113 protein-coding genes, 2 tRNA genes and 2 pseudogenes (1 of these 117 running past the window's edge) are annotated in these 111611 nt (G+C 70.1%); 53 read left to right on the top strand and 64 right to left on the bottom strand.

Annotated features, from left to right (window positions below; genetic code table 11):
- Window positions 1-328: the 3' portion of a hypothetical protein gene (locus AB0K60_RS31825; RefSeq protein ID WP_364063575.1), read on the top strand. It extends 50 nt beyond the left edge of the window; the window shows 328 of its 378 coding nt (coding positions 51-378); its start codon lies beyond the left edge, outside the window; it ends in the stop codon at window positions 326-328.
- A 541-nt stretch (window positions 329-869) separates the two neighbouring features.
- The gene (locus tag AB0K60_RS31820) at window positions 870-1313 is read left to right on the top strand and encodes a protein-tyrosine phosphatase family protein (RefSeq protein ID WP_364063572.1); all 444 of its coding nucleotides are present in this window, start codon (window positions 870-872) and stop codon (window positions 1311-1313) included.
- Window positions 1314-1371: 58 nt separating this feature from the next.
- Here AB0K60_RS31820 and AB0K60_RS31815 read toward each other — a convergent pair whose 3' ends face one another.
- A complete protein-coding gene (locus tag AB0K60_RS31815) occupies window positions 1372-2577 on the bottom strand; it encodes an MFS transporter (RefSeq protein WP_364063569.1) in 1206 nt (401 codons plus the stop codon).
- 99 nt (window positions 2578-2676) lie between these two features.
- On the opposite strand from AB0K60_RS31815, the gene AB0K60_RS31810 reads away from it, so the two are divergent.
- From AB0K60_RS31810 to AB0K60_RS31800, 3 genes are all read left to right on the top strand, one after another.
- A complete protein-coding gene (locus AB0K60_RS31810) occupies window positions 2677-5259 on the top strand; it encodes a glycosyltransferase (RefSeq protein WP_364063566.1) in 2583 nt (860 codons plus the stop codon).
- The gene (locus tag AB0K60_RS31805; RefSeq protein ID WP_364063564.1) at window positions 5260-6744 is read left to right on the top strand and encodes a radical SAM protein; all 1485 of its coding nucleotides are present in this window, start codon (window positions 5260-5262) and stop codon (window positions 6742-6744) included.
- 75 nt (window positions 6745-6819) lie between these two features.
- Complete coding sequence (locus AB0K60_RS31800; protein ID WP_364063561.1) at window positions 6820-7482, top strand: helix-hairpin-helix domain-containing protein; 663 nt, start codon at window positions 6820-6822, stop codon at window positions 7480-7482.
- A 48-nt stretch (window positions 7483-7530) separates the two neighbouring features.
- Here the strand turns inward: AB0K60_RS31800 and AB0K60_RS31795 are convergent, their stop codons facing one another.
- The gene (locus AB0K60_RS31795) at window positions 7531-9117 is read right to left on the bottom strand and encodes a hypothetical protein (RefSeq protein WP_364063558.1); all 1587 of its coding nucleotides are present in this window, start codon (window positions 9115-9117) and stop codon (window positions 7531-7533) included.
- A 413-nt stretch (window positions 9118-9530) separates the two neighbouring features.
- Between AB0K60_RS31795 and AB0K60_RS31790 the strand changes: the two genes are divergently transcribed.
- The 9 genes from AB0K60_RS31790 to AB0K60_RS31750 all read left to right on the top strand — a co-directional run bounded on the left by AB0K60_RS31790 (window position 9531) and on the right by AB0K60_RS31750 (window position 19787).
- Entirely contained in the window at window positions 9531-10049 is a 519-nt protein-coding gene (locus AB0K60_RS31790) for a phospholipase (protein WP_364063555.1), read from the top strand.
- A gap of 654 nt (window positions 10050-10703) precedes the next feature.
- The gene (locus tag AB0K60_RS31785) at window positions 10704-11921 is read left to right on the top strand and encodes an ABC transporter ATP-binding protein (RefSeq protein WP_364063552.1); all 1218 of its coding nucleotides are present in this window, start codon (window positions 10704-10706) and stop codon (window positions 11919-11921) included.
- Between the two features lie 25 nt (window positions 11922-11946).
- On the top strand, window positions 11947-12732 hold the full coding sequence (locus tag AB0K60_RS31780; RefSeq protein WP_364063549.1) for an isochorismatase family cysteine hydrolase: 786 nt from the start codon (window positions 11947-11949) through the stop codon (window positions 12730-12732).
- Between the two features lie 69 nt (window positions 12733-12801).
- Complete coding sequence (locus tag AB0K60_RS31775; protein ID WP_364063547.1) at window positions 12802-13524, top strand: cysteine hydrolase; 723 nt, start codon at window positions 12802-12804, stop codon at window positions 13522-13524.
- Window positions 13521-14636: an extracellular solute-binding protein gene (locus tag AB0K60_RS31770; RefSeq protein ID WP_364063545.1), complete on the top strand. Its 1116-nt coding sequence runs from the start codon at window positions 13521-13523 to the stop codon at window positions 14634-14636. Before AB0K60_RS31775 ends, AB0K60_RS31770 begins: the two co-directional genes overlap by 4 nt.
- A 5-nt stretch (window positions 14637-14641) precedes the next feature.
- Window positions 14642-16408, top strand: a complete 1767-nt coding sequence (locus tag AB0K60_RS31765) for an iron ABC transporter permease (RefSeq protein ID WP_364063542.1) — start codon at window positions 14642-14644, stop codon at window positions 16406-16408.
- An 80-nt stretch (window positions 16409-16488) separates the two neighbouring features.
- Window positions 16489-17679 (top strand): M24 family metallopeptidase, encoded by a 1191-nt coding sequence (locus AB0K60_RS31760; protein ID WP_364063539.1) that lies wholly within the window; start codon window positions 16489-16491, stop codon window positions 17677-17679.
- A gap of 4 nt (window positions 17680-17683) precedes the next feature.
- A complete protein-coding gene (locus AB0K60_RS31755) occupies window positions 17684-18997 on the top strand; it encodes an MFS transporter (protein WP_364063536.1) in 1314 nt (437 codons plus the stop codon).
- A 157-nt stretch (window positions 18998-19154) separates the two neighbouring features.
- Window positions 19155-19787 carry a GntR family transcriptional regulator gene (locus tag AB0K60_RS31750; protein ID WP_364063533.1) on the top strand — a complete coding sequence of 211 codons (633 nt, stop codon included), beginning with the start codon at window positions 19155-19157 and terminating at the stop codon, window positions 19785-19787.
- A 160-nt stretch (window positions 19788-19947) separates the two neighbouring features.
- On the opposite strand, the gene AB0K60_RS31745 is transcribed toward AB0K60_RS31750, so the two are convergent.
- From AB0K60_RS31745 to AB0K60_RS31695, 11 genes are all read right to left on the bottom strand, one after another.
- Entirely contained in the window at window positions 19948-21045 is a 1098-nt protein-coding gene (locus AB0K60_RS31745) for a hypothetical protein (protein ID WP_364063530.1), read from the bottom strand.
- A 4-nt stretch (window positions 21046-21049) separates the two neighbouring features.
- Window positions 21050-23098 (bottom strand): methyltransferase, FxLD system, encoded by a 2049-nt coding sequence (gene fxlM, locus AB0K60_RS31740; RefSeq protein ID WP_364063527.1) that lies wholly within the window; start codon window positions 23096-23098, stop codon window positions 21050-21052.
- Between the two features lie 48 nt (window positions 23099-23146).
- Window positions 23147-24220 carry a lanthionine synthetase C family protein gene (locus AB0K60_RS31735; RefSeq protein ID WP_364063524.1) on the bottom strand — a complete coding sequence of 358 codons (1074 nt, stop codon included), beginning with the start codon at window positions 24218-24220 and terminating at the stop codon, window positions 23147-23149.
- The gene (locus AB0K60_RS31730; RefSeq protein ID WP_364063521.1) at window positions 24217-26250 is read right to left on the bottom strand and encodes a lantibiotic dehydratase family protein; all 2034 of its coding nucleotides are present in this window, start codon (window positions 26248-26250) and stop codon (window positions 24217-24219) included. The genes AB0K60_RS31735 and AB0K60_RS31730 overlap by 4 nt, the downstream gene beginning before the upstream one ends.
- A gap of 73 nt (window positions 26251-26323) precedes the next feature.
- The gene (locus AB0K60_RS31725; RefSeq protein WP_364063518.1) at window positions 26324-26506 is read right to left on the bottom strand and encodes an FxLD family lanthipeptide; all 183 of its coding nucleotides are present in this window, start codon (window positions 26504-26506) and stop codon (window positions 26324-26326) included.
- Window positions 26507-26810: 304 nt separating this feature from the next.
- Window positions 26811-27665, bottom strand: a complete 855-nt coding sequence (locus AB0K60_RS31720; RefSeq protein WP_364063515.1) for a helix-turn-helix transcriptional regulator — start codon at window positions 27663-27665, stop codon at window positions 26811-26813.
- 14 nt (window positions 27666-27679) lie between these two features.
- Entirely contained in the window at window positions 27680-28183 is a 504-nt protein-coding gene (locus AB0K60_RS31715; RefSeq protein ID WP_364063512.1) for a DUF6879 family protein, read from the bottom strand.
- Window positions 28176-28415, bottom strand: coding sequence for a hypothetical protein (locus AB0K60_RS31710; protein ID WP_364063509.1), 240 nt, complete (start codon window positions 28413-28415; stop codon window positions 28176-28178). Before AB0K60_RS31710 ends, AB0K60_RS31715 begins: the two co-directional genes overlap by 8 nt.
- Before the next feature lie 84 nt (window positions 28416-28499).
- Window positions 28500-28703: a DUF397 domain-containing protein gene (locus AB0K60_RS31705; RefSeq protein ID WP_364063506.1), complete on the bottom strand. Its 204-nt coding sequence runs from the start codon at window positions 28701-28703 to the stop codon at window positions 28500-28502.
- Window positions 28704-28707: 4 nt separating this feature from the next.
- On the bottom strand, window positions 28708-29532 hold the full coding sequence (locus AB0K60_RS31700) for a helix-turn-helix transcriptional regulator (protein ID WP_364063503.1): 825 nt from the start codon (window positions 29530-29532) through the stop codon (window positions 28708-28710).
- 385 nt (window positions 29533-29917) lie between these two features.
- Window positions 29918-30193 carry a winged helix-turn-helix domain-containing protein gene (locus AB0K60_RS31695; RefSeq protein WP_364063500.1) on the bottom strand — a complete coding sequence of 92 codons (276 nt, stop codon included), beginning with the start codon at window positions 30191-30193 and terminating at the stop codon, window positions 29918-29920.
- A gap of 182 nt (window positions 30194-30375) precedes the next feature.
- Here AB0K60_RS31695 and AB0K60_RS31690 point away from each other — a divergent pair, with 182 nt between their 5' ends.
- Window positions 30376-30765 (top strand): ATP-binding protein, encoded by a 390-nt coding sequence (locus AB0K60_RS31690; RefSeq protein ID WP_364063497.1) that lies wholly within the window; start codon window positions 30376-30378, stop codon window positions 30763-30765.
- A gap of 299 nt (window positions 30766-31064) precedes the next feature.
- On the opposite strand, the gene AB0K60_RS31685 is transcribed toward AB0K60_RS31690, so the two are convergent.
- The 5 genes and pseudogenes from AB0K60_RS31685 to cysS all read right to left on the bottom strand — a co-directional run bounded on the left by AB0K60_RS31685 (window position 31065) and on the right by cysS (window position 36715).
- Window positions 31065-31541: a transposase gene (locus AB0K60_RS31685; RefSeq protein WP_364063494.1), complete on the bottom strand. Its 477-nt coding sequence runs from the start codon at window positions 31539-31541 to the stop codon at window positions 31065-31067.
- Between the two features lie 139 nt (window positions 31542-31680).
- Window positions 31681-32133, bottom strand: a pseudogene (locus tag AB0K60_RS31680) (winged helix-turn-helix domain-containing protein); the annotation flags it as partial.
- A gap of 1707 nt (window positions 32134-33840) precedes the next feature.
- Window positions 33841-33913: transfer RNA gene (locus AB0K60_RS31675), tRNA-Thr, on the bottom strand.
- Between the two features lie 62 nt (window positions 33914-33975).
- On the bottom strand, window positions 33976-34938 hold the full coding sequence (rlmB, locus tag AB0K60_RS31670) for a 23S rRNA (guanosine(2251)-2'-O)-methyltransferase RlmB (RefSeq protein ID WP_364063491.1): 963 nt from the start codon (window positions 34936-34938) through the stop codon (window positions 33976-33978).
- A gap of 379 nt (window positions 34939-35317) precedes the next feature.
- On the bottom strand, window positions 35318-36715 hold the full coding sequence (gene cysS / locus AB0K60_RS31665; RefSeq protein ID WP_364063488.1) for a cysteine--tRNA ligase: 1398 nt from the start codon (window positions 36713-36715) through the stop codon (window positions 35318-35320).
- Between the two features lie 90 nt (window positions 36716-36805).
- Here cysS and AB0K60_RS31660 point away from each other — a divergent pair, with 90 nt between their 5' ends.
- Window positions 36806-38710 (top strand): DUF2637 domain-containing protein, encoded by a 1905-nt coding sequence (locus AB0K60_RS31660; protein WP_364063485.1) that lies wholly within the window; start codon window positions 36806-36808, stop codon window positions 38708-38710.
- 582 nt (window positions 38711-39292) lie between these two features.
- Here the strand turns inward: AB0K60_RS31660 and AB0K60_RS31655 are convergent.
- The 3 genes from AB0K60_RS31655 to AB0K60_RS31645 form a co-directional block, all read right to left on the bottom strand.
- Window positions 39293-39571, bottom strand: coding sequence for a GlsB/YeaQ/YmgE family stress response membrane protein (locus AB0K60_RS31655; protein ID WP_364063482.1), 279 nt, complete (start codon window positions 39569-39571; stop codon window positions 39293-39295).
- A 380-nt stretch (window positions 39572-39951) separates the two neighbouring features.
- Window positions 39952-40416 (bottom strand): 2-C-methyl-D-erythritol 2,4-cyclodiphosphate synthase, encoded by a 465-nt coding sequence (gene ispF, locus AB0K60_RS31650; RefSeq protein WP_364063479.1) that lies wholly within the window; start codon window positions 40414-40416, stop codon window positions 39952-39954.
- A gap of 31 nt (window positions 40417-40447) precedes the next feature.
- The gene (locus tag AB0K60_RS31645) at window positions 40448-40930 is read right to left on the bottom strand and encodes a CarD family transcriptional regulator (RefSeq protein WP_364063476.1); all 483 of its coding nucleotides are present in this window, start codon (window positions 40928-40930) and stop codon (window positions 40448-40450) included.
- A 263-nt stretch (window positions 40931-41193) separates the two neighbouring features.
- Between AB0K60_RS31645 and AB0K60_RS31640 the strand changes: the two genes are divergently transcribed.
- On the top strand, window positions 41194-41850 hold the full coding sequence (locus AB0K60_RS31640; protein WP_364063473.1) for a copper chaperone PCu(A)C: 657 nt from the start codon (window positions 41194-41196) through the stop codon (window positions 41848-41850).
- 203 nt (window positions 41851-42053) lie between these two features.
- Here AB0K60_RS31640 and AB0K60_RS31635 read toward each other — a convergent pair whose 3' ends face one another.
- Both AB0K60_RS31635 and AB0K60_RS31630 read right to left on the bottom strand, forming a co-directional pair.
- Window positions 42054-42743: a response regulator transcription factor gene (locus AB0K60_RS31635; RefSeq protein ID WP_364063470.1), complete on the bottom strand. Its 690-nt coding sequence runs from the start codon at window positions 42741-42743 to the stop codon at window positions 42054-42056.
- Window positions 42744-42863: 120 nt separating this feature from the next.
- Complete coding sequence (locus AB0K60_RS31630) at window positions 42864-44042, bottom strand: ATP-binding protein (protein WP_364063467.1); 1179 nt, start codon at window positions 44040-44042, stop codon at window positions 42864-42866.
- A gap of 328 nt (window positions 44043-44370) precedes the next feature.
- Between AB0K60_RS31630 and phoU the strand changes: the two genes are divergently transcribed.
- A complete protein-coding gene (gene phoU, locus AB0K60_RS31625; protein ID WP_364063464.1) occupies window positions 44371-45033 on the top strand; it encodes a phosphate signaling complex protein PhoU in 663 nt (220 codons plus the stop codon).
- A gap of 42 nt (window positions 45034-45075) precedes the next feature.
- Here phoU and AB0K60_RS31620 read toward each other — a convergent pair whose 3' ends face one another.
- The 3 genes from AB0K60_RS31620 to mshA are packed head-to-tail and all read right to left on the bottom strand — an operon-like array spanning window position 45076 to window position 47700.
- Entirely contained in the window at window positions 45076-45819 is a 744-nt protein-coding gene (locus AB0K60_RS31620) for a phosphoglyceromutase (protein ID WP_364063461.1), read from the bottom strand.
- Between the two features lie 10 nt (window positions 45820-45829).
- On the bottom strand, window positions 45830-46381 hold the full coding sequence (locus AB0K60_RS31615) for a YbjN domain-containing protein (protein ID WP_364063584.1): 552 nt from the start codon (window positions 46379-46381) through the stop codon (window positions 45830-45832).
- Between the two features lie 26 nt (window positions 46382-46407).
- Entirely contained in the window at window positions 46408-47700 is a 1293-nt protein-coding gene (gene mshA / locus AB0K60_RS31610; RefSeq protein WP_364063458.1) for a D-inositol-3-phosphate glycosyltransferase, read from the bottom strand.
- A 136-nt stretch (window positions 47701-47836) separates the two neighbouring features.
- Here mshA and AB0K60_RS31605 point away from each other — a divergent pair, with 136 nt between their 5' ends.
- Both AB0K60_RS31605 and AB0K60_RS31600 read left to right on the top strand, forming a co-directional pair.
- Complete coding sequence (locus AB0K60_RS31605) at window positions 47837-48604, top strand: SDR family NAD(P)-dependent oxidoreductase (protein ID WP_364063455.1); 768 nt, start codon at window positions 47837-47839, stop codon at window positions 48602-48604.
- A gap of 122 nt (window positions 48605-48726) precedes the next feature.
- Window positions 48727-49512 carry a class I SAM-dependent methyltransferase gene (locus tag AB0K60_RS31600; protein WP_364063451.1) on the top strand — a complete coding sequence of 262 codons (786 nt, stop codon included), beginning with the start codon at window positions 48727-48729 and terminating at the stop codon, window positions 49510-49512.
- On the opposite strand, the gene AB0K60_RS31595 is transcribed toward AB0K60_RS31600, so the two are convergent.
- The gene (locus AB0K60_RS31595) at window positions 49502-50017 is read right to left on the bottom strand and encodes an O-acetyl-ADP-ribose deacetylase (RefSeq protein WP_364063448.1); all 516 of its coding nucleotides are present in this window, start codon (window positions 50015-50017) and stop codon (window positions 49502-49504) included. The two genes, AB0K60_RS31600 and AB0K60_RS31595, sit on opposite strands and share 11 nt — an antisense overlap.
- Window positions 50018-50327: 310 nt before the next feature.
- On the opposite strand from AB0K60_RS31595, the gene AB0K60_RS31590 reads away from it, so the two are divergent.
- The 8 genes from AB0K60_RS31590 (at window position 50328) to AB0K60_RS31555 (ending at window position 56197) form a co-directional block, all read left to right on the top strand.
- A complete protein-coding gene (locus tag AB0K60_RS31590; RefSeq protein ID WP_364063445.1) occupies window positions 50328-50735 on the top strand; it encodes an isoamylase early set domain-containing protein in 408 nt (135 codons plus the stop codon).
- A gap of 161 nt (window positions 50736-50896) precedes the next feature.
- Window positions 50897-51253: a BlaI/MecI/CopY family transcriptional regulator gene (locus tag AB0K60_RS31585; RefSeq protein WP_364063442.1), complete on the top strand. Its 357-nt coding sequence runs from the start codon at window positions 50897-50899 to the stop codon at window positions 51251-51253.
- Window positions 51250-52176, top strand: a complete 927-nt coding sequence (locus tag AB0K60_RS31580; protein WP_364063439.1) for a M56 family metallopeptidase — start codon at window positions 51250-51252, stop codon at window positions 52174-52176. The genes AB0K60_RS31585 and AB0K60_RS31580 overlap by 4 nt, the downstream gene beginning before the upstream one ends.
- Window positions 52177-52238: 62 nt before the next feature.
- The gene (locus tag AB0K60_RS31575) at window positions 52239-52715 is read left to right on the top strand and encodes a helix-turn-helix transcriptional regulator (protein ID WP_364063436.1); all 477 of its coding nucleotides are present in this window, start codon (window positions 52239-52241) and stop codon (window positions 52713-52715) included.
- 4 nt (window positions 52716-52719) lie between these two features.
- Complete coding sequence (locus AB0K60_RS31570) at window positions 52720-53199, top strand: hypothetical protein (RefSeq protein ID WP_364063433.1); 480 nt, start codon at window positions 52720-52722, stop codon at window positions 53197-53199.
- Between the two features lie 174 nt (window positions 53200-53373).
- Window positions 53374-53709, top strand: a complete 336-nt coding sequence (locus tag AB0K60_RS31565; RefSeq protein WP_364063430.1) for a DUF2516 family protein — start codon at window positions 53374-53376, stop codon at window positions 53707-53709.
- Between the two features lie 26 nt (window positions 53710-53735).
- Window positions 53736-54452 carry an alanyl-tRNA editing protein gene (locus AB0K60_RS31560; RefSeq protein ID WP_364063427.1) on the top strand — a complete coding sequence of 239 codons (717 nt, stop codon included), beginning with the start codon at window positions 53736-53738 and terminating at the stop codon, window positions 54450-54452.
- Window positions 54453-54544: 92 nt separating this feature from the next.
- Complete coding sequence (locus tag AB0K60_RS31555; RefSeq protein ID WP_364063424.1) at window positions 54545-56197, top strand: DUF2207 domain-containing protein; 1653 nt, start codon at window positions 54545-54547, stop codon at window positions 56195-56197.
- A 26-nt stretch (window positions 56198-56223) separates the two neighbouring features.
- Here AB0K60_RS31555 and AB0K60_RS31550 read toward each other — a convergent pair whose 3' ends face one another.
- On the bottom strand, window positions 56224-57171 hold the full coding sequence (locus AB0K60_RS31550; protein ID WP_364063422.1) for an asparaginase: 948 nt from the start codon (window positions 57169-57171) through the stop codon (window positions 56224-56226).
- Between the two features lie 120 nt (window positions 57172-57291).
- Between AB0K60_RS31550 and dtd the strand changes: the two genes are divergently transcribed.
- Window positions 57292-57717, top strand: a complete 426-nt coding sequence (gene dtd / locus AB0K60_RS31545; protein ID WP_364063581.1) for a D-aminoacyl-tRNA deacylase — start codon at window positions 57292-57294, stop codon at window positions 57715-57717.
- 75 nt (window positions 57718-57792) lie between these two features.
- Here the strand turns inward: dtd and AB0K60_RS31540 are convergent, their stop codons facing one another.
- The 3 genes from AB0K60_RS31540 to AB0K60_RS31530 form a co-directional block, all read right to left on the bottom strand.
- Window positions 57793-58833, bottom strand: a complete 1041-nt coding sequence (locus AB0K60_RS31540; protein ID WP_364063419.1) for a folate-binding protein — start codon at window positions 58831-58833, stop codon at window positions 57793-57795.
- Between the two features lie 76 nt (window positions 58834-58909).
- Entirely contained in the window at window positions 58910-59380 is a 471-nt protein-coding gene (locus AB0K60_RS31535; protein WP_364063416.1) for a Fur family transcriptional regulator, read from the bottom strand.
- A gap of 472 nt (window positions 59381-59852) precedes the next feature.
- Complete coding sequence (locus AB0K60_RS31530) at window positions 59853-60359, bottom strand: FABP family protein (protein ID WP_364063413.1); 507 nt, start codon at window positions 60357-60359, stop codon at window positions 59853-59855.
- On the opposite strand from AB0K60_RS31530, the gene AB0K60_RS31525 reads away from it, so the two are divergent.
- The gene (locus tag AB0K60_RS31525; RefSeq protein ID WP_364063410.1) at window positions 60358-60528 is read left to right on the top strand and encodes a hypothetical protein; all 171 of its coding nucleotides are present in this window, start codon (window positions 60358-60360) and stop codon (window positions 60526-60528) included. The two genes, AB0K60_RS31530 and AB0K60_RS31525, sit on opposite strands and share 2 nt — an antisense overlap.
- 10 nt (window positions 60529-60538) lie before the next feature.
- A complete protein-coding gene (locus AB0K60_RS31520; protein WP_364063407.1) occupies window positions 60539-60901 on the top strand; it encodes a DsrE family protein in 363 nt (120 codons plus the stop codon).
- A 73-nt stretch (window positions 60902-60974) separates the two neighbouring features.
- Here AB0K60_RS31520 and AB0K60_RS31515 read toward each other — a convergent pair whose 3' ends face one another.
- A complete protein-coding gene (locus AB0K60_RS31515; RefSeq protein WP_364063404.1) occupies window positions 60975-61442 on the bottom strand; it encodes an ATP-binding protein in 468 nt (155 codons plus the stop codon).
- 260 nt (window positions 61443-61702) lie between these two features.
- Here AB0K60_RS31515 and AB0K60_RS31510 point away from each other — a divergent pair, with 260 nt between their 5' ends.
- Together AB0K60_RS31510 and AB0K60_RS31505 are read left to right on the top strand one after the other, a co-directional pair.
- Window positions 61703-62560: a helix-turn-helix transcriptional regulator gene (locus tag AB0K60_RS31510; RefSeq protein ID WP_364063402.1), complete on the top strand. Its 858-nt coding sequence runs from the start codon at window positions 61703-61705 to the stop codon at window positions 62558-62560.
- A gap of 30 nt (window positions 62561-62590) precedes the next feature.
- Entirely contained in the window at window positions 62591-62812 is a 222-nt protein-coding gene (locus AB0K60_RS31505; RefSeq protein ID WP_364063399.1) for a DUF397 domain-containing protein, read from the top strand.
- A 184-nt stretch (window positions 62813-62996) separates the two neighbouring features.
- Here the strand turns inward: AB0K60_RS31505 and AB0K60_RS31500 are convergent, their stop codons facing one another.
- The 4 genes from AB0K60_RS31500 to AB0K60_RS31485 form a co-directional block, all read right to left on the bottom strand.
- Window positions 62997-63710 carry a glutamine amidotransferase gene (locus tag AB0K60_RS31500; protein WP_364063397.1) on the bottom strand — a complete coding sequence of 238 codons (714 nt, stop codon included), beginning with the start codon at window positions 63708-63710 and terminating at the stop codon, window positions 62997-62999.
- A complete protein-coding gene (locus AB0K60_RS31495) occupies window positions 63700-64929 on the bottom strand; it encodes a MurT ligase domain-containing protein (protein ID WP_364063394.1) in 1230 nt (409 codons plus the stop codon). Before AB0K60_RS31495 ends, AB0K60_RS31500 begins: the two co-directional genes overlap by 11 nt.
- A 47-nt stretch (window positions 64930-64976) precedes the next feature.
- Complete coding sequence (locus AB0K60_RS31490; RefSeq protein ID WP_364063392.1) at window positions 64977-68081, bottom strand: ATP-binding protein; 3105 nt, start codon at window positions 68079-68081, stop codon at window positions 64977-64979.
- Window positions 68082-68175: 94 nt separating this feature from the next.
- Window positions 68176-70164, bottom strand: a complete 1989-nt coding sequence (locus AB0K60_RS31485) for a hypothetical protein (RefSeq protein ID WP_364063389.1) — start codon at window positions 70162-70164, stop codon at window positions 68176-68178.
- Window positions 70165-70410: 246 nt separating this feature from the next.
- Between AB0K60_RS31485 and AB0K60_RS31480 the strand changes: the two genes are divergently transcribed.
- From AB0K60_RS31480 to AB0K60_RS31470, 3 genes are all read left to right on the top strand, one after another.
- On the top strand, window positions 70411-71130 hold the full coding sequence (locus tag AB0K60_RS31480; RefSeq protein ID WP_364063386.1) for a hypothetical protein: 720 nt from the start codon (window positions 70411-70413) through the stop codon (window positions 71128-71130).
- Complete coding sequence (locus tag AB0K60_RS31475) at window positions 71127-71972, top strand: hypothetical protein (protein ID WP_364063384.1); 846 nt, start codon at window positions 71127-71129, stop codon at window positions 71970-71972. The genes AB0K60_RS31480 and AB0K60_RS31475 overlap by 4 nt, the downstream gene beginning before the upstream one ends.
- A 1125-nt stretch (window positions 71973-73097) precedes the next feature.
- Complete coding sequence (locus tag AB0K60_RS31470; RefSeq protein WP_364063381.1) at window positions 73098-73715, top strand: hypothetical protein; 618 nt, start codon at window positions 73098-73100, stop codon at window positions 73713-73715.
- On the opposite strand, the gene AB0K60_RS31465 is transcribed toward AB0K60_RS31470, so the two are convergent.
- On the bottom strand, window positions 73670-75055 hold the full coding sequence (locus tag AB0K60_RS31465; protein ID WP_364063378.1) for a hypothetical protein: 1386 nt from the start codon (window positions 75053-75055) through the stop codon (window positions 73670-73672). The two genes, AB0K60_RS31470 and AB0K60_RS31465, sit on opposite strands and share 46 nt — an antisense overlap.
- A gap of 164 nt (window positions 75056-75219) precedes the next feature.
- Between AB0K60_RS31465 and AB0K60_RS31460 the strand changes: the two genes are divergently transcribed.
- From AB0K60_RS31460 to AB0K60_RS31450, 3 genes are all read left to right on the top strand, one after another.
- Complete coding sequence (locus AB0K60_RS31460) at window positions 75220-75885, top strand: hypothetical protein (RefSeq protein ID WP_364063375.1); 666 nt, start codon at window positions 75220-75222, stop codon at window positions 75883-75885.
- A 320-nt stretch (window positions 75886-76205) separates the two neighbouring features.
- Entirely contained in the window at window positions 76206-77012 is an 807-nt protein-coding gene (locus AB0K60_RS31455) for a hypothetical protein (RefSeq protein ID WP_364063372.1), read from the top strand.
- Window positions 77009-77890: a hypothetical protein gene (locus AB0K60_RS31450; RefSeq protein WP_364063369.1), complete on the top strand. Its 882-nt coding sequence runs from the start codon at window positions 77009-77011 to the stop codon at window positions 77888-77890. The genes AB0K60_RS31455 and AB0K60_RS31450 overlap by 4 nt, the downstream gene beginning before the upstream one ends.
- A 79-nt stretch (window positions 77891-77969) precedes the next feature.
- Here AB0K60_RS31450 and AB0K60_RS31445 read toward each other — a convergent pair whose 3' ends face one another.
- Window positions 77970-79343, bottom strand: a complete 1374-nt coding sequence (locus AB0K60_RS31445; RefSeq protein WP_364063366.1) for a hypothetical protein — start codon at window positions 79341-79343, stop codon at window positions 77970-77972.
- 154 nt (window positions 79344-79497) lie between these two features.
- Between AB0K60_RS31445 and AB0K60_RS31440 the strand changes: the two genes are divergently transcribed.
- Complete coding sequence (locus tag AB0K60_RS31440) at window positions 79498-79848, top strand: hypothetical protein (protein ID WP_364063363.1); 351 nt, start codon at window positions 79498-79500, stop codon at window positions 79846-79848.
- Window position 79849: 1 nt separating this feature from the next.
- On the opposite strand, the gene AB0K60_RS31435 is transcribed toward AB0K60_RS31440, so the two are convergent.
- Both AB0K60_RS31435 and AB0K60_RS31430 read right to left on the bottom strand, forming a co-directional pair.
- A complete protein-coding gene (locus AB0K60_RS31435) occupies window positions 79850-81655 on the bottom strand; it encodes a protein kinase (RefSeq protein WP_364063360.1) in 1806 nt (601 codons plus the stop codon).
- A 276-nt stretch (window positions 81656-81931) separates the two neighbouring features.
- On the bottom strand, window positions 81932-83422 hold the full coding sequence (locus tag AB0K60_RS31430; RefSeq protein ID WP_364063357.1) for a carboxylesterase family protein: 1491 nt from the start codon (window positions 83420-83422) through the stop codon (window positions 81932-81934).
- Window positions 83423-83524: 102 nt separating this feature from the next.
- Here AB0K60_RS31430 and AB0K60_RS31425 point away from each other — a divergent pair, with 102 nt between their 5' ends.
- A complete protein-coding gene (locus AB0K60_RS31425) occupies window positions 83525-84169 on the top strand; it encodes a QsdR family transcriptional regulator (protein WP_364063354.1) in 645 nt (214 codons plus the stop codon).
- Window positions 84170-84250: 81 nt separating this feature from the next.
- Here the strand turns inward: AB0K60_RS31425 and AB0K60_RS31420 are convergent, their stop codons facing one another.
- The 9 genes from AB0K60_RS31420 to AB0K60_RS31380 all read right to left on the bottom strand — a co-directional run bounded on the left by AB0K60_RS31420 (window position 84251) and on the right by AB0K60_RS31380 (window position 89116).
- Window positions 84251-84556 carry a DUF1416 domain-containing protein gene (locus AB0K60_RS31420; RefSeq protein ID WP_364063351.1) on the bottom strand — a complete coding sequence of 102 codons (306 nt, stop codon included), beginning with the start codon at window positions 84554-84556 and terminating at the stop codon, window positions 84251-84253.
- Window positions 84553-85392: a sulfurtransferase gene (locus AB0K60_RS31415; protein ID WP_364063348.1), complete on the bottom strand. Its 840-nt coding sequence runs from the start codon at window positions 85390-85392 to the stop codon at window positions 84553-84555. Before AB0K60_RS31415 ends, AB0K60_RS31420 begins: the two co-directional genes overlap by 4 nt.
- A gap of 12 nt (window positions 85393-85404) precedes the next feature.
- Window positions 85405-85830, bottom strand: a complete 426-nt coding sequence (locus AB0K60_RS31410) for a DUF4395 domain-containing protein (RefSeq protein WP_364063345.1) — start codon at window positions 85828-85830, stop codon at window positions 85405-85407.
- 79 nt (window positions 85831-85909) lie between these two features.
- The gene (locus AB0K60_RS31405) at window positions 85910-86023 is read right to left on the bottom strand and encodes a putative leader peptide (protein ID WP_364063342.1); all 114 of its coding nucleotides are present in this window, start codon (window positions 86021-86023) and stop codon (window positions 85910-85912) included.
- A gap of 210 nt (window positions 86024-86233) precedes the next feature.
- Window positions 86234-86653, bottom strand: a complete 420-nt coding sequence (locus tag AB0K60_RS31400) for a thioredoxin family protein (protein ID WP_364063339.1) — start codon at window positions 86651-86653, stop codon at window positions 86234-86236.
- 113 nt (window positions 86654-86766) lie between these two features.
- Complete coding sequence (locus AB0K60_RS31395; protein ID WP_364063336.1) at window positions 86767-87531, bottom strand: zf-HC2 domain-containing protein; 765 nt, start codon at window positions 87529-87531, stop codon at window positions 86767-86769.
- Window positions 87528-88040 (bottom strand): sigma-70 family RNA polymerase sigma factor, encoded by a 513-nt coding sequence (locus AB0K60_RS31390; protein WP_364063333.1) that lies wholly within the window; start codon window positions 88038-88040, stop codon window positions 87528-87530. The genes AB0K60_RS31395 and AB0K60_RS31390 overlap by 4 nt, the downstream gene beginning before the upstream one ends.
- A 31-nt stretch (window positions 88041-88071) precedes the next feature.
- Window positions 88072-88749 (bottom strand): DUF2993 domain-containing protein, encoded by a 678-nt coding sequence (locus AB0K60_RS31385; protein WP_364063330.1) that lies wholly within the window; start codon window positions 88747-88749, stop codon window positions 88072-88074.
- 118 nt (window positions 88750-88867) lie between these two features.
- Window positions 88868-89116: a MoaD/ThiS family protein gene (locus AB0K60_RS31380; protein WP_364063327.1), complete on the bottom strand. Its 249-nt coding sequence runs from the start codon at window positions 89114-89116 to the stop codon at window positions 88868-88870.
- A gap of 277 nt (window positions 89117-89393) precedes the next feature.
- On the opposite strand from AB0K60_RS31380, the gene AB0K60_RS31375 reads away from it, so the two are divergent.
- Window positions 89394-90113 carry a response regulator transcription factor gene (locus AB0K60_RS31375; RefSeq protein WP_364063324.1) on the top strand — a complete coding sequence of 240 codons (720 nt, stop codon included), beginning with the start codon at window positions 89394-89396 and terminating at the stop codon, window positions 90111-90113.
- 21 nt (window positions 90114-90134) lie between these two features.
- On the opposite strand, the gene AB0K60_RS31370 is transcribed toward AB0K60_RS31375, so the two are convergent.
- The gene (locus AB0K60_RS31370; protein ID WP_364063321.1) at window positions 90135-91862 is read right to left on the bottom strand and encodes a bifunctional metallophosphatase/5'-nucleotidase; all 1728 of its coding nucleotides are present in this window, start codon (window positions 91860-91862) and stop codon (window positions 90135-90137) included.
- Window positions 91863-92009: 147 nt separating this feature from the next.
- On the opposite strand from AB0K60_RS31370, the gene mshD reads away from it, so the two are divergent.
- Window positions 92010-92912 (top strand): mycothiol synthase, encoded by a 903-nt coding sequence (gene mshD / locus AB0K60_RS31365; RefSeq protein WP_364063318.1) that lies wholly within the window; start codon window positions 92010-92012, stop codon window positions 92910-92912.
- 33 nt (window positions 92913-92945) lie between these two features.
- On the opposite strand, the gene AB0K60_RS31360 is transcribed toward mshD, so the two are convergent.
- From AB0K60_RS31360 to dcd, 3 genes are all read right to left on the bottom strand, one after another.
- Window positions 92946-93944 (bottom strand): inorganic phosphate transporter, encoded by a 999-nt coding sequence (locus AB0K60_RS31360; protein ID WP_364063315.1) that lies wholly within the window; start codon window positions 93942-93944, stop codon window positions 92946-92948.
- Window positions 93945-94562, bottom strand: coding sequence for a DUF47 family protein (locus AB0K60_RS31355; RefSeq protein ID WP_364063312.1), 618 nt, complete (start codon window positions 94560-94562; stop codon window positions 93945-93947).
- Window positions 94563-94756: 194 nt separating this feature from the next.
- Window positions 94757-95332, bottom strand: a complete 576-nt coding sequence (gene dcd / locus AB0K60_RS31350; RefSeq protein WP_364063309.1) for a dCTP deaminase — start codon at window positions 95330-95332, stop codon at window positions 94757-94759.
- A 325-nt stretch (window positions 95333-95657) separates the two neighbouring features.
- Between dcd and AB0K60_RS31345 the strand changes: the two genes are divergently transcribed.
- Window positions 95658-95731, top strand: a tRNA-Gly gene (locus AB0K60_RS31345).
- Window positions 95732-95832: 101 nt separating this feature from the next.
- Here the strand turns inward: AB0K60_RS31345 and AB0K60_RS31340 are convergent.
- The 4 genes and pseudogenes from AB0K60_RS31340 to AB0K60_RS31325 form a co-directional block, all read right to left on the bottom strand.
- On the bottom strand, window positions 95833-96186 hold the full coding sequence (locus AB0K60_RS31340; RefSeq protein WP_364063579.1) for a tyrosine-type recombinase/integrase: 354 nt from the start codon (window positions 96184-96186) through the stop codon (window positions 95833-95835).
- A 4-nt stretch (window positions 96187-96190) separates the two neighbouring features.
- Window positions 96191-97159: a site-specific integrase gene (locus AB0K60_RS31335; protein ID WP_364063306.1), complete on the bottom strand. Its 969-nt coding sequence runs from the start codon at window positions 97157-97159 to the stop codon at window positions 96191-96193.
- Window positions 97159-97365 carry a helix-turn-helix domain-containing protein gene (locus AB0K60_RS31330; protein WP_364063303.1) on the bottom strand — a complete coding sequence of 69 codons (207 nt, stop codon included), beginning with the start codon at window positions 97363-97365 and terminating at the stop codon, window positions 97159-97161. Before AB0K60_RS31330 ends, AB0K60_RS31335 begins: the two co-directional genes overlap by 1 nt.
- A gap of 11 nt (window positions 97366-97376) precedes the next feature.
- A pseudogene (locus tag AB0K60_RS31325) lies at window positions 97377-98327 on the bottom strand (replication initiator); the annotation flags it as partial.
- Window positions 98328-98554: 227 nt separating this feature from the next.
- Here AB0K60_RS31325 and AB0K60_RS31320 point away from each other — a divergent pair.
- Window positions 98555-98929, top strand: coding sequence for a type II toxin-antitoxin system RelE/ParE family toxin (locus AB0K60_RS31320; protein ID WP_364063300.1), 375 nt, complete (start codon window positions 98555-98557; stop codon window positions 98927-98929).
- Window positions 98926-99255, top strand: coding sequence for a helix-turn-helix transcriptional regulator (locus tag AB0K60_RS31315; protein WP_364063297.1), 330 nt, complete (start codon window positions 98926-98928; stop codon window positions 99253-99255). Before AB0K60_RS31320 ends, AB0K60_RS31315 begins: the two co-directional genes overlap by 4 nt.
- A 298-nt stretch (window positions 99256-99553) precedes the next feature.
- Here the strand turns inward: AB0K60_RS31315 and AB0K60_RS31310 are convergent, their stop codons facing one another.
- From AB0K60_RS31310 to AB0K60_RS31300, 3 genes are all read right to left on the bottom strand, one after another.
- On the bottom strand, window positions 99554-99721 hold the full coding sequence (locus tag AB0K60_RS31310; RefSeq protein WP_364063294.1) for a hypothetical protein: 168 nt from the start codon (window positions 99719-99721) through the stop codon (window positions 99554-99556).
- Between the two features lie 383 nt (window positions 99722-100104).
- Entirely contained in the window at window positions 100105-100461 is a 357-nt protein-coding gene (locus tag AB0K60_RS31305) for a helix-turn-helix transcriptional regulator (protein ID WP_364063291.1), read from the bottom strand.
- Complete coding sequence (locus AB0K60_RS31300) at window positions 100458-100667, bottom strand: hypothetical protein (RefSeq protein ID WP_364063288.1); 210 nt, start codon at window positions 100665-100667, stop codon at window positions 100458-100460. Before AB0K60_RS31300 ends, AB0K60_RS31305 begins: the two co-directional genes overlap by 4 nt.
- A gap of 35 nt (window positions 100668-100702) precedes the next feature.
- Between AB0K60_RS31300 and AB0K60_RS31295 the strand changes: the two genes are divergently transcribed.
- Window positions 100703-100945, top strand: coding sequence for a hypothetical protein (locus tag AB0K60_RS31295; RefSeq protein WP_364063285.1), 243 nt, complete (start codon window positions 100703-100705; stop codon window positions 100943-100945).
- An 871-nt stretch (window positions 100946-101816) separates the two neighbouring features.
- Here the strand turns inward: AB0K60_RS31295 and AB0K60_RS31290 are convergent.
- A complete protein-coding gene (locus AB0K60_RS31290) occupies window positions 101817-103640 on the bottom strand; it encodes an ABC transporter ATP-binding protein (protein WP_364063283.1) in 1824 nt (607 codons plus the stop codon).
- Window positions 103641-103998: 358 nt separating this feature from the next.
- On the opposite strand from AB0K60_RS31290, the gene AB0K60_RS31285 reads away from it, so the two are divergent.
- The 4 genes from AB0K60_RS31285 to AB0K60_RS31270 all read left to right on the top strand — a co-directional run bounded on the left by AB0K60_RS31285 (window position 103999) and on the right by AB0K60_RS31270 (window position 105478).
- On the top strand, window positions 103999-104202 hold the full coding sequence (locus tag AB0K60_RS31285) for a hypothetical protein (protein WP_364063281.1): 204 nt from the start codon (window positions 103999-104001) through the stop codon (window positions 104200-104202).
- A 194-nt stretch (window positions 104203-104396) separates the two neighbouring features.
- On the top strand, window positions 104397-104582 hold the full coding sequence (locus AB0K60_RS31280) for a hypothetical protein (protein ID WP_364063279.1): 186 nt from the start codon (window positions 104397-104399) through the stop codon (window positions 104580-104582).
- Between the two features lie 6 nt (window positions 104583-104588).
- The gene (locus tag AB0K60_RS31275; RefSeq protein ID WP_364063277.1) at window positions 104589-105218 is read left to right on the top strand and encodes a TIGR00645 family protein; all 630 of its coding nucleotides are present in this window, start codon (window positions 104589-104591) and stop codon (window positions 105216-105218) included.
- A 29-nt stretch (window positions 105219-105247) separates the two neighbouring features.
- Window positions 105248-105478 (top strand): hypothetical protein, encoded by a 231-nt coding sequence (locus tag AB0K60_RS31270; RefSeq protein ID WP_364063275.1) that lies wholly within the window; start codon window positions 105248-105250, stop codon window positions 105476-105478.
- Window positions 105479-105602: 124 nt separating this feature from the next.
- Here the strand turns inward: AB0K60_RS31270 and AB0K60_RS31265 are convergent, their stop codons facing one another.
- Window positions 105603-106229: a TetR family transcriptional regulator gene (locus AB0K60_RS31265; RefSeq protein ID WP_364063272.1), complete on the bottom strand. Its 627-nt coding sequence runs from the start codon at window positions 106227-106229 to the stop codon at window positions 105603-105605.
- 58 nt (window positions 106230-106287) lie between these two features.
- On the opposite strand from AB0K60_RS31265, the gene AB0K60_RS31260 reads away from it, so the two are divergent.
- Complete coding sequence (locus AB0K60_RS31260; protein ID WP_364063269.1) at window positions 106288-107112, top strand: class I SAM-dependent methyltransferase; 825 nt, start codon at window positions 106288-106290, stop codon at window positions 107110-107112.
- 419 nt (window positions 107113-107531) lie between these two features.
- On the opposite strand, the gene AB0K60_RS31255 is transcribed toward AB0K60_RS31260, so the two are convergent.
- Together AB0K60_RS31255 and AB0K60_RS31250 are read right to left on the bottom strand one after the other, a co-directional pair.
- Complete coding sequence (locus AB0K60_RS31255; protein ID WP_364063266.1) at window positions 107532-108335, bottom strand: ATP-binding cassette domain-containing protein; 804 nt, start codon at window positions 108333-108335, stop codon at window positions 107532-107534.
- A 220-nt stretch (window positions 108336-108555) separates the two neighbouring features.
- Window positions 108556-109533: a DNA adenine methylase gene (locus tag AB0K60_RS31250; RefSeq protein WP_364063263.1), complete on the bottom strand. Its 978-nt coding sequence runs from the start codon at window positions 109531-109533 to the stop codon at window positions 108556-108558.
- A 518-nt stretch (window positions 109534-110051) separates the two neighbouring features.
- Here AB0K60_RS31250 and AB0K60_RS31245 point away from each other — a divergent pair.
- Window positions 110052-111611, top strand: a 1560-nt coding sequence (locus AB0K60_RS31245) for a PAS domain-containing protein (RefSeq protein WP_364063260.1), incomplete at its 3' end; no start/stop codon positions are given.

Here is a 111611-nt window from a genome sequence, read left to right as displayed (position 1 = left end):
CGCGGGGGGAATCGCAGGCCCCTCGGCCGCCGACGGCGGCCCCCCGCGAAAGCCCAAGGAGCAGGTGAGCCGAAAACAGTACGAGGCGTTGATCGCCCAGTGCCGGTACGCCGGGCGCGGGTGGTCGCGGCGGCACTGCGAGTCCGAGGTCGAGGAGAGCTACCGCATCGGGCGGGCCGATCCGGGGCTCGACTGCCGCAGCTACGTCGGGGTGACCGTGTGCGGCACGCTGCGACTCACCCGCGACGAGCGCGCCTGCGTCGCCGACTCGGTCGACAAGGGTCTCGGCCGCCGCAGGGCCGAAGTCGAGTGCTACGTCTACTACTGAACCCTTTGCGACCTCATCCCTGCCGCCGACAGCGGCAGGCATCGGGACGCCACCCCCGGGACTCCGCCGAGGGTTGTATCCGAAGCCTCCGGGCAGGGTGCGAAGGTTCGCTGATCGGACCGCCGACGGCTCGGATCCTCCGGCGTGATCGCCGAGCCGTCGGCGCGGCTCGGCGAGGGGACTCCAGGCAGGGCACGGGTGAGTCCGGGCGCCGCGGCGGTCACGCGCCCCGCCGGCCCGCCGGGCGAGAGGTCGGCCGGGTGAAAGGGAGAAGGGGGAAAGGTCAGGTCGCCGTCACCATCATGGCGATGGCCAAGAGGACCACGACCGGGATCACCCACACCACGACCTCAAGGGCGAAATGCTTGTACATCGAACGACTCTCCCTCACTGCACCTGGCTCGACGCGTACTGGCCTGACGCGCAGCATATGTCTTTTGACCACATGATGTGACGCCGGGGGAAGCCGGTTTCGCTCATGGCGGTACGCCTGTGCGCCGAATCACGGCCGCGAGGCGGAAAGACCGGCCAGGATGGACGCATGACCGAATCCCCGCTTCCCGGCGCCATCCGGCTGCCCGACGGGTCGTGGGTGCGGGGCCGTGGCCTGCGTCGGGGCGCGCCGGAGGGCCGGGAGCCGGACTACGGCCTCTATCTGGGCGGCGGTCGCCTACGGCGGCGGCAGGATCCGGAGCTGTCATGGCCGCACGACTGGATCGAATGGCCCGATTTCCTGCTGCCCCGGGACCGGGATGAGGCCATCGAGCGGGTGCGCGCGCTGCACGGGCACGCCCGCGCCGGGCGGCGGGTGGAGGTCGCCTGCGGCGGAGGTATCGGGCGTACGGGGACGGTCATCGCCTGCCTGGCCGTACTGGCGGGGTGGGATCCCCGGGGGGCCGTCGCCTGGACGCGGGCGAATTACCATCCCAAGGCGGTCGAGACGCCCTGGCAGCGTAGGTGGGTTTCACGTTTCCCGGCCGCCTGAGAGTCCCACCAGCCACTACGAGCTACCGCCGCGCCCCCGTGAAAAAGGGCCGTCGGGGTCACGACCTCTCCACCGCCGCGAGCACGGCGGGCCGCCCGGCCGGCTTGGGCCGGGAGGCGAGCGCGGCGGGCACGATGAGCAGGGCGATCGCTCCGACCAGGCCCATCGCCACGGCGAGGCCGCCGAGCGCGGCCACCGCGCCGATCATCGGGGGGCCGCCGAGCAGGCCGGCGTAGGCGACGGTGGTGACGAAGCCGAGTTCGCGGTCGCCTCCGGTGCCGCCGGGCTCCCGGCCCGCCGCGCCGGCGAGGTCCATCGCCAGCGGGAAGCAGAACGCCAGCCCGGCACCGGCAAGCCCGAATCCGATATATCCGGCGACGCCGGACGGCACCGCGGCGGCCAGGAGCACCCCGGCGGCGGCCAGGCCGCCACTCATCACGAGCAACCGGTACGGCCCGAACCGCCGCTGCGCCCACTCGCCGGTGAGCCGGGTCACGGCGATCGCCACCGCGAACACCGAATAGCCCGCCGCCGCGGCGGCCTCGCCGACCGCCCGCTCGTTGGTCAGGAACAACGCCGACCATTCCGCGCACGCCCCTTCGGCGACCGCCGCGCACAACGCCACGGCCGCCAGCAGCCACAGCCTGCCCCGGGACAGCACCTGCCGATATCCGGCCGGCGACCGTCTCGCCGATCCGGCGGGCTCCGCGCGTTCGGTGGCCTGCGCCGGTATCGCCCGCGCCGTCGTCGCGAGCGCCGCGAGCGCGGCGACGCCGACCACGGTGAACTGCGCCGCCGGGGCGAGCGCGAGCGCGGCCGCGCCCGCCGCCCCGGCCGAGCCCGCCAGGCCGCCGAAGCTGAAGCCCGCGTGGAACACCGGCATCAACGGCCGGTTCAGCTCCCGGATCACGGCGACGGCGGCGATGTTCATCGACACGTCCACCGCGCCCATCAGCCCGCCGAGCGCGGCCAGCGCCAGCCCGAGCGCCCACGCCGAGCCGGTCAGCCCGAGCAGCGGCAGCAGCAGGCAGGCCCCCGCCAGGCAGACGGCGAGCACCGGCCGCGCGCCCCAGCGGGCGCACGCGCGGGCCGCCGGACCCGCGGTGAGGATCATCGCCACGGCCGGCCCGAGCAACGCCAGCCCGACGCCCTCGACGTCCGCGCCGACCTGGTCGGCGAGCGCGGGCACCCGGGCGGCCCAGGATCCGTACAGCGTCCCGTTGACGACGAACGCCGTGGCGACCGCAACCCCCGATGACCTCAAAGCTCATCTCCCCCGTTGTGTAACTGTGAGATTTGACCGTAACATCAACTTCACCCGTAACAGGGTGTTAATGACGTTTGTTGGAGCGGGGGCCAATTCATGGCGTCTGTCTGGGGGATCTCCTTCGACGGCACACCCATCTCCGGGGTGATCGTCGAGTTCGTCAAGATCGCGCGGGTTTTCCACGCGCACGGGCTTCGCGTCCATCTGGACCTGGGCTACGACATCAAGGCCGACAAGAATGCCTTCTTCCGGCCCTATCAGAACGAGGCCGAGTTACTTCCCGAATGGGTTGAGCTGAGCAGAATAGATGACATTCAGCGCATCGACGGATACACACCGGAACTGGTTTCGGACATCCTCGCCGAGGTGATCGGCCGCGGCGACGACAGCCGGTTACGTCCGGTGATGGACCGGCTGACCGCCGCCCTCCGCGACCGGATCCTCGCCACCTGGGAGGCGCACGACGTCGCCTTCGTGATCGTCGAGAACGGCACGCTGCCCGAGAACGTCATCTACACCGCCGCGCTCTACCAGGCCATCGAGGAGTACGGCACCCGCCGCCGCCTAGGCCGTTTCGTGTTCTGGCGGGACCACGACCTGATGTGGCAGAGCGAGCCGAGCACCGGCAGGTACGGGCGGTTCCCGTACCCGCACACGCCGATGCCGGTCAACGGGCCGCACATCCACTACGTCACGCTGCACGAGGAGGCCCGGCGGCGGATCCTCGAATGGGCCCCGCACCTGCGCGAGCTCAGCGTGCTGCCCAACACGTTCACCCACCGGCCGGCCGAGGTGACCGCGCGCAACGCCGCCTTCCGCGCCGATCACGGCATTCCCCGGCACGTGCCGCTGATCGCCCGGTTCACCCGGATCGTACGGCCCAAGCGGATCGACCGCGACCTGCATCTGATCGCCGCGCTGCCGGACGCCCACCTGTTCGTGGCCGGGGATCCGGCCGAGGATCCCGCGGAGTTCGCCCGGCTCACCGCGCTCGCCGCCGAGCTCGGCGTCGCCGATCGCGTGGTGTTCGGGGGGCGGCTGCGGCCGTACGACGCGGACCCGGACGGCCCCGGCTACCGCGTGCGCGACCTGCTCGCCCACGCGACCGTGGCCTCCTTCCTCACCTCCTACGACTACGAGAGCTACGGCAACCCGATCGGCGAGGCCATCGCCGCCCGCGTGCCGTACCTGACCAGCCGATACGAGCTCTACGACACCATCTACGGCGACAAGGGCTTCCGCGCGCCGGTGCTGGACATCCGCGAGGCGGACCTGCCCACGCCGGACTTCGTGGGCGAGGTCGCCGAACTGCTCACGAACGAGACGAAACGGGCGAAAATGGCGGAGCACAACTACGCGCTGGGGCTGCGGCACTTCCGGGAGGGGCAGGCCGAGCGCCTGCTTGAGCGGGTCTTCCTCGCGCCGATGGGCGAGCGCGTCCGGGCGAGCGTGGTGCTGCCCGTGTACAACGAGGCGGCGAACCTGCCCGCCGTGCTCGACTCGCTCTACCACCAGCGCGGCATGGACCACGCCGAGTACGAGATCGTGCTGGTGGACAACAACTCCACCGACGACACCGTGGCCATCGCCCGCCGGTTCGCCGCCGAGCATCCCGAGCTGGCCGTGCACGTGGTGCACGAGCCCGAGCAGGGCGTGTCCTGCGCCCGCAAGGCCGGGATGGACTTCGCCGGCGCGCGCAGCAAGGAGCACGCGGCGGGGGGCGGGCAGCGGTTCCTGCTGGTGTCGGCGGACGCCGACTGCCGGGTGGATCCGGACTGGCTGTTCGAGCTGTGCGACGCGATGGAGTCCGGCAAAGCGGCCATCGGGGTGTGCGACTACTACTACAACCCCGAGCATTTCGCCGGGCGGCCCCGGCTGTGGGACGCGATCTCGCGGACGCTGCGCTGCCGGGCGGTGACGTTCGCGCTGTTCGGCGGGTTTCCGGACGGCAAGGGCTTCGCGGTCGACCGGGACGTTTACGACAGGGTCGGCGGAATCGAGATCTTCTACCAGCTCAAGGACGGCGCGTTCGTCAACCACCTGTCCGACGATTGGGACTTCGGGATCCGGGTACGCGGGTCCGGGGAGGAGATCCGGTACGTGCCGAGGTCGCGGGTGGAGATCAACCCGCGGCGGGTGGACCACGCCATCGACGAGGTGATCGCCGGGCGGGCGTACGGGTCGGACGGGATCATCGTGATGCGGGACATCCGGGTGGACGATCCCCGGCCGGCGCGCGAGGGCGATCTCTCCGAGGCGGAGGCCGTACAGGCGTGGGAGTTCTCCATCAAGGACTTCACGCCGAAGAACACGATCCTGCCGGTGCTGCTCACCCCGTCGCTGCTGCAGGACGACGCGGTGATCGAGTTCTTCGGCGCGGACCTCGCCGAGCGGCTCGGCCGACGCATCGCGGAGATCAAGGACGAGATGCGCATGATCGACTTCACGCCGATCCACTCGTACAAGACCCCCTCCTACCGGCTGTACTTCGAGTTCGCCGACGAGATCTTCGCCCGGCTGCGCGCCACCGTCGGGGAGGACATCGGGTACCCGCCGCCGCTGCCGGACTGCCTGCGGGACGTGCCGCCGGACCGGTTCGCCGAGTTCGTCCGGTACTACTGCGAGGACCGCGAGTCCGGCGAGGCGCACAACTACTTCGGCAACGGGGGCGTCTTCTAGATGGCGATGGGCTATCGGGAGGCGCTGGCGTCGCTGCGCGAGATCGACGCCTCCGCGCCGCCGCCCGCGGTCGCCGACGCGCTCGCCGCGCCGGAGAACCGGCACCTGCTGGAGTACGTCGTGGAGGATCCGTTCGGCGCGCACGTCTTCCCGGGCAACGAGAGCGGCTATCCGACCGAGTCGTTCCTCGACGACCTTGAGGCCCAGCTCGCCGACACCGGGCCGATCCACCTTTGGTCGTACATTCCCACGTGTGCCTACCGGTGCCGGTTCTGCCAGTACCCGGTCGTGCTGCTCAAGGGCGCCCCCGAGGTGACCGAGGCGAAGGCGAACCAGTGGGTGGACTGGAACATCCGGGAGGCGCGGCTCTGGCTGGCCCGGGTGCCCTCGCTGGCCACGGCCCCCGTCGGCGAGTTCAACGTGTTCGGCGGCACGCCGTCGCTGCTGCCGAGGGACGCCATCCGGCGGCTGCTCGACTTCTACCGGGAGAACTTCGGCTTCGGGCCGGACACCACGATCCGGTTCGAGGGCGACCCCACCACGTTCGCACCGGACAAGCTGGAGCTGCTCGCCGAGCTGGGCTGCACGAAGCTGTCCAGCGGGGTGCAGTCGTTCGACGACGAGGTGCTGCGGCAGTGCGGGCGGGAGCACACCGGGGAGCTGTGCGTGGAGTTCATCCGCAACGCGCACGCGTTCGGCTTCGACTGGGTGAGCATCGACCTCATGTACGGCCTGCTCGACCAGACCGTGGACAGCGTACGGCGCGACCTGGAGATCGTGCTGACCGAGCGGCCGACGGCGGTGGTGTGCACGAAGCTGCATCTGAAGTCCTATTCGGACACCCGGACGGGGGTCGCGGGCGTGCAGCCCGCCGCCTGGCAACTGCCCGACTACCGCGACCGCCTGGTGCGGGCCGGGCACCGGTGGCCGCCGCTCGGCGAGCAGTACCAGATGCGCGAGATCCTCACCGAGGGGCTGCGGGCGGGCGGCTACACCGAGCATCCGACGATGTACTTCGCCCGCGACGGCCTCGGCCCGGAGAAGTGGAAGTCGATCATGGTGGACCAGGATCGGCAGGAGGCCGAGGTGGCGATCGGGCTCGGCGGCAGCTCCAGTTGCCGGGCCTCGGAGGCGATCACCGACGTGAACTGGAAGCGCTATGTGGAGAAGGTCGAGGCGGGGCGGGTCCCGCTCGGCTCGGCGACGGGCTTCTCCGGACCGGCGCGGGAGGCGCGGGCGATCAAGATGGCGTTGTCCACGCTGCGGCCGCTCGACGAGGGGGTGCATCGGCGGCGGTTCCCCGGCGGCTCGCTGTTCGCCGAGCCGTGGCGGGGGCGGTTCGAGTCGCTGGCCGTACGGGGGCTGGTGCGGATGGACGAACCGGGCGGACGCGTCGAACTGACGCCGATCGGCGAGGTGCTGGTCGAGGCCATCATCAACACCGAACTCGACGCCGCAGACCCGCGCGCCGCCGCGATGCCCTGAGATGCCCTGAGATGCTTTGAGCCTTGCGCCCGCAGGCCATCGGCTCTGGGCGGGGCGAGGTTCTATCCTTCGTCCATGACGGATGCCGACCGCGTGGAACGTTCCCCTTCTCCCCTGGCGACCGCGTTGTCGTTCATATGGGCGGTGCTGCCCCTGCTGAGCCTGGGGTTCCTCTCGCCGCTCGTGTTCGGGTACGCGGCCGGGCGACGCCGGTCATGGCCGCTGTGGACGTCCACGGGCGCGTACTCCGCGCTGGTCCTGACGATGTTCGCCACGGCGAGCAGCGCCACGGGCACCGCGGCGGACGTCGTCTTCAAGTCGGCCCTCGTCGGTTCGTGGCTCGTCGGCACCGCGCACGCGCTCGCCATCAGGCGTACGGTCTTCGCGCCACAGGGCCGCGACCGCAACCAGGAGGCGATCGCCGCCGCCCAGCGCCGGGCGGACCTGCGCCGCGAGGCCCGCGAACTGGCCGCCCGCGACCCCGACCTCGCCCGCGAGCTCGGCGTGGGACGCCCGGACGCGCCGCGCGAGTACGACGACGGCGGCCTCGTCGACGTCAACCACGCCACCGCCGCCACGCTGGCCGGGCTCCCCGGGATGAACCGTCACCTGGCGGACAAGGTCGTCCGCGCCCGCGAGGAGGTCGGCGCCTTCGTCTCCGTGGAGGAGATGTCCGTCCTGGCCGACCTGCCGCCGCACCTCACTCCCAGGCTCGACGAGTTCACCGTCTTCCTCTGAGCGCTTCCTCTGAGCGCTTCCTCTGAGCGCTTCTCTGAGCGCCGGCCGTCACCGCCCGGCGCGGATGGCGAGGCGATCGACGTAGAGCACCTGTGCCACGGCGAGGGCCACCCCGGCGATCACCACGGCCCAGATCGGGAACGCGACGCCGATCGGCCCCCCGTCCGCGACGACGAACTGCCGAATCACGTTCACCAGCACCAGCGGACCGGTGTACTTGTCCGGATCGCTGGAGACCAGCAGCGGCCACAGCAGGTCCTGCGCCTGCACCACCCAGGTGACCCCGCCGATGACCGCCACCATCGGCAGCACCGGCAGCACCGCACGCCCGAGCCCGCCGGCGCCGCCCGCCTCCCGCAGCCGGCGCTCCTGCCCCTTGAAGAACAGGGTGAACACGAACAGCGCCGGAATCACGACCGGGACCGGCGGGATCAGCCCGGCGAAGCTGTTCAACTGCTCCGCCCGCTGCGCGTCGTACCAGTGGGCGATCGCCAGCGGCCCGATCCCGACGAACAGCCACGGCGCGAACGGCAGCAGCAGCGCCTCGCTGTACCGGCCGAACGGCCGCAGCATGCCGATCGCGAACCCGGCCAGCGCGGCGACGACGACCCCTCCCGTCGCGGAGAGCAGCGTCGGAAGCCAGGTGTTGGCGAAGATCGTGCCCAACGACTCCGCCGGCACCTGTTCCGCGCCGGACCCGCCGACGATTCGCGACAGCGCCGGCCAGATCCCGATCCACGCCACGAAGGGCACGACGACCAGCCCGGCGCCCACGAGGGCGAGCACGACCCCCTTGCCGCCTGACCCGCCGCGCGGTCCGTCGTCCCGCGCCACCGGATCGAACTCCACCCGCAGGCCGCTGACGATGACCAGGACCGCGGCGGCGACGCCGAGCAGCGCGAGCGGCACGAGCACGACCGTCGCCGCCGCGGCGGCGGTCCCGAACCGCAGGTCGCGGAAGCCGTAGTCGAATATCGCCAGCATCGGCGTCGTGGTCGCGTGGCCCGGCCCGCCATCGGTGACAACGTACGGGAAGACGAAGGTCTGCAGCACGGCCGCCAGAACCGCGATCACGCCAAGCCCCGCCACCACCAGCGCCCCCGGCCACACCGGCGGACCGGCCTCCCGCCGCCGCAGCGCCGCGAGGAAGAGCGTGACGCCGAGGCCGCACACCAACCCGAACGTCGCGGCCCCGGCGAATCCGATGAGCAGCACCGGCGCGGTCGCCGGATTGGAGATCGCCTCACGCGCGCTGTCCTCCGGTCTGAGCCGGTCGAGGAAATACCCCGCCGCGAGCGTCGCCGGCGCCAGGCCCAGCACCATCGGCACGGCGAACGCCACCCGCACCACCCAGCGTCCCGCCCGCCCGGCCCAATGCGCCGCGAGCGCCAGCAGCGGCGCGACGACGAGGAACGCGAGCAGCGGGCCGACGCCGAACAGCAGCGCGCGCCCGAACGTGTCGAGCACGTCCTCGCCGATCACCTGGTAGTTCCTGCCGCCGACGTCCCGGATGCGGCCGCTTAGCACGTCCACGTCCTGGAACCCGCTGCGCACGGTCCAGAACGTCGGCCCGATGTAGCCCCGGTACAGGGCGAGCAGCGCCGGCACCGTCAGCACCAGCCCGACGACGACCATCCCGGTACTACGGCTCGGCGGCCCCGGCGGTGCCGGCGGCGAATCCGGTCGATACGGCTCGTGCTGCGGTCGCGGTTCCGGCTGCATCGCGAATCCCTTCGCCGCGCGTCGGGTTCGGGCGTTGATCAGTTGAATGCCAGTATTGACGAGGTATCCACCGACCGCCACCACATTGCCGCCGTACGGTCGGGGGCTTCCCGTCCGTCGTTGTGCCACGCCCCGCCGTACGCCTTCGACCGAACGGGCCATTACAGATACTCAACGTCTCGTAAAGACAATTTGTCAATGAGATTTCACGGCAAATTTGATCAGTAGCTGCCACGCTGGCCCGCGAGATCGAGTCTCATCCTCTTGCATGAGCGGTTCGCCCGCCGCATCCGACGATTCCCCCCGCGGACGAGAGGAAGACATCAATGGTCAGCCGGTCCCTTGCCACCCTCGTACTCTCTCTCGCCACATTCTTCGGGCTCACCCTGCCCGCCCACGCGGTGACGCTGGAACAGAAGCTGTCCGCGCTTTCCGAGTTCACGCAGCCCACGGCGGCGAGCGCGGCCAACTGGGTCGCGGCGTGGCAGAACCAGGGGGCGTGGGCCGACTACGCCTTCGACTGGTCGACCGATCTGTGCTCAAGCAGCCCCGATCAGCCACTCGGATTCGACTTCCGCATGTCGTGCCGACGGCATGACTTCGGCTACCGCAACTACAAGGCGGTCGACCGGTTCCCGGCGAACAAGCCGCGTATCGACGACGCCTTCTATTTCGACATGCGGCAGGTATGCGCGGCGTACTCCGGACTGTCGAAGGCCACCTGCGACGGTCTGGCCTGGGTCTATTACCAGGCGGTCCGGCAGTTCGGTGACCTCAACGTCTCCCAGGCGCAAATCGAACGGGTTCGCCGCGACGTGGAGCGTGCCTATCGAAACGCCGCATAAGCGGTCGCCGACCTGATGCTCGGGCTCGCCGCTCGCTGGGGCGAGCGGCGGCCACGGCGCTGTAACCGTGAGGGCCGATGACACCGCATTCTGCGGCCGGCGATCGCGCCGACCGCTCGGCGGCACGAGGAATTGGCGCAGCGACTGGTCGAGGATGTGACCAGGCCGGAGCGCGGCGTGCTGACCGCGCGGGAGGCACATGTCGACGCGTCGATGTACCCACTGCTCCAAGACCTGCTGTTCGAGAAGGGCTGGCACGCCGACGAGCCGTGGACGCCGCTGCGCCGCGACCTCAACCGAGCCGACGGAGCATCCCGATATCCGAGTCGAGGTGATCGGGCCGGAGCAGGCGCCCGAGATCCGCGGCCACTACCGGACGGCTTTGAGCCAACCCATGTCGGCCGGCTTCCCCGCTCAGCGGAGGACACCGCGAGAGGACACCGTGCCCAACCGAGGGCCTGACCCGTGGCCATGTCGCAACGGGTTCGGCTCCTGATCTCCGGCGCCTCGGATCGGGCGTTCCGGCACATTCACCCAGTCCTGCATCGTCGGCCGCAAGGGTCACTCCGGTAACCGAAACGCAACGTATGAGGACAAATTGGCGTAACACGGTCAATCTAGCTTCTTCTCTAGTCTATAGAAAAGGGACTCAGGATGACCGCTACGCAGAGTACGCCACTCGTCGAGGTGACCGACGCTCGCGATGAGGTTCTGACCCCGAACGCCTCGGAGCCGGTCCCGATGGTCTCCATCACCGATCTCCACAAGCGCTACCGGACGGCCGACGGCGACGTTCACGCGGTGCGGGGTGTGAGCTTCGACGTCGGCAAGGGCGAGCTCGTCACCTTGCTCGGCCCGAGCGGCTGCGGCAAGACCACGATCCTTCGATCGGTCGCCGGGCTGGAGACGCCGACCTCCGGCCGGATCTCCATCGGCGGCCGCGTCGTCTACTCATCCACCGAACGCATCTGCCTCACGCCGGCGCAGCGGCAGATCGGCATGGTGTTCCAGTCGTACGCGATCTGGCCCCACATGTCGGTGTTCGACAACGTCGCGTACCCGCTGCGGCGGCGCAGGCTGCCCAAGGCGGAGATCGCCGCCCGTACCGGCGAGATCCTGGACATGCTGGGCCTGGCGCACGCGGCGCACCGCCCGGCGACCAAGCTCAGCGGCGGTCAGCAGCAACGCGTGGCGGTCGCCCGCGCGCTGGTGTCGCGCGCCGACCTCATCCTCTTCGACGAGCCGCTCTCCAACCTCGACGCGAAGCTGCGCAAGGAGGTCCGCCAGGAGATCCGGGACCTGCAGCAGCGCCTGGGGATCACCGTCCTCTACGTCACGCACGACCAGGAGGAGGCGATGGCGGTGTCCGACCGGATCCTGGTCCTGGAAGGCGGCGAGGTCAAGGACGAGGGGGCGCCGTCGCGGGTGTACTCCCGCCCCGCCGACGTCTTCGCCGCGAACTTCGTCGGCGAGAGCCACACCCTCGGGGCGACCATCGTCGCCGACGACGGCGACCACTGGCTGGTGCGCACCGACATCGGGCTGATGCGCGTGACCCGCCGACGCGAGGACCGGGCCCGGATCGACGACGACGTGGTGCTCACCATCCGCCCCGAGCACTTCCACCTGTCCGAGCCCACCCCGGACTCTGCCGGCCGGGCCATCACCGGCACGGTCAAATCGACGGCCTTCCTCGGCCCGTTCGCGGAGCTGACCGTCGAACTCGACTCCGGCCACCAGGTCACGGCCCGCGTGAACGGCGCCGCCCGGATGCCGCCCGGCGCCCCCGTCCACGTACGCGTCGAGCCGCACGACATCGTCCTCCACCCCGCCGACAACAAGCCCAGCGAACCCGGAGAAGACGCCGCGTGAGCGGCGCGGAGCAGCCAGGAGAACCATGACCTACAACCAGGTGCACCCCAAGAGCCACGCCGTGAAGGTCGTCGACCGCAGCGCGACCCTGTCGAAGCTGAACGACGCCCTAGAGATCGACTTCGAGAAGACCGCCATCGTGCAGATCGACATGCACGTGCGTCAGATCGACAAGGACTGGTCCTCGTTCCCGCAGAACGTCGCCGACCGCATCCTGCCCAACGCCGCCGCCTTCCTCGACGCCGGCCGGGAGCTCGGCCTGCCGATCATCCACATCATGGTCTACCAGCGGCCCGTCGAGCGCGGCATGCAGCCGCGGGCCAAGATCATCCAGGGCACCGGCCGCCCCAGCACCCCGTACGGCCTGCCGCCCCGCCCCGGGTACCACCCGGACGCCCCCGAGGGCTACTTCGAGTGGGACGTCATGCCGATCCTCGGCCCCAAGCCCGGGGACTACATCATCAACACCAAGCGCCAGATGACCAGCAGCTTCCTTTCCACCGACGTAGAGCACCTGATCCGCTGCCTGGGCGTCGACACGTTCTTCGTCGTCGGCATCAACACCAACAACTGCGTCTCCAACTTCTCGTTCGACGCCTACAACCGGCTGTGGACGCCGATCATCGTGACCGACGCCGTCGGCTCCACGCACGGCAAGGACCTGCACGAGTTCGCGCTGCAGAACTACCCCCGCACCATCGGCTTCGCGATGTCCTCCGCCGAGGCCGTCGAACGGCTCACCGCCGCCAAGGCCGCCAAGGAGGCCACCACCGCGGCCACCGCTCCGGCCCCCGCGATGGCCGACGCCTAGATCCCGCCTCCCCCCTTCCGCACCGGCCCCCGCCGGATCCCCCCGAATCCCCCGTCGAAGGGATCGCCCATGCTCACCGGACCCACCATCGACGTCTACGACAGAAAAGAATTCCTCCACGTCATCAACGACGCCGTCCCCGTCATCCCCGCGAAGTCGGCGGTCGTGACGGTCGAGATGACCAAGCGGCGCCTCACCCCCGACGCCCCGTTCCCGCCCGGCGTACGCGACGACCTGCTCGCGAGCACCGAGCGGCTGCTCACCCTGGCCCGCGAGACCGGCGTCTCGGTCATCCACGTGCTGTCGGCGCTCCGCCCCGTCGAGGCGCGGGCCCGCGCCAACACCCGGGTGGCCAGGGCGTGGGCGGCCGTCGGCGAGTCCCCCAGCCCGTACGGCCCGGTGCCGGACGAGTCGGTCGACGTGCAGGACGGCACCTTCAAACCGGACTTCGCGATCTCCGTCGACGAGGGCGATTTCATCATCAAGACCAAGAAGTCGCTCAGCGCCTTCTACCAGACCGACCTCGAATGGCTCACCAAGGCGCTCGGCGTGGACACGCTGATCCTCGCCGGCGCGAACACGAACGCGGACATCCAGTCCACGGCGTACGACGCGAGCTGCAAGGCGTACAAGGTGATCACGGTCAGGGAGTGCGTCGCGACGTGGTTCGGCGAGGACCTGCAGGAGCTCGGGCTGCAGCAGCTCGCCCGCTGCCAGGGCTGGGTCCTCGGCCTCGACGAGCTCGCCGCCAAGCTCAAGGCGGCCTCCGCCGAGACCGAGGCGGCCACATGAGCCGCACCACCACGATGCTCCGGGTCGCCGCGTCGTTCGCGGCCGTGGCGCTCGCGCTGAGCGCGTGCGGCGGCGGCACCGAGGCCGGCCAGGCGACCGCGCTCCCCGAGAAGCTCGCCGTGGCGTCGACGGTCGGCATGTCCGACACCGAGTACGCCGAGTACATGAAGGGCCTGGAGGAGGCGTCCAAGGCCGAAGGCGGCGTGATCAAGTACTACTTCAGCGCGCCGGCCGCCTCCGCCGAACAGATGATCAACCTGTTCATCGAGAAGTACCCGTGGGTGAAGCTGGAGTACACCTCCGGCGGCACGCTGGAGCTCATCGAACGCGTCATCACCGAGAACGCCGCGGGCCAACCGAGCGCGGACGTCATCCAGGGCGGCCCGCTCGAAGACAACACCCTGTGCCGCGACAAGAAGCTGTGCCTGACCTACGACCCGCGCGGCGAGGGCGACCTGCCGAAGGAGCGCGCCTACGCGGACTGCGGCTGCTCGGTCGGGGACTTCTTCACCTTCCACATCCTCTACAACAAGAACAAGGTCCCGGAGGCCGAGGCCCCCAAGACGCTGCAGGACCTCACCGACCCGAAGTGGAAGGGCAAATTCGGCATCAACGTCGACCAGCTCGACTGGTTCGCCGGCGTCCTGGCGCAGATGGGCGAGGAGCCGGGCCTCAACCTGATGAAGGCGATCGCCGCGAACGACCCGGTCAGCTACACCGGGCCGGACGGCCTGGAGAAGCTCGCCGCCGGCGAGTTCGACCTCGCGCTCCCGCAGACGGCGACCCGCCAGGTCCGCGACATGATCGACAAGGGCGCGCCGATCGGCATCGTCACCACCCCCGTGACGATCGCCCAGCCGGACATGTACTTCCCGATGAAGAACGCCCCCCACCCGGCCACCACCCGGCTCTACATGGAGTGGCTGATGAGCGATGACTGGCAGAACAAGGTCAGCAAGGCCGTCGTGAAGATCCCGATCCGGGAGGGCGCCCCGATCCCCTCCTCCGCCGAGGGCATCCTGAAGAGCGAGTTGTTCTTCGAGACCACCGACAACTTCGGTGACTACGACACTCGCGTCCAGCAGCACCAGTCGATCTTCATCACCGGCTGATCGGCATGGCCGTCCTTGTGGAAGACGGGGCCCGGCCCGCCGGCCGGGACGCCCTCGTCACCGCTCTGCGAGGGGCGCTGTCCCCCCGCAGGGCGGTCTACGCCCTGGTTCTGCTCATCCTGGTGGCCCAGGTGGCGGCGCCGATCGCCATCCTGCTCTACACCAGCGTGAAGGACGCCCGGCCCACCGACGCCGACTTCTTCTCCCTCCAGTTCACCCTGGAGAACTTCCAGCAGGCGTTCGCCTCCGGCCGGCTGCTCCAGGTCACCTGGACGACGATCCAGTTCGCGCTGGGGAGCACGGTGGTCGCGCTGGTGCTCGGCACCTTCCTCGCCTGGGTCGTCGCCCGTACGAACGCGCCGTTCCGCCAGGTCATCGGCCTGCTGACGATCGTGCAGATGGCGGTCCCCGGCATCCTCATCCCGGTCGCGTGGACGTTCCTGGCCAGCCCGGAGATCGGCGTGCTCAACGTGGCCTGGCGCAACCTGACCGGGGCGGACGGCACCCTGTTCAACGTCTACTCGATGGCGGGCCTCATCCTCGTCAACGGGCTCACCATGGTGCCGATGGTCTACCTCTTCGTCGTCACCGTCTTCTCGTCGATGAACTCCTCCCTTGAGGAAGCCGCCGAGGTGTCGGGGGCGGCCAAGTGGCAGGCCGTACGGGACATCTCGCTGCCGCTCGCGGCTCCGGGCATCGCGGCCGTCGCGATCATGGCACTGATGCGGGCGTGGGAGTCGTTCGAGATCCCGTGGTTCCTCGGCCTGAAGGAGAAGATCTTCACGTACGCGTCGGAGATCTACCTGCGCACCAGCACGCCGCCGAGCGACGTCGGGCTCGTGTCCACCTACGCGGTGTTCATGCTCGCGGGAGCCGTGATCATGATCTGGTGGTACGACCGGTTCAACAAGGCCGGCGAGCGCTACGCCGTCATCAGCGGCAAGAACTTCTCCTCGGTACGGATGGACCTGGGCAGATGGCGCATCCCGGTGGCGATCCTGACGTTCCTCGTGCTCACGCCGGTGATCCTGCTCCCGCTGCTGATGCTCCTGTGGCTCTCGGTCCACCCGTACTTCCAGCAGGTGAGCTGGGACGCGATCACCTCGATCTCGTTCGACGCGTACATCAGCGCCGTCCAGACGCCGAACATGGTGCAGGGCTTCCTCATCAGCCTCCTCGTCGGGGCTCTCGCCGCCGCCGGCGTGCTCGCCCTGTCCACGCTCGCGGCGTGGTTCTCCGCGCGGCGGCTGGCCGGGGGCCGGTTGCTCTACCTGCTGACCTCGGTGCCGATGGCGCTGCCGAACGTCATCGTCGGCGTCAGCTTCCTGTGGATCTTCCTCATCGTGCCGCTGCCGATCTACTCGACGCACTGGGCGCTCGTGATCGCGTACATCACGCTGATCATCGCGGTGGTCGGCAGGCTGATCAACGCCCGGATGCTGCAGATCAGCTCCGAGCTGGAGGAGGCCGCGCAGGTCGCCGGGGCGAGCTTCCTGCGCGCGATCTGGACGGTCGTCGTCCCGCTGCTGTCGCCGGCCCTGCTCGCGGGCGCGCTGATCACGCTGGTGATGAGCTTCCGCGAACTGCAGACGACGCTCTACCTCGCCGGCCCGCAGACGCGTACGGCGGCCGTGGTCATGTTCGACATGGCGGGCGACGGACAGTTCGCCAACCTGGCGGCCTTCGGCATCATCACGTTCGCGGTCCTGCTCGTCGGGCTCGTCGGCTACAACCGCCTCAACGCCCGGATGGGGCTCGACGGCGGCCTCTGAACGCCCCTCCACCCGCGCCCCGCGCTCCCCCACACGCTCCCCACGCCCCCCACGCGCCCTCACATACAAGGAAAAATGCGATGACCACCACAGCTGTCGAGCCGCTCAGCGACCGCGACTACCCGAGCTTCTCCGACGCCGAGCTCGAGCGGCGCCACCGCGAGATCCGGGCCCGCATGGACGCCCTGGACCTGGCGCTCATCGTCGTCTGCGGGCGCGGCGGCCGCGACCCGAACGTGCTCTACCTGAGCGACTGGCTGTCCACCCGGGAGGCGTGGGTCGTCTTCCCCCTGGCGGGCGAGCCGACGATGCTGATCCAGCTCTCCAACCACCTGCCGCTGGCCCGGCGCATGGCGCGCTTTCCCGACGTCCGGTTCGGCGGCTCCGCGCCCACCGGGTCGGTGGACACCGTGCCCACCCTGATCGGGGTGCTGCGGGAACACGGCGTCTCGTCCGGCCGGGTCGGCCTCGTCGGCCCCGTCACCTGGCGCGACCGCGCCCGGCTCGCGGAGGCGTTCCCGCGGGTCGAATGGGTGGACTTCGGCGCCCAGCTCGCCGACCAGCGCCAGGTGAAGAGCGCCGAGGAGCTGGAACGGCTGGCCGTCTCGGCCCGCATGTGCGACGCGTCCGCGATGGCGATCGCCGAGCAGGCGAAGCCCGGCATGACCGAGCACGAACTCGCCAAGATCGTCGAGGACACCTACCTCGCGGACGGCGGCGTCAACGGCATCCACTTCATGATCGCCACACAGATGTCGGACCCGCGCGGCGGCGTGCCGTGCCAGCACCACTCCGACCGGAAACTGCAGGCCGGCGACGCCCTCGTCGTCGAGCTCAGCACGAACTACGCCGGATACTCCGCCCAGGTGCTGCGCAGCTACACGATCGGCGCCGACCCGACCCCGCTGTACGCCACGCTCCACGACGTCGCGCTCGAGGTCTTCGACGCCGTCCGCGCCGTGATCAAGGACGGCTCGACGGTGCCGGACATCCTCGACGCGGCGGAGATCGCCGAGCGGCGCGGGTTCACCATCTACGACGACCTGGTGCACGGGTGCGCCCAGTTGCCCGCCATCGTGCGCACCCGGCAGACCTACCGCGGCGAGCCCGAGGGGTTCGTGTACAGAGAGGGCATGTGCCTGGTCATCCAACCGAACGTGGTCACTTCGGACGCGCTCGCCGGCGTCCAGTACGGCGAGATGTTCAAGGTCACCAAGACCGGGCTCGAATCGCTGCACTCGGTGCCGCGCGAGTTCTTCAGGTGCGGCTGACCGCATGACCACGGTAGAGGACAGGAAACGCTCCGCGTTCGGCCGCGTCGCCCGCCGCCTCGTCGTCGACACCACGCCGCTGCGGGAGTCGCCCGACTATCGGCGGCTGTGGACCGGGCACGCGGTCGCCATCATCGGCACCCAGATGACCCGGGTGGCGGTGCCGTACCAGGTGTATGTGCTGACCGACTCGACGCTCATGGTCGGCCTGGTCAGCCTCGCCCAGCTCGTCCCGCTGCTGGTGTGCTCGCTCTTCGGCGGCTCGATCGCGGACGCCGTCGACCGCCGCAAGCTGCTGATCATCACCGAATGCCTGCTCACGGCCGTCGTCGGCGGTCTCGCCCTGACCGCCCTGCTCGACTCCCCGCCGATCTGGGCCATCTTCGCGCTGACGGCGGCCTCGGCCGGGCTGTCGGCGCTGGAGAGCCCGACCCGCAGCGCCTCGGTCGCGTCCCTCGTCCGCAAGGAGATCCTCCCTTCGGCGTTCGCGCTGAACCAGTCGCTCACCCAGGTGGGCGCGATCGTGGGCCCCGCCGTCGGCGGCGTCGTGATCGCCTTCCTCGGCCTATCGGCCACGTACGGCCTGAACGTGGCGACGTTGATCATCGCGATCACGGTGGTGAGCCGGATGCGGCCCATGCCCCCCGCGCACGCCGTGACCCGGCCGGGCATCAAATCGATCGTCGAGGGCCTGACCTACCTCAAGAGCAAGCCCGCCGTCATGGGCTGCTTCCTCGCCGACCTGAACGCCATGTTCTTCGGCATGCCCCGGGCCCTCTTCCCCGCCATCGCCCTCGACCAGCTCAACGGGGACGCCGTCACGGTCGGCCTGCTCGCCGCCGCACCCGGCATCGGCGCGCTGATCGGCGCGCTGACGTCCGGATGGGTCACCACGGTCAAACGCCAGGGCCGCGCGGTGATCGTCTCGATCATCGTGTGGGGGCTGGCGATCGCGGCCTTCGGCCTCTCGCACTGGCTCTGGTTGTCGATGTTCTTCCTGATGCTCGGCGGGGTCGCCGACGTCATCTCCGCCGTCTTCCGACAGACCGTCCTGCAGCTGAGCGTCCCCGACCACCTCCGCGGCCGGCTCTCCGCGACCCACATCGGCGTGGTGACCGGCGGGCCACTGCTGGGCGACGCCCGCGCCGGCGCGACGGCGAGCGCGACCAGCCCCGCGTTCGCCATGGTCTCCGGCGGCGTCATCTGCGCGGCCGTCATGGTCCTCCTCGGCTGGCGACTGACCGCGCTGAGACGCTGGACCCTCGCCGACGCCGCGACCGACCCTCCCCCAACCGCCAAATCCAACGCAACCACGTGATCTACGCCAATGATGATGTTCACTTCTCTTCTGTAGAATCGAGACGACATGCACATATGTCGCTGACGTGCGTGGTCGTGCCGATCAGGGAAGTGAGGTCATCGCCGTGGCGTTGGGGGAACGCACGACTGCGTCTCTCGCGGGCATCTCGGGGACGGTGCACGAACGGGTCCGCGACTGGATGCGCTCGGCGATCGCCGACGGGACGCTGAAGCCGGGCTCGCGCATCGTCCAGACCGAGATCGCCAGCATGCTGGGCGTCAGCCCCACACCGGTACGCGAGGCGATGCGCGACCTGGCCGCCGAGGGCCTGATCAAACTCAACGCCCGCAGGGTCGCCACGGTGACCTCGATCGACGTCAACGAACTCCGCGAGATCCGCATCCTGCGCGAAACCCTCGAAGGACTCGCCGCACGCCTATGCGCCGAACGCATCACCGACGAGGAACTCGCCACCGCCGAACGCATGCAGCAGGCGATGGAACAGGAGCCCGACCTCGGCAAATACGTCGAACTCAACCGCGCCTTCCACCTCTACCTCTACGACGCGGCCCGCTCCCCACGCCTCACCCAGATGCTACTCTCCCTGCGCGCCGCCACACCCGGCGTCCTGTCAGTGGTCTTCACCCGCTCCAAGGAACGCCGCCTCGACGGCCTGGATGAACACCGCCACTTCCTCCATGCCTGCCGAAACCGCGACCCGGACGCCGCCGAAAAGGCCTTCCGTACGCACTCGTCCGTCTCCTTCGACGAGATGGAGGCGTTCCTGAAGGACCAACCGATTGAGTAGACCGGCGGCATCCCGCCATCGGCCCAATGGCCCACCGGACGGGCCCGCGGAAACCGGCCGCCGTGAACACCGTGAGCGAGGATCAGCGGGTTCGGAGCGTCCGCGCGTGCGCGGCGAAGCGGTCAGGGCGCGGCATAGTTAGGGCATTTCGGTGAGCCGGTCACAGAAGTCTGCGAAGCGCCGTCTCGGCCTTATCCACAGCAGTAGTGACCGCTTGCATGTGGGCAGGCGAGAGCATCCCGGCACCGAGCCCTGACGCGGTGAGCACGTCGTTGAGTTTCTGTCTTTGTGCTTCTGTCAGGCGGGAGCGCACCGGGCGGTGATTCAGGACGTCGCGGGCGGCGTAGCCATCGAGTACGGCCACGTCGGCGACGGCATCCTGCAGTAGGGCGGTGCAGGAACTGGTGTGGTCGCGGGCCAGGTCGAGCGCGGTCAGTCCGACTCGGACCTGGAATGCCGCAGTCGGGGGGTCGGGCGGGGCGATCAGCGCGAGTGCCTTCTGCTGGGCATGCTCCAGCTCCGGTTGTGGCGCTGGTGATGTAGAGGGCCGGCAGCAGACGAGCAGAAAGGCCGCGATGACGTCCTCCCACGGTTCTGCGGGGTCGGTGGATTCGATCGTGGCGCGAGCCTGCTGGTAGAGGCCGCGTTCCAGCAGTGACATGATCATGATTTGGCGGCCGTCGAGGAGGCGATTTCCCACGCCGCGATGCGCGGCCATGGCTTCTGCGGCCTCGGTCCAGCGGCCGATCCGCGCCAGGGCCCTGGCGCCGTCGATGAGTATGGTGACCCACAGCTCTTCGCAAACCTTTCGGTGATCGGCCTCCGTGCCGCTCAACACCGACAGATCGACGTTGTGGTTGCGGATCTCGGTTGTGCCGCGCCGCTGGGCAGCGCGGTACAACCGTGTGAGTACGTCATACGCACCTTCGCCGTCGCCTTCGCGGATCAGTAACCGGGCAATGTTCACCAGCGGCATGAGCGCCATCACGGCGATGTCCCCGGTGAGGTTCTCGGCTTCAGCGAAGACCTTGTGCTGTCTCCAGCACAGCCGCGCGGCCAGATCGGGAATCCCGACGTCGGAGGCGATCAGCGCGGCATAGTTGAGGACCCCGCTGGCGCGGGCCACCAAGTCGCGGTGGCTCGCATCGGCGGGCTCAACGGTCAGCTCGGTGAGGTGGCTGATGCGTTCGGCCAGGGGTAACCCGGCAGCCTTAGGGCGGCGGACCAGCGGAATACGGCTGGCTATCGCGGGGATCATCGGCTCAGCTCCTGCGTGGCCACTCGACCAGGAGACGGCTGTAGGTCTTGTCGATGACGAAGCGCGATTCGGCGGCCGTCAGTTGGTCGCGGGCATCGCCCACGGCCATGCGGAAGCCGGGTTCTGGGGCGTTGTTACCCCAGCCGCGGTCCCATTCGGCGATCTCGGTGGCGACCCGGTCGGCGAGCTCGGCCGCGCGCGGGCCGTGGCCGATGACGCCGATCTCCCAGAACCTGCCCTGCTCGTCCTCGCCTTCGCGCACGGTCAGGTAGGCCAGGGTGTCGCCGTCGAGGGCGGCCATGGAGCCCCAGCCGAAGTGCGGGGTGAAGCCGGGCCGGGATCCGGGCATGCGCGACAGGCCGTTGGGGAGCACGCATGCCAGGTACAGATACAGCCACTGCCAGGGGTCCCCCTGGCGGAACTCCACACCGGAGTAGACCTTGACCTGCGGCTGGTCCAGGACGGTGCGCATCGCCTCGCGGTCCACGTCCTGCTCGCTGAAGGTCTCCAGGCGCACGTCCCCCTCACCGGCCATGGACACCAGGGTGTAGATGTCGTCACAGACACCCTTGCGCAGGGGCACGAACGTCGCCATCTCGCACGAGACGGCCTTCCAGGTTCGGCCGTCGCGTTCGAAGGCGAAGGATCGCGAGATGCTGCCGCGAATCCGCATCGGGATGACCAGGCGTCCGCCCGGGGCGAGCTGGTCGAGGATCCTCAGGGGGATATCGCCGGCGCCGACGGTGAACTGGATGCGGTCGAAGGGGGCATGCTCGGGAAGCCCGGCGGCACCGTCAGCCAGTACGGCGGTCACGTTCGGGGCCCCGGCCCGCGCGAGGTTCTTCTGGGCGCCGTCCACGAGGTCCTGGTCGATGTCCACGGTCCACACGTGACCGCCGGGGGCCACGAGTCGGCCAAGCAGGTGTGCGTTGTAGCCGGTGGCGGCCCCGGCTTCCAGAATCTTATGGCCGGGCTTGGCGTTCAGCTGCTCCAGTTGCATGGCGACGATCGAGGGGGCGGAGATGCAGGAGACCATCTTTCCCGTCTCGTCGTGTTTGATGGGCACGGCGTCGTCGACGTACGCGGCCTGAAGGTCGACGCCGGGGAGGAACAGGTGCCGTTCGGTGTCCCGGAAGGCGGCGATGACTTCGGGGGTGCGCAGATGGCCGCCGTCGATGAGACGGGCCACGAGCGCTTCACGCAGTTCGGCGGGGTCGGTGGAAGGGGCCACGGTGGTCTCCATCGGGGTGAGGTTAGAGGCCGGGGCGGTGGACATGCGGGTAGACACGTCGATTGCCTCCCCAAAGGCGACGCGGCGGCCCAGCCAAGCGATTGCGGCCTGCTCCTCGGCGGAAACTCCTGCGCGGTTGAAGGCGAAGATCGCGTGATGGGCGAGGATCCCGCGCAGGCCCCTCGTCAGCCGCCCATCGGCGGCCAGCCGCCTTAACCGATCTCCGCCTTCCTCGAACGCGGCGACGCGCTCGACCCAGCCGTGCTCGGCATCCGGCCGCCGAGCGGCGTCGGCGTTCATCAAACGCCGCATCGCCGCGACTGCCTGTTCATACGAGGCACCGGCGGGCGGGGTGACGGACGGCCGCAGGTAGCCCAGCTTCGCCCAGACATCGCCGATCTCGAAGGGGTCCAGGCCGGCCGCCCGGTGCATGGCCGAGATCAGAAGGACACAGCGTTCCCGGGCACCTGGCCACCCCGTCTCGGCCAAGGCGGCACGGCTGTCCGCGCAGAACACATCATGGGCGAGATCCATGCCCTCGGGGCCGCCGAACGCTTCAGTCTCCGGCTCGTAGACGCCGCCGACCCAGCCGCTGGCCAACTCGTCGGCTACGAGTCCATCCAGCAGGCCCGCGACCGGGCGCTCGGTGCGCAGCCGCAGCCCTCCGTCCTTGCGCAGGAAATGGAACCGTTGATCGTGCAGCGCGGACGTCAGCGCCTGAGCGGCCTGTCGGCTCACCCCGGCACCACCGGGAAATGACACGCTGGCATGCCACCAGCCCTTCTCGGCAATGATCGGCAGGTCCTCGTCGTCGACGTCCATGCTCCTGGATGCTCCTTGTCGTGGGATCGAATCGGTCGGCGGATGAAATCAGGTGATTAGCAGGGCCCTGGTCCAGCCGGTGGTGTTCGTGCCGTCCAGTGCTAGTTGCGCGCCGGCCCGGCCTTCCATGAACCCGGACTTGGACAGCCGGTCCAGGCCAGCGGCCAGGTGCCCCTTCAGGTTCTCGATCAGCGTCGTGTATCGGTCCGGAGTGGGGCTGTCGTCGGCGACGGCACGGGCGACGGTCAGTAGGCCGCCCCAGCCGTGGCACAGCGAGGCATCCGTGATCTTGCCGAGGTGGGGCCGGTCGGTGAGGACGCGCACAACGGTGTCCTCTGCCGCACGTCGGCGGACCGGGTCGTTCAGGGCGACCGCGGCCAGCTGCTGGGTGCGGGCGATCCCGAGTTGGCCATAGCACCAGGACGGGCGAGCCACTTGCGTTTCGGGCGGCTCGGGGTCGGACAACTGGTCACGTGTGATCCAGTAGCAGCGGCCGAACTTGTCCAGCCAGCGTGCGAACACCTCGATGGCCTCATATTGCCCCTGCACGTGAACCCCGTGCCGAGCAGCGAGGGACAGTACCGCCAGGGGGCCGGCGATGCCGTGGGCGACACCGTTGTTTCCGTGTCCGCCGGGCAATCGCTCGCCAGCAGGCCCGGCATCCGACCACCACCCCGGCAGTTCCCGGCCCTGGGTACGGATCGGTCGGCGTAGGGAGACCAAGTAATCCAGTACCTCGTTCAGCAGCGGCGAGGTGCCGTCGCGGGTGAGCAGCAGCGCGCCCAGCCCGGCCAAGCCCCGGATGAGGTCGAACTCTGCGAGATGCGGCAACACTCCGGACGCCTGCCTCCGACGCGCTGCGGCCAGTCGGGCGGCCACAACGCGGTCGACGGCGGTCCGGACGTCGCGGTTGACGCGTCCCGTACGGCTGAGCACGAACTCCAGCGCCGGAGCGCCGTGGAACAGCGATGCGTTGCCTCCGGCGCTGACGCCGCCTGCAACCGCCCGCGAGAGGCTGCATCGAGCGGATTCGAGGTCACCGCGCTCGATGTGCAGTAGCGCTATCCCGAGCGCGCCTTCGGACAGGTCCTGCGTTCGGGGAAGAGCAGCCGTCGCCTTCATGAGCGTGCCCGCAGCGGGACGACGAGGCTGTGTGCTCGGCCGCCGATCCAGCCGTCGGCATCCGGTGGCGGTGCGTCGTGCAGGACCGCGACGCCGGTCGGACTGGCGGCGAGGTGGGTGCGCAGCAGGTCCAGATGCATGTCTTGGCGCAGGTCCAGCGGAAGCTGCTGGTCATCCTCGGCCAGGAGCACGCGGTCCGGAACGCGGAATCGGCCCATCCAGGCGTGCAGATGCTCGGCCCACTCATCCAGCGTCGCGGTGCGAGCGGGCAGTTCCCGAGCCTGCAGTTTCCATCGTGCGGGCACCAGGATGGAACGCCGGTGATGCAACGCCGGGGTGAACGGAAGGGTCCAGGCCGCGCCCCAGTCGAACCACGTCACTTGCGGAGCTGCGGCCCGGCTGATCTCGGCGAGGAACCGGGCCAGAGGAGGGGTGTAGTTGTTCCACAAGAAGTTGATGGCGGTCGGAGCGAGCACCTCCACGTGCGTCCCGGTGGTGGCCTCGGCCAGGTAGAGGCGGCCGCTGCGGAGGCCGACTGCCAGATCGGATGGGAACAGCACCCCCTTCTCGCGGTGGCGGAATTCCCCGACGCTGATCAGCCGAGGCAGCACCTGTGGGGCACGGGTGAGCAGATCGGCCGAGACACGGCTGGCGTGGAAGGACAGTTGGATCGGCTCCGCGCCGGGCTCAAGCGTGGGCAGATGGGCATACGTCGTGGCGGCTTGCGGGAACAGATGCCAGAACCGGCCCGTCATCGAGCCGACGGCCCGGGAGACGGTGGACACCCGTAGACGAAACTCTCCGCGTTCCAGAGTTCGCGTCGAGTCGGCCTGAACCTGCACGGACAGTTCGAGGTGGGGCGGGGTGACCGTACGTTTGCCCGCAGCGGCCTCCAACCGTTCGATCATGGCGCCAGACAAGGCCATCGATCGATTGCCTGTGACTGCCGCAGTACCCGCCAGCTCCAACAGCAGCCGATCTCGGCGGGTCATCGGGCGGGGTGGCTCGGACACCTGGCCGAAACCCTCAGGGAACCCTAAACCCTTCGCGGTATCCGTCACCAGTTCCAGCGGCACCTCAACGCCCTCACCGTAGCGGTCGGCGAACCGCTCGATGTATCGGCGCCATGCCGGGGTGCCCGTCGGATACATGGCAAGCCGGGTCAGGACCGTCGCGGCGGTCTCCGCCTCGGTCACGACCGCCTGCGGTAGCCGCACTGTCGCGTCCATCCGCAGATCCAGCGCCGCCGTTTTGTTGCCGGTGTCCTGCAGGGCGGCCGGAAGGATGTCGGCTGGGTCGACAACGGTAGCGGGCGCACGCAGCGACGACCGCAGCAGCCGTACCCGTAGGAGCTCCGAGAGCAGTCCGGCCCGGTGCCGTTCGCTTGTACCCGGAAACTCGGCCGCGAGCTTGTCGGCCAGTACCGAGTAACGGATCGGCACCCGAGCCGCGTCGAGCACCAGCGCGACTGCGGGCGTCAGCGCGAGCGAGAACTCCGAGGCACCCTCGGACGGGACGTAGACGCGCCCCGCCCGCTGCCGAGCGAGGTTGTTGACACACAAGTCGACGTCGGCGACCCGCTCGCCATCCGTCTCCCAGCGGCTGATCGCCCTGTCCAGCGCTGCCGGGTCTGGCCGGGCAACAGCCTGGTGCTGTTCCCCGAAGCAGACCTCGGCCACGTCGCCGAACTCGACCAGCGCGACGCCCGCGAACAGTCCGAACGGCGTTGAGCGGCGCGCGTACCTGATCGCGTAGCGGGCGGTGGCCAGTGCAGCCCGCCGTGCCCGCCGTGCTTTCCCCAACCGCCCGTCGAGGATCGCCTGGACCTGGCTGTCCAGGTCCGGACTGGCGTTGGACACAGCCTGCCGGAAGGCGTCGTCTGCCCACGCTGCGGCCAGCCACGGACGCCAGCGTTCGAGCGGAGCCGCAGGCCCTGGCCAGGGAGGCAAATCGGGCCCTGTCAGATGCACCGCAGCGCGCAGCATCCCCTCGCCGGCACCCTGGTACAGGCTGTGTCGAAGACGCGTCATCACCACACTCCGTTCTCGACAGAAGGCACGGGCCGGACAGAACGTCGTCCAAGCCCGTGCTGACTGACCTGGGCTACGAGGTGGTGCAGGCGCTTGGGCAAGAGCTCCCGCAGTTGTCGCCGGTGCTGCACATCAGCACCGTCTCTGTTGCCGGCGTGTTCTCGATGAAGGTGATGTCGAGCTGGAACGGGTCGTCGGTGTCGTTGGCGGCGTGTCGGCCCGGTTCGGCGCTCCACACGGTGGTCTGCGTGCTCATCCTTGCTCCTGATCCTTTGTGGGCGGGACCTTGATGACCGCCCAGTGGGCCGGGTCCGAGACACCGGACCGCCGAGCAGTGGTCTAGCCAGGAGCCACGTCGTTTCGATCAACAACGGTGGCTCCCGTTACGGACGTGCGATGGCGCTCGGCCGGATGTCGTGCGTAGCGCGGCATCACCTGACGCCTCCCTGGCCAGGAAGCGTTAGCAGGGACAGGAGCCGGGCACTGAGTGCTACGACCGATCGCCTGTACGTGACGGTAAAGAGCCGAAGCGAGGCGGCTCCAGAAACTTGTACGAACTTTTACGCCTGTTCCAGCGCGTTGATCGCCGCCGTGATCAATGTCCTGGCCATGTCTCCGTAGACGGCGCTGGATGCCAGGTCGTTGAAGCACTTGACGTACAGGGCGATCTCTCGCGGCTGGGTGATGGTGATGATGGCCGACACCAGCTCGATGGACACCGTGGTGTCGCCGTAGATGTGAAAGGTCTCGGTGAGCTTCTGCACGCGCCGACCGGCCAGCGGGATGATGCCCAAGGACAGGTTCGGCCGACGCATCCCGCTCAGGAGATGGTGCAGCTGCTCGCGCAGCACGTCGTCGCCGAAGATCCGGTTCCTGAGCACCGACTCCTCGATCAGCATCGCGCACCGGCGGGTGCCGTCGTCCAGAAATCGGCGGCGGGCGACGCGCGCCTTGACCCCTGCCTCGATGTCGGGCACGTCGGCCTCGTGGAAGTCGGCGAAGCGCCGCATGATGGCCCGCATATAGCTGGGCGTCTGCAAGGGCCAGGGGACGAGGTTGGAGGAGTAGAAACGGTACAGATGGTTGTTCTCAAACAGCGATAGCCCCAGATCCTGCATCCGTTTCATGCTGCGCTGAACCCTGCGCCACTCCAGGTAGGCGGTCTCGGCACTGCGGGAGGCGGCGACCAGGTTGGGGATCTCCTCGGGCACGCCGCAGATCGTGCACCAGACATGGATGTCGCTGTCGCTTGGCGGAGTGCGACCGTGGATGAGCCGGGAGCACTTGGTCTCGTTCCACCCCGCCTGGCGTGCCAGAGCCCGGGCGGTCAGACCGGAGTCGCGCAGGATCTCGCGCAGCCGGTCGGCGATCGCCTGACGGGCCCGCTGGGCGCTGGAGGAGGGGGAGGTGGCCATGAGCGTGGCGCAAGTCAGACGGGCTGGTACTTCCCGTGGTCGATCCCGCGTTCCCATACCGCCTCGAAAGCCGAGACGCACAGCTTGGCCGCGTCCGGGTCTTCGGTCAGCCTGTAACCGGCGGGGTCGCCGTCGCCGCTTTGAAAGACCCAGCACACGAGGGCACCATCGAACTGCCAGAAATCGCAGCCGGGAAGCGCCAGATCCGCCGCACGGGGACGAGGCAGCCAGCGTACCCGCTCGCCGGCGGCCAGGTTGGAGTAGCCGGTGGCGGCGTGCTCAAAGCGGATGTAGTCGCTGACCGGTTCGGAGACGATCCTGGCTCGGCGGAAGGTGACTCCCCGGGCAACGTGCTCCCCGACCAGGGACACCCAGGGGGCGACATTGCCGTACTGTGCGATCTGTTCAATGGGGACGCCCTCGCGCCACAGCCGGTAGTCGGAGCCACCGGTGCCGTAGGTATCGCGCATCTCCAGATGCGTCACCGAGTGCCGCGTCCGCCCGAACAGCTCACCCAAGATGTGGATCATGCCCACCCAACGCCTCCCACAGAGCCTTGCGCAGCTCGCGCGGCACCCGGACGGCCCGCTCGTGAGGGTCGATATGGGTATCCCGCTGGATCTCGGCCAGCACGGCCGGATCCTCGACGAGTGTGCCCACGATCACGAGGCTTCCGTCCGTGTCGTCCACGTGGACCGAAGGGCAACTGTCGGTCTGGCTGCCGCCCTTGCCACAGAACCGTAGCGCCATGCGGGATCTCCTGTCTGAGAGCTTGTACGGGCTTGCACAGCTGAGAGCCTGAACGCGGATGTAGAAGCGCTTAACTAGGGGATTTCAAAGGTATCTGGTGCTCTTGATGCTGATGATGAACGCGGCCCACTCTTTAGATGTGAACGTCAAGGCCGTCCCGTCGGGGTTCTTGCTGTCCCGCATCGCTAGCATGCCCCGGGAGAGGGAAGAAACCTCGACGCAGTTCTCATTCGTGCCTGTGCTGTGGCTGCTCTTGCGCCAGGTGAGGGGGTGGGAAGCCGAGTTCATGTGGCTACTCTTTCAGATGTTCCATAAGGTCAGTGATGAAGCGTAGGGACTCTTGAGGCGATTTGGACGCCATGACGGCTCGGTCGAACACGAGAGTACACCGCTCGACCTCTTCTGGTCGCTCCAGGAAGGCAGGACCTCCCGCAGTCGCTATATAAACCAAGGATGGCTGCTCCAGTTCGCCAAAGTCCAGGATATGGAACGTCCCATCGATGGGTTCGTAGGCATCAGCGTCGAACGGAAGAATCTGAATCGTGATGTTCGGCCGACTTGCCAGTTCAAGTAGATGGCCCAACTGGGCGTACATAACCTCGCGTCCGCCGACGAGTCGGCGTAGCGCCGCCTCGTCAATGACCGCCCACAACTCCGGTGGATTTTCGCGTCGGAGGATCTCCTGGCGGCGCATGCGGCCGGCGGTTTTACGTTCGATGTCCAAAGGCATGTGAATTCCGATGCCTTTGAACAGCGCAGTTGCGTAGTCACGGGTCTGCAGCAGGCCGGGAATGATGTTGTCGTAGGTGCGGATGACGCTCGCATCCTCTTCCCAGCCGGGAAGCCCGGCAGGAAAGAGATCAGAGTAAAATGTCCACCAGCCTTTCTGCCGTCCTCTGCGAGCGAGGCCGATAAGCGTTTCACGAGCGGCTTCGTCGCGGACCCCGTACAAGTCGAGTAGCGCTCGGATGTACTCCAGGTTCGGTCGGGACCCTTTTCCTGATTCGGTGTAGACGATTCGGCCGACGGAGCAGTTGAGTTCCTCGGCTACCTGCTCCTGAGTGAACCCTGCGCGGATTCGAAGGTTCTTCAACTCTCGGCCGAGCAGACGAATCATGATAGTCATTCGATTATCCCCGCCAGCTACGCGAATCGGACATTAGCCTCAAATAATATTGGCGCTTGCAAAGAGTTTAGCGCCAGGCCATGATGCGATGCATGCGCTTTGCGCTGAGCGGGGCCGACCCGGCCAGAGCGGCGCGAGCTAAGTGTCCATTGTCCAAATATAACCACAAAGGATCGCTGGTGGCTCTTCTGATGCATGCAAAAAGCGGGGATTGCCCGTTTTGGCTATTTCAGATACGTCTGCGGCCTTGAATCCTCAAAGTAGCAGCCGGCATAAGACCGCGTCGCGCGACCGGCACAGAGCGTTGGCCCGATGTGGGCATGCGACAGCCCGGCACCGGCAGCCCGTAGGTACACGGTGCCGCCGTGCGGGCGCGTCAGGAGGTGGCGCTCTCCTCGTGGCCCCAGTCGTCCTTCGGGCGTACGAACGTGCCGACGCCATGCACCGTGCGGACGTACCCCTCACGACGGAGGCGGCCGAGCGCCTTGATGATCGTGTTGCGGGCGAGAGCGAACTCCTGCTCAAGCTGCTTCAGGCTCGGAATCGGATACCGCGGCTTGTACTCGCCGCGAACGATCCGGTCACGCAGGATCTCGTAGAACTGCGTCCAGCGAGCGGCGTCCCGCTCCCACTCCCACTCGTCCTCGCTCACGAGAAGACCGTAGTACACCCGATTCGTCCCTAATCGAGCGACGAAGTCTGCCGTAACGCACGCACGTCCCTGAACATCCGTGCATCTCTTGCGATCTCTTTCCCCATTCCCGCCTGCCCACGCCACGCGCCGCGATCTCCGCACGCCCCGGCGCCGCAGGCCGACCCCGACGAGGAGACCCCATGGACGGCAAGCACCGCACCTGGCACATCCCCGCCCGCCCCGAGGCCGTGGCCGAGGCCCGCCGCGCCACCCGCAAGGCCCTGGCCGACTGGGGCTGCGCGCACGCCATCGACGACCTCATGGTGGTCGTCTCGGAGCTGGTCACCAACGCGATCGCCCACGGCGAGCCCCCCATCACCCTCACCCTGTGCCTGGACCTCGACCACGTACACGGCACGGTCATCGACCACGGCCCCACCCTGCCCCGCCCCGTCTTCACCGGCGACCTCACCGAATGCGGCCGCGGCCTCCCCCTGGTCGCCGACCTCACCCGAACCCTCGCCTGGAAGCGCATCCCGGGCGGCGGCAAACGCGTCTCCTTCACCTACCTCCTCCCGGAGAAACAGTGATCTCCAGGGCTCTGATCCGGAGCCGACGAGGGGAATCGAACCCCTGACCTGCTGTTTACAAGCTAGGCCCACCATCTTGATCACAACCACGCTGCCCTGCTCAGAGGTGTGATGCCATGCGACGCCGTGCGGCTGTGTGTGGCAGCGTTGCTGTACTTTCATGCTGTAGAGCAACCCTCTGACCTGGGCTAACCTGGGCTCAAGGAGCAGCAGGCGTCCGGCATTCGCCACTGAGACCGGCATGATTGGGCGAGGCGCATGAGCAAAACAAACGCCTTAGAGAGGCTTAATGGCTGGGGTTACGGTGGGCGGAAGTCCAGGCCGGTCCTGGTGGTGAAGCCGCTGATGAGGCCTGGCCGGTACTGCATGCGTTTGAGCCGGTTCTTCACCACCGCGGTCAACTGGTCCGCGGTGCGCATGGCGAGGTCGGCCGGGCTCTTCTTCATGTGCGCCCACACGCCCTCGACCGGGTTGAGCTCCGGGGCATAGGCGGGCAGGTGGAAGACCGTCAGCCATGGCCGAGTCGCGATCAGCGCCTTCATCATGGCCGAGGCATGGGTGTTCAGGTTGTCCCACACCACCACCATCGGCCCGCCGAGCTGCTGATGAGCGGCGTCGAACAAGGCGGCGTAACCGGCCTCGCCGAACCCCTTGCGCTCGCCTTCGCGCCCCCGGTGGCGCCGGATCCGGTAGATCAGCCGGGACCGGCAGCCCGGCTTGGTGGCGACCACAGCCGCGATCGAGATCCGTGCGCTGCTCTTGACAGGCAGCGACACGATCGGCGTGCGTCCCGCGCGGCCCCGGGTGCGGCCCTTGGGCGATCTCAAGCTCTGGCCGGCCTCGTCCTCGAAACACAGCCACGCCCCCTGGCGCGCGCCGCCACCCTTTTATGATCGGCCACTGCTCGTCCTTCCAGCCGGCGATGGCGTTCTCATCGCGCTCGGCCGCGCGCCGAGCCGGGGCCTGCCAGCTCCACCCGAGCCGATGCGGCAGGTGGCACACCCCGCCCACGGTGTAGCCCACCTTGAACGTCCGCTCGATCATCTCGGCGATCCGTGCCGGCGTCCAGCACTGATCCGGCCGGCCGTAGGACACCGGCCCGGCATCCAGCACCCGCTCCAGGCACGCCAACTGCTCCTCATCCAGCTTGCAGACCGCCCCGCCCGCTCCCTTGGAGACCAGCGCCTCACGCCCGCCGGCCTCCAGAGCCCGCCGCCACCGGTTCGCCGACATCCGCGACACCCGGAACTCCTTGGCCACCTGCGCGTCGGTGGCGCCCTCGGCGAACCTGTCGGCCGCCCGCATCCGCACCCGCTCGCGACGTAGTCGCTGCTCGGCGGTCAGCCCACCGCCATCGGGATACCTCATGAACCGGGCGTAGCACCGGGCCTGCCCCATGCCACCTCGCGTCCAGGTGAGGACACATAACCCTCGCCTTTAAGGCTCTCTAGCCCACCACTACCCTGGCTCTGCTTTCCCGAATCATGCCGGACCCGGAAGCTGACAGAATCGGCTTTCCTAAGTGGCGATTAGGTGTCTGGCTGCCACCATAGATACTACGACCGGCCAATGACTAGAAAGTCATAATCCACGTCAGGATCTAAAGATCCGTGCGGCGCTACAAGCGTAACGGCCCTGTGGGCAGCTAGCTTTGCATCAATTCGCGCTTGGATGGCCTTCTCCACCGCGCCGATTATTCTTCGCTTCTAACTCCTCCGAAGTCGCCAAGACCTCTCGTTTGGAGATGATATCCACGATGCGGTCAGGAGCAACCGCAGACTCGCGTGTCTGGGGGAGCTCTTCGGAGGCTGGGTTCTGCGCCACGTCCGACTCGTGAGACATGAATGGGGACCTTCTCAGTGGATCTTCTTGTTCCAAGGAGACGACATCTTCCCAGATGTTCGACCCTAGTTCCAACCTAGCGACGCCCTGTTTGCGAACATCATCTGAGATTCGGTCGCCTGAAATGTGGTTGTCCACAGAAAGGATATCCTTACGTAGGAATAGGCGTCCACCTGGTAGGGTGACGGGCGGCGGCGTGGCCGCGACCGGCCGAAGAGTCACAGCGCGGCCGACGACCGCCACCGCGCGGCAGACCGCCGGAGGCGGGCTGCCCTCGATGACGTACAGAAAGTCCTCATCCGATCATGAGCGGTGCCGTCGCTGGGAGAGGAAACGTTGATCGATCCCGCTGCTGGCTCGCCGTCGGACTGCTTGAGCAGTTAGTGAGGTGAGTTTGCTGGGTTTCTCAGCGAGCCGGGACCGTAGGCTCCGGGTCGTCGATCGCCCCGGCCCGTGCGGTGGCTGGTTACGCAAAGCGATCGTTTTCGGTCTGAGGAATCTTTCTGCATGTGGCGGTTCAGTCGAGTGGTGTGGTGGTGGTCCAGATACGTTCGAAGCTGCCCACATAGACGGCGGCGATGTCGGTGTCGGTGATCTTGCAGAGGTGGAGGACGGGGGCGTTGGCGGCTGGGGTGCCGTAGGTGTGGAGGTTGATCAGCAGTTCGTCGTCTGCGCGGTAGATGGAGTTGTACAGTACGGTCCGGTGAAGCCGGATCTCGACTTTTCCAGGACGTGCAGGGGGCGATAGAGGGCGATGGCGATGGGGCGCGGGCGATCATGACTTCTGCTCCGACTCCTTCGTCGCGGCCACGCTGTGCCAGATGCGGGCTGTCGGGGTCGCCGAGCAGGATGCGCACGGTGACGCCTCGGGCCGCCTTGCCGCGCAGGGTGTGGGTGACGCTGGCATCTTCGGCGAGGAACAGGCCGCTGTAGATGAGGATGCCGATCTCGTTCTCTGCCTTGTGGAAGAGGCGGTGCCAGAGTTGCTGGGGGACAGCCCAGCGTTCCCCGCGTCGCCATGCAGATCCTCCGGCACAGCCAGATCTCGGTCACGATGAACGTCTACAGCGAAGTCTCCACCGACGAGACCCGCAAGGCCTTCGGCGCCTCGGTGATCGGCTCGACAACAGCAACGCCGACAAGGGAGAAGATCGATAATCCCACTGCTGATTTCGCTGCTGTCCAAGATCGACAAGGCCCTCTCCGACGATCGGAGGGGGCCTTTGGGTTGGGAGCCGACGAGGGGAATCGAACCCCTGACCTGCTGTTTACAAGACAGCTGCTCTGCCGATTGAGCTACGTCGGCACGGTGTGCGCTCTTCGAGTTTAGTGGGAGGAGAGGGGCGGCGTCACCGGCGTTCGGGTGGGTCAGCGGCGGTGGCGGGAGGTCTCGTAGAGGGCGATGCCTGCGGCCACGCCGGCGTTGAGGGACTCGGTGGTGGTGGTCATGGGGATTCGGGCGGTTTGGTCGCAGGATTCGCGGACGAGGCGGGACAGGCCCTTGCCTTCGCTGCCGATGACGATGACGAGGGGGTCGGTGAGGAGTTCGATGTCGGCGAGGTCCAGCGGGGCTTCGCCGTCGAGGCCGATGACGAAGAGGCCCTGGTCACGGTATTCGCGCAGGGTGTTGGTGAGGTTGGCGGCTCGGGCTACCGGGAGGTGGGCGAGGGTGCCTGCGGAGGTCTTCCAGGCGGAGGCGGTGACGCCTGCGGAGCGGCGGCTGGGGATCAGGAGGCCGTGGGCGCCGAAGGCGGTGGCGGAGCGGGCGATGGCGCCGAGGTTGCGGGGGTCGGTTACGCCGTCGAGGGCGACGATCAAAGGGGTCTCGGCGGCGTCTTGGGCCGCTTGGATTAGGTCGTCGGGGTGGGCGTATTCGTAGGGCGGGATTTGGAGGGCCAGGCCCTGGTGGACGGCGCCTTCGGTGAGGCGGTCGAGTTGGGGCTTGGTGACCTCGAGGACGGCGATGCCGCGGTCGGCGGCCAGTTTGATGGACTCGCGGACGCGGTCGTCGTTGTCGATTCTGTTGGCTACGTAGAGGGTGTTCGCGGGCACGTGGGCGCGCAGGGCCTCGACGACCGGGTTGCGGCCGGCTACGACCTCGGGGGCGTCGTCGCGCCTGGTACGGCTCTGCCGTACCGGCTTGGTGGGCTTGTCTGACTTGTCGGGGCGGGTGGTGGCGTTGGTGCGCTGGCGTTCCTTATACCAATGGCGCATGTGGGCCGGGGGCGTCGCGCCCTTGCCCTCCAGGCCGCGCCGCCTGTGGCCGCCCGTGCCCTTGGTCGGGCCCTTCTTCTTCGCGGGCTTACCGGATCCTCTGCTTCCACCAGCCATGTACGGAAGCCTACCGGCGATCGCGAGGGGATCGTGGTGTCGCCGGGTCTTGAGGTGATCAGCCGGTCGGTCGGCTCACGTCACCCGGTCGGTGCATCCCCTCGCTTCGTACGACGGCCGCTCCTCGTGGGTGGGCGGCCGACCGGGTGGCTCGCGTCAGCCGGTCCCCGCCGACCGCGCCCACAGGTGACGAGCCGAACGCCAAGGTGCAGCAGTTCATCCTCGCCCCCGGCACGCACAGCTCAAGGGGACCGAGGTGAAGGCCGAGCGCGGCGGTCTGTGCCCCGTACGGCTGACCGAGTTGGACGAGCAGCCCCTGGTGGCCTGAGCGTGCGACGGGCGCAGCCCCGGCCTCCGGGGAGCGGAGGCCGGGGAGGGGTCAGTGCGCCAGCTCCCAGCGGGGGCCCTGGGGGGTGTCCTCGACGACGATGCCGGCCGCGGCGAGTTGCTCGCGGATGGCGTCGGCGGCGGCGTAGTCCTTGCGGGCGCGGGCCGCCTGGCGCTGTTCGAGGGCGACGGCGACCAGCGTGTCGACGGTGGCGCGCAGGCCGGTGTCGTCGCCGGAGGAGCGCCACTGCTCGGAGCGGGGGTCGAGGCCGAGGACGTCGAGCATGCTCTGGGTTTCGGCGAGCAGGCGGGCGACCTGTTCCTTGTTGCCTTCGGCCAGGGCGACGTTGCCCTCGCGGACCACCTCGTGGATGACGGCGAGCGCCTGGGGGACGCCGATGTCGTCGTTCATCGCGTCCACGAAGGGCTGGGGCAGCGGGGCGGCCACGTCTACGTCGTGGATGACCTCGGCGGCGCGGGTGACGAAGCCCTCGATGCGGCGGTACGCGGTGGCGGCCTCCTTGAGCGCCTCCTCCGAGTACTCGATCGGGGAGCGGTAGTGGGCCGACAGCAGGTAGTAGCGCAGCTCGACCGGGCGGACCTTCTTCACCATCTCGGTGACGAGCAGCGAGTTGCCCAGCGACTTGCTCATCTTCTCGCCGCCGAGGTTGAGCAGGCCGTTGTGCAGCCAGTAGCGGGCGAAGCCGTCGCCGGCCGCGCGGGACTGGGCCTGCTCGTTCTCGTGGTGCGGGAACAGCAGGTCGACCCCGCCGCCGTGGATGTCGAACGTGCCGCCGAGGTACTTGGTGGCCATCGCCGAGCACTCCAGGTGCCAGCCGGGACGGCCCGGGCCCCAGGGGGTGCGCCAGCTCGGCTCGCCGTCCTTGGCCGCCTTCCACAGGGCGAAGTCGCGGGGGTCGCGCTTGTGGGTGTCGGTGTCGGTGTCGCCGGCCGCCCGCATGTTCTCCGGCTTCTGGTTGGACAGCCTGCCGTAGCGCTCGATGTAGGACGGCACGTCGAAGTAGACGTCGCCGCCCGCGGCGTACGCGTGGCCCTTGTCGATCAGGCGGGCCATCAGCTCGATCATCTCGGGGACGTGGCCGGTGGCGCGCGGCTCGACGGTCGGCGGCAGGCAGCCGAGCGTGTCGTACGCCCAGGTGAAGTGGCGGTAGTTGCGCTCGGCGACCACGAACCAGGGCACGCCCTCCTCGGCGGCCACCCGGATGATCTTGTCGTCGATGTCGGTGACGTTGCGGCAGAACCACACGTCATATCCGAGGCGGGTCAGCCACCGCCGGAGCACATCGAAATTAAGACCAGAACGGATATGTCCGATGTGTGGCGGAGCCTGCACGGTGGCACCACACAGGTAAATCGAAACCCGGCCGGGCTCGACCGGAACGAATTCGCGGACCGTTCGCGTGCTGGTGTCATGTAGGTACAAGCTCACAAGCCAAGGCTAATGCCTTCGGCGACATCACAGGCCGAGTTGGGTGGCCGTGAACCGTCGCGGCGGCAACATTTCGTCCACAGGCGCCGCGTGTGGGATCGATCACAACAGCCCTGGTTCTGTACTCTGCAAAGAGTCATGAAAGCGCATCCCCCCGTGACGGCGGAACCGTCATCGAACGCCCGGTCCGAACAGGCCCGGCCGTCCCGATTCGTCCAGACCATGCGCCGTGTCGCGATCGGCGCGGCGGGCCTCGCGGTCGCCGTGCTCGCCGCGGCGGCCTGCGTGCTGTCCTTCGACGATCTACGCGCCCTCGCCATGCAGGCCGGGGCCCGCGCGGATTTCGCCTACCTCTATCCCGCGGCGTTCGACGCGCTGCTGGTGATCGCGCTGATCAGTTTCATGCTGTTGAGCACGGCCCGGCCCCTGGCGCGGGTGCAGGCCGGATTCGTGCTCTTCGTCCTGTTGGCGGCGGCCTCGTGGGCGAACGTGTCGATGGCGATGCGCTTCAGCATCGACGCCCGGCTGGGGGCGGTGATCGTCGGCGTCGTGCCGTGGGTGATGTTGCTGATCGGGCTGTGGCTGCTGACGTTGCTCATCAAGCACGCGCAGGTACGGCGAGCCGCCTACGACGGCGTGGGCGGCGCAGGCCCCCGCGACATCGTGCCCTTCGACCGCCCCGACGCCTCCGACGGCGACACCGTGGAGCACCCGCGCCCGGACTTCGCCCGCCCCGCCTCCGCGCCCATCACTTTCGAGCCGCTCCCGTCACCCACGGAGGCCACAGGAACCACGCAGGCCACAGGAACCGGGGAGGCCACGCAAACCACGACGCCCTCGCCGGTTCAGACGGTCTCAGGGTCCTCAGGGGCTTCGGGTTCCGCCAGTTCCGCGGGTTCTTCGGGTTCCTCGGGTTCCTCTGGGGAACAACTCGGTGTCGATCACGAGCCTCCCGTTCCCGGGCCCGCGACCCGCCCGAGCGCGGTGACGACGTCCGCTCCGGCGCCGCCTGCGCCCGCCTCTGCCTCGCCTTGGGCGCCGCTCCCGGCGGATGCGCCTCCCACACCCTCCGTGCCTCCCCGTGACGAGCAGCCGGGGAGGGGGGATCCGGCCGCCTCCACGGAAGCAGGCGAAGGCGGCCGTGGGCGCCACGTGAAGAGTGAGCGCGCCCTGGCGGACGAGGAAGGGCATGCGGAGGCTTCCCGTACGGAGGCCACCTCCACGGCGGAGCCGGAGGGATCGGCCTGGCCCGGGGGTCCGGCGGAGGCGGAGGGTCGTCGGCCCGCCGCCGGTTCGGCAGGCGACGTAACCATGACATCGGTCGCCACTGCGGACACGCCGCCGCACGGCGAACGAGACGACGCGGAAGGTGTCGCCGTCACCTCACCCGTGCAAGGGCGGGAAAGGCCGAAGCGGCCCATTCAATGGGGCGATCTCCTCCGTCCGCCGCAGGGCGATGTGCTGGTGCACCCGCGTCCCGGGCAGGAACCCGGCTCGGAACAGGCTCTTGGCCGTGCCGAGGATCCCGGGCAGGCGTCGCAGTCGATCCGGGAGACGAGCGAGGTCGAGGAGACCGACTGGGAGCCCGAGGAGACGGAGGCGGGCCCCCAGGAGACCGAGGCCTCGTCGGATGAGGCCGAGGCCCAACCCGCGGCCGAGGCCGCGGAGGCCGGCGTTCCGGTTTGGCCGCCGGACGCGATCGACACCCGCCCGAACGTCGCGATGTCGCCGGAGGAAGCTCCGCCGTACGTACCGTCCGAGAGAGACGGCGATGTCACCCATCGGGAGGAACCTGAGGCGGAGCGGGACACCCAGCCCTACCCGCACCTGCGCGACGGTTCCGAGCCGCTCGGAGGTCCCGATCCCGCCCATCGCGCGGGCGAGGCGGATCCCGAGGAGTTCGCGGATCTCGGCGCCGCCGCAGGGGGCCCCACCGTGCCGCTCGCGCCCCCCTCTGGGCGCATGCGCAGCACTCCGGTGCCCCCGCAGGAATAGGCAGACGAGAGTTCACGGTCGCGCCCCGCGCGTTCACGTGGGCCAGACGATCAGGAAATCAACCGATCCCGTCTGGCCGGGCCGCATCCGCAGGGACATGCTCACCATGACCGACGGCTACGCCGTCACCGTTGCCAGGCGCGGGGACGATCGGCCCGCGCCAGCCGCTGACAAGTACCCGGAACCCGGTCAACGCGGAGGACCGCCAGCCGATCAGGAACACTGACGGCGCGCTGGGCGCGGCACCGGCCGGTGCAGTGAACCGGTGCCCGACACCGTAAGTGTTCGCGGAACCCGCAGACATGGCGCTCTCACCATGACCGACGGCTACGCCGTCACCGTTGCCCGGCGCGGAGACGATCGGCCCGCGCCAGCCGCTGACGAGTGCTCGGAACCCGGTCAACGCGGAGGATCGCCGGCCGATCAGGAACACTGGCGGCGCGTTGGGCGCGGCACCGGCCGGTGCAGTGAACCGGTGCCCGACGCGGTAAGTGTCCGCGGACCTGCGGACGTGGCGCTGGACGCGGGAGGACCCGCCGAAGCCCGGGGGCTGAGCGGCGGGTCCGTCTGGAGGCGTCGTCGTCACAACCTGCTGGTGCCGCGACGACCGCGGATGCCTGCCACGATGCCGACACCGACGATCGCGAGGACGATCTGCATGAGGAGTTCGATCCAATCGATTCCCGGCGTCGTCCGGACCCCGAGAAACTGCGCGATCGCGGTACCGATCAGGGCCGCCACGATGCCCACGACGATCGTGAGGATCCAGCCGATGGCCTGCCGCCCAGGCAGGAGAAGCCTGCCGATGGCACCGATGATCGCACCGATGATGATGGCGCCGAGAATGGACCCGATGGTCATATTGACCTCCCCTTGAGGGTGACGACTTCGCTCTCGTACTGAGCGCTACCCCTCACTCGGGTCTTAATCCAAAAAGTGAAAACTCGCAGCTCAGGGGGTAGATCGTTATTCATCCCGGGGCGAGCGCGGGGGGTGGCGGCCCCCACCGCGCCGGTATGGAGGCCGCCACCCGGCCACACGCGGCCGGTTCTCCCGCCTGTGGCACATGTACTTGATTGACGCCTCTACTGCGAGTTCGGTTGTCCGTTTGGAGCGATACAAATGGACCCGCTCTGAAAGTGGCTGCATCCGACACTGTGGCCACATCAGTACCGAATTGTGGGGATGCCGACGCGTCGATGGGCACGCGCGCCGGGGTCCATGCCGTCTTGGTATGGACCCTACGGATTCGCCGAAATGATTAGGGCGGTGGCGATCGCGGCTATGCCCTCGCCGCGGCCGGTGAGGCCGAGGCCGTCGGTGGTGGTGGCGGTGACGGTCACCTGGGCGTCGACGGCGGCCGAGAGGGCCTTTTCGGCCTCGGTACGGCGAGGCGCCAGCTTGGGCCGGTTGCCGACGATTTGGATCGCGATGTTGCCGATTGTGAAGCCAGCGGCGCGTACCCGGCGGGCGGTCTCCTCCAGCAGGGCGACGCCGGAGGCACCCGACCACCGGGGGTCGGACGTGCCGAACACCTCGCCGAGGTCACCGAGGGCGGACGCGGACAGCAGCGCGTCACAGGCGGCGTGCGCGGCGGCGTCGCCGTCGGAGTGACCGGCGAGGCCGGTCTCGTCGGGCCAGTACAGGCCGGCCAGGTGGAGCCGACGGCCCGACGCGAAAGGGTGGACATCGATTCCGACGCCCACCCTTGGCAGAGCACTCAAAGTCGCGCTGACCTCACGAGGTGAGAACCTCGTCGAGCAGGGCCTCCGCCTTGTCCTCGTTCGTCTTTTCGGCGAGGGCGAGCTCGCTCACGAGGATCTGGCGGGCCTTGGCGAGCATGCGCTTCTCGCCGGCGGACAGGCCACGCTCCTTGTCACGTCGCCACAGGTCGCGAACGACCTCGGCCACCTTGTTGACGTCCCCGGACGCCAGCTTCTCTAGGTTGGCCTTGTAGCGGCGGGACCAGTTCGTCGGCTCTTCGGTGTGTGGCATGCGCAGCACGTCGAAAACACGTTCGAGCCCCTCCTGGCCGACAACGTCGCGCACACCGACGAGTTCGGCGTTGTCGGCGGGAACCTGTACGGTAAGGTCGCCCTTGTCGACCTTGAGCACCAGGTAGGTCCTCTCCTCGCCCTTGATGGTGCGGGTCGTGATGGCTTCGATCCGAGCAGCCCCGTGGTGGGGGTAGACGACAGTGTCGCCGACCTGGAAAGTCATGTGAGAAGTACCCCTTCCGCTATCTCCAGAGTACCACGCCTTTACAGCCTCCCGGAACAGTGAAATCAACATAACTGCAGGTCAAAGGGTCATTTTAGGGCTTGACAAGCGTTCGACCGTATGCCTCACGATCATTTATCCTCCGCACGACCTGCGATCCGAGCGGCCTTTTCACCTCACCAGGGTGCCTCATGGAGGGGCCTGCGGGCACGGATAAGGTTGTCAGCCGACAATCATCAGTTGTAACAAGGAGACCCAGAGCCGTGACCCGCACCAGCCGACCCAGGGTGTTCGTCGTCGCCGCGCTCCTCGCCGTCGCCCCGGCGCTGGCCGCGTGTGGCGCAGGAAGCGACGCCAACATGGCGCAACCGTACATCGCGACCGAGGCCGCCGCGACGACCAAGAACGGCATCAACGTCGCGCAGGCGTTCATCCTCGGCCCCGAGCCGGGTCAGACTCTGCCCGCCGGCTCCGCCGTTCCCCTGTACCTCAGCATGGTGAACGGCAACCCGACCGCGGACCAGCTCATCGGCATCGCCACCGACCCGCAGACGGCCTCCTCGGCCAAGGCCACGGCCCCGATCGCCCTGCCGCCGCAGACGCTGGTGAAGAGCGCGAACCCGACTCCGCAGGTCCTCATCGAGGGCATCAGGAAGCCGCTGCTGGGCGGCGAGAGCATGCGGCTCACGCTCCAGTTCCAGAACGCCGGGGCGATCAGCATGGACGTCCCCGTCATCGCCCGCAGCCGCGAGTTCGCCACGCTGCAGCCCGCGCCCGCCACCTCGCCGGCCGCCGCCCCGACCGACGGAGCCACGGCGACCCCCACCGACGGCGCGACCGCCACGCCCACGGACGGCACCACCGCGGCCCCCACGGACGGCGCCACGGCGACCCCCACGGACGGCACCGCCGGCAACTGAGCCGCACCGACCCCGGCCCCTCGTCACCCCGGCAGCCCCCGTTCGGGGCACGCCGGGGGGCCGGAATGGTCCCGTGCTCGGTCGTCCTGCGCGGCGAGCCGCCGCGGGACCGAGAGATCACGCCCGCCGCCCGGATCCATTCGGCATGACCGGGGCTCGACCGCCATCGGGAGCGGTCCAGGCGGGCGTCACGGCGGCGGGGCCTACTCCTCCACGGGGTCGAACTTGTAGCCCAGGCCGCGCACCGTGAGGATGCATCGCGGATTGGCCGGATCGGACTCCACCTTGGCCCGCAGCCGCTTCACGTGCACGTCCAGCGTCTTGGTGTCCCCGACGTAGTCGGCCCCCCAGACCCGGTCGATGAGCTGCCCCCGGGTCAGCACCCGCCCGGCGTTGCGCAGCAGCACCTCGAGCAGCTCGAACTCCTTCAGCGGGAGCTGCACGTTCTGCCCGCGCACGGCCACCGTGTGCCGGTCCACGTCCATCCGCACCGGCCCCACGGTGAGCACGGCCGACTCGGCCTCCTCGGTGTCCCCCTGCCGCCGCAGCACGGCCCGCATCCGGGCCACCAGCTCCCGCGAGGAGAACGGCTTGGTCACATAGTCGTCGGCCCCGAGCTCAAGACCCACCACCTTGTCGATCTCGCTGTCCTTCGCGGTCAGCATGATCACCGGGACCTTGGAGCGCTGCCGCAGCGTGCGGCACACCTCCGTGCCGGGCAGGCCGGGCAGCATTAAATCCAGCAGCACGAGGTCGGCCCCGTTGCGGTCGAAGGCCTCCAGCGCCTCGGGCCCGGTCGCCGCCACGGCGACCTCGAAGCCCTCCTTGCGGAGCATGTACGAAAGGGCGTCGGAGAACGACTCCTCGTCCTCCACCACGAGCACGCGCGTCATCGGCTTTCCTTCATCGTCGGCGGGACCCGGGGTGCGGCGCCGGCGACGTCGCCGCGCGTTCCCTCCGGTGAATCGGGGCATGGTGTGCGGGGCGGGGGCGGCCCTGCGGCCGCGAACCGGTCACGTGGCGGCCTCCATGGGGGTACCGGTACGGGGCGCGGCGATGGCCGTGCCGCCGAAGGCGGGCAGCTTCAGCGTGAAGGTGGAGCCCGAGCCCTCCTTGCTCCACACCGTCACCTCGCCGCCGTGCGCGACGGCGACGTGTTTGACGATGGCGAGCCCGAGCCCGGTGCCGCCGGTGGCGCGCGAGCGGGCCGCGTCCACGCGGAAGAAGCGTTCGAAGATGCGCTGCTGCGCGCTCTCGGGGATGCCGATGCCCTGGTCGCTCACGCTCACCTCGACCGAGTCCCCGGCGGCGCGGGCGCTGACGACGACCCGGGTGTGCTCCGGGCTGTAGGCGACGGCGTTGTCGATGAGGTTGCGCAGCGCGGTGACGAGCAGGTCCTCGTCGCCCCAGATGCGCAGCCCCTCGGTGCCGCCGGAGGCGAGCGTGATGTCCTTGGCGGCGGCGCGGGTGTTGCACCGGTCGATCGCCTCGTGCACGGCCTCGTCCACCTCGACCGCGCCCGGCGCGGGGATCGCCTCCCCGCCCTGGATGCGCGACAGCGTGATCAGGTCCTGGACGAGGTAGGTGAGCCGGGCCGCCTCGTGCTGCATGCGCCCGGCGAAGCGCTTGACCGCCTCGGGGTCGTCGGCGGCGTCCTGGACGGTCTCGGCGAGCAGGCTGAGCGCGCCGACGGGGGTCTTGAGCTCGTGGCTGACGTTGGCGACGAAGTCGCGCCGCACGGCCTCGACGCGGCGGCGCTCGGTCTGGTCCTCGGCGAGCACGAGCACCTGGCCGTGCGTGCCGAGCGGGGCCACCCGCACCGCGAAGCTCGTGCTCTCCTGGCCGAACTTCTGCGCCGCGACCTCGATCTCGCTCTCCCTGATCTCGCCGTCCCTACGCACCCGCCGGGCCATGGCGAGCAGCTCGGCGGCCATCAGGCGATCGCCGCGTACCAAGCCGAAGGCGCGTGCGGCCGAGCTGGCGCGCAGCACCCGGTCCTCCCGGTCCAGCACCACCGCCGAGGACGGCAGTACGGCGAGCACGGAGGCGACCCCGGCCGGCAGGGTGTGGTCGACGTCCTCGGGCGGCGGCGTGCCGCGCCGGTCGAGGTGCCCGCGCACCGCGGCCATGGCCAGCGCGCCCACCAGGAATCCGGCCAGCGCGGCCAGGCTGCCCAGCAGCTCACCGCTCATGCGGCCCCCTCACCGCTGCCCCGCATGCGATCGCTCCCCACCTCCACGCCCAACCTCCACGCCCCACTTCCACGCCCCACTTCCACGCCCCACTTCCACGCGCGGACGCGGGCACGCCGGGATCGCGCCGCCGCCCAGGGCAGCGCGGATCGTCCCTGTCGCCGCGCCGGATCCCACCAGCCCTCCCTCGCCGGGCCGTCAGCCCGTCCGCTCACGTCATCGATGGTAGGCGGCCCGCGACGGGACGTCCGTGCTCAGCGGCTCCCTTACCGTAAAGTTCACTTTCTGGACGGGGTTCGTTCATTACTACACGCGTAGCGTTTGCGGCATGCGCGACGCTTATCACGAGGAACTCGACTCGCTCACCGACCGGCTGGTGGAGATGACCCGGTTGGTGCGTTCCGCCCTCTCGCGGGGCACAACCGCGTTGCTCGACGCCGACCTGCAACTCGCCGAGAGCGTGATCTCCCATGACGAGGAGATCAACTCGCTGTTCGCGGAGGTCGAGAGCCGCATCTCCGAGCTGATGGCGACCCAGCAGCCGGTCGCGGTCGACCTGCGCGTCGTGATCGCCGCGCTGCGGATCGCCGGCGACCTGGAGCGCATGGGCGACCTCGCGGAGCACATCGCCAAGGTGGCGCGCATGCGGCACCCGGACACGGCGATCCCGATCGAGCTGCGTGACACGATCATCGAGATGGGGCAGATCGCCGAGCGGCTCGTCAGCAAGGCGGGCACCTGCGTCGCCACCAGGGACGTCGAGCTCGCCAAGGAGCTGGAGTCCGACGACGACGCGATGGACCGGCTGCACCGCCGCCTGTTCCGGGTGCTGCTGAGCAACGACTGGTCGCACGGCATCGAGGCGGCGATCGACGTCACCCTGATCGGCCGCTACTACGAGCGCTACGCCGACCACGCGGTGCGGGTCGCCCGCGACGTCGTCTACCTCGTCACGGGCGACCGCGCCCTTAACGGCTCCTCGACAGCCTGAATCCAAGGGGCCTGAATCCAAAGGGCCTGAAGCGGCGGGGCGCTACCTGCCCTGGTTGGCCACGGCCTGGATGGCGGCCTCGGCCGCCTCCGGGTCGAGGTACTCGCCGCCCGCCTTGACCGGGCGGAAGTGCTCGTCGAGCTCGTACCGCAGCGGGATGCCGGTGGGGATGTTCAGCCCGGCGATCTCGGCGTCGCCGATGCCGTCGAGGTGCTTGACGAGCGCCCGCAGCGAGTTGCCGTGCGCCACGACGAGCACCGTGCGCCCGATCGCGAGGTCCGGCACGATCTGGTCGTACCAGTACGGCAGCATGCGCCCCACCACGTCCTTGAGGCACTCGGTACGCGGCATCAGCTCGGGCGGCAGCAGCGCGTAGCGCGGGTCGCCCGCCTGGGAGTACTCGTCGTCGTCGGCGATCGGCGGCGGCGGCACGTCGTAGGAGCGCCGCCACAGCATGAACTGTTCGTCGCCGAACTCCTCACGCGTCTGCGCCTTGTTCTTGCCCTGCAGCGCGCCGTAGTGACGCTCGTTGAGCCGCCAGTGCCGGCGCACCGGCAGCCAGAGCAGGTCGGCGGCGTCGAGCGCCAGGTTGGCCGTCTGGATGGCCCGGGTCAGCACCGAGGTGTGCACGATGTCGGGCCGCAGCCCGGCCTCGGCCAGCAACCGGCCGCCGCGCGCGGCCTCCTGCTCGCCCGCCGCCGACAGCTTCACGTCCACCCAGCCGGTGAACAGCCCTTTCGCGTTCCACTCGCTCTCGCCATGCCGCAGCAGCACCAAAGTCGCCATGCCCTGGAGCTTACTGGGTGCCGCCCTCCCCGGTACGGCGGACCGGGTCGGCGAACCGCGCGAACGCCTGAAGGTTCGCCAGGGACTCCCCCCGCTTCACCCGCCAGTCCCACTCCCGCCGGATCGAGGAGGCGAAGCCGAGCTCCAGCGCCCGGTCGAAGTTCTCGTCGGAGTAGGTGAGCACGCACCCGAGCAGCCGGTCGATCTCCGGCCCGGACACCGACTCCAGCGCCACCCGCCCCACCAGGTACACGTCCCCGATCGGGTCGAGGGCGAAGTGCACCCCGTACATGCCGCCGTTGCGGGTGAGCAGGAAACGGTAGAACGCGGCGTGGTTCTCGTCCGGCTGCCGGCAGAAGAACGCCTCCACGTGCAGCGCGTGGTCCTCGACGATGAGCCAGGTCATGGTGGCGAGCTTGTGCTGCCCCTCCAGCCGGACGAGGAACGCCTCGGGGCGCGGGCGCTCGAAGGCGACGCCCGCCTCCTTCAGCGCCTCCTCGATCACGGCGGGCACCCGCGCCGCCGCCGCGCTCACCGGCCCGCTCGCCGCCTGCCCGCCCATGACGGGACCGTCCGGGGTCGGGATGCTCATAGGTTGACCGCCACGGGAGTGCGGTGCAGTTCGGCCATGGCTCCGGTATACACCTCGGCGAGCCGGGCCGCGGTGGCCGACCAGCCGAAGGCGGCGGCGTGCGCCACGGCGTCACGGCCCATCGCCGCCCGCAGGTTCGGGTCGGCGATGAGGCGGCGCAGCGCCTGCGCCCAGTCGTGCGGGTCGTGGCCCTCGACGAGCAGGCCGGACACCCCGTCTCGTACGGCGGTGCGCAACCCGCCCACCGACGCCGCGCACACCGGCGTGCCGCATGCCTGGGACTCCAGCGCCACCAGGCCGAACGACTCGTTGTGCGACGGCACCACGGTGACGTCGGCGGCCCGATACCAGTCGGCCAGCTCCCGCTGGGGCGCCGGGGGTGCGAACCGTACGACATCGGAGATGCCGAGCTCGGCGGCGAGGTCGATCAGGTGCGTGGGACGCGCCCGCCCGTTGCCGCTGGGCCCGCCGACGCAGGCGACGATCAGCCGGGGGCGCAGCTCGGGCTCCTCGATGAGCATGCGGGCTGCGGCCCGCAGCAGCGTGTCGGGGCCCTTGAGCGGCTGGATGCGGCCGACGAACAGCAGCACGCGCGCGCCCACGGGAAGCCCGAGCCGGGACCTCGCCACCCCCTTGGATCCGGGGCGGAACGTGGTCAGGTTGACGCCGGGGTTGACCACGCTGACCCTCGACCGCGGCGCGCCGTACAGCTCGATCAGTTCGGTGGCCTCGGCGGCGGTGTTGGCGACGAGGCGGTCGGCGACCTCGACGACCTGCTCCTCGCCGAGCACCCGGACGGTGGGCTCGGGGCGGTCGCCGTCGGCGAGCAGCAGGTTCTTGACCTTGGCCATCGTGTGCATGGTGTGCACCAGCGGCACGCCCCAGCGTTCCTTGGCGAGCCAGCCGGCCTGGCCGGAGAGCCAGTAGTGCGAGTGGATGACGTCGTAGCGTCCGGGGTCGAAGGTCGCCTCGGTGCGCAGCACCCCGGACAGGAAGGCGCACAGCTGTCCGGGGAGGTCCTCCTTGTCCAGGTCCTCGTACGGCCCGGCGGTGACGTGCCGTACGAGCACGCCGGGCGCGAGCTCGACGGCGGGCGGCAGGTCGCGGGCCGTGCGGCGGGTGAAGATCTCGGTCTCGATGCCCAGGGCCGCCAGCCGCTTGGCCGCCTCCACGATGTACACGTTCATCCCGCCGGCGTCGCCGGTGCCCGGCTGGTCGAGCGGGGACGTGTGCATGCTGATCGTCGCGACCCGGTTGACCCGGCGCCGGCCGACCGCGAGTCGCGGCATGGACACCACCTCCGATGTCTACCCAAGAGAGAAGAACCCACAGAAAGGAGTACAACTTTGGGTATATCACCCGACATTCCCAGGACCATGTCCTCGGCGTGTCGGGGCCGGGCGGCGCGCTGGCAGGATGGGCGGCATGACGAAGACAGCAGTGGTGACGGGTGCGAGCAGCGGCATCGGCGCGGCGACGGCGCGCCGGCTCGCCGCCGAGGGTTTCCACGTGGTGGCGGCGGCCCGGCGGCGCGACCGGCTCGACAAGCTGGCCGCCGAGGCGGGCGCGGCCGAGGGCGGCGGGCCGGGCGTCGAGCCGTTCATGCTCGATGTGACCTCCCAGGAGTCGGTGGACGCGCTCGCCGCCGCCGTCACCCGCTGCGACGTGCTGGTCAACAACGCCGGCGGGGCGATCGGCATGGACCCGGTGGCCGAGGGCGACGTGGCCGACTGGCAGCGGATGTACGACGTGAACGTGCTCGGCTCGCTGCGGGTCACCCGGGCGCTGCTGCCCAAGCTGATCGCCTCCGGCGACGGGGTGCTCGTCATGCTCACCTCGACCGCCGGGTTCATCGCCTACGAGGGCGGCGGCGGGTACGCGGCGGCCAAGCACGGCCAGACCGCGATGACCGAGACGCTGCGCCTGGAGCTGTGCGGCGAGCCGGTGCGGGTCGTGGAGGTCGCGCCCGGGATGGTCAAGACCGAGGAGTTCTCCGTCAACCGCTTCGGGGGCGACGTCGAGCGGGCCGAGAAGGTGTACGCGGGCGTGCCCGATCCGCTGACCGCCGACGACGTCGCCGACGCGGTCGTCTGGTGCGCCACCCGGCCGTCGCACGTGAACATCGACCGGCTGGTCATCCGGCCGCGTGCCCAGGCGGCGCAGCACAAGGTGTACCGGGTCGCCGACGCCTGAGCCATGCGCGTGCCAGTCCCCCCGGCCGCGACGCCCGCGCGGGCGCGCGGCGGGAAACGTGCGGACGGGACGGGTCCGGTCGCCGGGGCGCGGCGGACGGCCCGTCCCCGGGTCGCCGGCCGATGAGACCGGTCGGGGAGATCACCCGGGGCACCACCGGCCACAACCGGCTGCGGCGGTCGGACCGGTGGGTCGCCGCCGTGTACGGGCGGCTGCTGCGGGCGCACGACCGTCCGCTGGTCGTCGATCTCGGGTACGGCGCCACGCCCGTCACCACGCTGGAGCTTTTCGCCCGGCTTCGCGCGGTGTGCCGGTCGGTGGAGGTCGCCGGCGTCGAGATCGACCCGGCGCGGGTGGCGGCGGCTCGGCCGTACCAGCGGGGCGGCCTGACGTTCCTGCGCGGCGGCTTCGAACTGCCCGTGCCCCGGCCGCCGGTGCTGGTGCGCGCCTTCAACGTGCTGCGCCAGTACGGCGAGGCCGACGCCTGGGCCGCCTGGGACACGCTGCGTTCCCGCCTGGCCCCCGGCGGCGTGCTCGTCGAGGGCACCTGCTCGGAGATCGGCCATCGGGCGGTGTGGGCCGCCCTCGGCCCGGAGGGGCCCCGCACGCTCACCTTCGCCACCCGGTTCACCGGCTTCGACCGGCCCTCCGGCCTGGCCGAACGCCTCCCCAAGACGCTGATCCACCGCAACGTCCCCGGCGAGCCGATCCATGCCTTCCTGCGCGATTTCGACCGTGCCTGGGCGTCCTGCGCCCCCTACCGCGCCTACGGCACCCGGCACCGCTGGATCGAGACCGCCGCGCTGCTCGCCCGCGACTGGCCGGTGGCGACCGTGCCGCCCCTCGGCGGCCGTCCCCGCTGGCGCCTCGGCGAGCTGACCGTCGCCTGGGACGCGGTCAGCCGTTGAGCGCCGAGTCGAAGACGGCGTACGCGCGGGCGTCGAACAGCACGAACCTGACCTCGGCGACCCGCGTCGCGGCCTGCCGTACGGCGGTCAGGGCGATCTCGGCGGCGTCGGCCATCGGCCAGCAGAAGATCCCGGTGGACACGGCGGGGAAGGCCACGCTCGCCGCGCCGAGCTCGTCGGCGACCGCGAGCGCGTTGGTGTAGCACGCGGCGAGCAGGTGGGAGCGGTCCTCGTCGGGGGAGTGGACCGGCCCGACGGTGTGGATCACCCACCGGGCGGGCAGCAGACCGGCGGTGGTGGCGACGGCCTGCCCGGTGGGCAGCCCCTGGGGGTACGTCGAGGCCCGCAGCTTGCGGCACTCGGCGAGGATCTCGGGCCCGCCCTTGCGGTGGATCGCCCCGTCCACTCCCCCGCCTCCGAGCAGCGACGAGTTCGCGGCGTTGACGATCGCGTCCACCCGCTGTTCGGTGATGTCCCCCTGCACGAGGTTGATCCGTACGCGCACGTGTCCACCCGCCGATCGGCCTTTTCTCCGCACTCTACGGCCTACCCGCCCGCGCGGCCCGCGCTCCGGCGCGAAAAGCGGGACGAGCCGGACAACCGAGGGGGCAAAGGGCTGGCGAAGCTTCCCCAAAGCGTGGGACGGCGACGCATTCGCGCCTGTCAGCGCGGAAATGAGTGGTCTAGGCCGCACTTGTGATCTCTACGACTGTGAGAGTGCGGCCTTTCTCAGCATTTTCCGGCGATCGGCCGGTTCATGCGCATTTCCCGGCCGATCGGCTCCGGGTCATACACCGCTTCACGACGGAGGAACTGTGATCAATATCGGCAAGCCCACCGCAGGCGGCGAGGTACGGCTCACATTCGTCCTGCCGCCCGAGCAGGTCCCCGGCCCCACCTCGGTGGTAGGCGACTTCAACGACTGGAACCCCTTCGCGCACCCGCTCAGGCCCGCCGAGGACGGCACCTTCCAGGCCACGGCGACCGTGCGGTGGGACCGGGAGCTGTGCTTCCGCTACCTGGCCGCGGGCGGCCACTGGTTCGACGACCCCGACGCCGACCGGTACGACGAGCACGGCGGCCATGTGATCCCCTCCGTACGGCTGGCGCAGGCCGCCGAGAGCGCGGACGCCGACCTGGCCCACGGCGGTTTCGGCGGCGTGGACCTCGGCCCGAGCCTGGAGCGCACCAGCTTCGGGCCCGTGGCGACCGCGGGCAACTGACCTGTCCATACCGCCGCCGTACCCGGCCGGGCGCGCCGCCACCGGACGCCCGGCCCATGGGTGCGGCGGGCGGCGACCCGAACCGATCGGTCGCTTGACCGATCGTCACACTCGACGACCCGTAGTACTACCCGCCGTGGTAGCAGGTTAGGCTTGATGTCGTGAAGGGCCTGGGTGAGCTTGAACGCAGCATCATGGACATCCTCTGGGCGCAGGGCACCGCCCTCACCGCCCGCGAGGTCGGCCGCGCGATCGCCGAGCGCGACCTCGCCCCCACCACGGTGATGACCGTTCTGGACCGGCTGACCAGGAAGGGCTTCCTCACCCGCACCCGCGACGGGCGCGCGTGGCGTTACGAACCCGCCAGAAGCCGCGACGCGTACGTCGCCGAGCTTATGCTTGAAGCTCTGGACCTGACGGGCGACCGCTCGGCCGCCCTGACGAGGTTCGCGCAGGCCGTCTCGGGCGACGAGGCCGAGATCCTGCGCAAGGCCCTTACGGAGCTGGAGGAAGAGTGATCGCGGCGGTCGCCCTGGCGGTGCTCGCTCTCGCGTGCGTCCTGGCGGCCTGGCGTCTTTCCTCCGCCCGGTGGACCTGGCGGGCCCCCCGGATCGCCATCCTGCTGTGGCAGTCACTCGGCCTCACCTGGGGCCTGGCCAGCACGGGCGCGCTGTTCGCCTACGCGCTTGAGCCGTACGGGCAGGGGGTCTTCTACGGCCTGCACAGCTACCTCGGCTCGGCGATCTCGCTGGGGCTCGGCCGTGACCTGCGCACCCCCTACGACCTGTCGCGCAGCGCCGCGCTCGTCGCCGGTCTGACCCTGCTCGCCCTGCTGATCGCGGTGCTGGTGGCCGCGATCTGGCAGACGCTGCGGGCCCGGCGCCGGCACCGCATGCTGCTGTCGCTGACCGCCCACGACGACCCGCACGTGCCCGGCGTACGGATCCTGGACCACCCGGGGGCCACGGCCTACTGCGTGCCCGGGCTGCGCTCGCAGGTGGTGGTGAGCGCGGGCGCGCTGCGGCTGTTGTCGCACGACGAGCTCGTCGCGGTGCTCGCCCACGAGACCGCGCACGTACGCGAGCGGCACGACCTGGTGCTGCTGCCGTTCGCGGCGCTGCGCCGGGCGATCCCGTGGGCGCGGGTGGTCCGCGACGCGCAGGCCGCGGTGGCGCTGCTGGTGGAGATGGCCGCCGACGACCGGGCCCGCCGCCACTGCTCGGCCCGCCGCCTGGCGACGGCGCTGCTGCGGTTCGGCACCGCCGGGGCCGTGCCCGCCCCGCAGGGGGCGCTGGGCGCGAACGGTCACCAGGTGATGGCCCGCGTGGACCGCCTGATCAAGCCGAGCGCCGAGTTGTCCCGGCGCTTCCGTTTCGGCGTGCTGACGTTGTCGGCCGTCCTCGCCGTGTCGGCGCCCTCCCTGTGGGTGATCCCACACTAGACTGCTAGCAACTGTTAGCCACTGCGTTTGCAGTTGCAAGCACAGGGAGGCATACTGGAGGTATGGAACTCCCGAAGGTCAGCTCGATCGGCGAATACATTCGCCAGCAACGGCAGCAGGCGAAGATCTCACTTCGTCAGCTCGCCGCGCAGGCGGGAGTCTCCAACCCCTATCTCAGTCAGGTGGAGCGGGGGCTCCGCAAGCCGAGCGCCGAGATACTCAACCAGATCGCCAAGGGGTTGCGCATCTCCGCCGAGGCGCTGTACGTCCAGGCCGGTCTCATCGAGCATCGCGCGCCGGACAGCGGCGTGCTGGCCGCGCTCAGAGCCGACACCGAGCTCACCGAGCGGCAGCGCCAGGTACTCATCGACATCTACGAGTCGTTCCGCAGAGAAAACCGCGGCGAGGCCCCGGACCGGTCCACGCCGACCTCCCAGAATGCGCGGACCAGGCCGGAGCCCCACGGGCCGGAGGTTCTCCAAGAGGAGTCGGATTCCTCGCGGAGCGGTCAAAGTCCACCCGAACCAAAGGAAGGTTAACCCAATGCCTCTCACCGAAGAAGTCAGGAAACTGACCGACTCCAAGCCGTTCTACGCGGTCGCCGGCGCCGGCGACTACGCCGTCGAGAAGCTGCGCGAGCTGCCGGCCCAGCTCAAGGAGCTGCAGTCGCGCCGGGAGGAGCTCCGCAGCACCGCCCAGGAGCTGCCCGAGCGGGCGCGCAAGTACGCCGCCGGCTGGCAGAACAAGGCCGAGACCTACGCCAAGGACCTGCCGGAGAAGGCCCGCGAGTACGCCGACGCCGTGGCGAAGAAGGCCGCCGAGCTGTACGACGAGTTCGCCACCCGTGGCCGCAAGGTCGTCAGCCGGGTGAGCGGCGAGGCCGCGATGGAGCTTGAGGAGGTGTCCGAGGCCGCCGAGCCGCCGGTCGCCGCCCCGGCCCCGCCGAAGGCCGTCACCCCGCCCAAGACCACCACCAAGACCACCACTCGGACCACCACCCGCCGTACCACGCCCAAGGCCTGACACGCTCGCCGCGACCCCCGAGGGACACCTCGGGGGTCGCGGCGTGTCCGCGGCGACCAAAAAGGGCGACCGAAGAAGCGCGAATCACAGACCGGCCTTTGCGGTCTAGTCCGCGCATCACGGTCGGGCACTAGGCTGGAGACTGCTCATTTACGTGATCAGGTGGGAGTGGCCATGTTCGGCGAAATCCACACGGTTCTGGGCCTCATCTTTTGGGTCCTCGGCATCGGGGCGTTCGTCCTGTGCGTCTGGGCCCTCGTGCACGCGCTCCGCACCCCGGCGCGCAATTTCTCCATCGCCGGAAAGCTGACCAAGAACATCTGGCTGCTCATTCTCGGCTTCGCGACGCTGTTCACCTTCTCGGCCGCGACCCTGTTCCTCCCCGTGACCGGCATCTTCACGGTCGCGGCGGTGATCGCCGCGGGCGTCTACCTGGCCGACGTCAAGCCCGCCGTGAGCGAGCACGGCCGCGGCCGGGGCGGCAACCAGGGGCCGTACGGACCGTGGTGACCCTCCGCGCGCACTAGGCTTGCGGCATGCGCACCCATCGGCTGGAGCTTGACGATCAGAACCTGCGCGAGTGGGAGGCCGTCGTCCTTGCGGCGAGCCCCGAGGGCATCGTGCTCGACCGGTCGGCGTTCTACCCGGGCGGCGGCGGGCAGCCGCCGGACGAGGGCGTGCTGATCTGGCAGGGCGTGGAGACCCGCATCGCAGGCGTGCGCAAGGGCGAGGAGCTGGAACTGATCCCCGCCGAGGGCGACCCGATCCCGGTGCCGGGCACCACCGTGCGGGCCGCGCTCGCCGACGAGCGGCGATCCGCCCTGATGCGCACCCATTCGGCCCTGCACGTGCTGTGCGGCGTGGTGTTCCGCGACTTCGGCGCCCTGGTCACCGGCGGCAACATGGAACCGTACACCGCGCGCATGGACTTCAACCTCCCCCAGGTGCCGCCGGGCTTCAAGGAGGCCGTGGAGAACGCCTGCAACGCCGAGATCGCCGCCGATCGGCGCATCGACATCCGCGTACTGCCGCGCGAGGAGGCGTTCCAGATCCCCGACATCATCCGCACGGCGACCAACCTGGTGCCGGAGTCGGTGCGCGAGGTCCGCATCGTCGACATCGTGGGGCTGGACTGCCAGGCCGACGGCGGCACCCACGTCGCCTCCACCAAGCAGATCGGGCGCATCCGCGTCGCGAAGATCGAGAACAAGGGCAAGGGCTTCCGGCGCGTCCGTCTGGAGGTCACTGACTGAGCCCCCGGGCGGGCGTCCCGGTAGCGGCCAGAAGTCGGCGAATGCCGCTGTGTGTCCCGGTTGAACCGATGGTCCCGCTAGGCTGACGCCCCATGGTGAAGTTCGCCCGACGACTCGCTCCGGTGCTCGCGCTCGCCTGCCTGACCGCCGCCCCGATCCCGGCCGTGCAGGCGGCCACCGCACCCCTGGACACGCCCCTGGACATCACCAAGGATGAGGTGGCCCTGGAACTGCGGCCCGGCGGCGTGCTGCACGTCAAGGAGCGACTCACCTACTCCGGCGCCGCGCCCGTCCGCAAACTGATCACCCGCACCCGCCACGACGACGCCAACGACCGCGTCTACCGCGTCAGCGACCTCAAGGGCGACGGCACGCTCGCCGAGGACTCGATCACGGTCACCGGCCGGGGCGGCACGGCCACCCTGGAGTACGACGTGCGCGGCGCGTTCACCCCGCTCACCGGCGTCGAGGAGCTGCGCTGGTACGCGGTGAGCGGCTGGTCGGTCCCCGTCGAGCTGGCGACCGTCACCGTCTCCGGCGCCGCCGCCATCCAGAACCTGTCGTGCTTCGCCGGCGACCCCGCCTCCACCGTCGGCTGCACGATCGCCGAGATGGACCACACCGGCACCACCGCGACCTTCGAGCAGCAGGGCCTGCGCCCCGGGCAGGCGCTCACCATCGTGATCGGCTACCCGTCCGGGGCCTCCGGCGGCGGCAAGCCGATCCTGGAGCGGCGTTTCGACCTGGCGACCGCGTTCACCCTGAACGCGGTGACCGGCGGCGCGCTGGCCGCGCTGCTGGTCCTGCTGCTCGGCGGCCTCGGCCTGGTGTACTGGACGCGGGGGCGCGACGCCCGCGTCATGGGCCACGAGGCGCAGGCCGTCTCCGGCGTGCACGACGGCCGGTTCTCGCCGCCCGACGGCGTGCGTCCCGGCCAGATCGGCACGCTCATCGACGAGCAGGCCGACGTCGTCGACGTCACCGCCACCATCGTCGACCTCGCCGTACGCGGCCATCTGCTCATCGAGGAGCAGCCCAGGCAGACCTACGACGCCCCCGACTGGGTGCTGGTCAAGCGGCCGAACGCGCCGGTGGACGGGCTGCTGCCGTACGAGCGGGCGCTGTATGAGGCGATCTTCGACGGCCGGGACGCGGTGCCGCTCTCGCATCTGCGCGGCACCTTCACCGCGGAGCTCGGCAAGGTCCGCGACGCGCTCTACCAGGACGTGGTGCGGCAGGGCTGGTTCTCCCACCGCCCCGACACGGTACGCAGCCGGTGGACGACGGCGGGCGTGATCATCAGCGTGCTCGGCGTCGTCGCCACGGTCGCGCTGGCCTGGTTGACCGGCTACGGTCTGCTCGGCCTGGCGGTGATCATCGCCGGGGCGGCGATGGCGGTCGGCGGTCAGTACATGCCGGCCAAGACCGCCAAGGGCTCGGCGGCGCTCGCGCACACGCTGGGCTTCCGCCGGTTCCTCATCTCCGGGCAGGTCGGCGACGTGCCGCCGGAGCAGCGGGTGGAGCTGTTCTCCCGCTACCTGCCGTACGCCGTGATCTTCGATAGCGTGGAGCCGTGGGCCCGTCTCGTGGCCGACGTCGGCGGCGACGGCCGCCAGGGCGACAACCTGTACTGGTACCACGGCCCGGCCGAATGGGACCTGTCGAAGTTCGCCGACTCCATGCGCACGTTCACCACCACGACCTCCGGCGCCATCTCCGCCTCCCGCCAGTTGCGCTCCCTCTGACGGCTCCCTGTAGCGGGCGGCCGGGGTCAGGCTCCGCGCACGCGGATCTCCCCGACGGGCTCGCCCGCGCCGAGCACGGGAGTGGCGGTGAAGGGGATGAGCTCGGGCGCGTCGAGGCCGAGGGCGCGCAGGGCCGCCACGACGACGGGCAGGCGGGCCCGGCGCGCACCGTCCTCGATCTTGACCGCGCCGGCGCGGCCGTCCTCGTGCACGAAGGCGAAGAACGCCTCGGCTCCCGCCTTGGCGAGCAGGCCGGGCAGGGCCCGCATCAGGATGTTCTCGAAGCGGGTCGTGCCGCTGGTCCACTCGGGGTGCGCGCGCATCGCGTCGGCGACCCGCCGCTCCGGGCTGCCGGGCGGGGCCGCGACCAGCGCCCGGTAGGCCCGGACCACGCCGACCATGGAGACGAAGAACAGCGGCGCGCCGCAGCCGTCCACGCCGGTCGCGACGGCCCGTTCCCCGGTGAGCTCGTCCACGGTACGGCGGATCGCCCGCTGGAGCGGATGGGTGGGGTGCCGGTAGTCCGCGATCGGCCAGCCGTTGACCACGCAGGTGGCGAGCATGGCGGCGTGCTTGCCGGAGCAGTCCATGTGCACGCGGCCCGGCTCGCGGCCGGAGCGGATCAGCTCGTGCGCGGCGTCCTGGCTCTCCGGAAGCGCGGGAGGGCACTGCAGGGCGCTCTCCCCAAGACCCGCGTCGGCCAGGATCTTGCGTACGCCGTCCACGTGGAACGGCTCGCCCGCGTGGCTCGCGCAGGCCAGCGCCAGCGACCTGTCGTCCAGGTCGAGGCCCGCCCGCAGCATGCCGACGGCCTGCAGCGGCTTCATCGTTGATCGCGGCGAGACCGGGACGGCCACCTCGCCGTGCGCGCGCACCGGCTCGCCGCCGTCGGCGACCGCGAGCACCCGGGCCCGGTGCACGGACTCCACGAAGCCTGAGCGCACGACCTCCACGATCAGCGGTTCGACCGGCATGCCCACCCCATTTCGGCGCGCCTTATTTCGCCACCCGCCACGCGCACTAACGCCCAGTCTACGAGTCGAACTCACGCTTCTGGGCGGAGATCGTCCGTAAGAGGTGGGAGAATGCGACGCATGCGAGCGGTGGTGCAACGGGTCGGTTCGGCGTCGGTGGTGGTGGACGGCGTCACGGTATCGGAGATCAACGAGACGGGACTGCTCGTCCTCGTGGGCGTCACCCACTCCGACGGCCCCGCCGAGGCCGCCAAACTCGCCGCCAAACTGTGGAACCTGCGCATCCTCCCCGGCGAGAAGTCCTGCTCCGACGTCGGCGCCCCGCTCCTGGTCGTCAGCCAGTTCACCCTGTACGGCGACACGCGCAAGGGCCGCCGCCCCACCTGGCAGGCCGCCGCCCCCGGCCCGGTCGCCGAGCCCCTGGTGACCGCCGTCGTCGAGGAGCTGCGCGCGCTCGGCGCGCAGGTCGGCACGGGCGTCTTCGGCGCCGACATGAAGGTCTCCCTCGTCAACGACGGCCCCATCACCCTGATCATCGACGTCTGAGGCCCTGCGTTTCCGGGCGTTTCGGGGCGTTTCGGGGCGTTTCGGGGCGTTCCTGGGGCGTTCCCGGGCACGGCCTCAGCGGATGCGGCGGCGCAGGGCAGGGTCGATCTTGACGTTGCGCCCCGCGTCCGGCGGCACGATCACCGTCTGCGCCGCCGCAACGCCGCCGGCCAGCAGCGGCGCGTCCACCGGGACGGTGCGCTTGACCAGGCCGAGGGCGATCGGCCCGAGTTCGTGGTGCCGCGCCGACGAGCCGACGAAGCCCACCTCGTCGCCCACCTTGTCGCCCCCCTCGTCGCCCCCCTCGTCGCCTTCGCGGGCGATGGCCGCGCCGTGCGGGGGCAGCGTGTCCACGCTGCCGTCCAGGTGCAGGAAGACCAGGCGGCGGGGCGGGTGGCCGAGGTTGTGCACCCGGGCGACCGTCTCCTGGCCCCGGTAGCAGCCCTTGCTCAGGTGCACGGCGGCCCCGATCCAGCCCACCTCGTGCGGGATCGTCTTGTGGTCGGTCTCGAAGCCCAGGCGCGGCACGTGGGCCTCGATGCGCAGCGCCTCGTACGCCCACAGCCCCGCGGGACGCGCGCCCAGGTGGTCCGCGAGCGCCGCCCGGGGCAGCAGCGCGTCGTCGCCCATGGGGATCGCGCCGGGCGGCAGGGCGGCCCCGCTCTCGGCCTCGCCCGCCGGTCCGCCGCGCAGCCCCGACACCACGGCGTAGTCCGCCGTCACGTCGGCGACCTCGACGCGGAGCATGAAGCGCATCTTCTCCAGGAAGGCGACCAGTTGCCCGGCCGTACCGGGCTCGACGTGGCCCCACACGGCCTCGCCGTCGTCGATGAGCACCAGATGGTGCTCCACCCGGCCCTGCGGATCCAGGAAGAGCGTCTGGGTCGGCTCGCCCGGCGGGAGCGTGTCGAGCTTCTGCGACGACAGGTCGTTGAGCCATTTCAGCCGGTCGGCGCCGGAGACACGGACGACCTCGCGGTTGCTCCGGTCCACCATCGCCTCGCCTCGGGCGAGGGCGCGCTGCTCGGCGTAGGGATCACCGTAGTGGGCGGCGACGGACTCGTCCGGGGCCTGCGCCGCCACCGCTCCGGGAATGTCCAGCAAAGGGCTCCGCATGCCCTCCAGCGTACGGCTTCCGCGCACCGGACACCCTTCCGGTCCGGCCCTGGCGGCCCGGCAGCCCCGGCGCGGCTCAGTCTTCGCGCGCCGCCCGGCAGCCTCGGCACTGGCCGAAGACCGTCAGGTGACGGACGTCGGTGGAAAAGCCGAGCTCATCCTCGAGCGCGGTGACCAGGCCGTCGACGAACCGGGGGGCGACCTCGGTCACCTCGCCGCAGGTGCGGCAGACCAGGTGCACGTGGTCGGCTTCGGCGGCCAGATGATACGTCGGCGCGCCGTGGCCCAGGTGGGTGTGGGTGACCATGCCGAGCTCTTCGAGCAGCTCAAGCGTGCGGTAGACGGTGGAGATGTTCACCCCGCGCGCCGTCTCCTGCACCCGCCCGCAGATCTCCTCGGGCGTCGCGTGCCCCAGCTCGCCGACCGCCTCCAGCACCAGTTGCCGCTGCGGCGTGACGCGATAGCCGCGCGCCCTCAGCTCCTCGTGCCAGTTGGTGGTCTTGGGGAGGGCTTGCGCGGTCGCGGCTCCCTTGCCCGGCTCGGCCATACGCCGAGTCTAGAAGCTCCAGGCCACCACCGGCACCCAGGTACAGCACCCGGGCCCAGCATCCAGGCACAGCACCCAGGCGTCGGGGTACCCGCGTTCGGCCCACCGCGATAATCACTTGCCCGCATCGCGAGGCGTCGCATAGCGTTCAAGGCACGCGGAAAGGAGGTGGTCCAAACAATGGTTGATCATAGTTGGGCTAGCGAGGTGGCTGTCCGCTAGGACATCGCCGAATCCGGACCTCCGTTCGGATGTCGTGCCAACGAGCACCGGCGACGTCCGGCGTAATCCAAGGCAGACACCGGAACCCCCGGGCAGTCGGCGGGCGGGGACATCGTTTCCCGTCCATGGTCCAGCCGGCCCGTCTCGCGAGACGGAGCACGCCCGGGGTTCTTTTTCGCCCCGAACCCGAGGCCGGCCGCGCCCGCTGTCGCGGAGTGTCCCGGGAGCCGCCCGCGGGCGTCGCGACGACTCAGTCCTCCGGCACGAAGTCGGCGACCTTCTTCAGCTCGGCCGAGGTGTGCGACTGCAGCGGCTGCCCGACGGCCGCCATGTCGTACGCGTACATCAGGTTGCCGTTGACCAGCCCGTACAGCCGGTGCCCCGCGGTGTACTCCTTGGCGCTGCCGGTGCGGGCCACCACGTCGGTGCGCAGCTCGATCTTGTGGAAGACCACCTCGCCGATGTAGATCTCCACGATGCCGGTGGGGTGGGCCAGCACCACCTCGAGTTGCCGGTCCGGCTGCGCCCGCCAATAGCCCGTCTCGGTGGCGAGCGGGCGGACCTTGTCGCCGTTCCGGTCCAGCAGCCAGGTGCGGCTGCGATAGGTCAGGAACGGCTTGCCGTTGTGGCCGAAGATGATCTCCTGGCCGAAGTTGACGCTCTCCATCGTCGGATAGCCGACCACCCCGGCACCCTCCCAGTGCCCCAGCAGGAAGGCGATCGGCTCCAGTTCGGAGTGCAGCTCAGGTGCGTCCATGGTGCCTCAGCCTAGGGCAGGTCGGGTCCCTGGTTCTCCCGCCGTCCGGCGGCATTCCCCGCTTCGCGAGGCCGGGTACGGCCAGACCTACTCGGTCATCGGGTACGCGCTTGGAGCGATCGCCGTGATCGGGATGGTCGTGTGGTGGATCCTCGCGCCGACGGCGTAGGCTGCGGAGTATGGCAAGATCACTGGTGATCAAGGTGACGGCGGGCGCGGATGCCCCGGAGCGCTGCAACCAGGCCTTCACGGTCGCCGCCGCCGCCGTGGCGAGCGGCGTCCCGGTCTCCCTCTGGCTGACCGGCGAGTCGTCCTGGTTCGCGCTCCCCGGCCGGGCCAAGGAGTTCAGCCTCCCCCACGCCGCGCCCCTGGCGGACCTGCTCGACGCCGTCCTCGCGGGCGGCCGGGTGACGGTGTGCACCCAGTGCGCCGCCCGTCGCGAGATCACGGTCGACGACGTGATCGAGGGCATCCGCATCGCGGGAGCCCCCACCTTTGTGGAGGAGGCCCTCGCCGAGGGCGCGCAGGCCCTCGTCTACTGACCGACGGCATACCGAGGCCATCGACCAAGGCCGTTCACCAAGGCCATTGACCGAGCCCGCAGGGCCGCCGCCGTCAGCACGGGGTCGCGGGCTCGCACAGATAGGGCTCCACGTCCAGCTCGACCCACACGATCTTCTCCCCCGGCGTCGGCCGGTGATACCCCCAGCGGTTGCACAGGGCCTCGACGAGGAACAGCCCCCGGCCCCTGACCTCGTAGTCGTCGGGGGTGCGTTGCTTGGGCACGCCCGCCCCGTCGTCCCAGAACTCCAGCACCAGGCGCGCGTCCACCATCCGGACGCTCACGCGTACGCGTTTGCCGAGCGCCGAGGCGTGCCCGTCGCCGTTGCCCGAGGCGCCGGCGACGCTCGCCGTGATCGCGTTGGTGACGAGCTCGCTGGTGATGAGCTGGGCGTCGTCGATCAGTTCGCGGCTGGTCAGGCCGAACGACGCGAGCACGACGGCGACGTGCTCCCGGGCGCAGGACACGCTGGACGGCTCCGCCGGGAGCTCCAGATAGTGACGTCCTGTCGTACCTGTCATGAAATCGGCCATCGACTTCCCCACTCCTGATGATCGTCGCGGACCAAGGGCCTGGCGTTGGTGGTGCTCTCCTCATCGACGATGCCACGAGCGCAGTCAAACGATTACGGAAAGTAAGCCATTCCTAGTACAGGAGGACCTCGTGCGTGCGATGATTACCATCAGTTTGTAGTCACTGACCGAGTGTCTGCAACCGCTATCGCGCATTTGCATAAAAATCTTGCTTTTCGTAATCGGCTGACAGCGGTGAGAGAGGGAGCATGTCGACCAATCGGTACAGTCCGACGATCCGGCGCAGGCGCCTCGCCGCCGAGCTGCGCCGGTTGCGTGAGGAGCGAGGGCTCACCATCGAGCAGCTCGCCCAGCGGCTCGACTGGCATCCCACGAAGCTGAGCCGGGTCGAGACCGGCAAGCAGGCCGTGCATCCGAGCGAGGTGCGCGGCCTGCTCGACCTGCTCGACACCGATCCGGCGCAGCGGGACGCCCTGGTCGCGCTCGCCCGGGAGGCTCGGTTGCGCGGCTGGTGGCGGGTCTTCGGCGAGGCCGTTCCCGACTGGTTCGCGGTCTACGTCGGGCTGGAGTCCGAGGCGACGTCGATGCGTCTGTACGAGTCGGAGTTCATCCCGGGGCTGTTACAGACCGAGGACTACGCGCGTGCCGTGCACCAGGCCACGCGGGTGGGAGCGAGAGAGGAGGAGATCAAGCGGTTGGTGGATGTCCGCATGGCCCGGCAGGAACTGCTGGTCGGCGAGGGCGCGCCGCAGTTGTGGATCGTTCTCGACGAGGCCGTCATCAGACGCAGGGTGGGCGGCCCCGACGTCATGCGTGGTCAGCTGAAACGTCTCATGGAGGCGGCCCGGCTGCCGAACCTCACCCTGCAGGTGCTCCCGTTCTCGGTGGGAGCCCACGCCGGTATGGACGGCGGGTTCCACATCCTCACCTTCGAGCCGTATGCGGACGACGTCGTCTACATCGAGTATCGGACCGGCAGTTTTTACCTGGAGAAAAGATGGGAAATAGAACAATATTCACTGGTCTTCGACCACCTGCGCGCTGCCGCGCTGCCAATGGAGGCGTCCACGGCTCTCATCGCACAAGTGGCCGACGAGCTTCTGTGACCCCCGCGAGTGTAGGAAATGGTGGTGGACGTGCGCTCATCTAGCCACCCGGTCGACCTGACCCGCGCCCAGTGGCGCAAGAGCACCTACAGCAACGGCAACGGCGGCGCGTGCGTCGAGGTGGCTCGCAACATCCCCGGCATCGTCGCCGTGCGCGACTCCAAGAACCCCTCCGGCCCCGCGCTCGTGCTGAGCCCCGGCGCCTGGACGGCGTTCCTCGCCCGTGTCCGCGCCGGAGACGTCACGCCGTAGACGTCGACACCGGCCACGAGGGCACGCCTTGAGGCGGCCCCGAATCGGCACGGCGCAGTGCCGCGGACCATCGTGATCGTCCGGGCCCGGAAACGTCCCCGAAAGGGGCCGGATCCGGGCCCGGACGCCGTTCACGACGCGGTCCGGGCTCGGCCTAACCGACAGGGGCCTAACCGACAGGGGCCTAGCGCGGCAGGACCGCGGCGAGGCGCTCGCCGCGCAGGTGCTCGTACCAGGTGTCGTCGATGGGGGCGAGGTCGCCGACCGCCCAGCGCAGCAGGAGGTCGGCGACGGCCGGGTTGCGGGCGAGGGCCGGGCCGTGCAGGTAGGTGCCGACGATGCGGCCCGCGTAGCAGCCCTCGGTGCCGTCGCCGTTGCCGGTGCCGACGAGGGTGCGCGACAGCGGCCTGACGCCGGGGCCGAGGCGGGTGACGCCCATGTGGTTCTCGAAGCCCGTGAGGGTGGGCAGGCCGAGGGCCGGGTCCACCTCCGCGGCGAGCTCGCCGACCGCGCGGGCCCGGCCGCGGCCGCTGGAGACGTCGAGCAGGCCGACGCCCGGCACCGGCTGGCCCTCCTCGCCGCCGAACACCGTGCCCATGAGCTGGTAGCCGGCGCAGACCGCGAGCATCGCCGCGCCGCGATTGATCGCCCGCTGCAGGCCGCCGTCGCGGCGCAGCCGCTCCGCGCCGAGGATCTGCGGCCGGTCCTCGCCGCCGCCGATCAGGTAGATGTCCCCGGTCTCCGGCACCGGGTCGGCGGAGCGGATGTGCAGGGTCTCGACCGGGATGCCCCGGGCGCGGGCCCGGTGCTCCAGCACCAGGACGTTGCCCTGGTCACCGTACGTGCTCAGCAAGTCCGGATAAATCCAGACAAGCCGCAAAGCGCTCTCAGACTGCACGGCCGAACTCCGCTCGTATCTGCTGGAAGGCGGTGTAGTTGGCGATCACGTCGATCTTCCCCGGCGCCTGCGCGTCGACGGCGTCCCCGAACTTCGGGCACAGCTCGAAGTGCACGCCCGCCACGTGCAGCCGCAGCGCCAGGTCGAGCCGCCGCTCCCCGGTCACGTACACCGGACGGCCCTGCAGGACCCGGTAGTCGACGTCCCACAGCCAGGAGGTGTCGCGCCCGTCGGGGCCCTGCGCGTTCACCGACAGGATGATCGGCAGGGCGGGGTCGGCCACGTCGAACGCCTCCAGCCAGCCCGCCGGGTTCTTCGCCAGCAGCAGCCGCAGCACCCGCCCGTCGCGCTCCACCGTCGTGTAGCGCCCGGCGACCGACCGCACCTCGCGCAGCCGGGGCAGCGCCCGCTCCACCGGCAGCCCGAACGCCTCGGCCGTCGCGAGGGCGATCGCCGCGTTCGCCTGGTTCGCCCGGCCGGGCAACTGCAGGTCCAGCGGCCACGTACGGCCCCGCGGATCGATCACCGCGTTGTCGGCGAGGTACCACGTCGGCTCGGGGCGGCGGAAGGTGCACTCCCGGCAGGCCCAGTCGTCGTCCTTGCGGTCCAGCGGCCCGCCGCACTCGGGGCAGCACCAGGAGTCCTCGCGCCAGCGCTGCTTGGCCGACACCCAGGTCACCCGCTGCGCCGTCGAGGCCCCCCAGGTCACCAGCGGATCGTCACAGTTGGCGATCACGTGGGTGTCGCGCCCCTGCAGGGCGTGCCGCCACTTCTGGGCCAGCAGCCAGATCTCGGCCGCCCGGTCCATCTGGTCGCGGCTGAGGTTCATCAGGCAGACGACCGCGGCCCCGGTCGTGTCGAGGACCTCCGGGAGGTACTTCTCGTCCACCTCGAGCACGGCGTACGGCGCGTGCTTGTGCTGCGACAGCGCCGAGACGTGCCCGGCCGGCATGTTCGCCCCGAAGGCGTTAGTGGCCACCTCGCCCAGTTCCTGCAGCGCCGAGGTGATCAACCGGGTCGTGGTCGTCTTGCCGTTGGTGGCGCTGACCAGCGCCAGCCGCCGGTCCGCCGCGAGCCGGCGCAGCAGGTCCGGCTCCAGGATCAGGCCGACACGCCCGCCGATCACCGAGCCGTCGCCGCGGCCGGTCACCCGCGACAACGTGGCCGCGGTGCGGCCGAGGGCGGCGGCAAGCTGCGCCCGCAACGGAAGCTGTGTCATGCAGCGATCCTAACGGGGAGGAAGCCCGCCAAGCACCGACACGGGCCTCAACCCGGCTGCTCGGCGAAGGTGAGTTCCGCGTCGTGCTCCACCCCGCCCTCAAACGGCAGCACGAACCGCTGCGGCCACGACAGCACCGTCTCCAGCCAGCCCGCGCCCATCGTCTGCGCCACGTGCCGCACCCGGTCGCGCGGGTCCACGCCGATCGCCACGGTGGCGATGTCCTGCTGCACGCTCTCGTGCTCGTCGTCGCCGAGGATGACCCGCCAGGCGAGCGCCCGGTTGCGGTCCACCTCCATCGACAGCGGGTGGCGGCGCAGCGCCTTGGCCCGGTGCCCGAGCAGCTCCACCCCGACCACCGCCTCGCCCGAGCCGTTCACCCCGGCGTGCGTGTACGGCCGACCGGCGGCGTCGACGCCGAACAGCGGGTACTCCATCACCGGGGCCGGGCTGCGCAGGTTCGGCGCCGGATGCCCGTACGGGAACAGCCGGTCCACCTCGTGCAGCCAGCGCACCTGCGGGATCACCCACGCCGGCCCCGGCCGCTCCCCCGCCAGGCGGCGCTCGCCGTCGTCGGCCGGGCACAGCAGCGCCGTGGCGGCCTCCACCGCCTTCTGGGTGAGCAGCGTGGGGTCATAGAAGGTGCGCAGCGACCAGGCCCGCCGCGACACCGCCCGGTCGATGAGTGTCGCCAGCAGGCACTCGCGGCGGCGCACCGGCAGCTCGCCCCAGATCTCGGCGAGCACTCGCGGCACGCCGGGCAGCGTGCGGTTGACGCAGAACGCCAGCACCAGCGTGTCGGTCCAGATCCGCAGCCACGCCCACTCCGGCGCCGACGCCAGCAGGTCGGCCTCGCGTACCTCGAACAGCGTGCACGCCTTGCCGGTGCGGCACTCGTGGCCGCAGGCGGCCGAGCGGCGGCCGGAGATCGGCGGGATCGGGCTGAGCATGACGCGCTCGCGGTCCTCGCCGAGCGGCACCCGGATGCGCAGCGGCCGGTCCATGCCGTCGGCGAACACCGCCGCCTGGCCGGGCTCCAGCGACACCACCTGGCGGGACTGGTCGTCGCTGAGGTTCATCGCCGCGCCGACGAGCTCGCGGTCGTCCTCGGCGGGCAGCCGGTGCACGACCTTGAGCGCGGTGTTCTTCACCACGTCGGAGACGAGCTTGGTGGGGATCTGCTCGGCGACGATGATGCCCTCGCCGTACGCGCGGATCTCGGCGAGCATGCCCGCGAGCAGCTCCACCGCGTGTGTGGAGGCCCGGCCCGCGCCGCGGTCGCGCAGCAGCCGGTGCGCCTCCTCGATGATGATCACGTGCTGCAGGCCGGTCGGCGGGCGCTCCAGGTGCTGCTCGGCGCGGGCGCGCATGCGCAGGTGCTCGACTATGCGGATGATCAGCGTGCCCATGAGGAACGCCTTGTCCTCGTCGTTGGCGACGTCCTCGATGGCGAGCACGACGTTGCGCTGCAGCAGCCCGCCGATGTCGGCCGGGTGGCCGCCCTCGAAGAACCGCCCGGCCGAGCCGACCCGCAGCGACCGCAGGCGCAGCGAGATGAAGCCCTCGACGTCGGCCTGGACCTCCTTGCCGTAGCCGATCTCCTCGATGACCTCCAGGGCGTGCTGCTGGAGCTGTTCGAGGGTGGGCACCGCCGGCTGTACGGCCGCGCCGGGGATGCCGTGGCCGGTGACCACGTCCCAGCCGTTGGCCTCGTAGACGCGCTGCAGGGCGAGCGACATGATCTGCGGGAACGGCTCCTCGGCGTCGAAGGCCGCCATGAACAGGGCGCGGACCATGTCGATGTGCGCCTGCACCGGGTAGCCCGGCTCGGGGGCGAGTGGGTTGACGCTGAACGGCACGTTGTCCGGGGCCGAGGGGTTGATCACGGTGAGCGGGGCGAGGTGCTCCACCCGCCCGGCCATCGCCGCGTACTCGGACTTGGCGGGCTCGATCGCCAGCCACGGGATGCCCGCCTGGGTGAGCTGCTCCAGCAGGTGCCGTACGGTCTGGGACTTGCCCGAGCCGGTCGCGCCGGTGATGAACGCGTGCCGGTTGAGCGTGGACAGCGGCACCCGGAAGGTGCCGACGGCGCGGTCCTGGCCGTCGATGATCGCGCCGAGCTCGATGAGGTCGGAGCCGCGCTCGTCGGTCTCGGAGGTGACGTCGAAGTAGCCGGTCTCCAGCACCCGCACGCCCGGCACCTCGCGGCGCGGCAGGCCCGCAAGGGCGGCGAGCGCGCCCGCGGTGGCGGCGAACGGCGAGGCGGCGCCGTCGGTGGAGTCCTGGATGTTGACGGCGAGCGCCTCGGTGAAGGAGTAGGCGTGCTCGACGGCGCGGCCCTGGGCGAGCGCGGGCACGGACGGGCCCGCGCCGGAGGAGATGGCGCTGCGCAGCCGGTAGGGGTGGTGGGACATCTCCACCGAGCCCACCAGGACCGGGGCGATCTGCCGCAGCTCGTCCTGGCCCGCCGCGCCCGCGAGCACGCGGACGTGCCACAGGCCCGCCTCGCGGAAGGCGTCGAGCTCCTGCATGCGCCGCTCGGCCCGCTCGGCGTCGAAGCGGCTGCGCTCGGAGGCGTCGCCGTACTGGCGCAGCACGTTGAGCTGGGTGCGCAGGTGCGCCACCTCGGTGTCGAGCAGGTCGGTGGGCTCGGCGACCACGACCCAGCCGAACGGGCGGGACATGAGCGTGACGAGCGTGGACTCGAACAGGGTGGGGCGGCGGATCTCGTCGGGGTCGGGCTCGCGGCGTCCGCCGAGCGGCGGGGCCTGGCGGCCGGGGCACGGCGTCCAGACAAGGTCGGCGAGGTCGGCGAGCCAGTCGTCGCTGACCGGGATGCCGCGGGCGCCGCCGGGGAACAGCAGCGGCTGCGGGCCCTGCGGCAGCGGCTCGGGGGCGAGCGCCGCGCGCCGGGGCGGGCGCGGCGGGGTGAGCGGGCCCGCGTTCGTGATCAGTTCGAGCGGGGCACCGGAGCCGCGCGACAGCCAGCCGATGACGAACGGCCGGTTGCGCTGGGCGGCGGACAGCACGGCGGGCAGGACCGTGACGAAGTCCCACTCCGCCGAGGAGCTCCTCGACGGTGCGGTGATCGCCTGGATGCGATACCAGGGCCCGCTGAGCGGGAATGGTGCCGCCGACACGCTCGCCTGCATCTGACCTCCTGGTGCGCCTGTCGCACCCCTAAACTGGACATCGGATCATGCCCGCACATCGACATTGACGATGTCATTACTTCGCGCCGACGCATCAGTGGCGCTTGCGCCAGTCCAACCGGGGAGGCGGCGGGCCCAGGTTGGGAGGCGGGCGCTCCTGGTCGGCGTCCTGCCGTTGTTGCTCGGCGGCGAGCATGGCCCGCCGTACCTCCTCGAATTCTCCCAGAGTCGTACGCGGGAAGGTGAGGATCGCGGGGTTGGCGTCGGCGAGGCGGACCTGGCGGCCGTCGGCGGTGGCGTGGGTGACGATCACCGAGGTGGTGGGGAGCTGCTGGAGCTGGTGCGGCTCGACGAGGAACTCGCGTGAGCGCTGCATGACCCGTTCGCCGCCCTCCGCCCCTTCGGCGGCCTCGCCGCGGGCGTGGTCGGCGAGGGCGTGGTCGGCGAGGGCACGGCCGGCCCGGCGGCCCCACTCGGTGGACTCGGTGATGTCCTCGGCGAGGTCGCCGTCACCGGGCCGGGCGGCCGGGCGCCCCGGGTGTGCGGTCTCGTCGCCCACCGTGGAGGTGTACGTGGCGTCGACGCCGTTCATGCGGGTGCTGATCGTCTCGGTGAGCTGGGCGAGCTCCAGGCGGTGCTCGGTGCCCACGTGCTCGCTCGCGATCCGGGCGTCCTCGGCGTTGCCCAGGCGCATGAACGCCACGGCGGCGTGGCCGCGGCCGAGGCGCTCGCGGACGGTCGGGGTGAGCGAGCGGTAGGTGAGCACGAGGCCGGCCTTGGAGGTCTCGCAGGCGTCCATGAGGCGGTCGAGCACGTCGCCGCGGAGCTTGTCGGCGCCCGCGACGATGATCGTGTGGTACCAGGGGCGTTCGGACGGCGGGGACTGGCGCAGGATGTGGGTGAGCGCGGTGGCCACGTACGTGCCGAGCACGCGGTTGCCGAAGACGCCCGACTGGCGGTCCATGGAGACGACGCGCAGCCGGGCGGGCGGGAGCCCCACGGCCTCGGTGCCGAGGGCCTCCAGCTTGCGCAGCTGGGCCTCCAGTGCCCAGGCGCGCTCGATCACCACCCGGTCGCTCACGCCGCGGCCGAACAGGGTGCCGATGCGTTCGAGCTGGTGGGCGGTGAGGCGGCCGTCGCGCAGGTCCTCCCTGGGGTCGCCGACCTGGGCGAGCGCCCGCAGCGCGGCGGTGACCTGGCTGATCGTGGCGTTCTCGCCGAGGACCTCCAGCACCCGCTCCAGGATCGCGTTGTCGAACGACAGGTCGCGGGTGGTGCGGTGCTCCTCGCTCACGCTCACCACGTGGGCGAGCACGTCGGCGAACGCCTCGGGGCGCAGCGTGGCGCCCAGGTCAAGGCGGGGCAGATCGCCCGGAAGCACCCAGACCAGCGGGTCGTCGCCGCCGCGGCGGGCCAGCTCGATCAGGTCCTTGGCGATCGCGCCCTCGGACAGGTCGAGCACGGTCAGGTGGCCGCCGCTGTAGAGGCGGGTCGCGCCGATGAGCGTGATCAGCGCCGACCAGCCGGGGATCGTGCCGCCGGCCACGTCGATGCGGTCGATCTCGTCGGGTACGGCCACGGCGTACCAGGTGAGCTGGTTGTCGTAGATCGCCTTGCGCTCGGCCCACGCGCGGTAGCGCTCGGCGTGCTCCTGCTGGGCTCTGGCGATCTCGTTGTCACGTTCCCGGCGCAGCCGTGCCATCTGCGCCTCCCGCTCGCGTACCCGATTGCGTACAGCGCGTGAGCTCTGGTAGATCGAGTAGCTGGAGAAGGCCGTGACGCCGCCGGTGGCGACGAGGCCGAGCAGGGCGAAGCGCCAGTCGAGCCAGCCCGACACCGCGGCGGCGAGGATGAGGGCGGAGGCGCCGATCATGAGCGTGCGGAAGATCCGGACGGGGCGGGTGAGCAGGTCCTCGCGGAGGCGTTCGCGGCGCAGCCACTCCTCGTCCATGCCGATCTCGGGCTGCTCGACGTCCTCTCGGGCGGGTCGCTTCGGCGGCGGACCGGGATTTGGGTGCAGCAGGACGTACTGCCAGCCCAGGTAGATGCGGTCCGCCTGGAGCTGCGCAGCGTCGGGGGGCACGCCGACCACAGAACCTCCGCCTCGTCACGTCCGCCTGCGTGACAGCGTAAGAGCTAGACCTCCCATTCGGGCGGTGTTCGGTCAACACACTTATTTCCACAGCACCGGCGGGCGTCAAGCCCATGCGGTGATGCATGTCAACTTGGTACTAATGCGGCGGATGAGTCAAGTCCGCTGCTATTAACATCGTTTTCCATGATGTCCCCCCGTCGCGAGTCACGACGGCGACGCGCGGTACTTGTACCGGTGTCCGCCCTGGTCATGGCCACGGGGTTGGTCGTGGTCGCGGCGCTCGGCGGGTTCGCGGCGGTGCCGGAGGATCCGCCGCCCGCCGTGAAAGCAGGTGAGGAGATCGACCAGGACCTGTTCCGGACGACGATCGTGGACGCGGTGGTGCGGACGATCCCGGGCGAGGACGACGGCGCGGTGGGCGCCGGAGGCTCTGGGGGTACGGGGGGTTCTGGGGGCGGGGGTTCCGGGGGTACTGGGGGCTTTGGAGGCACTGCGGCGGCCGAGACCGTTCTGGATCTGACGTTCAAGGTCTTCAACAACGCCACCGCCTCGGTGCCGGCGTCGTACCTGGAGGAGTCCCTGCTGAGGATCGCCCCGCCCGAGGGGCCGCCGCTGGTGGCGCCCGCGCCCTCCGCGTCGGGCGGCGGCGCGTCCGCGACGCCCGCGCCCGCGCCCACGCCGAGCGAGCCCGCCTGGGGGCATGACCTCTTCATCCCGGCGGACGGGGTCGACAGCAGGCTGCTGCCGCCGCAGCTCACCTCCACGGTCGTGCTGCGCTTCCCGGTGCGGGACGGGCTCACCCCGCCCGAGCGGCTCACCGTCGATCTCGGCGAGTACGAGCTGCACGAGGACTGGTTCACCGGGCGTACGCGACCGGAGCTGGTCACCGACGACGACGGAGGGAAAGTCGTGAAGGCCAGGGTCACCTTGTCCGTGAAGCGGGGTGAGGGATGACCCACTCGCCGACGGTCCCGCCCGGGGCGCAGGAGCCCGCCGCCCACGGTGCCTCCGGCGCCTGGCGGCCGGACGGTCCCGGCGCTCCCGCGGCCGGTCCGGAGGTGCTCGATCGGCATTCGCCGGAGCCCGCGCCCGGCCCCGACGCGACAGGGGCGGGCGATGCGTCGCGGACCGGTGGCTCCGGCCGGAGGATGTTGCGCGCGATCGGCAATGCGATCATGGCGCTGGCCATCCTCGCCCTCGCCACGTACCTGGACACCGAAGTGCTCAACCAGGACGAGCTGGACGCGCATCTCACGTCACACGCGCGGCTCGGGGAGGTGGCCGCGACCGGGAGGTTCAGCGCACGCCTCGACCGGGTCGAGTTCGCCCGCTCGATCGAGATGCGCACCACCCGCGTGAACGCGGCGACCGGCCAGGAGGAGGTGACCAGATCCACCAGGCTGGGGACCGAGCACATCTTCGTGATCGCCTCGGTCAGCGCCACCGCGCCCAAGGAGCCGATCCAGCTCACCGTCGCCGGGCTTGAGACGCCCGAGGAGGTGTTCTACGCCCAGACCGACCGGGTGGACAAGCGGTTCACGATGGCCGGGGTCTATGTGCAGCCCGGCTGGTGGGCCAAGGGGGTGTTCGTCTTCGAGGTGCCCGTCAAGGCGCTCGCCGGGGCGAGGGCCACCCTGTCGGCGCAGTCGACGAACGGCATCTACGACACAATTTATCCGCAGCGGTACGACCAGTTGCTTCCGGAGGTCGCGCTCGATCTCGGCCTGGAGGAGGCTGAGGTCAAGTCGGCGGTCGCCGGCGCCAAGAACGTCTACGAACTGAAGGCCCCGGAGTAATCGGTGAACCAGACTTCCTCCGGCCGCGAGCGCCGCCGCCCGACACCGCGCGGCTCTCACCCCGGTGACGGCCCCTCCCGTCCCGAAGCGGACGACGCGGCGGACTCCGGTTGGTTCACGCCGCCGCCGGACCGCCCGCGCGGCCGTGCCCCCCGCCCTGACGTCAGGGTCTGGCCGCCCCCTTCCAAGGAGCCGGAGGAACCGGGCTCCTCCACCGAGCCCTTCCCGGTCATCGACGAGGACGATGACGATCCACCCGGCCCGGCAGGACCCGCTCCGGGCACCGCCGCACCATCCCACTCGGCAGAGCCCACTTCAGGTTCCGCCGCACCACCCGGCCCGGCAGGACCCGCTTCAGGTTTCGCCGCACCAGGACCCGCTCCGGGCACCGCGGCACCACCCGGCCCGGCAGGACCCGCTTCGGGCTCCGCGCCACCCCGCTCGGCAGAGCCCACTTCAGGTTCCGCCGCACCACCCGGCCCGGCAGGACCCGCTCCGGGCTCCGCCGTACCGCCCCGCTCGGCAGAGCCCACTTCGGGCACCGCCGCACAACCCGGCCCGGCAGGGCCGCATGGGGCCTTCAGCGTCCAGTCCGGAGGGGAATCGGCCTGGCCGACCTCCGGGGGCGGTTCCCCGCCGATCGCGCCGGTTCCCCCTGCCGGTGATCGTCCTTCCGGGGCGTCCCCGGGCGTGGACGCCTTCGCCCCACGCGGGGCGGCGTCGTCGGCGGGGGCGATGGCCACGCAAGCGCCGCCTTCCGACGCGTCCTTCTCCGAGGGCTTCAGGTCCGAGGCTCCCTCCTCCGGTTCCCTCCCCGCGAGGACGACGGCGCCGAACGCCTCCGCCTCCACCACGTCGGCGTCCCCCGTGCCGCCGCTCGGGAGCGTGCCGCCCGATACGACGCCCACGGGCATCTCGTTGACCGCCGCGCCCGCCCCTGGTATGCCATCGGCCCATATGTGGACCTCCAGGCCCGCGTCGGACGATGCGGGAGGTTTCGGTGCCGAGGCCGGGCCGGCGATGATCGACGGGTTGGTCGCGGGCTCGGGCGCGAGGGTCGGTACGGGGATCGCCGATCGGGCGAGGGGCGCGACCGCCGCCCCCGTGGTCGGCGGGGAGCCCGAGGTGGCTGCGTTCGAAGCCTCGGATCCCAGGCAGGACCCCGGGCAGGATCTCGGGCACGGGGCCGAGCAGGACACGGGGTCCGGGGGGCGGGCGGCGGTCAGGCGGAGGCGGCGTACCGGGCTCTCCGGGCCCGCCAAGCTGGCGGCGATGGGCGTCGCGGCGGTCGTGCTCGGGGCGGCGGCCGTGGGGATTCAGGCGTGGGATCGCTCGCAGTGGGTGGCGGCTCGGTATCCGGCGGAGGACGTACGGGAGGTGATGGCCGGGCAGTCGGCGACCCGGGCGGGCATGCGGTGGGCGGTGCGGGTCGAGCGGGCTCCACGCAGTGCCCAGGACAAGCCGGGGCGGGTCATGCTGCAGGTCACCATGACGGTGACGCCGGTGGACGAGAAGGAGATCGAGAATTTCCTGGTGCCGACGATCGAGTTCCGCGACCGGGCCGGGCGTAAGTGGATGGCGCTGACGGGCGGGGGGACGCCGATCCGGAGCGACATGCGGGTCGGCAAGGCCGAGACGATCACCGCCTACGGCGTCGTGCCGGAGGAGCTCGCCGACACGGCCCGGGTGGCGTTGGTCTACTCGTCGGCGGACGCCTCGGAGGCGCTGCTGTTCAGTCGCTGACGCGTCGCCGACAGGTCGAAGGCGGCGGCCATCAGGCACAGCAGCAGCGTCATGGACAGCAGGTCCACCGCGAAGCGCACCGGGATCTGGTAGACCTCCCAGTCGAGCTGCCGATGGGCGGTGCCGATGAGGTAGTAGGCGCCGCGTTCGGCGTACCCGGCGGCGATCGCGATCGCGACGTAGCCCAGGCACGTCATGGCGAACAGCGACGGGCCGCCGCGGACGATGAAGCGCAGCGCGTTGAGCACCGGCGGCCACTTGTCCCAGCCGAGCCGTACGGTGAGGTGGCCGAGGCTGCGGCGGGTGAGGGCGTGGGTGCGCTGCTCGACGAGGGTTCCGGCGCGCTCCAGCCTGGTGCCCCGGATCAGGTCGCGGGCGTCCTCGGAGTAGGCGCCGAAGACCAGGACGGTGAGGGCGAGCCAGATCAGCGTCTGGACGACGACGGCCCCCACGTGCGGGCGGATCTCGTCCAGCGTGCTCCAGAACGTCTCCCAGCCGGGTATCGCGGCCTCCAGGTTGGCCCAGGTGTCGTTCCACCAGTGGGTGAACGCCCGCTCGCCGAGCCAGCCGGAGCTCATCGACGATGTCTGGAGGACCACGGCCAGGCCGTAGAAGGTGAAGGCGAGTTCGCAGAAGGCGAGCGTCAGCGCGAGTGCCCTGCCTCCTTTGCGGGCGTAGAGCAGCGCCACCACGTACCGGAGGACGAACGTCACGGCCATGAAGATCAGCGCCGTGCGGACGTCCATGATCAGGTTCGTGCCCGCCTCCGGCGGCGTCGGCGCGGGCGGCGGGGGTTTGCCCTCGGCGTCGGCGAGTATCCGGTTGAGCAGGGCGGCCTGGTACTGGTCGTACTGCTCGGCGTACCGTTCCATGTCGGCGTCGGCGAACTGACGGGCGTCGTCGACGTACCATTCCCAGGCCAGATAGACGGTCGCGAACGCGACGATCGCCCGCTCGACGCCGCCGAAGAAGGGTTCGTCCTCCTCGCTGCCCTCCTCCCGCCGCGCCCGCGTCTCCACGAGCGCGCCGCGCAGCGAGTGCAGCATGCCGATCGTCACGATCATGGTCAGCATCACCATGACGGCGAGGAGGAACATGACCCCGGCGAGCCGCCACTCGCGTCCGGACCCGTGGGACAGCTCCGAGCCGGCCACGGTCAACCCGAACCGGAGCAGTTGCCCCACGCTGAACCAGATCGACAGGGGCAGCAGGCACCGCACCCACAGCCGCACCGCGCGCACGGGCAGCGCGTACGGGGAGAGCATCCATGCCCTGGGCCGGGTCCGCGCCGCGGCGGAGCCTTCCCGTGGCGACACCGCCAATCCCGACGACCCAGACATCGCGAACATGCTAGCGAGGTAGTCTCCCGCGCCGCATCGACATCACGAACACACCCGACCTTCGCGAACCCGGCCGAAGGTCTCACAAGGCATGTCAACATTCATCGCGCAAATTAGTACGAACAGCACAATCATGCCTTTGCCGCGCTACTACCATCGTCGGCATGACGTCACACCGTGGCGGTTCTCGGCGACGCAGACCGGTACTGCTACCGGTCACGGCGCTGCTTGCCGCGACGGGGTTGGCCGTGTCCGCCGCCCTCGGCGGCTTCGACGAGGCCCCCAAGCCCGCCCCGGAGTCCCTCGGGAAGGGCGGCGTCCTCGATCAGGAGCGCATCAGCACCGAGTTCCAGGACGCCGTGGTACGGCCCGGCGGCCAGGGCATCGGCGTCTCCGACAAGCGTTACCTGCAGATCCACCTGCGGGTGACCAACCTCTCCGACGAGACCGTCTCGGCGTTCTCGATGATCGACTCGACCATGCTCGCCGTACGGACCGACGGTAAAACGATCATGACGTCGGGACAGACCGGCGCGAACGGCCCGCGGATCGGCATCCCGATCGACGGGCGGGTCTTCGACCAGCTTCACCCGCGGGTGCCCACGCCCGTCGTCGTGGCCATCGAGCTGCCGGCCGACGGCACGCCCCCGCACGAGGTGCGGATCGACGCGGGCACGTTCGAGTTGCGAAACAGCTTCTTCACCGACACCCCCGAATGGAGCGTCGTGCAGGAGTCAACCCTGCCGGTGGAGGGTGAGTCGAACGCGCGCTCCGTCAAGAAGGTCGCCGCGACGGTGACGTTGCCGGTCCGCGTCGAGGCCGGCGGATGACCACTCCCCCGGCGAACCCGCCGCCGAACGGCGAGCTGCCCAAGCGCCGTCGAGGCGCGTCCCTGCGCGCCTCGCGATCGGGCGCGCCGTCCCTCCCCCCGCAGCCGCCGCGGCCCCTGCAGCCGCCGAGAGGGTTCGCATCGACCGGCGGCCCGGAGGCGCCTCGCGACTCGGCGGAGCCCGATCTCTGGACGCCGCGTCAGGGCGGGCGGCGGCAGGGGGAGGAACGACCGGAAAAAGCAGAGGACGCCGCCGCGCTCGGCCGACAGGCCCTGCCGAGGCGAGCGGCGCCGCCTCCCTCCACCGGGGAGATGAGGCGAGTGGCGCTGCCCGTTGCCGGGACGGTCCAGGAGCGGCCCGTCCCGGCCATGCCATCGTCCTCGGGCACGTCCTCGGGCGCCTCCTCGGGCGTGTGGCCTGGTGAGACGGGGCAGTTCGCCCGGCCCGACTGGTTCACGCCTCCCGCGCAGGAGCCGCCGGGAACGTCGGAGTCCCCGCCCGCGGCGGAGTCGCGGACCGGCCGGGCCCCCCGGCCCGAACCCTTGTGGCGGCGGGTGCTCCGTCGCGTGGTCAACACGGTGCTGGGGCTGGCCCTGATCGCGGCGGCCGTGTCCCTGCAGCCCCTGATCCTGGACGCCGACGATCTGGACGCCCCCATCACCTCCAGCGGCGGTCACGGGGACACGGTGCGCACCGCGTTCTTCGACGCCCGGGTCGAGGGCGTCGAGATCGCGGGCGCCCTTCAGCAGAAGGACCGACCCCGCGTCCAGGCCATGTCCGGCCAGGTCTTCGTGGTCGTGAAACTGGCCGCGATGGCGTCGACGCGAGCCCTGCGGCTCAAGACGGCCCGCCTGGTCACGGCCGACGGGCTGAAGTTCCATACGACCGAGCGGCTCGACGCCGGGGCGTCGCTGGGCGACAAGTGGGTGCAGCCGAGGTGGTGGTCTTCGGGCCTGTACGTCTTCGAGGTTCCGCCGTCGGCGCTGCCCGGGGCGCGCCTGGTGGTCGCGGAGGAGACCCCCCTCTTGTTCGGCGACCAGTACCTTCCCGAGGCGTCGATCGACCTGGGCCTGGACGCCGCCAAGGCCCGGACCGCGCGGGATGTGTACCAGGTGCCGCGGACATGAGCGCCTCCCGCCGCCGCCGTACGAACCCGCCCGCGCCCGCCCCGGAGACGCCGGTTGCGCAGGGCGACGCGCCGTCGTGGTTCCAGCCCGCCCAGCACCCGCCGTCGGCCCCGTCGCCTCCCCCCACGCCGCCTCCCACCGCGTCGCCCCCCGCCACGCCGCCGGTCGCCACGCCGCCGGTCGCCACGCCGTCCGCGTACGGCCCCGCTGCGACGCCGCCGGTCCCCGCCGCCCCCGTGCCCGAGTGGTCGTCGCGCGCCGCCGGGGACCCCAGGGAGGAGACGACCGGCCGGGAGACCGCAGGCGGGGAGCCGGTCGCCGAGTCCCGGGAACGCGCGCCGAGACGGCGACGCCGCCGCCGTCCGATGCCCCGGTCCCGGCGCGTCGCCCTGCAGCTCCTCGCCGGTGTGACCCTGACCGGCGCACTCCTGGGCCTCAAGAGCTACGACGCGCTCGACCGCTACGAGGGCCGTGAGCCTCCCCCGGCCGTGCGTACCGTCCCGGTCGGCCAGACCGCCACGCTGGAGAACGCCCGCTGGCGGCTGGTCGCCATCGGGCCGATGCCCAACCCTCCGGAGAACAACCGCCCGGAGCGCCTGTGGCTGCAGATGACGCTGGAGATGACGCCCCTCAACAAGGACGCCCTCCAGTACGACGCCCGCCTCCAGTACGGCCAGTCCAACATCGACCTGGACGATGGCGACGGCCACACCTGGCGCGTCGAGGTCCTGAAGGCGCCCGAGGAGCTGCGCCAGGGCGAGCCGGGCGAGTTCACGCTGGTCGCCGTCGTTCCCAAGGCCCTGGCCGAGCGGGTGGAGCCGGTGCTGTGGCCGACGGGGAAGTCCGGCACGGGACCGGGGCTGCGCTTCGACCGCTGAGCGGCGGGCGCGGCCGGGGTCACCGCCGCGCCGCGGAGGCGGCGGGCCGGCGTCTGAACCTCGGCACGGTGGACGAGAGTCACCGCCGCGCCGCGGAGGCGGCGGACTCCGCGGACTGCGGCCGAGCCGTCGCGGCGGCCGGGGAGCCGGAGGCCGGCGCGTCCGTGTCCGAGGCCGCGCCTCGCCCGGCGCGGCCCGGCGCGAGCGCCCGCCCCCGGGTGGCGGCCAGGTCGAACGTGGCCGCGAACAGGCAGACGGTCAGCACGGTGATGATGAAGTCCCGGACGAATTCCATCGGGACGAACAGCACGTTCCAGTACAACAGTGGATGATCACCGCCGATCAGATAGACCATCCCCCGCCAGAGGTACCCTTCGGCGATCTGGATCGCCGCGAAGCACACCAGGAACAGGCCGAACAGCGGCGCGCCGCCGCGCACGGTCAGCCGTACCGTGTTGGCCAGCGCCATCCAATGCGCCCAACGGCCGAAGAAGCGGCTCAGCCCCTGCCGGGTGAGCGCGTGCGTCCGCCGCGCGAGCGCCTCCTCCGCCCTGGTCACCCCGGTCTCCAGCCGCGTCCCCGTGATCGCCGTCCTCATGTCCTCGCTGTACGCCCCGTACACCAGGATCGCGACCGTGAGCCATGCCCCGGGCAGGACGAGGGCGTCCCAGACGAAGGGCCAGACCTCGCCGAGGAAGTCCGTGACCGCCTGCCATCCGGGCACGTTCGCCGCGGCGGTCTGTTTCGCGTCGTTCCACCAGGTGATGATCACCCGCTCGTCCAGCCAGGCCTGCCGCCCGACGACCACCTGGACGCCGTAGTAGAAGAAGGTCAGCTCGCAGAAGGCCGTGGCCAGCGCCGCCACCTTGCTTCCCCGCCGGTCGTGCCACGTGAGGAAGACGAACCGCAGCACGAACGCCGCGGCCATGATGATCAGAGCGTTGGTGAACGTCAGGCCGATCAATCCCGTCGCGGTGCCCTGGGACTTCCCGGTGGCGAAGTCCGCCCACGCGCCCAGGTATCCGAGATCACCGCTCTGTCGCTCGATGTCGATCTCGGCGAACTCGCGGACGTCGTCGATGTGCCAGCCCCAGGCCAGGTAGAGCGCGACGTACGGGATGATCGCGCGGCTGAGGCCGCCGAGGAAGTCCTCGTCGCCGCCCTCGGCCCGGCGTGCGCGCATCTCGGTGAGCTCGCCGCGCAGCGAGTAGAGCATGCCGATGACGACGATCAGGCTGATCAGCACCATGACGATGAAGACCGGCACCGTCAGGGCGTACCGGAGCTGGGGGAAGGATCCGTGGGACAGTTCGGTGCCGCCCACCAGCAGCCCGAACCGCACCAGCTCGCCGAACGAGAACCAGACGAGCAGCGGCAGGACGCACCGCCCCGCGAGGCGAACCGTGCGCCAGGGCAGTGACCAGACCGACGGCGGTCGCACCGAATCGGACATCCGGCACATCGTACCGGGGGCGGTCATTCGGCCGCAGGCGGTCGCCAATACCGCTCTCAATGACAAACCACTGTTCCTCGCCGGCGGCCGGGCGTTCGCGGCTACCCTGAACGACCATGCGGCCGTCTGAGCGACAGAGGCGATCGTGATCGGCGTGGGCCACGGGGGCGCCCGGGCGCGGGAACGCGCGTTTCCGGCGGTGCGCGTGCCCTGCTCGTGGTGTGACGCCGAGTTCGGCGTCCCCGAGTTCCTCGACCACTGCCGGTTCCACTGGCGGGACGTGCGCGTCGTGCGCTGGGACTGCCCCCGGTGCGGCAAATGGGAGGATGTCGCCCTCGAACCGGACGAGATCCGGCGCGGCTACGTCTACGCGGCCGGCGTCCCCCACTTCGCGCACATGGACGGCTCGAACGTCCCCGGTCTGCGGCCACGACGCGCCGACGCGGCTCTCCGCGTCGAGTACGGCGGTCGCGTCTGGCACGTCCCCGACCTGGGCGCCTTCTGACTCAGCCCGCCTCGTACGGCTCCCGCCGCCCCCGCCACCTCCGCCGCGCCGGCGGCAGGAAGGGGATGACCATCCCGAGCCCGAGGCCGACGTCGAGGCCGAGCAGCCCTTCCTCGCCGCCCACCGAGACGCCGACGTCGGCCTCGGCGTCCGGCCGCGAACGGAGGATGGGCGTGTCGACCGCGAGCGACACGTCGAGGTCGAGCAGGGCCCGCCGCCGGGCGGAGGAGTCGGGCGGCTGCGCCACCGGCGGGTTGCCGGGATCGGGCTGCGGCTGCTCCGGCGACGGGTCCGGCTCGCCTCCGCCGGGGCCGGGGTCCTCGCCGGGGCCGGGGTCTCCGCCGGGATCGGGCCCTTCGCCAGGATCGGGGGCTCCGCCGGGATCGGGCGCTCCGCCGGATCCGGACTCCTCACCGGATCCGGTTGAGGGCTGCGGCGGGGCGGGCGCGACCGTGGCGGGCGGCTGCTCGGTGGGCTCCTCGGCGGGCTGCTCGGGCGGCACGGATGTCGGTCCTGTGGTGGGCCGCGCCGTGGGTCGCGGGGCGGGCCGCGACGTGATGGGTCGCGGGGGGCGGGGAAGGCCGATGGCGCGGGCCCGCGACGGTGCCGGGCTCGGCGCCGCGGTGGCCTCGGGCGGCCCGCTCTCCCCGGGCGAGAGCGTGGGCTCCGCGCTCGGCGTGACGGTCGGCGCGCCCGTGTCGCGGGGCGTCGGCGTGGCCGGACCGGGCGTGACCGCGGGCGCGATCGGCCGGGACGTCGTCGGCGCGGCCCCGCTCCTCGGGTCCGGCGCGTCGCCGAGGATCGTGAGCGCCCCGATGATCGCCGCGCCGGTGGCCACGACGAGCGCGCCCGCGACCGCGAACTTCACCGCCGGGGCGAGGTTGGTCTGGGCGAACGCGGTGCCCACCGCGTCCGACGGCTGGGCGGCGAGGGCGAACACCCCGGTGTGCGTCGCCCCCACGAGCGTCCGCAGCCCCGCACGCCCCGTCTCCTCCCAGTCGTCCCCGTAGGCGGCCGTCGCCGCCTCCTCCAGTTCCAGCAGGAACTCCTCGGCCGAGGCGGGCCGCCCCTCGGGGGTCTTGGCCATGCCGCGCCCGATCAGCCCGCGCAGCGGCTCGGGCACGCGATCGACCGGCGGCGGCATGTTCTGGTGCTGGTAGGCGAGCGCGGCCATGGTCTCGCCCCGGAACGGCCGCTCGCCGGTGAGGCACTCGAAGAACGTCACCGTGGCCGCGTACACGTCGGTGGCGGGGCTCGCCGGAGCGTCGTCCCACTGCTCCGGGGCCATGTACGGAGGCGTGCCCGCCGTTTCGCCGCGCCGTCCCGTCAGCACGGCCACGCCGAAGTCGACCAGCTTGCTGTCGCCGTCCTCGGTGAGGATGACGTTCTCCGGCTTGAAGTCGCGGTGCACGACGCCGAGGCGGTGCGCGGCGGCGAGGCCGAGCAGCGAGCCCCTCAGCACCAGCAGGGCGGACTCGGGCCCGGTCGCCCCCTCCTGGGTGAGCAGGCGGCGCAGCGTGGGCCCGTCGACCAGCTCCATGACGATCGCCGCGCCGTCCTCGCTCTCGACGTACTCGTAGAGCCTGGCGGTGTGCGGGTCGTCGATCGAGGCGATCAGCCGCGCCTCGTCGCGGAACTTCGCCACCACGTCCGGGTCGGCGAGCAGCCGCGGGTTCAGGTACTTGACCGCGACGGGGATGTCGTCGGCGTCGTGGCGGGCGAGTACGACGCGGCCGCTGCCGCCGCTGCCCAGCTCGCGGATCTCGGTGTAGCCGGGGACCTGCCAAGCGCTCCCGTGACTTACCATGACGGTTCCTCCAACCGGCGGCGCGACGGGATCACGACCACCGGCGGTAACGGCGTCGTGACAAGAAAGAGCGGTCGCCTGCGGACGCTAACGCGTCCGTAAGAACGTGTCGAGGGCGATCCCGCAGGAATCTGGTGTTCCTATCGCGTAAGGGATCTGCTGCGCCGAAGAGCCAAGCCGGAAATGACGGAGACCGGCGCCCTTTTCAGCAAGGGCACCGGTCTCTCCGGGAGCCGCGCCGGCCCGGGAAGCCGCGTCCCAGGCCGGCGCGCGTCGTCATCGAATGCCGTCCCACACCTCGCGCTCGTCGCCGGAGGGGTCGGCGACCTCCTCGACCTTCTCGGTGATCACGCCGGTGGGGCGGCCGGGGACCGTGTACGGGGCCCAGCCGGGATCGCCGTCGGTGATGAAGGAGACCCAGGCGGCGTGCGCGGCGTCGGCGACGGCCTGGGAGGGGTTGTCGCCGATGAGCGGGCGGAGCTCCTCGCGGTTGATCGTGTCGAACACGAAGGGGATCTCGGCCGCGTGACTCGAGCCGAAACCGTGGTTGTCCGGGATGTTCGGGCGGTCGAAGCGGTAGACCCAGGTGGGGGCCGTGCCGGCCGCGGCGCGGGCCTCGGCGATACGCAGGCCCGGAATCCGGAAGAACCAGTCGCTCACCACGGCGGCGAGGACGTCGCCCGGGCTGTCGCCGGGGCGATTACCCCGGTAGACGTCGAGGGCGTCGAGCGTCAGGCCGTAGGCACCGGCGCCCGCGTCGAGGGTGGCGTCGTCGATGAAGTCGATCGCGTTCGGAGCCACCAGGAACAGCCGCGCCTCATCCCGGTTGGAGCCGATCAGAAGCCGGACGTCGCCGCCCTGACCGGCGGCGATGGCCTCCAGCGGATGGGCCGGGAGCACGCTGCCGTCCACCACGGGCGCGAAGGGCAGCAGGCTCGCGGCGATGCGTCCCCACTTCGCCGGGTCGGCGGCCGTCTGCACCTCGGTGACCAGGTCGGAGGCGGCCTGGACGAGCGTGTCGAGGGGGACGTCGCGGATCGCCTCCCGGGTGGGCGGCACGCCCAGGGCCTCGGCCAGGTACTTGGCGACGGTGCGTCCCTCGTCCGCGGTGAGCGTGTGCGCGGCGGCGCCGGACTGGGCGATCGCCTGGGAGAACAGGCCCTCGGCGAGCGGCATGGACAGCAGGGTGGTGACGCTCATCGCGCCGGCCGACTCGCCGGCGACGGTGACGCGGTCGGGGTCGCCGCCGAAGGCCGCGATGTTCTCCCGCACCCAGCGCAGGGCCGCGATCTGGTCGAGCAGTCCGAGGTTGGCCACGTCGTCGCCGACGTACAGGAAGCCCTCCGCCGAGAGGCGGTAGTTGATCGTGACGCAGACGACACCGTCACGGGCGAAGGCGCTGCCGTCGTACGCGCCGACGGATCCGGAGCCGTTCATGAACGACCCGCCGTGGATCCACACGAGCACCGGAAGGCCGGACGCGCCCGGGTCGGGGGTCCAGATGTTCAGGTTCAGGCACTCGTCGCCGGGGATGACGACCTCGGGGAACAGCGGCTGATACTGCGGGGGGTAGTCGCCCTTGGGGGTGGTCGGGCCGTACTCGGTCGCCTTGCGGACGCCCGTCCACGGCTCCACGGGCTGCGGAGGCCGCATGCGATTGGCGCCGAACGGAGCCGCCGCGTAGGGCACTCCAAGGAAGGCGGTCACCCCGCCCACCGTCCGGCCTTCCAGTTCTCCGCCGCGAACCGTCACTCTCGGAGCGTGCATCGCATTTCCTATCTGTTGCGACGATGCTACATCCATCGGGAATGGTGCATACTGTCCCTCGTGTCAGCATGGGTGTCAACACTCGATTCGGGGAGGAGTGCCATGGCCTCCGATGCCACCGGGACACCGCTGCGGCGCAGCCTGACCGGCACCGCTCCGGCACGACCCGGGCCGCTGGACGCGCTGCGCGCGGCGCACCGCGTGTTCCAGGCGGGGCGGCGCGTGGACATGCAGGCGATCGCCCGCACGCTGGGGGTGGACCGGGCGACGCTGTACCGATGGGTGGGCTCGCGGGAGCAGTTGCTCGTCGAGGTGCTGTGGAACCAGATGAGCAAGACGATCCAGCGCCTGCGCGCGCCCTCGGCCGACGGCGTGCGGGCGTCGGCCGCCGACATCGTGACCGGCGCCACGCAGGCGGCGATGACGAGTCCGGGGATGCGGAGCTTTTTGGAGCGCGAGGGCGAGCTGGCGCTGAAGCTGCTCACCACGAAGGCCGCCGACTTCCAGCGGCGGCTCATCAAGCTGATCGCCGACGTCATCGAGGAGGATCGGCGCGACGGCCGCCTGTGCGGCAGCGTGCCCCCGGAGGACCTGCCCTATCTGGTCGTACGCGTGATGGAGTCGTACGTCTACACGAGCCTGATCACGGGCGAGGAACCGGACACCGAGCGCGCCTCCCGCGCGATTCACGCGCTGCTGCCCGGGGCGAAGCCGGCGTCACGGCAGGGCGACGGCGGGCGGAAATGACGAAACCGGCACCCCGCGGGCGCGGGATGCCGGTCCCAGTGCCGGTCTCGATGCCGGTTGCGACTGAGGCGGACGGCGTCGTCAGACGGCGACCTGGAGCTGGGCGACCTCGCCGAGCTTCGCCTCGACCCGGACGTCCTTGGTCACGCCGCCGCCGGCGATGATGCGGACCGTCCAGGAACCCGGGGCGGCGAAGAAGCGGAACACGCCCTCCTCGGACACGACGACCTCGCCGGTGAACTCACCGGAGTCGTCGAGCAGGCGGGCGTAGGCCGTGCCGGCGCCCGTCACGACGCCCTGGATCACCGACTGGTTCGTCAGGTCGATGCCCGCCGGTAGGGCGATCGTCTGCTCGGGCGCACCGCACCCCTGAGCCTGTGTGGTCATCGGGCCTCTCCCAACTCGATCGGCACGCCCACCAGCGAGCCGTACTCGGTCCACGAACCGTCGTAGTTCTTCACGTTCGGCTGCCCGAGGAGCTCGTGCAGCACGAACCAGGTGTGCGCGGAGCGCTCCCCGATGCGGCAGTAGGCGATGGTGTCCTTGTTGAAGTCGACGCCCGCCTCCCCGTAGAGGGCGCGCAGCTCCTCGTCGGACTTGAAGGTGCCGTCGTCGTTGGCCGCCTTCGACCACGGGATGTTGCGCGCGGTGGGCACGTGGCCGGCCCGCTGCGCCTGCTCCTGCGGCAGGTGGGCGGGCGCGAGCAGCTTGCCGGTGAACTCGTCGGGCGAGCGGACGTCGACGAGGTTGAGCTTGCCGATCGCGGCGACCACGTCGTCGCGGAAGGCGCGGATGGCGGTGTCCTGGTCCTTGGCCACGTACGTGGTGCGCGGACGCGAGGGCACCTCCTCGACCAGCTCGCGGGAGTCCAGCTCCCACTTCTTGCGGCCGCCGTCGAGCAGCTTCACGTTCTCGTGGCCGTAAAGCTTGAAGTACCAGTAGGCGTAGGCGGCGAACCAGTTGTTGTTGCCGCCGTAGAGCACGACGGTGTCGTCGTTGGCGATCCCCCGCTCGGACAGCAGGGCCTCGAAGCCCGCCTTGTCGACGAAGTCGCGGCGGACCGGGTCCTGCAGGTCCTTCCGCCAGTCGATCTTCACGGCGCCACGGATGTGCGCCTTGTCGTAGGCGCTGGTGTCCTCGTCGACCTCGACGATGACGACACCCGGGGTGTCGAGGTTGGCCTCGACCCAGTCGGCATCCACCAGTACGGCGGAGCGGCTCATGAGTTCCTCCCGTTATCGGGTTGCGGCGGGCATTAGTCGTTTGAGGATCAGGTACATTTCGCAGCCCAGGCAGAAACCGAAGGCGGCGTTGAGGAACGCGGCGAGCAGGGCGAGCGCGGTGGCCCCCAGCGCCAGCGGGGTGAGCCCCACGGCGAACCCGATCAGACCGGCCACGGCGCACACCAGGCCGACGCTCTGCGCGAAGCGGGGCGGCGCGGCGTCCTCAAGCTCGGCGGGCGGCCCCAGCCTCGGCCGGACCAGCGCCTTGAACACCAGCCCGTACGGCGACCGATCGACCGCGCCGAGCGCGAAGACGACGGCCTGCGCGGCGAGCAGCCACGCCCAGCCCGTCACGAGGACGAGCGCGAGAACGACGGTGGTGACAGCCGCACCGAAGCGCGGGCCGCGAGGATCAACCTGAGGTGATTGAGGTGACATCTCGGAGACTCCGCATCATGGGGTCCGTACCGAAGACGGCCGTGATCGGTTACGGGCGTCGGCCCGCGTTCGATCGCCCTCAGGCGGCGTGACAGAGCGCGGTGGCGACGCGGCAGAAGTCGACCGCGCGTCGCTTGGTAAGCAGCTCTGTCGTGGGAGTCACGTCCACGACAGTACCTCGCTGTCCCGCCATCTGTCACATCCCTGTCCGCGTAATGAGACGGATCGGTAAAGGCGACGAAATGTCGCCATCCCTGCCCGTCGGCTCGGCGCGCCGAACCCGCCTGTCCAGTCAAGCAGGCGCCCGCGAGCGTGCGGTCACCGGCCCCTCTTTTTCCCCCGCTTTTCGCCTGCCCGGCCCCTTTCGCCTGGTTTGTTCGCCTGGTTCGCGGGGGCGGCCGGCTCAGGCGGGCCGGTCCCCGATCGCCTCGCCCAGCGCCGCGATGACGTCGACCTTGCGCGGCTGCCCGGACGCCCGCCTCGTCACCCGGCCCGCCGCGTCCAGCACGAGCACGGTGGGCGTGCGCATGACGCCGAACCGGCGCACCAGGTCCAGCCGGGACTCGGCGTCGATCTCGATGTGGGCCACCCCCGGCACCATGGCCGCGACGTCCGCGAGCACCCGGCGGGTCGCCCGGCACGGCTGACAGAAGGCGGTGGAGAACTGCACCAGCGTGGCCCGCTCGCCGAGCCCCTCGCCCAGGTCCGCCCCGGTCACCTGCACGGCGCCGCCCTCCTCCGGTTTCGTTCTGGCGCGTCTGAGCGCGGCGCCGCGGCGCAGCAGCAGCCCGATCACGGTGCCGATCGCCAGGGTCGCACCCATGATCACTAAACCGTCCATCGCCATCGGCAACAGCGTTTGATACGGGATAATTCCCGCCAAATCACTAGGGAACGGCCGTGCCGTACCGGTGAATCCGTGCCGTACCGGTGAATCTAGGCGGTGACCCGCAGGAGCAGGTCGCCCTTGGGGGTGACCAGGTCGATGCGCCGGATGTTGTCCAACGCGATGGCCGTCGAGCCGGAGAAGCTGGCCACCTCGCCGTTGCTGGCGCGGATCGTCCAGCTCGCCGCCTGCTCGCGGGTGCCGTCCTTGGCGACCACGATCACGTTGCACTTGGTGCCGCGGGCCACCCCGCCCAGCGACACCCCGACCTCGGTCCCGCCCTCGCCCGAGCGCAGCCGCAGCACCGCGCGCACGTCCCCGTCGCTCGCGGTGAGCTCGCGCGCCGTCTTCTCGCTGGGCGGCACGGTGATCGTCGTGGTCGGCTCCTTCGCCCCCCGCGCCGCGGCGCTGTCGGCGGCGGCCTCCGGCGCCGACTCGGCGGCCGGGGCGGGCCGCGCGGCCACCGCGGTGGTGTCCGCCGCCTGCTGACTGGTGTAGATCCAGAACGACCCGCCGACGACCCCGATGACGACCGAGGCGGCGATGGTCAGCACGGCCTGGGTGATCCTACGGCGGCGGGTGGTCACCTTCAGCATGCGGTCCAGCACCGCCCGGGGAGGGCGGGCGGCCTGCTCGATGTCGGCCTCGGTGACCCGTCCGAGCAGGTCGGGCAGGCCGAGGAACTCGTCGGCCTCCACCCGGCAGAACGGGCACCAGGCCAGGTGCTCGTAGACGTCGGCCGCCTCGCGCGAATCGAGCGAGCCGAGCACGTAGGCGCCGAGCGCCATCCTGACGTCGTCGCAGTCCACGCTCATGGCGCCAGCCCCCGTTCCTCAAGCGCCAGCTTGAGCGCACGAAGCGCGTAATAGGTGCGTGATTTGACCGTCCCGGGAGGGATCCCCAGGATCTCCGACGCCTCCTTCACGGATCGTCCCCGGTAGTAGGTCTCCAAAAGCACCTCGCGGTGCTCGGGTCGCAGCGCGGCCAGCGCCTCGGCGATCGCCCAGGACTCGACGGCGCGTTCCAGTTCGTCCTCGCCGGACAACACGGCGAGCGCCTCGTCGCCGGTCTCCTGCGGCCGTGACCTGCGGGCGCGGTGCTGGTCGACGACGAGGTTGCGCGCGACCGTGAACAACCAGGCGCGCGCCGGCCGGGTGGCCAGCACGTCCGGGTTGCGCCACGCGCGCAACAACGTCTCCTGCACGACATCCTCCGCCCGTCCCGGGTCACCGGTCAGTCGCAATACGTAGCCGTATAATGGCCCCGCGTGATCGTCGAAGAGGGCTCGGATGAGCTGCTCATCGGCGGTTCCGGCGTGGCTCACACTCAAATGACGTACGGCGCGGCCGGCCGGTTCAACCCTTCAGCGGGACATCCTTCGCGGTCGCCTCGACGGCGAGGCCCTCGGCGGTGGACCGTACCTTTGTGATCTTCAGGTTGAGCGGGAGATCCTTGACGGGCACGGTCCAGGAGATCATGCTCGCGGCGTCCGGCACGGGGATGCCGCCGGCCACCTTGACGTCGGTCGGCCGCAGCCGGATGCCGCCGCGGACGACCTCCAGCCGCATCGTCGCGGTCACCGGGACCCGCACGTTCCGCACGTTGATCGTGCCGGAGACGCGCAGCGAGTCGTCGCCGCCGCCCTCGACCTTGATGCCCTTGGGCGCGCGGGCGTCCACGGTCTGCTTGGAGATCACCACGGTGCCGATCACCTCGTCCACGGTGATCTTCGCCTGGCTCGCCAGCAGGTCGTTGAGCTGGGCGTTGACCCCCAGCAGGCGGGCCTCGATGCGGGAGAGGCGGACGTTGTCGCGGCTGAACGCGCCCATCGAGATGGTGATCTCGTCGTACCGGCCGAAGATCGCCTGGGTGAGGAAGGGGATGCCCTGCACCTCGACGGTCGGCGTGGCGTTGAGGTCGTAGCGCGCCTCGATCTGCCGGGCGATCTCCCGTTGCACGCCGGCCACCGCGACGCGATCGAGGATCGCGAGCACGATGGCGAGCAGGATCAGGAACACCAGCAGTTTGCGCATTCCGTCTCCTTCGGGGGCCGCCGGGGGAGATCCACTTGGTCCAGCCTAGCCGGGCCGGGCCCCGCTCCCCCGGCGTACGCGGCCGAAACCCGCGGGAATCACGGCCGTAACCGCGCGGTCAGCCTCCCGCGAAGGGCGGCAGCACCTCGACCGTCGCGCCGTCGGAAAGCCGCACCGTGTCGGGGTCGCGCCGCCCCGCGGGGGCCCCGTCGACCAGAAACGAGCACCGGGCGAGCACCCGCTCCAGGTCAGGGTTTCTTGTGATTTTCTTCACTAGTTCGCCAAGGGTTTCGGCCTCGAAGGGCTCCTCGGCGACTCCCGCCGCCGCCTTGGCCGCAGCCCAGTAGCGGACCGTACCAGTCGCCATTTTGCCTACACCGCCCAATAAATCGGCTTATCGCGTCGATATCCGGTCATAACATTTGCGTACCCTCTGTGAACGCGCGGATACGATGGTTTTCCGCGTACGTCAGCGTTCACAGCGCGGACGCGCTATGGCCACAAACTTCTCGTCGGCTATCCTCACCTACTGACGGGACCTGGGCGACGTTGCCCCCGGGTCCTTACGTGTTTCTACGGCTGAACGCCGGACCGACACGGCCAGGCGGATCGTCCTCGGGCGAGCCGACGACGAAGGAGGTTTCGTGAGCAACCTGCTCCTTCTCACCAACGCGCTCGAACCGTCCTCGGAGGTGCTTCCGGCGCTGGGGCTGCTGCTCCACTCGGTCCGCGTCGCCCCCGCGGAGGGCTCGGCCCTGATCGACGCCCCGCCCGCCGACGCCGTGCTCGTCGACGCCCGGCGTGAGCTCGTCCAGGCCAAGGGCCTGTGCCGGCTGCTGCGCACCACCGGCCTCGACTGCCCGCTGCTGGTCATCGTGACCGAGGGCGGCCTGGCGGCGATGACCGCCGAGTGGGGCGCCGACGACGTCCTGCTCGACACGGCGGGCCCGGCCGAGGTCGAGGCCCGGCTGCGCATGGCGATCGGCAAGCTGTCGCTGGCCGCCGCCGAGGAGGTCCCGGACGAGATCCGCAGCGGCGACCTCGCCATCGACGAGGCGACCTACACCGCGCGACTGCGCGGCCGGGCGCTGGACCTGACGTTCAAGGAGTTCGAGCTGCTGAAGTACCTCGCGCAGCACCCGGGCCGGGTTTTCACCCGCGCCCAGCTGCTGCAGGAGGTCTGGGGCTACGACTACTTCGGCGGCACCCGCACGGTGGACGTGCATGTGCGGCGGCTGCGGGCCAAGCTCGGCGCCGAGTACGAGTCGCTCATCGGCACCGTGCGCAACGTCGGCTACCGGTTCGTGCCGGACCGCGGCGGCGAACACGCCGAGAGCTCCGAGCCCGCGCCCGTCCGCCACTGAGGCGGACGGGCGCGGCTCGTCTCAGCCCGCCAGCGTGATCCTGTTGGTCGCGGGCGGGGACAGCGGTGAGTGCGCGGCGAAGTAGTTCACCAGCGCGTCGATGTCGAGCGGGCCGCTCCACAGGTCGGTGCCCTGGGTGAAGACGGTGAAGCCGTCTCCGCCGCCGATCAGGAAGTTGTTCGCCGCGACCCGGTACGAGGCCGTGTCGCTGATCGGCTGCCCGTTGATCTTGATGTCGGAGACCCGGTTCCCGATGGGCTGCGACAGGTTCATCGTGTACGTCAGCGACGACGACGGCTGCAGGATGCGCACCAGCGCGCCGTTGTTCTGCCACTGCTGCTCAAGCAGCGCGTCGAGCTGGGCGCCGGTGAGCGTGACCACCTGCATGAGGTTGTTGAACGGCTGCACGGTGAACGCCTCGCCGTACGTCACCACCCCGTCGCCCTCCGAGCCGCTCTGCGCGAAGGTGAAGTCGGCGCGTACGCCGCCGGGGTTCATCAGCGCGATGACGGCGCCGCCGCCGTCCTTGGTCGCCTCGAGCTGAGCGTCGGCGATCAGGTCGCCGAGCGGGGTCTCGCCGGTGAGCGACGGCGCCTCCCGGGTGAGGTCGGCGGTGATGGTGCCGATCGCCCGGTTCGACACCGCGGCCGAGCGGTCCTTCCAGGTCTGCACCAGCGCGGCGATCTTCGGGTCGGGCGTGACGGTGCGGGTCACCACGTGGTTGTCGGCCACGACCGACGAGCGCACGACGTCCTTGGTCTTCTTGTCGACCTGGAAGTCGAGCGTGGTGAGCACCCGGCCGAACGACGAGCCCTGGGTGAAGACGCGCTCCTTGCCCGCCGGGTCCGTGGTGCGGCAGATGTACGCCTGGTGGGAGTGCCCCATGACGACGATGTCCACATCGGGGCTGAGCCCGGTGGCGATGCGGGAGCCGGCCGACGGCAGGATCGGGCAGGCGTCCGGGCTGGCGTTGGGGGTGATCTGGTCGCCCTCGTGCACGAGCGCCACGATGGCCTGCACCCCGGCGGCCTTGAGCAGCTTCGCCGCGCGGTTGCCCGCCTCGACCTCGTCGGTGAAGTTCAGCCCGGCGATGCCGGAGGCGGTGACGATCGACGGAGTGGTCTGGGTGACGAGCCCGATGAAGCCGACCCGCACGCCGTTGATCGTCTTGACCGTGACGGGCGGCAGCACCCAGCGGTCGATGATGCCGTCCCGTAGCACGTTCGCGGCCAGGTAGGTGAAGGCCGCGCCCTTGTAGCGACCGGCCGGGGAGCAGCCGTCCACCGGGTGGCAGCCGCCCTTCTGGATGCGCTGGAGCTCCTTGATGCCCTCGTCGAACTCGTGGTTGCCCACGGACGAGACGTCGAGCCCCATCGCGCCGAGCACCTCGATGGTGGGCTCGTCGTGGTACGCGGCCGAGAGCAGCGGCGTCGCGCCGATCAGGTCGCCGGCGGCCACCACCAGGCTGTTCTTGTTGACCAGGGACTTCAGGTGGGTGGCCATAAAGGCGGCGCCGCCCGCATCGACGGTGGCGCCGTTCTCGTCCACGATCCGGCCGCTCGAGCCGGCGGGCGGCTCAAGGTTGCCGTGGAAGTCGTTGATGGCGACCAGCCGTACCGGGACGGTCTTGGAGGCGGGTGGCTTGGGCGGCTTCGGGAACGCCGTGGCGGGGCCCACCGCCAGGGCTAAGCCCGACGCCGCGATGGTCGCCGCGAGGGCGATGCGCATGATGGTTCGGGGGGTCATCATGAACCCAGACACTAGATGTGTTACCCAAGCGCAGAATGTCACAAAGGTTACGATTGCCCGGCAGATGATCTGGCGTTTTTTGCCAGTGGACAGGCATTTGGGCAGCCCGTTGACATGCGGCCGGTAATGCCCGCCTAGGGTGCGCATATGGAGACGCGCGTGGAGATCCGGGGACGGCTCGGCGAAGACGAGGTGGCCGCCGTGCTGGCGGTCGTCGAGGCGGCGACCGAGGCCGACGGCGTACGGCCGCTCAACGAACACGTCATGCTTCACCTCCGGTACGGCGGCGACGAGCAGGCGCGCGCCGTGCTGCTGTACGCGGGCGACCGGCTCGCCGGATACGCGCACGTGGACCCCACCGACGCGGTGGAGGGCCCCAGCGGCGAACTGGTGATCCACCCGGACTTCCGCCGCCGCGGCCTCGGGCGGCGCCTGCTGGAGGCGGTGCTCGCCGAGACCGGCGGGCGGCTGCGCCTGTGGGCGCACGGCGGCCACCCCGGGGCCGAGCGGCTGGCGGCGTCGGCAGGCTTCGAGCGGGTGCGCAGCCTGTGGCAGATGCGGCGCAGCCTGTTCGCCGCGTTCCCGGACCCGGTCGTACCCGAGGGCGTACGGCTCGACACCTTCCGCCCCGGCGAGGACGAACAGGAGTGGATCGGCGTCAACGCCCGCGCGTTCGCCACGCACCCCGAGCAGGGCGCGTGGACGATCGAGGACCTCAAGCGCCGCGAGCAGGAGCCCTGGTTCGACCCGGCCGGCTTCATCACGGCCCGGCGGGACGGGCGGCTCGTCGGCTTCCACTGGACCAAGATCCACGGCGACGGCGAGCACGCGCACGAGCCGCTCGGCGAGGTCTACGTGGTGGGGGTGGATCCGTCGCAGCAGGGCACCGGCCTCGGCCGGGCGCTCACCCTCGCGGGCCTGCGGCACCTGCGCGCCCGCGGCCTCGCCCAGGCCATGCTGTACGTGGACGAGGCCAACACCCCGGCGATCCGGTTGTACGAGTCGCTCGGCTTCACCCGCTGGGACACCGACGTGATGTACCGGCGCTGAGCACTACTCCACTGGGCACTACTCCACTGGGCACTACTCCAGGAGCCAGTGGAAGGCGAGGTACGTCACGGCCGCCACCAACGCGGCGGCCGGAATGGTGAGCACCCACGCGGTGACGATGTTGCCCGCCACGCCCCAGCGCACCGCGGACAGCCGCTTGGTGGCGCCCACACCCATGATGGCGCTGGTGATGGTGTGGGTGGTCGAGATCGGCGCGCCGAAGCCCATCGCGGCGACGTACAGGATGGCGGCGGACGCCGTCTCGGCGGCGAACCCCTGCGGGGGCGCTAGGGCGATGATGCGGCGGCCGAGCGTGCGCATGATGCGCCAGCCGCCCGCGTACGTGCCGAGGGAGATCGCGCCCGCCGCGGCGATGATCACCCACTGCGGGATGGAGTCGCCCTGGTTGGCGTAGCCGCCGACCACCAGCGCCAGGAAGATCACGCCCATCGTCTTCTGCGCGTCCTGCAACCCGTGGCCGAGCGCCATCGCGGCGGCCGAGAAGGTCTGCGCGTACCGGAACCCGCGGGCCGCCCTGCCCGGGTTGGCCCGCCGGAAGATCCAGAGAATGCCGATCATGACTCCGCCGGCGAGCAGGAAGCCGGCCAGCGGCGAGACGACCATGGGGATGACGACCTTCTCCACCACGCCGTCCCAGTGCACCGCCGACGCCGACGCCAGCGCCGAGCCGACCAGGCCGCCGATCAGGGCGTGGCTGCTCGACGATGGCAGGCCGAAGTACCAGGTGATCAAATTCCAGCTGATCGCCCCGACCAGCCCGGCGCCCACGACCACCAGCCCGTGGCTGCCGTTGGGCGCGTCGATGATGCCGCTGCCCACGGTCTGCGCCACCTGGGTGCCGAGGTGGGCGCCCAGGAAGTTCATCGCCGCCGCCATCAGCAGGGCGGCGCGGGGGGTGAGCGCTCGCGTGGAGACCGAGGTCGCGATCGCGTTCGCGGCGTCGTGGAAACCGTTGGTGTAGTCGAAGACCAAGGCGACGACGATGACGCCGATGACGAGTGCGAGCTCCACTTAGCCTTCCTTGAGCGAGATCGACTCGATCGTGTTCGCCACGTGCTCGAAGGCGTCGGCGGCCATCTCCAGCTGGTCGATGACCTCCTTCATCTTCAGCACGGTCAGCGCGTCGAACTCACCGCCGAAAAGCTTGGCCAGGAGCCGCCGGTAGATCTGGTCCGCCTGGTTCTCCAGCCGGTTGATCTCGATCCAGTACTCGTTCAGGTTCTTCATCGAGCGCAGCCGGGGCATCGCCTCGGCGGTCAGCTCGGAGGCCCGCTCCAGCACCTCGACCTGCCGTACGACCTCCTTGGGAAGGTGCTCGATCTGGTAGAGGCCGATCAGGTCCGCCGCGGCGTCCATGTAGTCCATGATGTCGTCGAGGTTGGACGCCAGCCGGTAGATGTCCTCGCGGTCGAACGGCGTAATGAAGCTCTCGTTGAGCCGCCTCATGATCGCGTGAGTGTGCTCGTCACCCGCGTGCTCGCACGCGGCCATCTTCGTGATCAAAGCATCCCGGTCCGTGCCGACGCTGATGATCTCAACCAGCAGCCGAGACGCCGTGACCAGGTTGTTCGCGGAGGCCGCGAACAGCTCGTAGTAACTGTCCTCACGGGGTGTGAGACGGAGGCGCACGTCGATCTCCAGATGTGCGGGGACGGTCCGCCAAGAAGAGTACGGGTTACCAGCAGGGACACGAACGCCGCCATCCGTTCTCCGGCCCGTAACCTCCCGTTCTCCTTGTCGTTGCCCGGCCAGTGTGCCCTAACACCGGCCCTTGACGACACCGGCCATCGCTCGTTGGGGAGGTCGGAATACTCGGATGGCGTCTAGATACGGGTCCGATGGAAGTTGAGGTAGGACCGGCTCGGCGTAGGACCCCGCTGCCCCTGATACCGCGATCCACACCGCGCCGAGCCGTACGGGAACTCGGCAGGCGAACTAAGCCGGAACATACACAACTGCCCGATCTTCATCCCCGGCCACAACTTGATCGGCAGCGTCGCCACGTTGGACAACTCCAACGTCACATGCCCCTCGAACCCCGGATCGATGAACCCGGCCGTCGAATGCGTCAACAGCCCAAGCCGCCCCAGACTCGACTTCCCCTCCAGCCGCGAGGCGATGTCATCCGGCAAACTGATCACCTCGTACGTCGAGGCGAGCACGAACTCCCCCGGATGCAGTATGAACGGCTCCTCCCCCTCCGGCTCCACCAGCCGCGTCAGATCAGGCTGCTCCACCGCCGGATCGATGTGCGGATACCGATGGTTCTCGAACACCCGAAAGTACCGGTCCAGCCGCACGTCGATACTCGACGGCTGCACCATCTCCACGTCATAGGGATCGAGCTTCACTCGCCCCGACTCAATCTCGGCCCGAATATCTCGGTCGGAAAGCAACACGCCCGCAACCTATCAACCACACCCCCACCCCGCCCCACCCCCAATCCCCTCCACCTCCCCCACCTGCCCTCTCCCCACCCCCGACCCGCCCCCGACCCGCCCCCGATCCGCCACGGCCACCTCCACCCACGCCACGCCCCTCCCCCGAACCCCCACAGAGCCTCCCGTGCCCCACCCCGCGACACGCCGTCCCTCCGGACACCCCACCAGCCCGCCCCGCCGCCCCCTCATCCCGCTGAGCGGAAAGAACTGCCGCACCCCTCCCGACAGCACCCCCAACTTTCCGCTACAGTGGTGTCCGCCGGTCGGCTCAAGAGCCGGCCACGCGGGTGTAGTTCAATGGCAGAACATCAGCTTCCCAAGCTGACAGCGCGGGTTCGATTCCCGTCACCCGCTCCACGACCGAAGGCCCAGGTCAGGGGCGATTCTCCGACTAGGGCCTTGATCTTTTCTGGGGCTTGTTGATCTCCGCGTGCCATTAGCGTGCCATTAGGTCCGGATCAGCTCACCGGCGTCAGCGTCCCGGCCGCGCCGTCCTCGTCGTCGTCTCGATCGTTGATCTGCCGATCGATGGCGTCCGTGATCGTCGTGTCTGCGCCCCGTACGGCGTGCTGGTAGATCATCGCGGCCCGTACGTTGTCGTGACCCATCCGGGCCATCAGGTCCTTGAGGCCCGCGCCCGACTCGGCGGCGAGCATGTTCCCCGTGTGGCGAAGATCGTGGAAGTGCAGGCCGGGAAGGCCCATGTCCTTGACGATGTCCATCCATCGGGTCCGGGTGTTGAAGCCGCTGCGCCGGAGGGCCCGCCCTTGACCCCGGTGAAGACGAGCGCCCCAGGATCGTCCGCGACGTATGTGTTCAGGTGCTCCCGCAGCACCGGAACGAGGCCACGAGGGATGCCGACGATGCGCCGACCGGCCTTGGATTTGGGGCCCCGAGCACCAGCTCGCCCGTGGAGCGTTCCACGAAGGCGGCCCGGACGCGCACCGTCCCCGCGTCAAGGTCGATGTCCATGCGACGCAGCGCGCTCACCTCGCCCCATCGCAGGCTCGCGAAGGTGGCCAGCAGCACCAGGGCGCGGAAGCGCCGGTCATGCGTGCAGTCGGCCCGCCCATCCACGCCCATCCTCCACAGCGCCCGTTCGGCGTCTGCCCGGCTGGTGAAAACTTCAGGATGGGTGCGCATCTCCCCATGCCGCTGGAAGCGCAGCCGGTACGCCTTGTCCTTGAGCTTGCGGACATTGCCGACCGGTCGGCGGCCCATCCTGTCCGCCAACTCGAAGACCTGAGCCACGGTCAGCACTGGCCGCTCCTGGGCATGCTCGTCGCCGGCCCCGCGGATTCGGCACGGATTCCGCGCGATGAGGTGGTCATCTTCGGCCGCCGTCATCAGCACCGCCCGCAGCAGCCGGTACGCCTTCGCCGCCACGCTGGTCGAGACTCCGTTGCCGAGCAGCTCGGCCCGCCACTGCCGAACCATGGCCGTCGACAGCTTGCCGACCCGAACCCCGCCCAGGTGCGGCGCGATGTGCTTCTTGAGCAGCCAGCGATAGAGATCGACCGTGCGTGGCCGGAGTCCCGGACGCTGAGAGATCCACGTGTCCGCGTAGTCCTGAAGCTTGATCTTCCCGCGATCCGGATCCGTCCACTCGCCTCTGATGATCTGCGCCTCGACGAGGGAGAGCACCCGCTCCGCGTCGCCCTTGCGCTCGTAGGTGTCAGGGCCTGTTCGCATGCGCCCGTCCGGCCCGGGATAGCGGATCTGGAACCGCCCCGAGGGGAGCTTGCGGACGTTGCCGAAGCGCCGGTGACCTTCCTTGTTGGCCATCAGGCCGCCCTCCCGGTGGCATCGAAGGTCGTCAGGGGTTCGACCGTCCCCGCGACGACGAAAGCGATCAGCGCAGACTCTCGGATGCGAACATGCCGCCCGATTTTCACGAACTCGATCCGCCGTTCCGCGATCAGACGACGGACGAAACGCTCCGAGGTGTGGAGCAGTTCGGCGGCTTCAGGGACTTTGAGCAGTTCCTCCAACTGGTCTCCTCTCACGCGGCCATCTGAGTTGCCGAAAGATCTCGTTGTCCCGCTGCTCTCGCCTCAGCGAGTTGCATGGCCTTTCGCCATCGCTGGCGTTCGGCGATCTGCTTGAGCAGGCGACGAGCAAGGGGCAGTAGCGCAGGGTCACCGGCTTGTACGGGTCGCCAGGCGTACCGGTCGGGAGAGTCGGCCTGCTCATCGGTCAGGCCGAGAGCTTCGAGCACCCAGGCCCGCCGGTCCTGCTTGTGCTGGCGCAGGGTCTTGCCGGACCACTTACGGGAGACCAGGACGCGACGACCCGCGTAGCCGAGGTGTTCGGGCTTATGCGCCTTGGACCGGCAGCCGCCAGGCCGCATGCCCGCCTTGGCATTCTTGGGCTGTACGCCGTACCGCAGCCAGTTGGGACACGTGGGCGAGCACGGCTCGTTGCGGAGAACGTCGGCCAACCGTTGCACGTGGCGACGCTGAGCCTCGCTCTCCGGGGCGTGACAGTCGCCGATCGATTTGGTCAGGTACTTGCCGAGGTAGCGGATGCACTGGTCGGCGTCCGGTGTCCCGGCGAGCACGCCTGCGACGTCGACCTGAGTGCCGAAGCGGATCACGTGGAAGGGCTCTGCATCCTCGTCCTCGTCGAGCCGGTCTAGAGCCTGATCCCAGGTCGGCAGCAGTTCCCCTGTGACCGGGTCGAGGTAGTCGCCGTTCTGTCTGTCCTGGTAGGGCTCCGCCCGCTCCATGTGAAGGTGAGGAGCAAGCCGCCGCTGCGGTTCGACCGACGAGAAGTACTGCACGTCGTAACCCGCCAGCCACGCGCCGAAGGTTCTGCACGAATCGATCGACGAGCTTGGAGAAGTGCAGCGCGTCGCGCGCCGCCCTGACGTAGTCGTAGCTGTCGGGGTCGACGGGAGTCCCGTCTTTCCGGACCCGGCCGTAGCTGGGCAACGCGAGACGCGCACCGTGGGGCAGATCTACACTGCTCCCGACGGAAAGGACCTACCGGCCGTCGCTGTTCGTCACGCTCACGCCATTCGGGGGACTGTAGGGGCGCTCCTCAGAGAGGACTCGCGGCGGACCGAGGCCGTTCGCAGCGCCTCACCCTCGGGACGCTCCGCTCGGCCAACCCCCGCCGGTCGCGTACGGGTGCCATGATTCGACCGACACGACATGAGTTCTGAGTTATATTCGCTGCATGGCGTGGGATATCATCCTCCTAGAACCCGTGGACGCGTGGTTCTTGAAGCTCTGCGAGTCCGACCCGGGCACTGCGGCGCTGATCGAACAGGCCATCGACCGCCTCGCGGAGGTTGGACCCGCGCTGGGGCGTCCGCTCGTTGACACCCTTGAGCACAGCAACCTCAAGAACTTGAAGGAGCTCCGGCCAGGCTCACGCAAGCGATCAGAGATCCGCATGCTCTTCGTCTTCGACCCCGACCGGGCGGCGATCTTCTTGGTCGCCGGTGATAAAGCAGGACAATGGTCCCGATGGTATGACGAGGCCATACCACTAGCCGAAGCCCGCTACGCCGATTACCGAGCGGAGCAAGACAAGGAGACCGATCGATGAGCACCGCCCGCCGATGGCAGGACGTCAAAGCCGAGGCGCACCGCCGTCACCCCGAGTTGGCAGACCCGGAACGTCAGGCCAAGGCCCGTACCGAACTCGACGCCTACATCGCCGGCCACCACCTCAAGGAACTTCGCAAGTCCACTGGGAAGACCCAAACCGAGGTCGCCCAGATCCTGGGGGTGTCCCAGAGCCGGATCTCTCAGATCGAGAACGGGGACATCGAGGCCATGGAACTGGAGACCCTCCGCGCCTACGCCGCCGCGCTGGGCGGGCATCTTGACATCACCATCAGCGTCGGACCCCTCTCGGTCAAGGTGGCATAGCCTCACCCCCTCGCCCATCGATGGCAAGGACCTCGGTCTCAGACTGATCGTCGTGCCATTAGCGTGCCATTAGACAGGGTGACGAGGGGGCAACCACGGTCACTCGCGACCGTCCTCACCCACAGGCCAGCGGCTCTACCTGCCATGATCCGTATGCTTCCCAAGCTGACAGCGCGGGTTCGATTCCCGTCACCCGCTCCAACGACGAAAGCCCAGGTCAACCGGCGGATTCCGGGACCTGGGCTTTGATCGTCTCTGGGTTCGTTCTCGGTCGCGTGCCCGATGATGGTTGATCTTGCTACTGGGCCTTGAGGGCTTCCTCGGCGAGTTGCCCGAGCTTGTCGGCGATCATCCGGTCTCGCTCGGCCGCGGTGTGCTGATTGATCAGCGCCGCTCGCGTGGTCGAGTGGCCCATGCGGTCCATCAGCTCTCGCAGGGTCGCGTCGCCGAACGCTCGGTGGGACAAAGCCGGCGGCAGATCAACCGCGAAACCAACCGTCTCAAGTAGGTCACCCTGGCCGGCGAAGCCGGCACGATCGTTCAGACCACCCCGCTGCGACCTGCGCAGAGGGCCATCTACCAGGCGCTTTCCATCACCCCGCCGCCGCGGGTCTCGGCGTTCGAGGCCGCCTGACCACCCCCGATCAAGACCGGAAGAGTGTAGGTAGGCACACGCCACCTTCCGGCCCTACACGCATTTCCCCAGCTCAACCCGCAAATTCCACCGCGTGTGTGCCTACCAACTGCGGAACCCGGGATTCTCAAGCAGGCCTGTCGCGGCTTAAGACGGCTACGACGGAAGGAGCAGCAGAAGTCTACGGACTGAGCCTTGAGGTGGCCGCCTGCGACTTATGTGTTCGCGAGCTGTCGGTGATGCACCGTCAGAGGCTCAATTTCAGTGGTGTCGTCGTCGACGACGAGCTCGACGCGGAACCGAACCCCCATTGCCGCACCGAGGCGCAGCAGTGTTGCTATATCCGGAATGCCGCCACCGCCCTCGATGCGAGACAGGGCGGGCTGGGACATCCCAGAGCGCTCCGCTACGATCTTCTGAGACAGGCCTCGGCGCTTACGGATCTCACGCAACTGGTCTCCGAGCTCCAGGTCACGGCCCGCCTGCTCGTATTCGGGGTGAGGCTGTGCATCCGCTTCCATGGCGCGCAGACGCTTCGCCTTGTAGGTCTCCCAACGGCTGTGGCCCATCATGCGCTCCTCTCGAACACGTGCGTGGTGGTCAGGTCGTGCTCTGCCTCACACCGCCTCTTAGCAGCGATCGCTCGGTCGATGTCGCCGGTCTGCGTCCCATCCTGCGTCTTGCGGAAGACCGTCAGGATCACAATCACCTTGTTGGATGGCTTCCAGAAGGTCAACCGCCAAGTCGTGCGGTCAAGAGCAACACGCTGCTCGTGCACAGCGTGATCATGGGGGCGGGGCCTATCTGGGCGAGATGATCGTCCGAAACAGCACCTGGACCTGGGTGTACTGCACCGACGAGAACGCCGCCGCCGTGGAGAGCCCTGAAGGGCTTTGCGGCTACCCGCACAACAAGGTCGCTAAGCGGATCCGCCAGGGGGCCGAGCACGACCTTGAGGCGTTCTTCACCTACGCCGTGACCGGTGAGGTGCCGCACGGGACGAACGCCCGCGTCATCAAGCCTTCGTGGTGGCAGCGGCTGAGGTCGAGAAGCTGATCGTCGCATCGTTAGCGCGCCATTCTCGCAGCGCCTGCCGCATGCGGGAGCTGGTCTCCTTGACTGAGCGGTGATCAGGGGCAGGCCGCGAGTTGCCTTGCGGGCGGGCTGAACATATGAGCCCACAACATTTCCGGAATATCCCGCGTCTGACTGACTATGACCTCACTCACCGTGCGCGGGAGCCACCGCGGAGTCCGCCGATACGCGGTCAGGATTGGTGTTGCCGCTCTGGCTGCCTGCCTGCCGGTCGTCCTGGGTGGAGGTGTCGCCAACGCGGCTGCCGTGGACAGAGCGGCGGTACGGGGCACCAGCACCGTCGCGGGGGATGCCGGCCATGCGGCCGACCGGCGGGGGCACATCGACTGGACGTCCGTGGTGGCGCGGGATCTGGACTGCCCAGGGCCGGGGCCGTACGGGGCCTTGCACGCCGTGCGCGCCCGCGTCGCGGCCGTCGGCGATCTGACCCGTGACGGCAGGCGGGAGACCGTCGTCGTGTCGTCGTGTCCGAGTCCGACGTCGAGCAATCCATTGGTCGCTCTTGTCTACGAACGGTCTGAAGGCTCCGGGTCCTCGGTCCCGCACTTGCTTGGGAAGCTCGGGGAGGACCGCTACTTCAGGTCCTTGAAGATCACGATCCGGGGCGGGCATGTGCGTCTGTACGGCAAGGTGATCAGTGACCGGGCTCCCCGGTGCTGTCCAGACCTGATCGTCGGTCAGACTTACAGGTGGGACGGCACGGCGTTTCGTAGAACGGCGGAGAAGGCGAATCGCATCGGGTGACCTCGGCCTGGTCCGCGAGCCGACCGTCTGGGACTACGGTCGTCTCCTTGGTGGATGGCCGCCGATGGAGCCGGTGCCGTACGAGTGATCAGCTGTGGAGGGCGTCCGGGGTGTTGTCGTCCAGCAGGAAGCCGCCGGACTGGTGGTGCCAGAGTCGGGCGTAGTGGTCTTGCTCCTGGAGCAGTTCGGTGTGAGTGCCCTGTTCGACGACGCGGCCCTGGCTGAGTACGACGAGGCGGTCCATGCGGACGACGGTGCTCAGGCGGTGGGCGACGACCAGGGCGGTACGGCCCCGCATCAGGTGCCACAGGGCCTCCTGGACGAGGATTTCGCTTTCGGAGTCCAGGGCGCTGGTGGCCTCGTCCAGGAGCAGGATGGGGGCGTCGCGGAGGATGGCGCGGGCGAGGGCGACGCGTTGCCGCTGGCCGCCGGAGAGCTTGACGCCGCGCTCGCCCACCAGGGTGTCGAAGCCGTCCGGCAGTGACTCGACGAACTCGGTGACGTGGGCCGCGCGGGCGGCGCGGAGGATCTCGGCGTCGGTGGCGTCCGGGCGGGCGAAGGCGAGGTTGTCGCGTATGGACCGGTGGAACATGGCGGGTTCCTGCGGGACGTAGGCGATGAGGCCGCGCAGGTCGGCCTGGCGGAGCCGGGAGATGTCCTGGCCGCCGATGAGGATTCGGCCCGCATCGACGTCCATGAGGCGCAGCAGCAGGCGGGTGAGGGTGCTCTTGCCGCCGCCGGACGGGCCGACGAGGCCGACTTTGGCGCCGCTGGGGATGTCCAGGGTCAGGTCCTCGAACAGCGGCGGGCCGTCGCCGTACGCGAAACGCACCCGGTCGAAGCGGATGCTCGCGTCGGTGGGGCGGAGGCGCTGCGGGTGGGCGGGGTCCACGACGGCCGGAGGCACCAGGAGCAGTTCGGTGAACTGGGCCGCCTCGGTGAGCACGCTCTCGATGCGCCGGTAGATCTGGTTGAACTCGAACATCATGCCGGTGGCGTTGGAGTAGTACGCGAACGTGACCACGATGGCCTCCACGCCGAGGCCGCCGCGCAGCGCCACGGCGAGGAGCAGGCCCACGACTCCGGCGAGGACCGACAGCGGGGCGACGACGGTGTCCACGCGGAGGTTGCCGTAGTCCCAGGAGCGCAGGGACAGGCGGTGCTGCTCGGCGACTCTGGCCCGGTGCTCGGCGGCCTCGCGGTCCTCGGCGGCGAACGCGCGGACGGTCTCCATGTTGGTCAGTACGTCGGCGACGTGACCCGATACCCGTACCTTGGCGGCCTCGCGGGCGTCGACGAGGGCCTGGCGGCGGCGGATGAGCGGGGTGACGAGGACGCCGGTGAGGATGATGATGCCCACCAGGACGACGACCAGGAGTGGGTGGTACCGCCACAGGACCACCGAGGCGAAGGCGAGGGGCACCACCTTGGCCATGATGGAGAAGGTGAGGGTGTCGGCGAACTCCTCGAATCTGGAGGAGAATCCGAGTACGCGCTTGGTCAGTGAGCCGGCGAAGTTGTCGTGGAAGAAGGCGGCGTCCTTGGCCAGCAGCGCGTCCATGCCGATCACGCCGAGTCGCTCGACGCCGCGGGCGTCGAGCCGGTTCAGGAAGTGCAGGCCCACGCGCCACAGCGCCTCGCCGGTCAGCAGCAGCGCGCCGAAGCCGAGCACGTAGGGCAGCAGCGCGCCGACGGAGGCGTCCCCGCCGCCGCCGGACAGCCGCCCGACCAGGGCGGCCACCGCCAGCGGCGCCAGGTAGAACAGGCAGGTGTTTCCCATCGCGGGCAGCGTCAGCGCGGGGATCGCGATACGCCACTGGCGCTTCAGCTCACCGCGGTAGTGGCGCAGCGCCAGCAGCACGGCCGATTTCCGCCCGGGAGGGCGCGCGGGGTCTTCGGATGATCCGAGCAAGCCGTTCACCCTCCCGAACGTCGACGCCCTGTGACCATGCTCCCTCAGGGAGTATGGGGAGGGCGAACGGTTTTTCGTCGCGGTGGGCGGCCGTGCGTCTTGCGGGCATGGCCTTTGGCGGCGCGTCCCCGCCGCGCCGCGCCGGTGTCACGCGCAGGCCGAGCCGGGCGGGGTCGCGGCCTGCGGTGTTGCCGTGCCTCGTGCTTCCGCCCGGTCGGTCATGATGGGGCTCTCCGGTGGTGCCGCCGCTACGCGGGGGCCACCTTCGGCAAGCACGATTACCATACCTGAGCGTTACCATGTGTGTACTATGGGTAGCGATCCCTTGTCGTCTCGTTACCTGCACCGGAGGTTCCCCATGCGCACGACCGCACGTCTGCTGGCCGTCTCGGCGCTCGCCGGCGGCCTGCTCGCGTCGGCCCCGGCCGCGTTCGCCGCGATCAACCCCGTCGACACGCTCGTCTGCCTGACCGAGAGCACGGCGGACATCGCCGCCCTCGCCGACCCGGCGAACATCACCGTGCCCCCCGATGTCGCCCCGCAGGCCTGCCTCGCCCCCTGATTCCCGCCCTCTCGACCGGATTCGTCCCGGCGCGCGTTGTGGATGCCCGCATCGTTACGCCGGGACTTCGGCGTACGGACCGGACGAGGGGAAATTGCGTTGGCGACCATCACGCGGATGATGACGGAAGACTCCGCTCTGTGCTTGACTAACTACTTGTAGTCAGGAGACCTGATCTAGACGATCGGAGCAACATGTCCTCCCGCCTGAGATTCCTGGTCATCGGGGGCGTACTCGCCGGGGCTTACGCCCTCCCGGCCGCGCCCGCGGCCGCCGCCGCACCCCAGGACACCGCCCCCGCGCGATCGCTGACCCTAGGCGGCAACGATCCCATCGGGGTGTCCGTCGACGCCATCATCCTGAACCTGCTGACGTCGTAACGGCGCATGCTGCACAGGGCGACACGGACGACGCACTGGTCCGGCAACCCGGTCGCACGCCTCGGCTACTTCATGTTCTTCAGCCGCTGGATCCAGATGCCGCTCTACCTCGGTTTGATCGTGGCTCAAGCGGTCTACGTGTGGCGGTTCATGGTCGAGCTGACGCACCTGATCGCGCTCGGGTTCGGCGAGGGGGTGCCGGAGACGACGATCATGCTGGTCGTCCTCGGTCTGGTGGACGTCGTCATGATCTCCAATTTATTGATCATGGTGATCGTCGGAGGCTACGAGACGTTCGTCTCGCGACTACGCATAGAGGGGCATCCCGATGAGCCTCAATGGCTGTCGCACGTCAACGCGAACGTCCTCAAGGTCAAGCTCGCGATGGCGATCATCGGCATCTCCTCGATCCACCTCCTGCAGATCTTCATCAACGCGGCCAAGTCCGACGTGACGGATAGGGAGCTCTTATGGAAGACCGTCATCCACCTGACCTTCGTCGTCTCAGCGCTGGCGCTCGCCATGATCGACCGGGTCATGGTGAAGAGCGGCCGTCCCGAAGGGGCGTCCGGCCCGGGGCGCGTGCTCGACGGCGAGAGCCAGGGCAGCCGACCGAAGGAGCGCGTCGCGGCCTAGCGGGCCGCCTCACGCGCGGCCGGGCGCTGGTGGGCGGGTTCGGCGCGGCGGCGGGGATGCTCCTGCTCCTCGCGGAGCCCGCCGCCGCGGCCACCGGGAACGCCGCGCCGCCCAGGCCGCTCGTCGGCGACATCGTGATATTCAACGACGAGATCATCGAGCCCGTGTCGCTGCCGGTGAGTCTGTGCGGCACGACCGTGGCGGGCAACAAGGCCCGGCCCCGGTGCGGCGAGACGACCGTCTCGGACGACGACGCCTGAGTCAGGACGCCTGAGTCGGATCGCCTTTGGCACAGGCGGTGCGGTCGTGGAACGTCTCGCTCGTCGACGTCCACGCGGGTACGGCCCGGCGGCGGGGGTTCATGGAGATGCCGCCGGGCCTGTTTCACAGCAGCCGCCGCTGCACGACGTCGGCCATGACCGTGGTCACGACCCGGTGGACGGCGTCGGCCTCCGGCACGCCGCCCTCCCCGCCGGCGAGCAACACGCCGCCCTCCCCGTCGGCGAACAACAGGTGCGCCGCCCCGATCAGCGTGAGCGCGAGGGCCTCGACGTCGGCGTCCGCCGCGATGCGGCCCATCTCGCGTTCGTCGGCGAGGTAGGAGGAGATCATCGTCGCTCCTTGCGACAGCAGCGGGACGCCGGTGATTTCGGCCTGGCGCAGCCGGGCGCGCAGGCCGTCCCGCGAGATGACCAGGGCGACGATCGCCACGGCGACGGGCCCGAACAGGTCCGTCAGCGCGCGGGTGAGGTTGCCCTCGACGGTGCCGGTCCCCGCGGCGGCGCGCAGGGCGGCGGCCTGGCCGTCGATGCGCTGGATGCGGTCGAGCACGAGTTCGGCGAGGAAGGCGTCGAAGTCGGCGAAGTGCCGATGCAGGACGCCTTTGGCGCAGCCCGCCTCCGTGGTGACCGCGCGACTGGTCAGCGCGCTCGGCCCGTCCCGGAGCAGGACGCGCTCGGCGGCGCCGAACAGCTGTTCACGCACGTCGCGGATGGCGACCCCTGTCGGCATGCCGGCGTCTCCCTGGTCGACCGTTGACGAGTGGGCGGTCGCCCACTAGTGTGGGCACATGCCCACTATACCTCCGCAACGCGTACATCCCCTGGGAGACCAACCTCATCTCTACCGGCAGGCGGCCGAGTCGTTCGGCGCGCGCGCCGAACGTTACGACCGGGCCCGGCCACGCTATCCCGACGCGATGGTGGAGGCGATCGTGAAGGGCAGCCCCGGACCCGCGGTTCTGGACGTCGGCTGCGGGACCGGGATCGCGGCCCGGCAGTTCCAGGCGGCGGGCTGCCGCGTCCTCGGCGTGGACGTCGACGAGCGCATGGCCGAACTGGCCCGGCGGGACGGCATCGAGGTGGAGGTGTCGACCTTCGAGAGCTGGGACCCCGCGGGCCGGCGCTTCGACGCGGTGATCTCGGCCCAGGCCTGGCACTGGGTGGAGCCGGTCGCGGGAGCGGCCAAGGCGGCGCAGGTGCTGCCGCCGGGCGGGCGGCTGGCGGCCTTCTGGAACGTGGCCCAGCCTCCGCCGGAGGTCGCGGACGCCTTCGCCGCGGTTCATGAGCGGGTGCTGCCCGAGATGTCGTTTCACCGAGTGAAGACGCCGCCGCTGGAGGGGTACTCGCCGCTGTTCGCCAAGACCGCCGACGGAGTACGGCAGACGGGCGCGTTCGCCGAGCCGGAGCAGTGGCGATTCGACTGGGACCGGTTCTACACGCGCGACGAGTGGCTGGACGTGCTGCCCACGCACGGCATCTACGCCCAGCTGCCGCCGGACAAGATGCAGGAGCTCCTGGAGGACACCGGCGCCGCCATCGATGCGCTCGGAGGCGGCTTCACCATGCGCTACGCCGCGGTGGTGGCGACCGCGCTCCGAATCGACGCCCGGTAGTCCCGGTAGTGCGGTGTCCGCGAACGTTCACCGGGCCGGGCACTGTCCGTGGCGCTGGTCAGCGCCCGACGCCGACCATGAGGCACCGGTCAGCGCCCGACGCCGACCATGAGGCACCGGTCAGCGCCCGACGCCGACCATGTGGGGCGGTCAGAGCCACGCACCTACGCGCCGCTGTGGTGTCCGAAAGGAATGGCGCGACGAAGCACTGCGGTCACCGCTCTAGCGTGGTCACCGCACTGATGTCCCGCATCTAAGCATCGTCCGATAAGCCCTGGTGGAGGCTTATCACTCCGGCCTGGGCTGGGATGAGACCCGTCTCGTCGGCCCGCAGAGAACTCAACCGGAGGATTTGGCGTCGGACGCCAGCCCCGACCGCCAACGGACGATGGCGGCACCCGCGCCCCCGGGACGAGTGCCTAGCGGCGCAACGCACGTGCGTACCAGCGACCGTCCACCCGGTCGAGGCGTAGCCGGCGGCCGAAGCAGTCCGACAGATTCGCGGCGGTCAGCACCTCGGCGACCGGGCCGGCGGCGAGGATGCGGGTGTCGCGCATGAGGAGGGCGTGGGTCGTGGTGGCCGGCACCTCCTCCAGGTGATGGGTCACCAGCACGGTCGTCAGGTCGGGGCGGGTGGTCGCGAGGTCCTCCAGGGACGTGATCAGGTCCTCGCGGGCGGGGAAATCGAGGCCCGCGAACGGCTCGTCCAGCAGCAGGATGGCGGGATCGGCCATGAGGGCCCTGGCCACCCGGATTCGGGCGCGCTCGCCCTGGGAGCACACCTGGAAGGGCCGGTCGCCGAGGTCCTTGCAGCCGAGATCGGCCAGGAGCCGGTGCGCGCGGTCGCGCTCGGCCTCGCCGTACCGGTCCCACAAGGGGGCGCTCGTGCCGGTGTGGCCGGTCAGGACGACGGTGAGCGCGGTGGCCCGTTCCTCCTCGAGCAGCGCCTCGTCCACCAGGCGCTGGCTCGCCGCGACCAGCCCGATTCGCTGCCGGAGCTCGCGGAGGTCCACCCTTCCCAGGCGGTGGCCGAGCACGCTGGCGGTGCCCGAACTCGGGTGCCGTACGGCCGCCGCCACGGACAGCATCGTCGTCTTCCCCGCGCCGTTGGGGCCGAGGATCGCCCAGTGCTGGCCGTACTCCACGCGCCAGTCGGCCTGGCTGAGGAGCGTCCGCCCGATGACGCGGATGGTGACGTCGGTGAGTTCGAGTGCTGCGTTCACCGGTCAAGGATGCACCAGGGTGGCAGGCGGGACGGCGGCGGCCCGGTGGCGAGGCCATTTCCCCGGTACAGCGCCGCCGCTCCCCCTGGGGCCTGTGCGACGGCCTGTTCGTCGAACTATCCGACCACCGGCCTCTCGGTCGCCGCCCTCCTCGCGGACCTCGACGACCGACCGGCCGGGTCGAGGGCCCGGTCGACGGGTCGGTCGCCAGGCACGGCGGTCAGCGCGCGATGAACACGTACTCGCGGACCTCTCGCCGCGCGGCGTTCGCGTGGGTGCCGAAGGAGTAGCGATGGTCGAGCGAGCGCACCTCGACCCGGGCCTTCACCTCGCGCAGCAGCGCCTCGATCGCCGCGGCGTCGGGGACGGCGTTGGAGGAGTACGACAGCACGATCACCGAATCTCGGAACTTGTCGAAGGTGCGGCGCAGGGCGCTTTCGATCGTGCCCTTGTAGGAGAAGGGGGTGTACCGCTTCTCCAGTTTCTTGGTCCGCGTCCCCTCCATGATTTTCTGACCCCGCCAGTACGTGGCGAGTCCTTCCAGGAAGTGGTAGCGCTTGATGTAGCAGTTGTCGTCGCGCGGCGGCGCGTACGGCGGGTCGAGATAGACCAGATCGTACGGCTCGGCCGCCAGCTCGAACACGTCCCGCGTCAGCGACCGGCACCTGCGCCCGCTGTCGAACACGACGGCGTTGTACTCCGCCGCCCGCTCCCGGAAGTGCTCGCGCAGCGAAAGCCGCAGGTCACGCCGCCCGTCGTCGTACCGCGCCCCGGTGAAGGTGAACACCCCGCGCGGCTGCTTGCGCGCCGCCGCGAGCACCAGCGCGGAGATGGCCAGGGCCCGCTTGCCGCCGTCCATCCGGTCGATGTGCGACCAGGCCGAGTCCAGGAACGCCCGGTCACCGGCGGTGAAGTACAGCCCGTCGAACGTCCGCCGGATGAAGTCGCGATCGTCTGCGGGCGGCCCGCAAATATGGTCGATCTCCTCCGGCGTGAGCGTTTCCGACTGGTTCGCCACGGTCGCCCGCGCGATCGTGGACGGGAATTCCAGGAAATCGTTGGCGGTCACCTGATAGCCCATGCTCTTGAGCAGGTAGGCGATCACGCCGCTGCCGGAAAAGGCGTCCAGCGCGGTACGTCCGCCGATCTCCCGGAACACCGTGGCCAGATAGGCCGCGAGCCGATATTTGGATCCCATGTACCTGAGCCGGGGAAACGTTGCCATTCGCGTTTCGATCGGGATGCGTTCCGCGCCGCGCCCGATCGCGCCCGCCGCTCCGGCAGTCACCGTCCTCGCCTTTCATGCCGATCGCCCTTGGAAGATCCCTGATCATTCCACAGACGGCGACCCGGCGAGCACATGCCGACACTACGGACGGCCTCAAATGCAGAATTCACTTGACCGTAAAGCGAGCGAGCAATTAATCGATCATTATGCGGTACGGCACGGCACCCCCACTATCCCCGCGAAGCGGACAAAGCACCGATAACCAGCGAATTTATAAGACGCATTTCGCCGCCTCTCCTGTCACAACAGGTGGTGAAGGGATAGACTTCCCCAGCACAGCAGGCGAGGGCGTCTAGTCATAGATATCGATAAATGCCTACAGCGTCGCGTTGCGCGGCGTCGGCAGCGGCATGAGCGGTATCGACCCACCGGAAGTCCTCGCCTGGTCCCCCATCTCGGGCCATGCGGGCATGAGGGAGAGGACGCGCGTGAGCGAACGACGTTATCCGGCCCCGCATCCTCCCTACCCCGCCCGTCCCGCCGACCATCCCACCGATCCTCACGCCGACCGCTGGGATTCCGCACGCATGCCGCGTGGCGGGCCCGCCGGAGGCCCGATGCCCGCCGACGCGTCGTCCGGGACCAGGAGATCCCCCTCCGGCCCCGGCGATCCGATCTCCGCGGCGGGCAGGTGGGAGTGGAATCCCCGCACCGACGAACTACGCTGCGACCAGGCCGCGCTGGCCGTGCTCGGCATCGACCCGGCGAGGTACGACGGGCGCGTGGAGACCTGGTTCAAGGCCGTCCACCCCGACGACCTGCCCGGCGTACTCGCCGAACGGGACAACGCGATCCGCACCCGGGGCACGTTCACCGCCGAGTACCGGGTCGGCCGGGCCGACGGCTCCCTCGGCTGGGTCACCGAGTGCGGTCACGTCCTGCCCGCCGCCGACGGGCTGCCCGCCCTCATGGTGGGAGCCCTGTGGGACTCCGGGCACGCCGCGCCGGCCGGCCGGGCGGTCCGGTTCATGAGCGACGGTTTCCTGGTGCTGGACGGCGAGTGGCGGATCAGGTTCGCCAATGTGGCCGCCGAGCGGCTGCTCGGCGGTTCCGGCGGGCTGACCGGCCGGTCGCTGCCGGAGGTCTGCCCGCAGGTGGACGCCGACGAGTGGGAACGTCACCGCCGCACCCTCGCCACCGGCGTCCCGGCCGAGGTGAGCGTGTGGATGCCGGGCACCCGGCGCTGGTACCGCCTGCGTCTGGTCGGCGTGCGCGACGGTGTGGCGGGAGGCAAAGCCCCGACCTACACCGGGCACATCACCGACTTCACCGACCACATGGCCGTCATCGCCGAACGTACGGCGGCCGAGCGCGCCGCGGCCGAGCGTACGGCCCGCATCCGGGAGCTGACCGGGGCGCTCGCCGAGGCCGTGACCGTGCAGGACGTGGTGGACGCGGTCGCCCGTCACGTGCTGCCGCCCTTCGGCGCCACCGGGTTCCACGTCAGCTTCGTCGTGGGCGACCATCTGCAGTCGGCCGGGTCGGTCGGCTACACGTCGCCGTTCGTCGACGAGGTGCGCCGCCTGCCGCTGGCCGCCCGGTACCCGCTGCCCGACGCGATCCGCGAGCGCGCCCTCCGATTCATCACCTCGGCGGAGGAGTACGTCGCGCTTTATCCGCATCTCGCGCACATTCCGCTGCGAGGCAGGAAGAACGCGTGGGTGTTCCTCCCGTTGATCGCGTCCGGCCAGGTGTTCGGGGGATGCGCGATCTCCTTCACCCATCCGCGCCGGTTCACCGACGAGGAACGCAGCCTGCTCACCGCGATCAGCGGCCTGCTGTCACAGGCGCTGGCCCGCGCCCGCCTCTACGACGCCGAACGCACCCGCGCGCAGGAGTTGCAGCGGGCGCTGCTGCCCCGGAAACTGCCGTCGCTTCCGGCCGTGACGGTGACGGCGCGTTATCTGCCGGCCGGCAAGGACATGGAGGTCGGCGGCGACTGGTACGACATCATCCCGCTGTCGGCCGACCGCGTCGCCCTGGTCATC

Source organism: Thermopolyspora sp. NPDC052614 (assembly GCF_040678635.1).
Classification (GTDB): Bacteria; Actinomycetota; Actinomycetes; order Streptosporangiales; family Streptosporangiaceae; genus Thermopolyspora.
The sequence above is the reverse complement of the archived record's forward strand: the minus strand, read 5'-3'. Positions and strand labels throughout refer to the sequence as shown.

Coding starts and splice junctions, on each gene's coding strand:
- AB0K60_RS31630 (WP_364063467.1), bottom strand. CDS start 44,042: ATGAGCGGTGAGCTGCTGGGCAGCCTGGCCGCGCTGGCCGGATTCCTG.
- AB0K60_RS31295 (WP_364063285.1), top strand. CDS start 100,703: ATGATCGTCCGAAACAGCACCTGGACCTGGGTGTACTGCACCGACGAG.
- AB0K60_RS31770 (WP_364063545.1), top strand. CDS start 13,521: ATGAGCCGCACCACCACGATGCTCCGGGTCGCCGCGTCGTTCGCGGCC.
- rlmB (WP_364063491.1), bottom strand. CDS start 34,938: ATGGCTGGTGGAAGCAGAGGATCCGGTAAGCCCGCGAAGAAGAAGGGC.
- AB0K60_RS31285 (WP_364063281.1), top strand. CDS start 103,999: ATGCGCACGACCGCACGTCTGCTGGCCGTCTCGGCGCTCGCCGGCGGC.
- AB0K60_RS31795 (WP_364063558.1), bottom strand. CDS start 9,117: ATGGTCGTCGTCGGGCTGGTGCTGACGGTGCCGGCGCTGCTCGCCCTG.
- AB0K60_RS31465 (WP_364063378.1), bottom strand. CDS start 75,055: ATGTCTGGGTCGTCGGGATTGGCGGTGTCGCCACGGGAAGGCTCCGCC.
- AB0K60_RS31435 (WP_364063360.1), bottom strand. CDS start 81,655: ATGGTAAGTCACGGGAGCGCTTGGCAGGTCCCCGGCTACACCGAGATC.
- AB0K60_RS31520 (WP_364063407.1), top strand. CDS start 60,539: ATGGCAAGATCACTGGTGATCAAGGTGACGGCGGGCGCGGATGCCCCG.
- AB0K60_RS31450 (WP_364063369.1), top strand. CDS start 77,009: ATGAGCGCCTCCCGCCGCCGCCGTACGAACCCGCCCGCGCCCGCCCCG.
- AB0K60_RS31805 (WP_364063564.1), top strand. CDS start 5,260: ATGGCGATGGGCTATCGGGAGGCGCTGGCGTCGCTGCGCGAGATCGAC.
- AB0K60_RS31745 (WP_364063530.1), bottom strand. CDS start 21,045: ATGATCCCCGCGATAGCCAGCCGTATTCCGCTGGTCCGCCGCCCTAAG.
- AB0K60_RS31820 (WP_364063572.1), top strand. CDS start 870: ATGACCGAATCCCCGCTTCCCGGCGCCATCCGGCTGCCCGACGGGTCG.
- AB0K60_RS31800 (WP_364063561.1), top strand. CDS start 6,820: ATGACGGATGCCGACCGCGTGGAACGTTCCCCTTCTCCCCTGGCGACC.
- AB0K60_RS31775 (WP_364063547.1), top strand. CDS start 12,802: ATGCTCACCGGACCCACCATCGACGTCTACGACAGAAAAGAATTCCTC.
- AB0K60_RS31335 (WP_364063306.1), bottom strand. CDS start 97,159: ATGGCCAACAAGGAAGGTCACCGGCGCTTCGGCAACGTCCGCAAGCTC.
- AB0K60_RS31495 (WP_364063394.1), bottom strand. CDS start 64,929: ATGACACAGCTTCCGTTGCGGGCGCAGCTTGCCGCCGCCCTCGGCCGC.
- AB0K60_RS31785 (WP_364063552.1), top strand. CDS start 10,704: ATGACCGCTACGCAGAGTACGCCACTCGTCGAGGTGACCGACGCTCGC.
- AB0K60_RS31385 (WP_364063330.1), bottom strand. CDS start 88,749: ATGCGCAAACTGCTGGTGTTCCTGATCCTGCTCGCCATCGTGCTCGCG.
- AB0K60_RS31720 (WP_364063515.1), bottom strand. CDS start 27,665: ATGGCCACCTCCCCCTCCTCCAGCGCCCAGCGGGCCCGTCAGGCGATC.
- AB0K60_RS31645 (WP_364063476.1), bottom strand. CDS start 40,930: ATGACTTTCCAGGTCGGCGACACTGTCGTCTACCCCCACCACGGGGCT.
- AB0K60_RS31560 (WP_364063427.1), top strand. CDS start 53,736: ATGCGCACCCATCGGCTGGAGCTTGACGATCAGAACCTGCGCGAGTGG.
- AB0K60_RS31305 (WP_364063291.1), bottom strand. CDS start 100,461: ATGATGGGCCACAGCCGTTGGGAGACCTACAAGGCGAAGCGTCTGCGC.
- AB0K60_RS31415 (WP_364063348.1), bottom strand. CDS start 85,392: ATGAGCCGCTCCGCCGTACTGGTGGATGCCGACTGGGTCGAGGCCAAC.
- AB0K60_RS31620 (WP_364063461.1), bottom strand. CDS start 45,819: ATGGCGACTTTGGTGCTGCTGCGGCATGGCGAGAGCGAGTGGAACGCG.
- AB0K60_RS31755 (WP_364063536.1), top strand. CDS start 17,684: ATGACCACGGTAGAGGACAGGAAACGCTCCGCGTTCGGCCGCGTCGCC.
- AB0K60_RS31570 (WP_364063433.1), top strand. CDS start 52,720: ATGCCTCTCACCGAAGAAGTCAGGAAACTGACCGACTCCAAGCCGTTC.
- AB0K60_RS31700 (WP_364063503.1), bottom strand. CDS start 29,532: ATGATTCGTCTGCTCGGCCGAGAGTTGAAGAACCTTCGAATCCGCGCA.
- AB0K60_RS31540 (WP_364063419.1), bottom strand. CDS start 58,833: ATGCGGAGCCCTTTGCTGGACATTCCCGGAGCGGTGGCGGCGCAGGCC.
- AB0K60_RS31395 (WP_364063336.1), bottom strand. CDS start 87,531: ATGAGCGTGGACTGCGACGACGTCAGGATGGCGCTCGGCGCCTACGTG.
- AB0K60_RS31565 (WP_364063430.1), top strand. CDS start 53,374: ATGTTCGGCGAAATCCACACGGTTCTGGGCCTCATCTTTTGGGTCCTC.
- AB0K60_RS31275 (WP_364063277.1), top strand. CDS start 104,589: ATGCTGCACAGGGCGACACGGACGACGCACTGGTCCGGCAACCCGGTC.
- AB0K60_RS31410 (WP_364063345.1), bottom strand. CDS start 85,830: ATGTCACCTCAATCACCTCAGGTTGATCCTCGCGGCCCGCGCTTCGGT.
- phoU (WP_364063464.1), top strand. CDS start 44,371: ATGCGCGACGCTTATCACGAGGAACTCGACTCGCTCACCGACCGGCTG.
- AB0K60_RS31725 (WP_364063518.1), bottom strand. CDS start 26,506: ATGAGCACGCAGACCACCGTGTGGAGCGCCGAACCGGGCCGACACGCC.
- AB0K60_RS31490 (WP_364063392.1), bottom strand. CDS start 68,081: ATGCAGGCGAGCGTGTCGGCGGCACCATTCCCGCTCAGCGGGCCCTGG.
- AB0K60_RS31690 (WP_364063497.1), top strand. CDS start 30,376: ATGGACGGCAAGCACCGCACCTGGCACATCCCCGCCCGCCCCGAGGCC.
- AB0K60_RS31575 (WP_364063436.1), top strand. CDS start 52,239: ATGGAACTCCCGAAGGTCAGCTCGATCGGCGAATACATTCGCCAGCAA.
- AB0K60_RS31530 (WP_364063413.1), bottom strand. CDS start 60,359: ATGGACGCACCTGAGCTGCACTCCGAACTGGAGCCGATCGCCTTCCTG.
- AB0K60_RS31790 (WP_364063555.1), top strand. CDS start 9,531: ATGGTCAGCCGGTCCCTTGCCACCCTCGTACTCTCTCTCGCCACATTC.
- AB0K60_RS31760 (WP_364063539.1), top strand. CDS start 16,489: ATGACCACCACAGCTGTCGAGCCGCTCAGCGACCGCGACTACCCGAGC.
- AB0K60_RS31635 (WP_364063470.1), bottom strand. CDS start 42,743: ATGACGCGCGTGCTCGTGGTGGAGGACGAGGAGTCGTTCTCCGACGCC.
- AB0K60_RS31535 (WP_364063416.1), bottom strand. CDS start 59,380: ATGGCCGAGCCGGGCAAGGGAGCCGCGACCGCGCAAGCCCTCCCCAAG.
- AB0K60_RS31420 (WP_364063351.1), bottom strand. CDS start 84,556: ATGACCACACAGGCTCAGGGGTGCGGTGCGCCCGAGCAGACGATCGCC.
- AB0K60_RS31615 (WP_364063584.1), bottom strand. CDS start 46,381: ATGGGCGGGCAGGCGGCGAGCGGGCCGGTGAGCGCGGCGGCGGCGCGG.
- AB0K60_RS31655 (WP_364063482.1), bottom strand. CDS start 39,571: ATGACCATCGGGTCCATTCTCGGCGCCATCATCATCGGTGCGATCATC.
- AB0K60_RS31260 (WP_364063269.1), top strand. CDS start 106,288: ATGCCCACTATACCTCCGCAACGCGTACATCCCCTGGGAGACCAACCT.
- AB0K60_RS31555 (WP_364063424.1), top strand. CDS start 54,545: ATGGTGAAGTTCGCCCGACGACTCGCTCCGGTGCTCGCGCTCGCCTGC.
- AB0K60_RS31765 (WP_364063542.1), top strand. CDS start 14,642: ATGGCCGTCCTTGTGGAAGACGGGGCCCGGCCCGCCGGCCGGGACGCC.
- AB0K60_RS31250 (WP_364063263.1), bottom strand. CDS start 109,533: ATGGGATCCAAATATCGGCTCGCGGCCTATCTGGCCACGGTGTTCCGG.
- AB0K60_RS31600 (WP_364063451.1), top strand. CDS start 48,727: ATGAGACCGGTCGGGGAGATCACCCGGGGCACCACCGGCCACAACCGG.
- AB0K60_RS31320 (WP_364063300.1), top strand. CDS start 98,555: ATGGCGTGGGATATCATCCTCCTAGAACCCGTGGACGCGTGGTTCTTG.
- AB0K60_RS31550 (WP_364063422.1), bottom strand. CDS start 57,171: ATGCCGGTCGAACCGCTGATCGTGGAGGTCGTGCGCTCAGGCTTCGTG.
- AB0K60_RS31380 (WP_364063327.1), bottom strand. CDS start 89,116: ATGGCGACTGGTACGGTCCGCTACTGGGCTGCGGCCAAGGCGGCGGCG.
- mshA (WP_364063458.1), bottom strand. CDS start 47,700: ATGCCGCGACTCGCGGTCGGCCGGCGCCGGGTCAACCGGGTCGCGACG.
- AB0K60_RS31425 (WP_364063354.1), top strand. CDS start 83,525: ATGGCCTCCGATGCCACCGGGACACCGCTGCGGCGCAGCCTGACCGGC.
- AB0K60_RS31265 (WP_364063272.1), bottom strand. CDS start 106,229: ATGCCGACAGGGGTCGCCATCCGCGACGTGCGTGAACAGCTGTTCGGC.
- mshD (WP_364063318.1), top strand. CDS start 92,010: ATGGAGACGCGCGTGGAGATCCGGGGACGGCTCGGCGAAGACGAGGTG.
- AB0K60_RS31475 (WP_364063384.1), top strand. CDS start 71,127: ATGACCCACTCGCCGACGGTCCCGCCCGGGGCGCAGGAGCCCGCCGCC.
- AB0K60_RS31525 (WP_364063410.1), top strand. CDS start 60,358: ATGGTGCCTCAGCCTAGGGCAGGTCGGGTCCCTGGTTCTCCCGCCGTC.
- AB0K60_RS31510 (WP_364063402.1), top strand. CDS start 61,703: ATGTCGACCAATCGGTACAGTCCGACGATCCGGCGCAGGCGCCTCGCC.
- AB0K60_RS31280 (WP_364063279.1), top strand. CDS start 104,397: ATGTCCTCCCGCCTGAGATTCCTGGTCATCGGGGGCGTACTCGCCGGG.
- AB0K60_RS31810 (WP_364063566.1), top strand. CDS start 2,677: ATGGCGTCTGTCTGGGGGATCTCCTTCGACGGCACACCCATCTCCGGG.
- AB0K60_RS31780 (WP_364063549.1), top strand. CDS start 11,947: ATGACCTACAACCAGGTGCACCCCAAGAGCCACGCCGTGAAGGTCGTC.
- AB0K60_RS31370 (WP_364063321.1), bottom strand. CDS start 91,862: ATGATGACCCCCCGAACCATCATGCGCATCGCCCTCGCGGCGACCATC.
- AB0K60_RS31705 (WP_364063506.1), bottom strand. CDS start 28,703: ATGAACTCGGCTTCCCACCCCCTCACCTGGCGCAAGAGCAGCCACAGC.
- AB0K60_RS31315 (WP_364063297.1), top strand. CDS start 98,926: ATGAGCACCGCCCGCCGATGGCAGGACGTCAAAGCCGAGGCGCACCGC.
- AB0K60_RS31405 (WP_364063342.1), bottom strand. CDS start 86,023: ATGGCGGGACAGCGAGGTACTGTCGTGGACGTGACTCCCACGACAGAG.
- AB0K60_RS31445 (WP_364063366.1), bottom strand. CDS start 79,343: ATGTCCGATTCGGTGCGACCGCCGTCGGTCTGGTCACTGCCCTGGCGC.
- AB0K60_RS31515 (WP_364063404.1), bottom strand. CDS start 61,442: ATGACAGGTACGACAGGACGTCACTATCTGGAGCTCCCGGCGGAGCCG.
- AB0K60_RS31400 (WP_364063339.1), bottom strand. CDS start 86,653: ATGGGTGCGACCCTGGCGATCGGCACCGTGATCGGGCTGCTGCTGCGC.
- fxlM (WP_364063527.1), bottom strand. CDS start 23,098: ATGGACGTCGACGACGAGGACCTGCCGATCATTGCCGAGAAGGGCTGG.
- AB0K60_RS31605 (WP_364063455.1), top strand. CDS start 47,837: ATGACGAAGACAGCAGTGGTGACGGGTGCGAGCAGCGGCATCGGCGCG.
- AB0K60_RS31735 (WP_364063524.1), bottom strand. CDS start 24,220: ATGAAGGCGACGGCTGCTCTTCCCCGAACGCAGGACCTGTCCGAAGGC.
- AB0K60_RS31710 (WP_364063509.1), bottom strand. CDS start 28,415: ATGGCGCTACGGTTCTGTGGCAAGGGCGGCAGCCAGACCGACAGTTGC.
- AB0K60_RS31460 (WP_364063375.1), top strand. CDS start 75,220: ATGACGTCACACCGTGGCGGTTCTCGGCGACGCAGACCGGTACTGCTA.
- AB0K60_RS31730 (WP_364063521.1), bottom strand. CDS start 26,250: ATGACGCGTCTTCGACACAGCCTGTACCAGGGTGCCGGCGAGGGGATG.
- AB0K60_RS31430 (WP_364063357.1), bottom strand. CDS start 83,422: ATGCACGCTCCGAGAGTGACGGTTCGCGGCGGAGAACTGGAAGGCCGG.
- dtd (WP_364063581.1), top strand. CDS start 57,292: ATGCGAGCGGTGGTGCAACGGGTCGGTTCGGCGTCGGTGGTGGTGGAC.